Raw genomic sequence first — 83552 nt, 5'->3', positions numbered from 1 at the left:
TCCCGACCGGCGGCGACATGGAAATGGTCATGCAGATGACCAGCACCCACACCGGTCCGTGCAAGACGGCGACCACGACCTAAGTCATACATCTTCGATGAAAAATGATCGGGGCGTCGGTGGAAACCGGCGCCCCTTTCGTATACGCAGCGAAAGAGGGGGTCGTGAACATGCCTGGCTATATCACCATGGGAGCCGATGATCCGGGGCGCCTGAAGGTCGACGCGCCGCTTGCGCCACCGTCCGGCTTCGGCGGCAACTGGCTCTTTCGTATCGGCGCGCCCTGAACTTGAGCAGCTGGCTCGACCGCCGCGCCACTCCGCTGCTGCTCGGCCTTGCCGCCGGGCTGATTGCGGTTGCGGCCGGATGGCTGGCGGGTGGCGACGCGGCCGAACGGGCGGGGCTCGCTGCGCGCTGGACGGCGCGGGCGGGTTTGCCGCTGTTCCTGGTCGCCTTCCTCGCCTCGACGCTGGTGCACCGCTGGCCCTCGCCGATATCGCGTGCGCTCCTCCGCCGGCGACGCCAATGGGGATTGGGCTTCGCGCTCGCGCATACGATCCATCTCGTCGCGCTCGGCATCAATGTGATCGTCTATGCGCCGGGAAGGACGTGGCAGTCGCTGATCGGCGGCGGGCTCGCCTATGTCATCATCTATCTGATGGCGCTGACCTCGACCGACGGGTGGCAGCGGCGGCTCGGCCTGTGGTGGCGACGCCTCCACCTGTTCGGCATCCACTATATCTGGTTCATCTTCACCGCGAGTTACGCCGGGCGCGCCTTTGGCGCCGATCCGGACAAGCGGGCCGTCGGCATATTGTTCGGATCGATCATGGTCGCGGCGCTCGCGCTGCGGCTGTGGCCAGGGCGTCGCGTCGCCGGATGATGGAGGAAGGTCGACTTGCCGGGCGACAGAACAGGTGGGGCTGTCGGGCCGCCCGGCGAAGTCTTGAAATGAAGCCTGAGGGGGATCGAAAGGTGCCAGGGACCAGCTCGCACCATTCGCCTTTTGGCTCCACACCGCGCTATCCGGAGGGACAGCGCGACATGGAAAGAATGCCACAGTTTCGGGCACGCGGCAGTTACAAGGGGTCACATTCGATGATGTTGCCATTTGATAACCAATCCTTAACCGGCTTTCGCCTTTTTCCTTGCGGATTGGCGCGAAGATTTTCTTCTGATATGACCCAAGGTTTCCTTGTTACCGTTACGTCAAAGTAACAATGGGTGGCCGCGCTGGCCGATTGGCGTATCTAGCGCACCGCCCGTCGGGCGCATTTGAGGGTGGCATGGACCAGGCGAAAGCGAACGAGACACAGGATCCCGGCGAGGTCGACCGGATCATCGCGGAGGAACTCGGGAAACTGCTCGATTCCCCGATGTTCACGCGCTCGCCGGTCCTGTCGCGCCTGCTGCAATTCCTTGTCGAACATCGACTTCGTGGCGGGCGCAGTTCGCCGAAGGCCTATGCGATCGCGACCGAGGCGCTCGGCCGAAGCGAGGATTTCGACCCCGCCGTCGACAGCTATCCGCGCGTCATGGTCGGGCGATTGCGGACCCTGCTCGATCGTTATTATGCCGATACGCCGTGGGTCCATCGGTTGCGCGTGCCGCAGGGCAGCTACGAAGTCGTCGTGCAATATCGCTCGGCGCCGCCATCGTCGCGGCCGGCGGACGAACCCGAAGGCGATGGTGACGTCAAGGCATCCGGCCAGCCCGCGGGCGCCGCTCGTCCGCCTGCGGGGGGCGGATTGTCCCCGCGGCGTCGGCAGGGACCGCATTTCGGCCGCTGGGTCGTCGTGCTCGCCCTGCTTGCGCTTGCGCTCTTTACCCTGTGGACGCTTCGGGGGGAGGCGGACCGGCTGTTCGTCGGCGACCCTGCGCCCGTTCCGCTGCTCGAGGTCAGCCCGCCGGCGGCGGGCAATATGCCGCAATCGCGCGCGCTTGCGCGCGCGCTCGACGGAAAGCTGCGCGACGGACTGCGCCGCTTCGATCTGATCGACCTTTTAAGCTCGAAGGCACCCGGCACCAGCACGGCACGCACCGGCGACTACCGGCTCGATACCTCGATCGTCCGGACCGTCGAGGGGGCCGCCGACGTCACGCTCGTGCTCAACCGGGTCGCCGACCAGCGCGCGATCTGGTCGCAGCAACTGCGCCTCACCAGCGACGAGACCCCCGAGTTCACCGCGATCGAGCCGCTGATCGCGCAGCTCGCGGGCGATTATGGCGTGATCGTACGCGATCAGGTCCAGCGCCAGCCCGACAATTTCTCTCCCGGCTATCCATGCCTTGCGCAGTTCAACCGCATGCGTCAGATGCGCAACGCGGCGAGTGCAAGCCAGGTCGGCGCCTGCCTTCGGGCGACGATCAAGGCGAACCCGCGCGACCCCGTCGCGCTCGCCGCGCTGTCGCTCGTGCGCTATGGCGACTGGCAACCGCAGCGCCTGACGGCCGCGGGCCGCGAAGCGCTGACCGAAGCCCGCGCGTTCGCGCAGAGCGCATACGACAACAGTCCGAATTCCTCGGCGGGCCTGTTCGCAATGGCGCGCGCCAATTTCTATGCGGGCAATTGCGCCGGCGGCAGCGCGATGGGCGATGCCGCCCTCGCGCTGAACACCTATGATCCCGATGTGTCCGGTTTCCTCGGTCTGTTCAAGCTGACCTGCGGACAGGGGGCGGAGGGCGAGGCGCTGCTCCGCCGGTCGCTGCAGCTCGATTCGTCCTACCCCGGCGTTCCGGCGGTCACACTGGCCTTCGTCCTGTCGCAGCGCGGCGAGCATGACGAGGCGTGGCGGATCCTCGAACATATGCCGTCGCCCAGCAATATGGAGCCGCAATATATGATGGTGCGCGCGATCGTGCTCGCGCGGCAGGGGCATGTGGCAGAGGCGCGCGCGCAATGGCAGCGGCTGCTCGCCTACACGCGCCAGCCGGCCGGCGCGACGCCCGAACGCGTGCTTGGGCGCTTCATGATCACGCCGGTGGTGATCCAGCGCGCGTCGGATGCGCTGCGCGAATCGGGCGTCGTCGCCGCCGAAGCGACGGCGCGGTAGCCGCGGCTTGACCGCGCGCGGCACGCCGCGCAGGGTGGCGCGATGTTCTCTGCGCTCGCCCTGCTGACCCTCGCCGCATCGCCGCCGCCCGCGGCGGTCGCAGTGCATTTCGATCGCGATGGAAAGGTCGAAACGCGCGTCGCCGCCGGGCTTGCCGATCGCGCGGATGGAAGGGCGATCGGGCCCGACGATCCGGTGCGCATCGCCTCGGTTTCGAAGCTCGTCGTGGCGCTGGGCGTCCTGCGCCTCGTCGAGGCCGGACGCCTCGACCTCGACCGCGATGTGTCGGATTATCTCGGCTGGCGGCTTCGCCATCCGGCTTGGCCCGATCGGCCGATCAGCCTCGCGCAACTGCTCGGCCATCGGTCGGGGCTGAATGACGACACCGATTATGCGCTGCCGCTCGACGCCGATCTCGAAACCGCGCTGCGCAATCCAGCCGCCTGGGACGGGGCACGCGCGCCCGGCGGCGATTTCGCCTATGCCAATTTCAACTATCCTGTGGTCGCGGCCGCGATCGAGGGGGCGACCGGCGAGCGTTTCGACCAGGCGATGGCCCGGCTGGTCTTCCGGCCACTTGGCCTCGACGCCTGTTTCAACTGGCCGACGTGCAGCGACGCTGCGGTGACGCGCGCCGTCGTGCTGTACGGCGCCGACGGTAATGTGGTGCGCGACGATCTGAAGGGCGTGCGCCCGGCCTGCCCCGTCGTTCCGGCGACTGACGGCAGTTGCGATGTCGCCGCGTACCGGCTCGGCCGGCATGGCGCCGGGTTCAGCCCGCAGGGCGGCCTCCGCATCTCTGCCAACGGCCTTGCGCGCATCGGCGTCATGTTGCTGCGTCGGGGCGAAAGCTTTCTCAAGCCCGAAAGCCTTGCGCGGCTTGAAGCGATGGCGCCCGTCCGCCCGACGAGCGGCGAGGGCACCGGCGGCTTTTTCTGCGAATATGGCATAGCTATGCACAGCACGGGTGGGCCGGCGCTCGCGGATCCGGCCTGCCGCGACGACCTGTTCGGCGACGCGCGTCTGCGCCTCGGCCATTCGGGCGATGCCTATGGATTGCGCTCCGGGCTGTGGTTCGACCTTGAAGGCGGCGAGGGCATTGCCTATTTCGTGACCCAGGTGCCGGAGGGGCAGAAAGGGACACGGTCGGCTTATAGCGCTGCGGAGGAAAGGCTGGTCGATGCGGCGCTTCGCCGATCGGCCGATGCCAGCCCTCTTGCCAGCCCCGCCCACGGGCACTAGGGCAATTTTCAACATTCACGACATAGTCAGAAAAAGGAACTGTGCATGAGCGATTCGGCCGAAAAGGTTAAAAAGATCGTTGTCGAACATCTGGGCGTCGAAGCCGACAAGGTCACCGAAGAAGCGAGCTTCATCGACGATCTGGGCGCCGACAGCCTCGATATCGTCGAGCTGGTGATGGCGTTCGAAGAAGAATTCGGCGTCGAAATCCCCGACGATGCGGCGGAAAAGATCGCCACCGTCAAGGACGCGATCGACTATATCGAAGCGAACAAGGGCTGATTTGGCCCGGTCCGGCGCAGCCGGACGCGGCGGCGACGCCGCCCACGCGTTTCCGGCTTCCCGGTTCCGAGCGTTCGCGCGCAGGTGCCGGGAAGCTTTTTTTATGGATATGCGTCTTCTGAAATGACGCGGCGCCCTGCGGGGGCAGGGGCCGATGAAAGGAACGACTATGCGCCGGGTTGTGGTGACGGGTTTGGGTTTGGTGACGCCGCTGGGCGCCGATGTGGAAACCACATGGGCCAATCTGATCGCGGGCAAGTCCGGCGCGGGCACGATCACCCATTTCGATGCGTCGGATCAGAAATGCACGATCGCGTGCGAGGTCAAGGGTCCCGACCATGAATATGGTTTCGACCCGTCGAAGCGCGTCGATCACAAGGTCCAGCGCCAGGTCGACCCTTTCATCATCTTCGGCATCGACGCGGCGGGCCAGGCGCTCGAGGATGCCGGCCTGACCGAGATGACCGAGGAGCAGAAAGTGCGCGCCGGCTGTTCGATCGGTTCGGGCATCGGTGGCCTGCCAGGCATCGAGAGCGAAAGCCTGCTGCTCGCCGAAAAGGGCCCCGGCCGCGTTTCTCCGCACTTCGTCCACGGCCGCCTGATCAACCTGATCTCGGGGCAGGTCAGCATCAAATATGGCCTCAAGGGCCCGAACCACGCTGTCGTCACCGCCTGCTCGACCGGCGCCCATTCGATCGGCGACGCTGCACGGATGATCCGCGACGACGACGCCGACATCATGCTCGCCGGCGGCGCCGAGGCGACGATCTGTCCGATCGGCATCGCCGGCTTCGCGCAGGCGCGCGCGCTCAACATGAGCTACAACGACCGTCCCGAACAGGCGAGCCGCCCCTATGACAAGGACCGCGACGGCTTTGTGATGGGCGAGGGCGCGGGCGTCGTCGTGCTCGAGGAATATGAGCATGCCAAGGCGCGCGGCGCGAAAATCTACGCCGAAGTCGTTGGTTACGGCCTGTCGGGCGATGCGTACCACGTCACCGCGCCCGATCCCGAAATGGACGGCGCGTACCGCTCGATGGCGGCGGCGCTCAAGAAGGCGGGCATGACCCCCGCCGACATCGACTATATCAACGCGCACGGCACGTCGACGATGGCCGACACGATCGAACTCGGCGCGGTGAAGCGCCTGTTCGGCAACGAAATCGCCAATGTCTCGATGAGCTCGACCAAGTCGGCCATCGGCCACCTGCTCGGCGGCGCCGGCGCGGTCGAGACAATCTTCTGTATCCTCGCGATCCGCGACCAGATCGTCCCGCCGACGCTCAACCTCGACAATCCCGACGAAGGCACCGAAGGCGCCGACCTCGTCCCGAAGGTCGCGAAGAAGCGCGAGGTCAAGGCCGCGCTCAACAACAGCTTCGGTTTCGGCGGCACCAACGCCAGCCTGATCGTCAAGGCGGTCGACTGATACGCGCCCCGTCATTGCGGGGAGCGTGGCGTCGAAGCAATCTCCGGCCATCCGGGTGGCGGCAGGATGATGACTGGAAATGGCTTCCCCCTGCGATCGCCGGGGCCGCGCGATGGCGATGTGGAAACCTCTTTCCTACATTGCGCCGCCATGCTCTAGCAGCAGGGGGTTCGGCGAAGCTTCGCCTAAAGCCACAAAGGACACAAAAAGGCGCTGCGCATGCGGGTCTTTTGTGGCTTTAGGCAGAGAATTCGACTGACGGGAGAGATTGGTGCATCCGTTCCGCTGGCTGACGATCGCGATCCTGGCCTTGCTTCTCGCCGGCTGCTCGGGCGGCGCGCCGAAGGATGCCGAGGTTGTGATCCCGCAGGGTGCGAGCATCGCGAAGGCGGGACAGATTCTCGAAGAGGCCGGGCTCGTGTCGGCGTCGAGCTTCCGCAACGAGGCGCGCTTCTTCGGTTCGGACGATCCGATCAAACCCGGCGAATACAGGATCGAAAAGGGGATGGATGCCGGCGACATCCTCACCCTCTTCCAGTCGGGCAAGACGATCCAGCGGATGGTCATGATCCCGGAAGGCATGCCCTCGATCATGGTGTGGGAACGGCTGATGGCCGAAAAGCGGCTGAAGGGCGAGATTCCGGTCCCGGCCGAGGGCAGCATATTGCCCGACAGCTATGCCTTCACGACGGGCGAAAGCCGCGCCGCCGTCGTGAAGCGGATGCAGGCGGCGATGGACAAGGCGTTCGACGAACTGTGGGCAAAGCGCACCCCGCGTACCGCGGTCAGGGACCGCAATCAGGCGATGACGCTGGCGTCGATCGTCGAGAAGGAAACCGGCGTCGCAGACGAGCGCCGCACCGTCGCGGGCGTCTATACCAACCGTCTCGCCGTCGGCATGCGGCTCCAGGCCGACCCGACGATCATCTACCCGATCACCAGGGGCAAGCCGCTCGGTCGGCGCATTCTGCGCTCCGAAATCCAGGCCGTGAACGGCTACAACACCTATGCGATGGCGGGGCTGCCGCAGGGGCCGATCGCGAACCCTGGCAAGGCGTCTATCGCCGCCGTGCTCAATCCCGAAGCGAACGACTATCTCTTCTTCGTCGCCAGGGGCGATGGCGGTCATGTCTTCGCGCGCACCCTCGCCGATCACAACGCCAATGTGCAGAAATGGTACCAGCTTCGGCGCGACCGTGGGGAGATGGAATAACGATCCTCGCCGACCGCCGGAATGACAGAGGGGGCACGAAATGATGACGGCCAAGCTTTTTATCCACGGCGTCCCCGACAGTCCCGCCATCTGGCGTCCGCTGCTGGCCGCACTCGGCCTGGGCGATACGCCGGTTGCGGTCCCGGCACTGCCCGGTTTCACCGGACCGCTCCCCGCCGGCTTCGCCGCGACCAAGGAAGCCTATGCCGACTGGGCGGTGGCCGAGGCCGAGACCTTGTTCGCGGTGCACGGCCCGATCGACATCGTCGGCCACGACTGGGGGGCGCTGATCGCGCAGCGCGTCGCGATGCTGCGCCCCGATCTGATCCGCAGCTGGGCGATCTCGAACGCGGTGATCGAGCCCGAATATCGCGGACACCGGATCGCGCGAATCTGGAACACGCCCTTGCTCGGCGAAATCTTCATGGCGCTGAGCAAGGCCGACAGGCTCGCCGACGGGCTCGCGACGCAGGGCATGCCCGCCGACATCGCTCGCGAAGAGGCCGAACAGTGGCGGAACAAGGACAAGCGCCGCGCGATCCTGACCCTCTATCGCTCCGCCAGGGGTTTGAGCTTCGCGCATGACTGGGCGCGCGACATCGGACGGCTGCCCGCAAACGGGACGCTGATATGGGGCGAAGGCGACCCTTATGTCGAACTGGCGGTCGCGCAGCGTTATGCCGCGAACACGGACACGCCACTGGTGGTGATTGGCGGCGCGGGGCATTGGGCGATCGCCGAGCGGCCCGCCGAGGTGGCGGCGGCGCTCCGCGACTTCTGGAGCCGGTTGTAATTACAGGGTTTTGTGACTGATCGGTCAGACCGATCATTCTGAGCCGATTAATCGATTGGATCGCCCGGCCGATTCCCGGCAAAGAGGGGCTATCGAGAAAGGGTGTCCCGTGGACGACGGCAAACCTCCCCCGAAATTGCCCCGTCCATCCCTTCTCGCATCAGCCGGCCCGGGCTTCCCCCCTCCCTACCGGACCGCTGGCGCCGTGCCCATCATCGTGACCGCGACGATGGGTGCGGCGGACCAGCGCTATTTCGACGCCCTGCGCGCCGCGCATTTCCCGCCCGATCGCAACCATCTGAAAGCGCATATCACGCTGTTCCACCAGCTGCCGCCGTCGTCCCTCGACGAGCTTGAGCGGCTGGTCCGCCGCATCGCCGCCGACACGCCGCCGCCCGCCGCGCATTTGCGCGAGGCCTTTTCGCTGGGGCAGGGGACCGCCTTCCGGGTCGAGAGCGCCGATCTGCTCGCCATCCGCGCCCGCATCGCCGATCATTTCGCGGGCATGCTGAGCGCGCAGGACCGGGGGACGCCGCGGCTGCACATCACCGTCCAGAACAAGGTCGCGCCGCGCGAGGCGAAGGCGTTGCTGGCCGAACTCGCCGCGGACTTTCAGGCACGCGCGTTGAAAATAGACGGGCTGGCGGCGCATCATTATCTCGGCGGGTCGTGGCAGCCCGCTTTCGCACGCAATTTTCGCGGCGTGCGCGCATGATGTTGACCCGGCGCGAAGGCCTGCCTATAGGCGCTGCTCGCCCGACGTGGCGGCCTTTCGGGGCGGAGTAGCTCAGCAGGTTAGAGCAGCGGAATCATAATCCGCGTGTCGGGGGTTCGAGTCCCTCCTCCGCTACCAACCCGGATTGTCCACCAGTGACCCACTGAGGCCACTGGCAGACATTTTTCGAGGAAAATCAAATATTTTTCGCGTCCCGTTGCGTACGCCGGCGTCCCGGTGCGACCGGCTGCGGCCACCCACGGCGATTTGGATTGGGGGTATTTTGGGGGTATTTTTCGGCTGTCCCCAAAACAGGCGATACCCCCAGATGGCTTTGAAAGAACTTGAGGTCAAATACGCCACCAAGCGGCAGCGCCCCTACAAGCTGTCCGATGGAGAAGGCCTGCACCTGCTCGTCCAGCCGAACGGATCGAAGCTCTGGCGCCTGAAATACCGCTTCGACGGCAAGGAAAAACTGCTGAGCTTCGGCAAATATCCGACCGTCACGCTGGCGATCGCCCGCGAGAAGCGGACCGAAGCCAAGCGGCTGCTCGATCAGGGTGAGGACCCCGCCGAGGCCAGGAAGCGGGCGAAGAAGCAGAGGGCCGCGCTCAAGCTGTTCGAAGAGATTGCGCGGGCCTGGCACGCCAATCGTATTGAAGGGCTGGACTCGGCCCATGCCCTGCGCGTCATCAACCGGATGGAGCGCGACGTCTTTCCGGTCATCGGGAAGCGTCCGATCACGGAAATCGACCCGCCCGAGATTCTCGAGATGATCCGCGCGGTCGAAGCGCGCGGCGCCCTCGATATCGCCCGTCGCCTCAAGCAGAACGTCAGCCAGATCTATCGCTTCGCGATCGCGAGCGGCTGGGCGACCATCGATCCGACGCTCGGCCTCAACGATGCGCTCAAGCCCAAGCCGCCCGTCAGGCACATGGCGCGCGTGCCGCTCGCGGAGTTTCCGAAGCTGGTGCGAGCGATCTTCGCCTATGACGGCGAGGACACGCCGCGCCGCCGCGAGATCACCCGTGACGCGCTGCTGTTCACCTTGCTCACATGGGTCCGAACCAGCGAAACCCGCTTCGCGGCCAGGGACGAGTTCGAGGATCTCTATGGACCGAACCCGCTATGGCGTCTGTCGCCGGAGCGCATGAAGATGGAACGTGAGCATCTTGTTCCGCTGTCCCGCCAGGCCGCAATGATCGTTCAGCGCCGCTTGCAGGCGACGAACGATGCGTTCCTCTTTCCCGGAGCCAAGCCTGGAAAGTCTATTTCCGAGAACACCATGATCTATGCCTGTTATCGGATGGGGTATCTCCATCGGCAGACGGTACATGGGTTTAGGGGGCTCGGCTCGACCTGGGCGAACGAAGCCGAACGCTACAAGCCGGATTGGATCGAGATGGCGCTCGCTCACGAGGACGAGGATGAGGTGCGCGGCGCTTACAACAGTGCGCTCTATCTCACACCGCGAAGGCGGATGCTCCAAGACTGGGCCGACGTGATCGACGCGGCAACCGCAGTGTCGAATGTCGAGAAGAATCCTATCGAGTTCTCACAATTCATGCGCTGTTCCGCTCCCATCCAGCACCTGCCACCAAGCGACCAGAGACAGCCGTATTGGCAACGCCCCCTTCGGGCGGCTTCGCGATGAGCCTCAAAAGTCAGAACCGCCGATTTAGAGGCGCGGTTTTCTGCCATAGTTGTTAGAAATATCAGCTACTTAGATGCATCCGCGAATAGTAGAATGAACTCCAAGAAACCGTATCTCACTACATCTCATCATAGCTGATTCCCCTTGCAACTCGACAAGGGAAACCGCCGGGACCGCCAATTACGCCGATACATCGTCTGGAAGGGCTCGATTGGGGCGAGCAGAACGCGCGCATCCGTCCCGATGGACGCGCTCAGCGTGACTAATTCAATGAAATATATGGGGTTATTTGCGTCGCCACGAAGCGTCAGCGGTGCAGGCTCATCAGTCCTTAATCAATGAGTGGGAGGAATAGTTCGCCAACAAATTGAATTGGACGATGAGCCCCAAGGCGCGGCAAATGGCGCCAACTCAAAAAATGCCGTGGGGAGGACAGTCATGGTCACAGCCTTTAGGACAAATTTGCTTTGTGCCACCGCGCTATCGATCGCGTGTGCGCTTGCAGTGCCGGCACATGCCCAGGACGCTGCATCGCAGGGCGAAAAGCCCGAGGCGCAGGAAGGTGGCCTTGAGACAATCGTCGTCACGGCGCAGAAGCGCGAACAGAATTTGCAGGATGTTCCAGCCGCCGTTTCCGCCATAGGCGGCGAGACGCTGCGCACGCGCGGCATCACGGAGACCTCAGACTTGATGGGCGCGATCCCCAGCCTGCAAGTCACCACTCCCTATGGTCGCACCCAACCGAATTTCTCGCTGCGCGGGATTTCAGTGGCGAACGAATTTTCCGCCTCCACTGCGTCGCCGGTTGGCGTCTATGTCGATGAAGTCTATCAGAGCTTCCGGGCGAGCCATGGCCTGCAACTCTATGACATCGACCGGGTCGAGGTACTGCGCGGACCGCAAGGAACACTCTACGGTCGCAACACCACGGGTGGCGCGATCAGCTTCTTCACGCGCAAGCCGGATCTGGGAGAGGCCAATGGCTATCTGACCGCCGGCTATGCCAATTACGACACTTTCACGGTGCAGGGCGCCGCTGAAGCGACGCTGGTTCCCGACATCTTGGGCGTCCGCGTCGCCGGTACTTTTGCAAAAGGGGATGGTTGGCAGCGCAATGTACTGCCTGGGAATGAGCGCGACCTAGGGACCACCGATACGATCGGCGGTCGCATCTCGATCCGCTTCCGGCCCGATCCCGATCTCGACATCAATTTGAAGCTCTATGCCGCGAAGGACGATCCATGGGGCACCGCGCCCTATGCAGGTGGTCAACTCGCGGGCGGGCAGGATGCGCTCGGCTATTCGCGTTACGATCCGCAACCTTTCCTAGGCGGGCGGTTGCTGCGTGACAATGAGGTCGCAGTTGATCGGGTAGGTAAGAACATCAGCAAGTCGAAAGGGATAGCCCTCAACATCAAATGGGATGTCAGCGACCAATTCTCCGTCACCTCGATTACCGGCTACGACACCGGCGACTATATCAACAATCCTGATGATTGCGATGGCGGCCCAGCCGATCTCTGCTCGATCGGCTACACGTCGACGAGCAAGAATTTCAACCAGGACCTGCGTTTCAGCTATTCGAACGACCGCCTCGATATCATTGCCGGCCTTTATTATGGCAGGGACAAGGTCAAGACGGTCAACTACCCGGACTTTTTCGGGGCGCTGAGGCCGCTGCTGCTTGGCGCCGGTCTTCCGGGCAGCTACAATAACGCCGCAATCGGAACGCCCGACGCGATCCGCTATATCCCAGCCTTTGCCGCCAATCCGGCGTTGGGGCCTGGCGATGCCGGATTCTGCGACGCGATCGAGATCAATCCCAACGGCTTCCTTGATGCACGCTCGCTGATTGCACTCCAGACCGACATCGCGATCAATAATACGGGCAATGGCGGCATGGGGGGTAGCTTTTCGGCGGGCTGCGCCGGGGCAGGCGCGCCTCCGTTCACCCCGATCCTCGGCGAACAGCGTTTTGACGTGTCGCGCCCCTCGAAGGCGATCTACGGCGACGTAACCTGGAAAGCGACCGAGCGGCTGACCGTGGCGGTGGGTGCACGCTACACCCAGGATAAGGTCAATTACCTTAACGGCAGCACTTTCCTCTATGCGCTCGACGGTACGACGCCGGTTGTCAACCTGATCCCCTACAGCAATCCATACAACCCCAATCTCGCGCCGCTTGAGCAGCGCGAAAAGGCAAACAGGCTAACCGGCCGTATCAATGTCAGCTATGAGTTCGCCGATGATATCATGGGCTATCTCCAGTACAGTCGCGGTTACCGCAGCGGCAGCTTCAACGGGCTTGCCTATCAGGGCGTCAATCAAGTCTATTATATCCAGCCTGAAAAGGTGAATGCATATGAGGCGGGGCTCAAAACCCGGCTGTTCGATCGCCGCGTCCAACTTAACCTCGCGGGCTTCTACTACGAGTATTCGAATCACCAAGTAACGCAGGTGGTCGGCGCTACAACCTTCACGCGCAGCGCCAATGGTCGCCTGTTCGGTGGCGAGGCCGAACTCGCCTGGCAGGTGGCCGATACGTTGCGTTTCGATGCTTCGCTGGGCTATCTCAACAGCAAGTACAAAGGCAATGTGATCGATCCGGCAAACCCGGCCAGCCCGACATTGAACGTCAACGGCAATCCCTTCCCGAACGCGCCGGAGGTTACGTTCCAGGCCGGATTCGACTGGGATATGATCGATGACGGCACCAACAAGCTGACCTTGCGCGGTGATGCGTCCTACATGGGCAAGTACTATTTTGATCCGTTCAAGAATTATGGGCAGACACCGTGCGATACACCCCCAGCGGGATCGAACATAACGCTCGCGGGTAAGGCGATTACATGCGCAAATCCGGGCTACTGGCTCGCCAATGCGCGATTAACCTATGCGCACGACAATATGTCGGTTAGCTTGTGGGCGAAGAATCTGTTCGACAAATATTACTACACCTACGGCCTCAACCTCAACGTGTTCGGCTACGATTATCTGAACCGCGGCATGCCGCGCACTTATGGCGTCGAAGCGACAGTCAAGTTCTGATCGCTGCTGCGACGGGGGCGGCGGGCATCCTCTCCCGCCCGCTGCCCCCGATTTTTTCGACCTGACTTTCAGACCGAGGAGTATCCATGATGCGTTCCACCGGCAACGGTCCCTCATTCATCGGCACGGCGTACAGAATCGAGCGCGCTGTGATCACTGAGATCGGCGCAGCTGAAAGCACCGCCCAGGCGAGCAGCGCCGAGCGGCCAGCGCGCCTCCGGACGATTTAACGTGGATGCGTCTCGGAACAGAACTGAGCTGGAACGAATTTTCGCGACCCAACGCGAAGGGACGCGTGAGCAGGTTTCGCGCAGCTACGAAGAACGCATGGACCTGCTCGGGCGCCTTGGCCGGATATTTGAGCAGCACAGAGACGAATTGGTCGATGCCGTTGCCGCCGATTTCGGCATTCGATCCCGCTACGAGACTATCCTGCTCGACCTGATGCTTGGCATATCGGAAATTAAATTTGCGCGCCGCAATCTGAAGACGTGGCTGAGGCCGCGGCGGGTGAAGACTGACATCTTCGGCCTTCCCGGTTCATCGCGCCTGGTCCCCCAGCCCCTAGGTGTGGTGGGCGTTCTCGGCACGTGGAACTATCCGCTCGGCACCATATTCGTTGGCGCGGCCGGTGCATTGGCGGCCGGCAACCGCGTGATCGCAAAGCCGAGCGAAGTTTCCGCCAACGCCGCCGAAGCCAGCGAGCGGCTTGTGCGCCGGTATTTCGCCGAAGAGGAATTCGCGATTGTCCAGGGCGGGCCCGACATGGCACAGGCGATGACGGCCCTACCTTTCGACCATATTCTCTTCACCGGTTCACCCGCGGTTGGCCGCAAAGTCTATGAAGCGGCGGCTGCCAACCTTACACCTGTTACTCTGGAACTTGGCGGCAAATGCCCTGCCATCGTGGGCAAGGGTGCATCGCTTGCACAAGTCTGTGAAAGCTTAGTGTTCGGCAAGCTGCTCAACGCCGGCCAGACCTGCATCGCCGCTGACTATGCCTTCGTCCATGTCGATCAGATGGAAAGCTTCGTCGCCGCACTCCGCGCTCAGGTTGCCAAATGCTACCCCAACGCGGCAAGCAACCCCGATTTCACCAGTATCATCAATGACCGACAGTTCGCGCGGCTCCAAGGTTTGCTCGATGATGCCGAAGCCAAGGGCGCGACGGTGCTCAACCTCTCGGACAACGGCGATGGAACGCTTCCTGAACGGCATCGGATCGTGCCGTTGGCGGTTCTCGACGTTACCGATGACATGGCGATGATGCAGGAGGAGATTTTCGGACCGATCCTGCCGATCATGCCATATCGCTCCGAAGACGAGCTCATTCGCTACGTAAACCGGCATGAGCGCCCGCTGGCGCTCTATTATTTTGGCGACGAAAGTGAGGAACGGCGCAAGATCATTTCCGAAACGCACGCTGGCGGCGTGACTCTCAACGGCACGGTCATGCACGTCTTCCAGCGCCGGCTGCCTTTCGGTGGCATCGGACAGAGCGGCATCGGTGCCTATACCGGCGTCGCCAGTTTCGAGCGCTTCACTCATTACAAGCCGGTGTTCTCTCAGCCGAAACTCAGCCTGCTTGGTCAACTTCTGCCACCCTATTCGAGCAAGACCGAAGGACTACTCAACATCTTCGAAAAGATCCTCTGACGTGGCTGCGGCGGTTGATGCTGGCATGTTGCATGACGCCGGGTCGCCAGCATGGGTCGAATGACAAGGGAAGCAAATGGCTGACTATGTAATTATTGGAGGTGGGTCGTCGGGCGGCGTTATCGCCAGCCGGTTGTCCGAGGACCCCGATGTCACCGTTTGCCTGCTCGAGGCAGGCGGCCCAGGCACCTCGCCGCTTGTGTCCACGCCCGGCGCTTTTGCGGCGCTGATCCAAGACTATCGGATCAATACGCTCAACTGGCGGTTCAACACCGACCCTTCAAAGGCGCTCAACGACCGCCGCCTCTACAATCCGCGCGGGAAGATGCTGGGTGGATCGAGCGGTATGAACGGGATGGTCTATATCCGCGGCGACCGGTCGGATTTCGACCACTGGGCCGAACTCGGCAACGACGGCTGGGGTTACAACGATGTCCTGTCCTATTTCCGCAAGGCTGAGAATAATGAGCGCGGTGAGGATGAGTTTCACGGCTCGTCGGGACCGCTTCACGTATCCAACGGCAAGCGCGAATTCGATGTCTATGATGCTTTCATCGAGGCGGCGACTGGACTGGGCCATCAAGCCAATCCGGACTTCAATGGTGCCAGCCAGGAAGGTGTCGGCATCTATCAGTTTACCGTGAAGGACGGGAAGCGCGCCAGCGTGAAGGCGTGTTACCTTGATCCGGTGATGGGCAGGCGCGGCAACCTCCGCGTCGAAGTACATGCCCGCGTCCATCGTATCAGGTTTGAGGGCAACCGCGCGGTGGCAGTCGAGTATTCCCAGGACGGGCAGTTGAAGACGATCCCGTGCGAAAAGGAAGTCATTGTCAGCGGCGGCGCCTATAATTCGCCCCAACTGTTGATGCTTTCCGGTATCGGACCGCGTGATGAGTTGGAGAAGCATGGAATCGAAGTGATTCATGATATTCCCGGTGTCGGCCAGAATCTTCACGACCATCCTGACCTGATGCTGGTCTACCAGTCGAAGAAGCGGCTCGGGATCGCACTCAATGTCGTTGGCGCGCTCAAGACCGTGCGAGACCTATTCCAGTATCTCACGCAAAGGAAAAGCTGGCTGGCATCGCCGCCCACGGCTGCAGGCGGTTTCTTGCGATCCGCGCCGGGGCAGAACCGGGCGGACTGCCAGGTCCATGTCGTGCCGCTCGCCTATCGCGACCATGCGCGCGACTACAAGCTGATGACGAAATGGGGCTATACGATCATTCTCAATATTGGGCGCCCAAAGAGCCGCGGCTGGGTTGCCTTACATGACTCAAACCCCGAATCCGATCCCAAGATGGACCTCAATCTCTTGAGTCATCCCGACGACCTCAAGACGTTGCGCAATGCCTTCCGTGTCGTGCAGGAGATCCTGCATTCGGATCGCATGAAGGCGATGATGAAACGGCCTCTCTATCCTGACCGCTACCTTGAAACTGATGAAGAGATCGACGCCTATATCCGGGCAGAAGCCAATCATGCTTATCATCCGGTGGGAACATGCAAGATGGGCACCGACGAGATGGCGGTGGTCGACAACCGCCTGCGCGTTCACGGCCTCGCAAATATCCGCGTGGCCGATGCCTCGATCATGCCATCAGTCGTCAACGGCAACACCAATGCAACCTGCATCATGATCGGCGAGAAAGCCGCCGACATGATCCGGCACGATAATATGAGCAGCAAGAATAGCATCGCAGAATATTGAATTGGACGATTGGATCAATGCTGCAGACACAGATGCTTACGAAAAGAAGTCCGGAGAGGCCTATCGCATGTCAGTTTATTATGTGTCGACTGCGCCATTGTGGGCGAGCGCCTTAGAGGAGCGCGGCTGATGGACGTCCGTACGCAAATACGTCGCGCCGCACGTTATTTCGCCCAGCAAGAGGCTCTCGTTCACGGCCACAGGCGGTTGACTTTCTCGGAAGCCTGGTTGCGCGGCGTGAAGCTCGCAAATGCTCTTGCGGAGTGCGGCCTTCAACCGGGTGACCGGATTGCTACGCTGGAGAAGAACTCCATCGAGGCCGCCGACATCATACTGGCGGCTGCCATTGGAAACTATACGCGTGTTCCTCTCTATGCGCGCAACCGATGTGAAGCGCACGCCCATATGATCGCGAGTACCGGATCTCGGTTGGCGCTGGTCGATGAGGCATTGGCTTCGGAGTTGGCGGGGCTGGATGCCCAAGCTCCGACGCTTGAGCGGATCATTATCCGCGATCACAACTATGAGAATTGGTTGGCGACAGCCTCGGACCGGGATCCTGATCCCGTCGTCGCGCCGGAGGACTATTGTGTCATCCGCCACACCGGCGGCACGACGGGCAAACCCAAGGGCGTTGCCTATCGGCACCGTTCATGGATGACGATCTCCGCCGCATTTTTCAGCATCGGCCCCCAAGTGGCCCCAGGGGATGCCATTCTGCATGTCGGCCCGTTGTCCCATGCATCGGGCTTCCTGTTCGTGCCGGCCTGGTATTGCGGCGCCCGCAACGTGATGATGGACGGCTTCGATCCAGCGTCCTTTCTTGACACTCTCGAGCAGGAACGGATCAGCCATGCCTTTGTAGCCCCCACCATGCTCAATGCCATAGTGCATCACGACGGGGCATATGGCCGCCACTTTCCGAATTTGAAGTTTCTGCTGAGTGCTTCAGCGCCGATCTCCGAGCCGACGCTTCGCAAGTCGTGCCAGATATTCGGGAATCATGTTCTTCATTCGGGCTATGGACAGACCGAAATCCTGCCCATCGCGTCTATGGGGCCCAACGAGTGGTTCGGCGAATTTGAAGGTTCTGCCCCAATTCGGGCGGTCGGACGTCCCATGAGTGGCGCCGATATCGAAATCCGTAACGAGGACGGAAAGGTGCTGGGACCAAACGAGCCCGGCGAGATCGTCGCACGGTTCGAAAATGGCCAGATGGAGGAATTCTGGAACGATCCGGAGGAAACCGCCCGGCGCATGGAAGATGGCTGGGTCAAAACCGGCGATGTCGGCATGATCGACACAAACGGATTTTTGTATCTGCTCGATCGCAACAACGACATGATCGTGTCAGGCGGCTTCAATATCTATCCCACCGAAATCGAAAACGTAATTGCCGACCATCCCGGTGTACTCGAGGTCGCGGTCTTTGGCGTGCCCCATGAAAAATGGGGTGAAACGCCGCTTGCAATGGTGCGTGTCAAGCCCGGAGCACAAATCACGGAGACCGAGATAATAGATTTGGTGCGCCAGCGTCTGGGCTCCGCAAAAAAGCCAAGCAAGGTCGTTTTTACCGCCGAGCCACTGCCGTTGAGCAATGTCGGAAAGGTGCTTCGTTCAAAGCTTCGAGAGCCCTATTGGGCGGGCCAGGACCGGCGCATTTCGGGGGCATGACCGACGCAGCCATCCTAGCCACATCCTCTATTCCGGTGACCGCCTGCCGGCGCGCGGGAGACTGCAATGGACTATGAATACATCCTGGTTGAGCAACGCGGCCCAGCGCTTTGGGTGACCCTCAACCGGCCGGCAGCGTTGAACAGTCTGTCGTTGGCTTTGGCCGAGGAACTCGCCGCAGCGATCGAGGCAGCGGAAGCAGATGCGACGGTGCGCGCTTGCATTCTTACCGGCGCCGGACGGGCGTTTTGCGCTGGCGCGGATCTGCTCGCAATTGGCGATGGAACAGGCGGACAAACTCTCGCCGAACGCTTAAATCTGTTTCTGCCGCCGCTCGGTCAGGCTTTTAACAGGATCGAGACGTCGCGCCTTCCGATAATTGCGGCGGTCAACGGCCTTACGCTCGCCGGCGGCTTGGAACTGGTGTTGTGCTGTGATCTCGTCATTGCCGCGCACCCGGCCAGATTTGGCGACGCCCATGCAAATTACGGCCTGTTGCCCGGCGGTGGAGGGTCGGTTCGACTCCCTAGGAAGATCGGCGAAGCGCGTGCGAAACATCTGATGATGACCGGCGGGACCATCTCGGCTGCCGAGATGAAGGAAGCCGGACTCGTGACCCAACTGGTTGCTCCCGAGGATCTCATTGCGGCAGCGCAAGCGCTGGTAGAATCTCTTGCAGAAAAGAGCCGGCCAGGGCTCGCCTACATGAAGCAGCTAGTCCGCGCTGCGCAGGATAGCTCGCTCGAAGTCGGGCTGCGTCAGGAACTCGAAACCATGGCTGCTTACGCCTTGTCCAACGACATTGTCGAAGGACTGGCGGCATTCCGGGAGAAGCGGAAGCCCGATTTTTCCGACCGGTGAGACCTGATCGGATGCGGAACACATTGGAAGAATGGATCAACGAATGACCGACATATTCGTCATGGGGGTTGGGATGACCCCGTTCGGAAAACAGTTCGACAAGAGCCTGAAAATGCTCTGCGCCGAAGCTTCGTCGCAGGCCTTTTCCGACGCAGGATGCACCGCCGGCGATGTCGAAGCCATCTTCTTCGGCAATTGCGTCCAGGGGCATATGGAGGGCCAGGACATGATCCGCGGCGAAATCGTGGCGCGAGCGATGGGCATCTCAAGCGTTCCCGTGGTGAATGTCGAAAACGCATGTGCGACGGCTTCCACGGCCTTGCACATGGCCGCCGCCTATGTTCGATCGGGGGCAGCGGATGTCGTACTCGCGCTCGGCGCGGAGAAGATGTACTCGCCCGACAAGGCGCTCATGTTCAGTGCATTCGATGGCGCTTGGGACGTGCATGAAACCGAGTCGGGCCGCGCGCAGCTGCTGGCCATGGGCAATGGCGTCGATGTTCCGGAAGGAACGACATCGAGTCAGCCTTACAGCGTTTTCATGGATGTATACGCCGCGATGGCACGCGCGCACATGAAGACCTACGGCTCGACGCAAGCGCAAATCGCGGCCGTCTCGGCGAAAAATCACATGCATTCGACGCGCAATCTGCTTGCCCAGTATCGCCTCCCATATACCGTCGAAAGTGTACTCGCTGCGCCTCCGATCGTTTACCCGTTCACACTGCCGATGTGCTCCCCGATCAGCGACGGCGCCGCCGCTGCGATCATCTGCAGCGAAGCCGGTCGGCGCAAACTGTCGGCAGCCCCGGACAGGGCGCTAAGAATCCTGGCGTCTGTGCTGCAAACCGGCGCCGCGCGCGATCCCTTTGATTATGACCACCATGTCAGCCGCCTTGCGGCGAACCGGGCCTATGCGATGGCCGGCGTGGGGCCAGAAGATATTGGCGTCGCGGAGGTGCATGACGCCACGGCGGTTGGCGAGATCATTGAAATCGAGGCGCTCGGCCTGACGCCGCCTGGCGAGGGCGGACTCGCGGCAGAGCGCGGTGAGACGGCGCTGGGTGGGCGTATTCCGGTAAACACGTCGGGCGGGCTTGAATGCAAGGGACATCCGATCGGCGCCACCGGGCTCGGCCAAATCTACGAGCTTGCGCTGCAATTGCGCGGCGAGGCGGAAGATCGACAGGTTCCGAATGCCCGGTTCGCGATCGCGCAGAACGGCGGAGGTGTCATCGGGGTGGAAGAGGCGGTGGTCGCCGTCACGATCCTGGGCCGGTAGTTGTCAGAGCGCGCCTAGGGAAACACGGGGTCACGATATGAACTTTGAGCTGTCCGATGAACAACGCATGGCGGTGGAAACCGTCCGCCGCTTTCTCGACAACAAGCTTGAGCCGGAAATCCGCCGGCATGGGGAGCGATTCATCCCCAAACCGCTCATGAAGGAATGGACTCAAGCACTGACCGGCTATGGCCATATTACCGCACCGCATCAGGAGCAATGGGGCGGGCTTGATATGGGATGGCTCACTCATCTGCTCATTTTCGAGGAGATCGCCTATTCCTCGCTCGATGTGGCCATACCCGGCTTCATCAACGCGGTTGGCGCAGAACTCATCCGCCGCTTCGCCCCGGAGACGATCAAGCAACGCTATCTTGCCGACCTCGTCGCGGCCGAGAAGTTCGTTTCGCTCGGCATCTCGGAGCCCGATGTCGGCTCGGACGTCGCCGCCATCAAGACACGCGCCGTACGAGACGGCGATTTCTGGGTCATCAATGGCGAAAAGACCTGGATCACCAACGGAGCCTACTCGGACATCTTCATCTGTACGTGCAAGACTGGCGAAAATGAAGTCACTCACATCCTGGTCGATCGTGACGAGAGTGAGTATGAGGTGCGCGATATCCAGAAGATGGCGCTCAACGGCCAATCGACTGCACAGATATTCCTGTCCGATTGCCGCGTACCGGTGGCAAACACGATCGGCCGGGTCGGCGATGGATTGCGCAATACGTTGCAAGTGTTCGAGATTGCCCGCTGCCATATGGCGATGTGGAGTATCGGCATCGCACGGCGAGCAATGGATGAGGCGATCGCGTACGCTCGCGATCGCGCGCAGCATGGCAAGAAGATCGCCGGCCATCAGCTGATCGCCGACAAGATCGCCATCATGGCGACCAAGATCGACGCAGCCCGTCTGTTGACGCACCGGGCAATATCCCTCGTCCAGGCGGGCACGCGCGCAGAGACGGAATGCTCGATGGCCAAGTGGTACGCCACCGAAATGGCGATCGAAGCGACGCGCGATGCGCTTCAGATCCATGGCGGCAACGGCGTCACCCGCGAATTCATCGTTGAGCGGCTGGTGCGTGAGGCGATCATTTGCCCCATCCCCGATGGCACGACGGAGATTCAAAAGCTTGTTGTTTCGCGCGCCCTGACCGGCATTCAAGCCTTTCGGTAAGGCTCAGACGAAAACGACAGCGTCGACGGAAATGGAGCCGCGTGCCTGACTCGCACAGGATCAAATGCGCAGATGCGTCGCTCAGGTAAAAGAGGCAGACAAGCGATGGACGAAGAGCTTCGTTTCGATGGCAGGGTAGTGGTTGTGACCGGAGCCGGAGGCGGACTTGGGCGCCAGTACGCGCTGATGTTTGGCGGGCGCGGAGCCAAGGTGGTGGTGAATGATCTGGGTGGCGACGAGAAAGGGAGCGGCAGCTGCTCCACAGCCGCTGACAATGTGGTCGACGAAATTCGAGCCACGGGCGGTCAGGCGGTGGCAAATTATGCGTCGGTCGAGGAGGGCGCGCTGATCATCCAAGCCGCGGTTGACAACTTCGGAACCGTTGACGTCGTCATCAACAATGCCGGCATCCTGCGCGATGTGAGCTTCCACAAAATGACCGACGAAGACTGGACACTGCTTCAGCGGGTCCATCTGAATGGGACGCGGGCAGTGACGCAGGCAGCATGGCCGATACTGCGCGACAAGGGCTATGGCCGCATCGTCATGACCACGTCTGCAGCCGCAATCTACGGCAACTTCGGTCAGGCCAACTATGCCGCAGCCAAGCTCGGAATATTGGGGCTTGCGAACGCGCTGGCGGAGGAGGGGCGGTCCAGAAACATCCAGGTTAATACGATCGCCCCAATCGCCGCATCGCGTATGACCGCGACTGCCTTTCCACAAGAGTTTCTCGCCAATCTCAGAGCGGAAGCGATCAGTCCATTGGTCGGTTGGCTTGCGCACGAGAATTGCAGCGAAACCAAAGGGCTTTTTGAAGTTGGAGCCGGCTATATCGCCAAGCTTAGGTGGGAGCGCGCGCTTGGGCACGCCTTCGGAGCGGACAGGGCGTTCACGCTCGATGATGTCGCCCGGCACTGGGGTAGAATTGTCGACTTCACGGATGCCGAGCACCCGCTCGGGCTGAATGACAGCCTTGAGGCGGTAGAACGGGCGCTGAGAGCGTAATCAACCCGATGAATTACCATGATATTTTTGAGCGGCCGTCGGGCTGCCGATGGCGTCGTGCTGCCGCCAGATATCGATGAGCAGCAGGAATAGTTCTGCAGCGAATTGAATTGGACGACGGCCCTCAAATGCCGCCAAACGGCATGAACTACACAATATCTCCTGGGAAGAGAGGATCAGCCATGAGAGGATGTCTATTGGCTTCTGCCGCGTTGTTGTGCTCGGGAACAGCATTTGCCCAGGAAGCAACGCCCCAGGCGAACGACCAAACCGGGAGCGCCACGGAAGCGCTGGCTGAGGACATTGTCGTTACCGCCACCAAAAAGGGCTATGGCGAAAGCGTGCAGAAAGTACCGATGGCGGTCACGGCTTTTGGTGAAGCGCAGCTGGATGCCAAGTTCGTCCAGAATCTTCAAAGTCTGAGCTACGACGTTCCCAACGTCCAGCTCGAGGATGTGGGTACGGCACCGGGCTATGCCAATTTCACTATCCGGGGCCTCGGCATCAACAGCACGATCCCATCGATCGACCCCACCGTAGGCGTTTTCACTGACGGTATTTACCTCGGCATCAACGCTGGTGTCGTGCTGGACAACTTCGACCTTGAGGGGATCGAAGTTCTGCGTGGACCGCAAGGCTTGCTTTTCGGTCGCAACGTTACCGGCGGTGCCGTGGTTGTGCGGACCACGCGGCCCAGCTTCGATTTTGGAGCCAAAGCCAAGCTATCCATTGAAACGGGACTGAAAAAGACCGTAAGCGGCACGGTTACCGGACCTATCGTCGATGACGTTTTGGCTGCCAAATTGGCCGTCTACTACAGCGACGACAATGGCTGGTTTCGCAACCGCTTCGACAATCGCAGCTTCGGTAAATCACATGACCTTATCATTCGCCCGGCACTTTCGCTCAAGGGTGGCGACCGCTTCCGAATGGATCTCCGCTATGAGCATGGCGATGTCGAAAGCGATGGAGCCCCTGTCCAGAGTCACGCGCTGTTTCCCGCGACAGCTTCAGGTTTTCGATCAATTTCCCAGGTTTCTATGATGCCAAATGGGACCAGGCGATCGTGGAAACCAACATCGATGTCGGTCTGGGCGAAGGCGTCTTCACCAACATCGCTGGCTATCGGAAATTCCGATCCTCCGCGGGCGCTGATATCGATGGAACACCACAGTCCTTCTTTCATGCCTTTTTCGAAATCGACCAGGATCAACTCAGCGACGAACTTCGTTATGCCGGAAGGTTCGGTGACGTCGAATTGACAACCGGTCTATACTATTTTTCCCAGGATCTTCGTTACGCCGAGCTGCGGAATCTTTTGGGCGGTGCTCGGATCGTTTCCGGTGGGGGTACGCAAGACCAGACAACATGGGGCATTTTTGCTTCGACCGACTGGCATTTCACCGATACGCTGACCTTGAATCTCGGCGCGCGGTATAGTTGGGAACGCAAAGCCGTTCGGGTCTCGGCCTTACGCGCAAATGGTTGCAATCTAGACACGCTGATCTGTGCAACCAATTTCGCCGACGCGGCAAAATGGCGAGGGTTTACGCCGAAAATCGGCCTTCAGTGGAAGCCGGATGACGACACGCAGATTTATGGCCTTTACACGCGCGGGTTCCGCAGCGGCGGATATAATTTGCGCAACACCGATCCCGCTGTGCCGCCGGGGCCATTCAATCAAGAGACCCAGGACAGTTTCGAACTCGGCGCCAAGAAGCAATTCGGGCGCCACCGGATCAACCTGGCGGCCTTCTACAATCGCATGAAGGACCTGCAGCGCGAGATCAACCTGCCCGGACCGCTTGGCGTCAGCCAGGTCATACGGAACACCGCCGACGCCACAATCAAAGGCGTCGAGGCCGAGGGGCAGTTTTTTCTTTTGTCCAACCTCGTGATTTCGGGTCAGCTCGGCTACGTGAATGGCCAGTATCGCAACGTCCAGTTCGACCTCAGCGGTGATGGCGTCATCAACGATGTGGATCGTGCGCTCAAATTGCCAAGGCTGTCGCCATGGACCTATGGCGTGGGGCTGACTTATGATCAGCAGCTTGGCGAATTGGGGACAGCAACGGCGCGTGTCAGCTTCACGCATCGCGACAAGGCGGCATTCACCGACAACAACGTCGGCTTCCTTCAGGGCGCCGATATGCTCGATGCGAGCCTCACATTGGCGACCGACAACAAGCACTGGCGCTTCTCCATCTATGGCCGAAACCTCCTGAATGAGGTGACGATTGGCGGCGATACACCTTTGCCGGCGGCCTTCGGGGGCACGGGTGCAAGCCTTTCACCGCTAAACAGGGGGCGCGTCATCGGCGGAGAAGTGGCGATTAGCTTCTAGGCCATTTTCGAGGCGAGTGGAATCACCCGCCAACTCGGAAAATGCCCAAGATCAATTTGCTAGAGCATTTCCTGCCGGAAAGCCGGTTCCCACTTCTGCGCGAAATGCTCTAGCTGATCGCGACGGATGCAGCGGATTTCCGATCGCACCCCGCCCCCTTGCCGTTAATCCGATGATGCGGTGCGCCATGCCTGACGAACAAGGCTGACGAGCGCACGGCCAGCCGGTTTTACCTGCCAGCGGCTACGCACAGCATAACAAAGCGTCAATGGATCGAATAAACCGATTCCCTCCAAGGCCACGAAATTGGCGCGAAACCATGAGTTCTCGGTGAACTGTTTTGCAACCATCCCGATAGCATCGGATGTGGCAACGATCCGTCGAACCAATTGAAAATAGTCTGTCATGTGGATCCAGTCAGCGGGACGCTTACCGCTTTTTTCGTACATCTGCTGAATGATCGATGTGTAGGGTTCGGAAGATGAGGGCACTACGAATTCGAACTGGACCAGCGGCTCCTTGCTGGTCGGGTTTATCCCCAGAATGGGATGATTGTTCCGCACAAAAGGCAGTATTTCGATCGAGGCGACCCGCTCGCACTTGAATTCCGGCCAGCGTGCAAAGGCCGCTTCAAGTCCAAAGGCGACATCGATATCGCCGCGCGACAGGAGTCGCACGCCCCTTTCGCTGTTGCCCGAAACGACTTCGACGCGCACTGCCGGATGGCGCCGCAGCAAAGAAACCAGAGGTTGGGTGAGCAACCAGTCGATTGACCCTGGGAACAGTCCGATTCGAAGCGGGCCCGCATAGGCGTCGGCGCGGCGGGCTGTATCTCCGAGTAGTTCAGCTGCGTCGGCAAGCAAGCGCGCTGCGCGATCAATAAATTCGCGTCCCTCCTCTGTCGGCATCGCGCCCCGTGAGGTCCGATGGAAAAGGGAATAGCCAAGATGCCGTTCGAGTTCAGCGACACTCTTGGTCACCGCCGACTGCGTGACACCAACCGCATCCGCTGCCCTGGAGAAGGAACGAAGCTGACCAACCGCGACGGCATGCTTGAGGCGAGAATCGAGCATGGACATGCCCCACAGGAATAATTGCTCCAGAGAATGAATTAGGCGAATCAAGGTCATTTTGCCAATCTTACTTTCGACACTGCCGCCCAGCACGACTGCAACCCGTCTCGAAATCTGGAGCGGCGAAACGGCCTGGATCAAAGCGCCAAGGTCTCAGACGCAGGTATGCCTGAATGACGAAAACTGGTCCGCTTGCAGGCCTCAAAATACTCGAAATTGCGGGCATCGGCCCGGCGCCGTTTTGCGGAATGCTGTTGGCCGACCTTGGCGCCGATGTCGTCGTCATTGAACGCGTAAGCCCTAACTCCGAAAATATCGATCTTGGCAGCGGCGCCATTGTGAACCGCGGGAAACGTGTAATTGCCTTGGATCTGAAGTCCCCCGAAGGCGTCGCGCATGTCCTGGATCTCGTCCAAAGGGGCGATGTACTGATCGAAGGCATGCGGCCTGGGGTGATGGAGAGGCTCGGCCTTGGTCCCGAGGTTTGCCTAGCGCGTAACCCCCGCCTTGTATTCGGTCGCATGACGGGTTGGGGGCAGCAGGGACCTCTCGCCCAAGCGGCCGGCCATGACATCAACTATATCGCGCTGTCAGGAGCCCTTTGGTATGCTGGGCATCCCGGTGAACCGCCAATGGCGCCGCCAAGCCTGGTAGGCGATATTGGGGGTGGAGCGCTCTATTTGGCCATCGGCGTCCTCGCAGCGGCAATGCACGCGCGGGATACCGGGAATGGGCAAGTGGTTGACGCCGCGATCGTCGATGGGAGCGCTCACATGATGAACTTGCTCCTGAGCCTGAAGGCCGCCGGCCAGGTTGCCAGCATACGCGGCTGCAGCATCCTTGACGGCCCTCACTGGTACTCGACCTATCGGTGCGCCGACGGGAATTTCATCTCAGTCGGATCACTCGAGCCCAAGTTCTATGCGCTGCTTTGCAAAAAGCTGGGGTTGGCCGGCGATAGCAGTTTTGACGACGGCTATGATCGTGATGCCTGGCCCGAGCTCAAGCAGCGTTTTAGCGAGATATTCGCCATGCGGACACGGGAAGAATGGCGCACACTGCTGGAAGGCAGCGATGCCTGCTTTGCCCCCGTGCTTGATCCGGACGAAGCGGCGCGCCATCCTCATATGGCAGCGCGAGGCGTCTATCGGGAGATCGACAATATCCTCCAGGCAATGCCGGCGCCACGTTTTTCGGGCTCGTCACTACCGATCCCCGGACCGATCCCGCTGCATCATGAAGATCCGAGTACAATTCGGCGGGGCTGGAGCAAACCGGACCGCTGCGGGATTACCGCCAGAACCGACTGTTGCGAGTAGTCGGTTGGCATGGTGGGCGGCCAGCGGCCCGACACGAACGGTGATTTCATAACTATGAACCAATGCGACGCTCCGCTTCGCTGCGCTGCATTCAAATCAAAGGAGACAACGACACACAGGCACGTCAAACTATCCGATGATTCCTGTACGCCACGCCGGAACGGCGATTGCGGACGTGTCCACGGGACGTTGTTCGCATCGTGATTCGCTCGGCGCTTGAAATCAATGCTCGCCCCGGATGTGACGACGCCGATGGGATTTCCACTGCGGCGTCCACGGCCAATGTCCTGGCGTGAGGGCTTCGGTCATCGACCGATTCGACCGTCCGAATGCGGTCTTTTGGCGCGCCTGAGAATCCGCATCAGAGTTGAGTGCGCGTTGTTCGGGAATCTCATTTAAATATTTGTAAAAACGTAATAATATAGATAATAACTCCAACCTGTATCCAGTGTGGAGTAATGGTCGCAGGGCGTGAACTTACGCCCTTATGGATGCGTCGAAGTCCTTCAGTTTGAATCTCAGGAAATTGCGGCTTGCGATGCGCATCACGCAAGAAGCGCTCGCCCATGATGCGGGCACGAGCAGCTCTTATCTGAGTGCGATCGAAAATGGCCGGTCGAGCCCGACGCTGAAAGCAATGGAGCGGCTCGCGAAGGCACTCGGCGTTAATGCCGTCTATCTCTTGTCCGGCCGGATATCGATCTCGATCGTTTCGGACGACGAACTGGAAATCGGCGCGATACTGGCGCGCCCGGCGGTGACGCTCCGGCGCCATCCGCACAAGCCGACGGGGCGGCCGAGCAAGACCAAGTAAATCATCGGGGGCTGCACGCGCGTGGGCTGGAACCACGCGCCCGATAGACGCGCCCGCAACGCGCGCGTCGAAAGGAGTGCCCCTCGGTGCCGTTTCGCGACCTCGATGCCTATATTAAGCAGGCCAGGCGCGCGAACAGTGATCGCGAGCTGTTCAGTTGCAGCGAGGCCGCCGCACGCCAGCTCGGCCTCCCATGGCTCGCGATCGTCCAGAGCATGGCCTTCTTTCAGCCCGGTGGGCGATATTTCCGCATGGACAATTTCCAGAGCTGGGGCGACGTTTTCGTCGCCGAAGGCTATTACCGCGACGATCCCGCCTTGCTCGCGGCGCGCTCGACAAGCCGGGCGTTCTGCTGGCACGAAATGGAGCGACTGCTGGGCGGCTTCACGCGGCGACAGGCGCGCATCGTGCGCGAAGCCGCGCGTCATGGCCTGCGCAACGGCCTCACCGTTCCGATTGGCGTCGCCGGCGAGCCGCCCGGATGCTGTACGTTCGCAACGCGCGACGGGCAATTGCCGCCATCGCATATCTGCCGGATCGCGACGCTGATGGCGAGCGAGGCGTTTACCGAGGCGCGGCGCTTGCACGGCTTTCCGGCGCGCCCGCTGAAATTACCCCATCTCAGCCCAAAGCGGCTCGAATGCTTTCGCTTGGCGGCGATGGGCAAGAGCGACGTCGAGATCGGGATCATGATGAACATCGCCCCGACGACAGTGCGCACCTACATGCGTGACCTGCGCGAACATTTCGGAATCTATTCCCGCGCGCAGCTCCCGGCGATCGCGCTCGCCTGCGGAATCGTCTGCATCGAGGAGATCGTCCCGCGGTTCTGAGCGGGATCGCCGCATCCTCAATATTGACGACTGTTTGAGCCCTTCATCTCTGCTCCCTTCGCGACTGTTCAATTTGAACGGGAGCTACTGCCATGATCCATATTGTCAAAGGGTGCTCGCTTACCGATGCGCGCGCCGCCTCGATGTTCGAGGACCGCAAGACCCTGTTCGTCGATCTGCTGGGCTGGGATGTTCCGGTCGTCGGCGGCCGCTATGAAATCGACAGCTATGACGGCGACAAGGCGGTCTATCTGATCGCCACCGACGATGGCTGCATTCACCAGGGGTCGATGCGGCTGCTATCGACAGAGGGCGCACATCTTCTCGCCGATCGTTTCGCGTCGCTCTGCGAGTGCGATGCGCCCCGGGGGGAGCAGGTTCGCGAGATTACGCGACTTTGCCTGCCGCAACGATTGGGCGCCCCCGGACGCCTGCGTGTCCGCAACCGGCTCATCTCGGCGATGGTCGATCATGCGCTCGGCAGCGGAATCACCATGCTAACCGGCGTCGTGACCGCTGCTTTTCGCGAGGAGGTTTTGGCGATGGGCTGGCGCGCAGCGCCGCTCGGCCCCGCGCGCCGCATCGATGGCGCGTTCCTTGGAGCGTTCCGCATCGAGATCTGCGCCGGTACGCCTGCGCTGCTGGCGTCGAACGGCATCTATGTACCGGGTGCGATCACTCCCGATGCGGCGGCAAGAGCCGCGTGAAGGGAATGGCGATGCACGACCCCGCCCGCCTCGCCGCGATGCTGCTCGCCGACGGTTATGTCATTGTCGATAACGCCGTGCCGACCGAGCTAATCACCGCGCTCGAAGCCGAACTCGCACCGCGCTTCGTCGCCACGCCCTTTTGCGAAGGCGGATTCTACGGAGCCCGCACCAAGCGCTTTGGCGCGTTGTTGCGGCGTTCACGGCATATCGCCGGCCTTGTGCTGCACCCGATCATCCGCGGTATCGCCGAAACGGTGCTCGGGGAATGGTGCGATCGTATCGTTCTCAACCTCACCCAGGCGATCGAAATCCATCCCGGCGCGCTCGCGCAGGTGCCGCACCGCGACCAGGATCTCTGGGGCGGCGTCAAGACCGGGATGCACTATCAGATCAACGTCATCTGGCCGATCGATCCGTTCACGCTGGAGAGTGGCGCGACGCTGGTCTGGCCGGGCAGCCATCACGATGCGGCATCGCAACCGGGCGATGCACGTCCGGTCGCCGCCGAAATGCCACCCGGCTCCGCGCTGCTGTTCCTCGGATCGATCCTGCATGGTGCCGGCGCTAACCAGTCCGATCATGTGCGCCGCGCGGTCATCACCTCCTATTGCCTCGGATGGCTGCGGACGTTCGAGAATCAGTATCTCGTCTATCCGCCCGCCATCGCTCGAGCGTTCGATCCCGATCTGGCCGCGCTCATCGGCTATGCCCAGCATCGCCCCAATCTCGGCAATGTCGAAGGCCAGTGCCCGTCCGTGCTGCTTCACCGGGACGATATCGACGGCCTCCCTGCGATCGACGCGCTGCTCCCCGGCCAGGCCGACATGCTGGATGCCTATGTCGCCGAACAGGAAGCCGCGCGTGCGGGCCTGATCGGCGGGTAACGCGGGTTCGTCGGACCGGGCGCTGCACTCATGACACACGATCCAAACCCCGAAGCAGGCGGCGGCGCGCGAACACGGATCGAGGCGGATTCATCCGCTGTGGACGGTGGAGCCACGGCGTCGTCGGCCGCGGAGCGCGCTCGGCGGGCACGCGAGCATTGCCCGTTTCTGACAACCAAGCAGGCCGCGTTCCATCTCGGTCTCGCGGGGGACACGCTCAAGAAGATGCGCCGGGAGCGGCGCGGCCCGCCGTGCCGAAAGCATGGCACCGTCTGGCGCTACCATATCGACGATATCGAGGCCTGGTCGCGCGCGAACATGCGGGAGGGAGGCAATGGCTAGGCTGCTACCCTCCCGTCTGCCGGCTAAACCCACCGCGCTGATCGGTCTCGGCGCGGCCGCGCTGGCGACCACGATCGCGCTGCCGCCAACGCCGTGGCTGGTCTGGAACGCATCGGCCAGCGCGCCGATCGGTCTCTATGCCGTCAGCGGACGGCAGGACATCGCATCGGGCGACATGGTGCTGGTCCGGGTGCCCGACCGCTGGCGCCGGCTCGCCGCCGAGCGGCGCTACATTCCGATCAATATCCCGCTGGTCAAGCGCGTCGCGGCCGCGCCCGGCGATCGCGTCTGTGCGCGCGGGCGGGAGATCTATGTCAACGGCCACCCGGTGGCCGAACGCCGCGAAGCCGATGGCCGCGACCGTCCGATGCCGTGGTGGAATGGCTGCGTGATGTTGCGTTCGGGCGCATTGTTCCTGCTGATGGACAGCCCGGATTCGTTCGATGGGCGTTATTTCGGACCGACATCGCGCGGCGACGTCATCGGCGAGGTGCGACTGCTGTGGCTGGGCTGAGGGTCGCCATCACCGCCCTGGCGCTGCTGGCGGCGGCACCGGCTGACGCGCAGTCGGTCGTTCACTGGCGGCCCTATATCGAGGCAGCCTCGGCGCGTTTCGGCGTGCCGGTAGAATGGATCGAGCGCGTCATGCGCGCCGAGAGCGGCGGGCGCACGGTGCTGGACGGGCGCCCGATTACCAGCCACGCCGGCGCGATGGGACTGATGCAGCTCATGCCCGGCACCTGGTCCGAAATGCGCGCGCGGCTCGGGCTCGGACGTGATCCCCATAGCCCGCGCGACAACATATTGGCGGGGACGCTCTATCTTCGTCTGATGTATGACCGCTTCGGTTATCCCGGACTGTTCGCAGCCTATAACGCGGGACCGGCACGCTATGCCGAGCACGTGCGGACCGGCCGCGCGCTGCCCGGTGAGACCCGCGCCTATCTCGCGAGCGTCGCCGGAGTGCCCGTCAATTCCCGGTCGGCTGTCACGGCCGCCAGTGCAACGCCGCGTACCGTCAATGCCATCTTCTTCGCGATCGGCGACCGGCCCCCTGCCGGCCGGAGCGAAGCCGGTGCGGCCACGCTGTTCGTCGCGCTGCGATCGACGTCGCCCGAGAAGAACGCGCCAGACCGCCCATAGTGCGAGCCGATCGGGGCTTCATGCCGAATCGTGTTTCTGCTATGTTCCGAGCCTATGGAGTTGGTCGTGATGTTGCTCGGTCTGATCCTGTCCGCCACCGGCATCGTCCTCTTCGCCTGGGCGATGTTCCGGCTCGCCGTCTTCGCACTCCCGGTCGGGCTCGGTGCGGCCGCATTTCTGTGGGCGGGGGGTGGCGAACTGGGGCCGTTGCTCGGTCTGCTTCTCGGCCTCGTCGTCGGCGTCGCGGTCTTGCTGATCGGACGCATGCTCATCGCGTCGCGGTTGCCCGTTCCGCTTCGCGGAGCGATCGCGCTTCTCTTCGCCGTGCCCGCCGGGATCGCCGGCGGCAGTGTCGTCTCCAGCCTGATGCAGCTCGGCGGTGCGGGGCCGACCGCGACCGGCATCGCCGCGGCGGTCGGCGCGATCATCATCGCCGGTGCCGCCATGATGAGCCTGTTGCCCGCGATGACCGCTTGCACCGGTTCGAACGGATCCCCGCTGCACGGTTGATCTGTTGGGGCCAGTGGGCCGAGTGCTCGCTCCTCGTGTCACCGCGCGCATGGCGACCACGACGAGAGTGCTTCAAGACGGCAGGGTCTGACCTGACGCATCCGGGTTTTCAGGCGCCTCGCGCCTGCGGCGCGACCGCCGCTCTATTCCGCTAGGCTCACATCCGTTCGCCAAGCTCCACCGGGCCACGCTTCGCGCGTCCCGGCCAAAGGTGACGATCGGACTGGCGGGATGCCGGAGCCTTGCTCCGGCCTGTCGTCGCCGCGCCTGACCGGCGCGGCGGCATTTTTCGTTGGGCCTTCCCCTCGTCGCGCGGGTGGGCGGCGCTCCCTTCTGGGCCCGGCCCGGCGTCCCGCAAGCCGGCCTTCGACTGCGCTCGGGTCCGGCTCCTCCATTGCATTTCGGCCCTGCGGGTGCGGACCGCCTCCTGGCCGCGCCCGGCAGGTCGCAATTCGCCGCCCACCCCCGCTCCGGGGGAGGCCCTGGGGTTTTTGGGGCGGCATTGGAGGATAGCCATGCACCAGACCGGCAGCCAACGCGCGCGCGCAGAGGGCAGCAAACGCCAGCCCCCGGCGGAGCGCGCCAATCTTTACGACGAGGTGACGGGCCGCATTGTTTCCGAACTTGAGGCGGGCCGCTTCCCTTGGGTCCAGCCTTGGGGCCGCCCCAATGGTCAAGGCTTCTCCGCCGCCCCCGGCCTCCCGCGCAACGGGCTCACCAGCCGCAATTACAGCGGCGTCAATGTCCTGATCCTGTGGGGAGCAGTGATCGAGAACGGCTATCCGTCGCAATCGTGGCTGACCTTCCGCCAAGCCTTGGAGGCGGGCGGCAATGTCAGGAAAGGCGAGCGCGGGACAAGGGTTGTCTATGCCGACCGCTTCACCCCCGAAGCCGAGAAGGAACGCGCGCGCCAGACCGGCGGCGAAGCCCGCGCGGTGCCGTTCCTCAAACGCTTCACCGTGTTCAACGTCGCACAGTGCGAAGGCTTGCGCCCCGGCCTTGCCACCGACCCCGCACCGCTTCCCGAACGCCAAGTCGTGCCGATCGCCGAAGCGGTCATTGCGGCATCGGGCGTCGATTTCCGCATCGGTGGGGACAAGGCCTACTATGTCCCGAGCGCCGACTATGTGCAGGTGCCCCCGCAACCGGCCTTCCACGAACAGATCAATTTCTACCGGACGGCGCTGCACGAACTCTGTCATGCCAGCGGCCACCCGTCGCGCCTCAATCGCAATCTGCGCAATGCGTTCGGCAGCAAGGACTATGCGCGCGAAGAATTGATCGCCGAGATGGGATCGGCCTTCCTTTGCGCCGCGCTCGGCATCGTGCCGACCGTTCGTCACGCCGATTATCTGGCATCATGGCTCGACGTGCTGCGCGAGGACAATCGCGCGATCTTTCGCGCGGCCAGTCAGGCGAGCAAGGCCGCCGATTGGCTGCTTGCCCGCTACGCCGAGACGCAGGACGAAGGGAGGGAAGCGGCATGATTACGCTCCCCCATGCGATCCTTTCGGCGCTGCGCGCGAATGCGCGCGCCAGCCGCCTCCACGAGCAGCGCGACGAACGGTTCGACCCGTTCCCGGTGGTCAAATTCTTCAATCCGGTCGGCGCGGCGACGTGGATCGCCACCGAGCTTTACGACGATGGAGACACGCTGTTCGGCCTCGCCGACTTGGGGTTCGGATGCCCGGAAATGGGCGTGTTCTCGCTTACCGAGATTGCGGGCGTCCGCTTGCCCTTCGGCCTGTTCATCGAGCGCGACGAGCATTTCGAGCCGCTGGCCCCGCTTTCGCTATGGTCCGATACCGCGCGGCGCATGGGTGCAATCGTTCTGGCCGAAGCCGAACTTCGCCGCATCACCGATAGCCGGAACGGCAACGAGCTTCCGCCGCCTCTTGATGATCGAGGGGCCGGATGACGCGCGGCGCGTTTCGCCGCATTGAGTGCCGGTCCCGCCCATCCAGCAAGACAAACGGGACCGGCGCTCCAGAAGGAGCAGACCAATGAAACTCGACTTTATCGACCATAGCAAGCTGGTTCCGTCCAAGGTGAACATGCGGCACGGACCCAAGCCCCCGGACGTGGGCGACATTCTGCCCTCGATCCGCAAGCGCGGTGTCATCGTGCCGCTGATCGTGCGCCCGCAGGCGGGCAACGATAATGGCGTCCACGAAATCGTCGCCGGGCGGCGGCGCTGGACGGCGAACGCCATCGCGCTTGTCGAGGGCATCGACCACGGCCCGCTTCCCGTCGCCATCCTCGACGCCGGGGACGACGCCGACGCCATCGAGGCATCGCTTCTCGAGAACACCCGGCTCGATCCCGACGAGGTGACGCGATGGGAAACCTTCGCACGGCTGGTCAAGGAGGGCCGCGACATTGCGGATATCTCCGCGACGTTCGGCATTCCCGAGCTTGGCGTGAAGCGTATCCTAGCGCTCGGCAACCTGCTTCCGCGCATCCGCGATCTTTACCGCAAGGAGAAGATCAACGCGGCGACCGTCCGGCATCTGACGCTGGCGAGCAAGCAGCAGCAGAAGGCATGGCTGGCGCTCTACGACGATGACGACGCCTATTGCCCGACCGGCCAGCAATTGAAGGCATGGCTGTTCGGCGGGCAGTCGATCAAGGTCGAACATGCCCTGTTCGACGTCGATGCGAGCGGCCTTGCGATCGTCGCCGATCTGTTCGGCGAAGACCGCTATTTTGCAGATGCCGACGCGTTCTGGACCGCGCAGAACGCCGTAATCGACGCGCGCAAGGAGGACTATCTGGATGCCGGATGGTTCGACGTGGTGATCGTCCCGCCCGGCGAATATTTCTACCGCTATGAGTTCGCCAAGGCACCCAAGCGCAAGGGCGGGCGCGTGTATATAGATGTGCGCGAAAGCGGCGAGGTCGAGGTCCACGAAGGCTATGTGACGAGCAAGGAGGCCAAGCGGCTCGAACGCGGCGAGGCAATCGAAACCGGCCCCAAAGTGCCGCGCCCCGAAGTGACGAGCACGATGCAGACCTATATCAACCTGCACCGTCATGCCGCTGTCCGCGCCTCGCTGACCCGTCATCCCAAGGTCGCGCTGCGCTTGATGGTCGCCCATGTCATCGTCGGGTCGCCACTGTGGACGGTCAAGCCCGAGCCGCAGACCGCGCGCAACGACGATGTGCGCGAAAGCGTCGAAACTTGCCGCGCGGAAACCGACTTCGACGCGAAGCGCCGCGCCGTATTGGACCTTCTCGGCTTCTCGCCCGAGGAACCGACCGTCACAGGCGGCAACGGCGACGACTTCGGACTGGTCGGCGTGTTCCTGCGCTTGCTCGACGTGCCCGACCGCGCCGTAATGGACGTGATCGTCATCGTCATGGGCGAAACGCTCGCCAGCGGCAGCGCCGCCATCGAGGCGGTCGGCGGCGAGATCGGCGTCGATATGGCCCGCTACTGGCAGGCCGACGACGCCTTTTTCGAGTGTGTCCGCGACAAGGAGGTGCTGACCCGCATCGTCGCCGAGGTGGCGGGCGAACCTGTCGCCGCCGCCAATGCGAAGGAACCGGGCAAGGTCTTGAAGCGCATCGTCCGCGACCATCTGGAGGGTGCGAACGGGCGGCCCAAGGTCGAGGGTTGGGTGCCGAAATGGATGGCGTTCCCGCCCGCTACCTATACGGCGCGCGGCGGCGTCGGCACCGTCGCGGCTCATGCCAAGGTGCTCGCGGCGCGCCCCGACCGCGAGCCGGAACCGACCGGCCCCGGCGCGGTGATTGCGCTTCCGGCCCCTGCCAAGGCCGAGCCGCAGGAACAGCCCGAGCGCGAAGCCGCATGAAACTGGACGGGCGGCGGCGCACCCGCCGCCCGTTCCGTCCCCCATAAAATCGCCGCGCCGCTCGGCCGCAAGCGGCCCTCGCGGCGCGGATTTCAGACAGGAGACTTGTCATGGCCGACCGTGTTTCGGCATCCATCACCATCGGCGGGACGCTCCCCGCCAGCCAGCTTCCCGCCTTCGCCGAGGCCATCGCGAACGAAGGGCTGTCCACCGAATGGGACGGCGAACCCTTCGCGCTCGGCGATCTGCCCGAGGGCGAGCCCTTGGCGCTCATGGCGCACGAGGTCGCCTGGGGGCGGTTCGAGGGACTCGAAGCCTTCTGCATCGCGCATGGGCTTTTCTTCGCGCGCTGGTCGGGCGCCTATGCCTGCCAGTGGGGTGCGGAACGCACCGTGTTCACCGGCAGCGGCGAACCGCAAAGCTACGCTGCCGACGAGGACGACTATATCCTCATGGGGCGCTGCACCGCCGAGCGATTGGGCAGCTATGCGGCGATCATCGCGCATTTCGATGCGGCCGACTTCGCGGTGCCCCCGCTTGTCATCACGCCCGAACGGGAGGAGGCGAGCAATGGCTGACATCTGGATTCAGGGCAGCTTCGCCTTTCGCTGCACCGCCGCCGAGTGCGCGCTGATCGAGGAAGTCGCAAACGCTGGCTACGCGCTAGCGAATGACGACGCGCCCGATCCGCCGAGCGCGGCGCTGCTCGCAGCCTTTCCGCCGGACGATGCGAACGCGCGGTGGAGCGGGTTTCGCGAGGCGTTCAACGATCCCGAATTTCCCACCATCGGAGCCGATTTCATCGCTGAAACCTGCCCCGACGATCCATCCGCGCGGATCGTGTGTTTCGCCAGCATGGACGATTTCGATGCCGCTGCCATCGCGGTGGTGATCCAGCGATGTTGCCCCGAAACGCTCGCCAAGGGGCCGATCGGCTTTGAATGGGCCATGACCTGTTCCAAGCCCCGCATCGGGGAGTTCGGTGGCGGCTGGTGCGCGATTTTCGCAGACCGCATCGAGATCGACGCGACCAACGAGGCGCTGTCGCGCGCGCTCGCGGGCGACGGCAACTAGCCCAAATCGCGCCGCACTGCGCGCTCGCGTGCCGAAAACCCCTGCCGCCTGACCTACCGGGCGGTGCGGCGGATCACCGTCCGGGCGCTTCCGCATAACGTGCATTCGTCCTTCTGCCGCTCGAATCCGCGCGTGCCGCCGAGCGCGCAGGTGACGACATTGGCCTGTGCGGTAACCGACAGGTTGAGCCGGTCAGTCACGCAGGCATCGCACACCGCCGCGCCGTCCAGCCGCACGATCAGCCGTTCGATCTGCCCCGCAATCGTCGTTCCTTCGTTCATCGCCGTGAGGCTATAGCCGCGGCCTCGTGGCCGCGAAAGCAATCATGGCTTCCCGGAAAGACGCCGGACTGGGCTTCCTGTCCGCGCGCGCATCTCGTCCTTTCGTGTCTCACCAACCCGTCGCCGGCTCCTTGGGCGCATGACCTGGGACGGCCGCGCGCCTCGCGAAACCATCGCGCGGAACTGATTTCCCCGCGCCGCTTTGGCGGCGCTCCTCGCGGCCGCTTCGCTCCAAATCAGCCCCGCGCTTCCGGTCCTCCGCTTCGCTTCGGCCTGCGGTTCGCAGCGCGCTCAAGGGCCGTCCCTTCGGTCCGCCCATCGCCCGGCATCGGGTCGGGCGAATGTGCAAGGAGACGAGAAATGCCCTCAATCGGTCATGTCCAGCGCCAGAACGACGGTTCGTTCCGGGGCGCCTTGAAGACGCTTTCGGTCAATGCCGAGATCGCCATCATCCCCAACCGCAGTAAGACCGGGGACCAGCCCGACTACCGCGTGCTGTCGAACGGCGTCGAACTGGGCGGCGGCTGGATCCGCACCGGCGAGGTGAGCCAGCGCGAATATGTCCGCCTCGCCATGTCGGCCCCCGAACTTGGCGGCCGCACCCTCTACGCCAATCTCGGCCGCGCCGCCGGGCAGGACGACGACGACGCGTTCGCCGTTATCTGGAACCCCGGCGACTGAGCCGGATCGGCCCCGCGCCGGTCACCCGGCGCGGGGCTTTCCTCATGCCTTGAGGGCTTGGCGTGGGCCTTTTCCTGCACCGGAACGCGCTTGCGGGCCTGCAGAGAGGAAGAAATCCGCTCAGCAAGCACCGAGTATCCGGCGGCGAACGGACCGCCTCAACCATCGACGGTTCCCCCAATTTTCACGCCACCTGCGTTCCGCTTCGCTCCACTCCGGCGACGAGAAAATCGGCTCCCCCGTCGCCCGCTTCGCGGCCGCTGCGCGGTGGTTGACCCCGCCCGCTCCCCGCCGGGCGATGGCTCATCTTTCGCTTGTATCAGGAGGATGAGATGTCGGTTGAACAACAGATCGAGGAGCTTCGCGCGGAGCTTTCATGGTGCGATGACGCGGGAGAACGGCGGCAGATCGAAGCCGAATTAAGGGCCGCTGAGAAGAGGCTGAAGCGGTGCAATCGGGCGCTGCGTCAGGCCGAACAGGCAGGCTGGCAATAAGGCGATGCGCTGTTGAAGGGGCAGGTTCGCGGGAGTGGTGCCGCATGGCGCCGCTCCCCTTTTTTGATCGGGAAGGCGGGAAGGCAAAGCGGGCGTCTGGGGCGGCAGGTGGCAGTCGGGCTCGATGGCAAGATAGAGGCAAAATCTCGCGATTTTGTAAGTGTTTGTCTGCACATCGTTTTTTGAAGGCTTTTGCGAGACTCGCCCTTTGAGTGCGAGACAGGGTTACCAGGAGTGGCGGTTTTCTGGGCTTTTCCGATCCCAATCGCGAGACTCCTTGCGCTCTGGCGAGGACGCGCCATTCTTATCGGCGGGGAGCGTCATTCCGGCATGGAAGGACGCCGCTATGCGCGATGATGAGTTCGAACCGCAGCTGGGCCGGATGCGCGGCCGGGGCAAGGAGCAGCGCTACCTGAGCCGCGTCGTGAAAGCGGCAAAGCGGGCCGGCATGAAAACGGGCAGGCGCGGCCGTTTCGACGGCAGCCGGATCGGGCGCGGCGCGAGTGTTGCGCGGGTGCTCAGATCGCGCGACCGATTGGGCGCGTTCCGGTCGCGCCGCGTGATCGTCAAGATACGGCCTGTCGGCCTTGGCGGGAAAGGCATGGGCGGTGCGAAGGCGCACCTTCGCTATATTCAGCGCGACGGCGTGACCCGTGAGGGCGAGGCTGGTGCGCTCTACTCGCCCGACAGCGACGTCGCCGATGGCAAGGCGTTCCTCGAACGGTGTGACGGCGACCGCCGCCAGTTCCGGTTCATCGTGTCGGCCGAGGACGCCGACCAGTATCCCGACTTGAAGCCGTTCGTGCGCCGGCTGATGACGCAGATGGAGCAGGATCTTGGGACAAAGCTCGATTGGGTGGCGGTCGACCATTTCAATACCGGCCATCCGCACACGCATATCGTGGTGCGCGGCGTAAACGATCGGGGTGAGAATCTGCTGATCGCGCGCGAGTATATCTCGCACGGGAGCCGGCAGCGGGCGATCGAGATCGTCAACCTCGACCTGGGGCCGCGCACCGACCTTGAAATCGAAGAGCGGCTTCGCAGCGATACGGGTGCCGAGCGGCTGACCGCGATCGACAGACGGCTGATCCGCGACATGGATACCGCGCGGCTGGTCAGCGCGAGCGATGGCGATCCCTTCCAGCAATCGCTTCGCGTCGGTCGCCTGCAGAAACTCGGGCGCATGGGACTCGCCTCGCATGTCGGCAACGGCACCTGGCGGCTTGAGCCCGACCTTGCGAACACACTGCGCCAGATCGGCGAGCGCGGCGACATCATCCGCACCATGCAGCGCGAGCTGACCGCGCGGAAGCTCGATCGTGCTGCGGTCGATCGCGTCATCTACGACCCGGTCGCGAAGGAGGCGACGCCGATCATCGGCCGCGTCGTGATGCGCGGGCTCGCCGACGAACATGAAGACCGTCATTATCTGCTGGTCGACGGCATCGACGGGCGCACCCATTATGCCGAGATCGGCAAGGGCGAGCTGGTCGACACGATCCCCGAAAATGCCATCGTCCGGATCGCGCCACGCGAGGGCGGCATTCGCGCCGTCGATCGGACGATCGACGAGATCGCGGCGGCGAACGGCGGGCGCTATTCGATCGACGCCCATCTGAAGCACGATCCGACCGCCAGCGAACGCTTCGCCGAAACGCATGTCCGGCGGCTTGAAGCGATGCGAAAAATCTCGGGCGTCGTCGAGCGCGAGCCCGACGGAAGCTGGATCATCGCGCCGGACCATCTCGCCAGGGTCGAGAGGTTCGAAGCCATGCAGTTCCGCGACCACCCCGTTGCCATTGAAACCCTGTCGGCGATCCCGCTCGACAAATTACCGGGAACCGATGCCGCGACCTGGCTCGATCGCGAGCTGGTCGCCGAAGCGCCGGTGCCAGTGCGCGATGCTGGGTTCGGGCACGAGGTTCGTTCAGCGCAGGCGATGCGACGGCAATGGCTGATCACCGAACAGCTTGCAGACGAACAGGATGGGCAGACGGTCTATCGGCGAGGGATGCTCGCCGCGCTCCAGCGGCGAGAATTGCTGCGTGTCGCCCGCCAGCTCTCCGACAAGTTAGGCGTTCCGTTCGCCGAGGCCAGAGAGGGGGAGGCTGTTCAAGGCAGGCTCGTGCGCGCAGTCGAGATGACGAGTGGTCGCCATGCGCTCATCGAACGGTCGCGCGATTTCACGCTGGTGCCGTGGCGCTCTGTTCTCGATCGCCATGTCGGTAAATCGGTCTCGGGCATCATGCGCGACGGCGGGATCAACTGGACACTCGGGCGGCAGCGCAGCGGGCCGAGCGTCTCCTGATCCGGAGGATTCGGGCTTTCTATTTTCATGAAATTATGTTTTCATGGATTCATGAAAAATATCGCAGCGCAAACCGATGTCGGCGACGAGCATCTTCAGGTGCAGATTCCTGCCGTTACGAAACGCGATCTCGGTCAACGGTCGCTCGATTCCCGCGAGCCGATCCGGATGATCGTACTGCGGGCACTTGAAGCCTATGGCGTGAGCGTCCCCGCAGACGCGATATCGGATCGCCGGAAGGGCAGGCGATGAGCGAGGATTTCGAAGCTCTCACTGTTGCGGATTATGCGAAGCAGGCCGCGCGGACTGATCAACGCAGCGGTGGCCGCGCACTGGGCTTCTCGATGCTTGGCCTTTTCGGCGAAGTCGGCAGCTTGCTCAGTGAGGCCAAGAAAAAGCAGCGCGACGATGCCTCCTACCTGGGTTACGCTCACGCCGTCGCGGAAGAGCTTGGTGACGTCCTTTGGTATCTGGCGGCGATCGCACGGCGCAGCCGCATGGCGCTCAGCGACATCGCTGCCGCCGCGGCGACAAACGGCGGACAATGGCAGACGGGCGGCAACGAAACGCTCAGTTTCCATGCGCTGCAGCCGCAGCACATTCCGCTTGCCAAGGCACCGATGCCGCAGTTCGAGCATAGCCTGCTCGCGCTGGCAGGCGACGTTGGGCTGCTCATCAACGATTTCCAGGCGGGCGGTCTTGCGAAGGACCGCGAAGCACTCGCGGGCCGGCTGGTCGCGGTCATGCGCCGGTTGATCCAGGCGGCAAACGAATCCGGTGTTACCATCGAGGCTGCCGCCGTGAAGAATCTTCACAAGATCTTCGATCGCTGGCCGCGCGAGCGCATCTATCCGGCGCCGACCGATGCGGCGCTCGACCCAGAAGAGCAATTGCCGCGGCGGATGGCGATCGACGTCTATGAACGCACCGTTCGCGGGCAGACATTCGTGTATCAACGCTCAAGCGGTGTGTATGTCGGCGACCGGCTCACCGACAACGCGCTCGAACCCGACGACTATCGTTTCCACGATGTCTTTCACTACGCTTATGTCGCGGTGCTTGGCTGGTCGCCAGTGCTGCGTGCGCTGCTCCGTCTCAAGCGCAAGAGCGATCCGAAACTCGACGACGCCGAAGACGGTGCTCGGGCGATTCTCATCGAAGAGGGCATAACTTCCTGGATTTTCGGACAAGCGCAGCAACTCCGGTACTTTGAAAACGTGAAGCGCGGTGGCCTTCCGCTGGACATGCTGAAGCATGTCCGCCAGTTCGTCGCCGGCTACGAATCAGAACGCTGTCCGCTGTGGCTTTGGGAGGAAGCGATCCTCCAGGGCTATACGGCTTTCCGCTTCCTTCAGGAGCATCGGCGCGGCCGCGTCCTGATCGACTTCGCCAATCGCCGCCTGCGTATCAAGGAATTGCCGTCATGACCCCGAAATCCTTTGTGTCCACCCTGGCGGCGACCGAACTTCCCTCAGTGTTCAATCCCTGGCGCGATCGCTGCACGGTCCATGACCGCAGCGACGCCGCCGCCCGGCGCCGCGACAATCTCGAAATGCTGCTCACCGCGGCGCTTGATCATCGCGTCGAAACGATCTGGATCGCGCGTGATCTCGGCTATCGCGGGGGGCGGCGTACGGGCGTACCGCTGACCGACGAAATTCACCTCGGACATGCCGGCACGCTGATGGGCGGCATCGCATTTGAACGTGCGACGCAGGGACCCGCCGTGGCGGAGCGCACCGCGGCGATCGTCTGGCGTGTGCTAGAGCGGATCGGTCAGCCTGTCATGCTCTGGAACGTTTTCCCGTTCCATCCCCATGAAGCGGATGATCCGATGTCGAACCGATGCCACACGCGAAGCGAGCGCGAGGCGACCTGGCCGATATTGCAAGCCCTCGTGTCAATGATCCGGCCCCGCCAGATCGTCGCGATCGGGCGCGACGCTCACCTGGCGCTGGACGGTCTCGACATTCCGACCACCGCGGTCCGCCATCCGAGCTACGGCGGGCAGCGCGAGTTCATCGAGGGCATGTTCAGCCTGTACGGTGTCGCGGATGACAACGATGAGCCGCTAGAACTGCCGTTGGGCGCGCCTCACGCCGCAGCACGGAGATGTGCGCTCGCCTGATCGCAGCGTTCAAAGAGTTGCTTAAGATCGCCGCGGTTCCAGTTGGCGGTGTCGACCGTGGCGTTGGTCGAGACGATCGTGAGCGGACCCAGCGCGACCCCGCCTTCCTTGGCGATGAATTCGAGCAGACGGCCGAGGCCGATCAGATTGCCGAGCAGTTTTTCGATATAGTAGTGATTGCGGTAGAGCGCGGTCATGCCGAGGCGACGATCGTCGCCCTTGCCGATCAGCTTGAGACTGGCAAAGCTCAGGCACTGACCGCCGTAGGGCGAGTCATTCACGTCGCGGGCGGGGTCGAAGATCAGCAGTTCGAATTTGTTGAGCGCTCGGACGTTCGGGTTGCGCAGGCGCTCGACGATGCCCCAGATTTGATTGATTGGCTGGCCGTCGGCGCGGGGCAATTCCATCATCCGTTCGAAATAATAGCCCGACCAAGCGCCCGACCTCCGGACCTTCGGCAGCACGTTGTCGCGAAACCGGTCGAAGAATTGCGGCGCGCCGTAGCGCCTGTACAGCGCTGCCGGAAAAATCGTGTTGGCGACCGTCTCGATGGGCTTCTTGCCATGGCCCGAAAGGAAGGCATCGACTTCCGCCACGACGGGATCGGCGAGTGTTGCGCGCGCAGTCGGCTCGGCCACGGAGATGACGACATTCTGCGCCTGGTGTCCGGTGGCGAGGTCGACGAGCCGGACCGCCTCGCGCCAGCCAGCAACGCAGTCAGGCTGCGGCGGTATGGGAAGATACATCGACTTCCTCCGTCAAATTTGCCGTGGCGAAAAGGCGCGGCGCTAGAAAGCGCTCAGTAAGCCAGGCGTGGCCTTCCAAGCCCCAACCTGGTCCCCAGCTGTTGCGGATGAGAATGGCCGGGGTGCCGTCCACGGTTCCATGCCCGACCGCGACGACCGCGTGCCGTTGCGCTGGCTCGGGGAGTTCGTCGTTCGCCGGATCGACGACGCCATCACCGCGCGGCTGGAAGAAAGACCGTGACAGCATCGTCAGCATGAGCACCGGCGTGTCACGATCCAGCGCGGCAAGGATGGATGACAGGTCGGTTCCATCCCTCTGTCCGTTGCGGCCATAGAGCGGGCCAACGGTCGCCGGCGGCGTCCACAGTCGATGATCGGCTGGAACCGCTGCCAGATACGGCCAGCCTTTCTCGTCGGGTTGGCCATCGAGCCGTAGCGCGTCCAGCATTGTGGATAGCAGTGCGCCGCTCGTCGGCGGTCTGCCCGCCCGTTTCTGCGCGGCATAAAAGGCGAATTCACACGACAGCGGTGCCCAGCCGTCGCGAAGCCCGGCGTGGGTGTCGCTCGCGGCGAATGCGAGGCATGTCGGCCGCGCGCCTTGATCGCGCGCAGGCCCGAACAGCGGCCGAAGGTCACGGACGATATCGATCATGGGGCGTCAGGCGGCCTCGAGCAGGTGCCGCCGTTCGGCGCGCGACAGGCCCGTCTGTTCCGGGCCGGTGAGGTCGAAATCGAGCGTCAGGCTGGTGAGGGCCGGCGCAGGCTGCCACGGCCGCCGCTCGTCGAGCGACATGCGGCCGCGCCGCGGCGCATCGGGCGCCGCGGTGACACGGCGGACAACGGGACCACCGATGCCATCGCCGTCGATTGCCTCACGCTCGTCTCGAACGACGGCGAAGCCGCTGGCGATCAGTTGGTCGAGATCCCAGAGATACCCACCGCCGCTATGTTCTTCGAGCTGCAGCACGAAAAGATCATTGCGACTGCCATCGATCCGCGAGCCGGCATCGCGCTCGGTCAGCAGCCAGACGTCGCCGCGATAGTTGTCGGGCCGATAGTCCTTGAGGAGATCGACCTTCAGGCTGCGCGGCTGCGTCCGGAGCAGGTCGGTCATCACCGATGGCGAAATCAGATTGTAGCGAACCAGGGTGCGGCACGTCGCCTCATAGCTGGCGCCGATCCGCAGCGAGAGCTGATAGACGACATTGGGGCGCCGGAAATGATCGATCTGCCATCCTTGTCGCGCGCTGTGCGCGAGCACCAGCCATTTCGGCATCATGAAGGCGATCGCAAAGGCGTCGGCTTCGGTTTCCTCGAAGTTGTTTCCCGGTTCGGGCGACATCGGCATCCGGCGCAGGATGCTCTCATCGTCGAGGCTCGGCTCGTGTCGCATCGAAAAATGCCCGAGTTCGTGCGCGGCCGTGAAGCGCTGGATGCTCATCGGTCGTTCCGTCGTGACGAGAACGCCAGGAGCAGGTGCGCTGAGATAGGCGCCGAGCAGGCCTTTCAGAGGACGAAGCAGCAAGGGTAGACCCACGGCATGGATCGCGCCGAAGACATCGACGCTGCCGCCTTGGGTCTCGATCAGTGCGCGCGTATCGAGTTCGCGATGCAGGCGGCCCGCTGCCATCGTACCAGCGCGAACCGCGCTCGCATAATCCGACGCCATCGATCAGCTCCGTTCGCCGCCAGACCGCGAGCGGAGATATTCGGCAAACCGGCTCAGCTCGGCCCGGTCCTCAGTCGACAAGGCCGCAACGCGTCGCGCCAGATGGGCGACATCGGCGGGAAGGCTCGCGGAGGCCTCGTCTTCGCCGGTAAAATAGGCCACCGACTGGCGGTAAAGACGGGCAAGCCGCGTCAGTTCGATCGCTTCAACGCGGCGCTGGCCATTCTCGATATCGGTAAGCGCGGTCCGGGGAATCTTGAGATAGGCAGCAACTTCTTCCTGCTTGAGGCCGAGATATTTCCGTGCTTCGCGCAGACGGTCGCCCAAGCGCCGCCGCTCCTGCTCGTCGCCTTCCTGGCGGAGTGCGAGATTGGTCATGGCTTCGACCCTTTCTTCTTAACCCAGACGCGTTCGATCTTAGGGAGGAGGTCGTCAATCGCCTTCTCGATCGAATTGTAGCCGCCGGTGCGGACGATGCTGTCGCGAAGCTCGATGTCGAGGACCTGCTCCACCGCGCAAAGCGTGTCGACCACGGACAAGGAGTCGAGTGGCACGGGCGCCTGGATGATCTTCGGGTTTTCCGGAGGCAGGGCAATTCCGCGCACCTGTGCCTCAGCCCTGGCCACTTGCAGCAGTTCGTCGACCAACGCCCTAATGGCGTCGGCTTTGGGAAACGCGGTTGCCGCGGGCTGCGGAGGAGCGATTGTCGCCATGCATGCCTCGCACGATTTCACTACATTAAATGCGATATAATGTCTGATAATCCGACACGCAAGCCCGAATTTGCAGCTCGGATTTTTGCAGGGTGTAGCGGGTCATCGGCGGTGCGGTGTGGTGGTCAGTGCCACCTCGAGGGACAACGACAGGGCAGAATCATCAACTCGGGTCATAGCTCGATCAAAAGAACAGAGCTGGAATATTGAGTCAGTCGCCGACGAGTGATCTCCTTCGGTCACCCACCAGCCCCCAGCGGCTCCGTTCATTTCGGGCGGCCCATAGCCGAGTCTTGAAGCCGCGCCCCGACCGCATCCGGCGGTATGGGCGGGAGCTTCAACGTGACCCCGACCAAATTGCTCATCGGCCAGATCCTTGTCGTGTTCGCAATCGTGATCGCGGGCCTCTGGGCGGCGACCCAATGGGCGGCGGCGATGCTCGCCTACCAGCCCGAACTTGGTCCGGCCTGGTTCATGGCTGGAAGCACGCCGGTCTATCGTCCCTGGGCGCTCTTCCCCTGGTGGTATCACTACGATGCCTATGCGCCGCATGTTTTCGACAAGGCCGGCGCGCTCGCCGGCGCGAGCGGTTTCATCGGCTGCGGCGCGGCGATCGCAGGCTCGCTCTGGCGCGCGCGGCAGTCGCGTCACGTCACCACCTATGGTTCGGCGCGCTGGGCCAGGCCGAACGAGATCGAGCGGGCCGGCCTTTACGGTGATGCCGGCGTATTCCTGGGCCGCTCGCGCGGCCGCTATCTCCGGCATGACGGCCCCGAACATATCATGGCGTTCGCGCCAACCCGTTCGGGCAAGGGCGTCGGGCTGGTCATACCGACACTGCTTGGCTGGACCGGCAGCGCCGTGGTTCACGACATCAAGGGCGAGAACTGGCAGCTCACCGCCGGCTGGCGCGCGCGCTTCTCCCACGTCCTGCTGTTCAATCCGACCGATCCCGCTTCCGCCAAATACAACCCGCTGCTGGAGGTCCGGCGCGGCGAGCATGAGGTCCGCGACGTCCAGAACATCGCCGACATCCTGGTCGATCCCGAAGGCGCGCTCGAACGGCGCAACCACTGGGAGAAAACCTCCCATTCGCTCCTGGTCGGCGCGATCCTCCACGTCCTTTATGCGGAGGAAGAAAAGACGCTCGCACGGGTAGCCACATTCCTGTCGGACCCGCAGCGGCCGTTCACCGCCACGCTCCGGCGGATGATGACCACCAATCACCTCGGCACGAAGGATGCGCCGCAGATCCATCCCGTCGTCGCCTCGGCGGCGCGCGAGGTGCTCAACAAGAGCGAGAACGAGCGCAGCGGCGTCCTCTCCACCGCAATGTCGTTTCTCGGGCTCTATCGCGACCCGACCGTCGCCGCGGTGACATCGCGCTGCGACTGGCGGATCGCCGATCTCGTCGAGGCCGGCCATCCGGTCTCGCTCTACCTTGTCATCCCGCCATCGGACATCAGCCGCACCAAGCCGCTGGTGCGGTTGGTGCTCAACCAGATCGGCCGCCGCCTCACCGAAAAGCTCGATGCCGATCCCGCCAGGGCGGGCAAGCACAAGCTCCTGATGATGCTCGACGAGTTCCCGGCATTGGGGCGGCTCGACTTCTTCGAGACCAGTCTTGCCTTTCTCGCGGGCTATGGAGTGCGCGCCTTCCTGATCGCGCAGTCCTTGAACCAGATCGAGAAGGCTTATGGCGAGCACAACTCGATCCTCGACAACTGCCATGTCCGCGTCGCGTTTGCGACCAACGACGAGCGCACGGCGCGGCGGATTTCGGACGCGCTCGGCATCGCCACCGAACAGCGCGCGATGCGCAACTATGCCGGCCACCGGCTCGCGCCCTGGCTGGCGCACGTCATGGTCAGCCGGCAGGAGACCGCCCGGCCACTCCTGACCACCGGCGAGGTGATGCAGCTCCCGCCCAAGGATGAGCTTGTCCTTGTCTCCGGCATGGCCCCGATCCGCGCGAGGAAGCTGCGCTATTACGAGGACCGCAATTTCCGCGAGCGGATCGCACCGCCGCCGCAGCCCGCGCCCGGAGACTATCCCGACCGGCCGCAGGCACGCCCCAACGACTGGAGCGGACTGGTCCGCGCGCCCGATACCCGGCTCGGCAAGCCCGATGACGATGCGAAGGCGGATGAGGACGGCGGCTTGCAACAGCAGCGCCACCCCGGCCTCGGCGAAGAACCCGCCAAAAAACCCGAGCCGCCAAAGCAGCTCGACCTGCTCGGCCTGGACAGCGACGACACCGACACGATCGCCGACAAGCACGCGATGGACCGCGCCGGCGCCACCGGCACGCTGATCCGCGCTCACGCGATCAATCAGGGTCGCAGCGCCGACATGCTGCCGGACTTCTGACAATGGCCGCGATCAAACCCAACCGCGTCCGCTACCAGCTCTTCCTGCCCGAAGATCTGAGCCACCGCTTCGAGGCGCTGGCGAGCCAGCCCGGCGCGTCCAAATCGGCGATCCTCACCGACGCGCTCACCGCCTGGCTCAACCGGCAGGCGGCGAGCGAGCTGGAGAACAAGTTCAGCCAGCGGCTCGATCGCATGTCGCTCGCGCTGGGGCGTGTCGAGCGTGACGGGCATGTGCTGCTCGAGAGCCTGGCGCTGTTCATCCGCTATGAACTGATGGTGCAGGCCCCTTTGGCCGAAGCCGACGAAGCGGCGCGTGCGATCGGCCGAGACCGCTTCGAGGCGTTCATTGCCCGCGTCGGCGAAGCGCTCGCCAGCGGCCAGCGCACGCTTGCTGCCTCCGCGAAAGACAATGGAGGTGGGCGATGAGCGACACGCTTTTCGGCTCCGATAATTCCGCAGGGCGTCGGCGCGCGATGCTGCGCACCGCGATGGGGCCGACCATCGCCGCAGCGCTGGCCGATCCGGTGGTCATCGAGATCATGGTGAACCCGGACGGCGTGTTGCGCCTTGATCGACTCGGCGAAGGCCGGATCGATACCGGCACCAAATATGAGCCCGCGCAGGTCGAGCGGATCATCCGCCTGGTTGCCAGCCACGCACGGACAGAGGTTCATGGCAATGCGCCGATCGTGTCAGCCGAGCTGCCACCGCACGGCGAAGGCGCGGGCGAGCGGTTCGAGGGTATCCTGCCGCCGGTCAGCCTCGCGCCGTGCTTCTCGATCCGCAAGCCCGCGGCGCGCATCTACACTTTGCTCGACTATGTGCGGGACGGCATCATGCCCGCCGACACGGCGCGACTGCTGTCGATGGCCGTGGTCGAGCGCAAGAACATCCTGGTCGCGGGTGGCACCAGTTCGGGCAAGACGACGCTTGCCAACGCGCTGCTCGCCGAGATGGCGCACCTCGACGAACGCGTCATCATCATTGAAGACACGCGTGAGTTGCAATGCGCCGCGCCCGACGTGGTGGGGCTGCGCACGCGTACGATTGGCACTGCCGGAGCCGGCGGCGTCACGATGGCTGATCTTGTCCGCTCGACATTGCGGCTCCGCCCCGATCGCATCGTCGTTGGCGAGGTGCGCGGGCGCGAAGCGCTCGACATGCTCAAAGCCTGGAACACCGGGCATCCGGGCGGCATCGCAACCGTCCACGCCAATTCGGCAGTGTCGGCGCTCTACCGGCTCGAGCAGCTCGTGCAGGAAAGCGTCGTCACCGTTCCGCGCCGGCTGATCGCCGACGCCATCGACATGATCGTGTTCATCGCCGGGCGCGGCCTCGCGCGCCGCGTCGACACGATCGCGCGCGTCGCCGGCCTCGATCCCGACGGCGGCTACGCCGTCCTCGACCTTACTCCCGACCACGCCCTCGAACCCCAAGGAGAATGACCATGCGCTTGTCCCGTATTCCTGCCCGTATTCCCGATCGTCGGAGCATCTTCCTCACCGGCGCCGCCATCGGCCTCGGGCTTGCGCTCGCCGCCACCGCGCAGGCCGCCGGCTCGGGCATGCCGTGGGAGGAACCGCTTCAGCAGGTCCTCGAATCGGTCCAGGGTCCTGTCGCCAAGATCGTCGCGGTGATCATCATCATCGTCACCGGTTTGACGCTCGCGTTCGGCGAGACGGCAGGCGGGTTCCGGCGCCTCATCCAGATCATCTTCGGCCTGTCGATCGCGTTTGCGGCGTCGAGCTTCTTCCTCAGCTTCTTCAGCTTCGGCGGCGGGGCGCTCATCTCGTGAACGCGCCAAATTCCTATGGCGCCAGCCATATCGAGGGGTTCGAGGCGCCGATGCACCGCGCGCTTGCCGAGCCGATCCTGCTTGGCGGGGCGCCGCGAGCGATCGCGATCGTCAATGGTACGATCGCGGCCGCGCTCGGACTCGGTCTCCAGCAGTGGATCGCCGGGCTGGCCATGTGGGCGTTCGGGCACACTCTCGCGGTGTTCGCCGCCAAGCGCGATCCCGACTTCGCCCCGGTCCTTGTCCGCCACCTTCGCCAGAAGGGGCATCTGTCATGCTGAATCTGCGCGAATACCGTCAGAAGGCCGACCGGCTCGCCGATCATCTTCCATGGGCGGCGCTTGTCGCGCCCGGCGTGGTGCTCAACAAGGACGGCAGCTTTTTGCGCGTCCTCAGGTTCCGCGGCCCCGATCTAGAATCCGCCACCGAAGCCGAGCTTGTCGCCGCCTGCGCGCGGGCGAACAATGTCCTGAAGCGCTTCGGCTCGGGCTGGGCACTCCATTTCGAGGCCGAGCGGCGCGAAGCGCTGGGTTATCCCGACAGCAGCTTTCCCGATGCGGCGTCGTGGCTGGTCGATGAGGAACGGCGCGCGGCGTTCGAAAGCGCGGGCGCGCATTTCGAGAGCCGCTATTATCTGACGCTCACCCTCCTGCCTCCGCCCGATCAGGCGGACACGGCGGGCCGAGCGCTGATCGAGCGCAGCGACGACGCGAAGGGCCGCGACTGGCGACAAGCGCTTGCCGGCTTCATCGCCGAGACGGATCGTGCGCTTGACCTGTTCAGAGGCTTCATGCCCGAGGTGCGCGCGCTCGGCGACAGCGAAATGCTGACCTTTCTCCACGGTGCGATCTCCGCGCGCCGCCATGTCGTCGCCGTGCCCGAAACGCCCATCTATCTGGACGGGCTGCTCGCCGACACGCCGCTGACCGGCGGGCTCGAACCGATGCTCGGCGACGAGCATCTGCGGACGCTCACCATCCTCGGATTTCCGAACGCGAGCCGTCCCGGCATCCTCGACGGACTCAACCATGAGGATTTTGGCTATCGCTGGGTGACGCGCTTCATTGCGCTCGACAAGACCGACGCAACCAAAGCGCTCACTCGCCTGCGGCGGCAGTGGTTCAACAAGCGCAAGTCGATCACCGCGCTGCTGCGCGAAGTCATCTACAACCAGCCGGTCCAGCTTCTCGACAGCGATGCCGACAACAAGGTGGTCGATGCCGACCTCGCCTTGCAGGCGCTCGGCGGCGATCATGTCGCGTTCGGCTATCTGACGACGACGATCACCGTTGCCGATATCGACCGCGCCCGCGTCGAGGAAAAGGTCCGCGCGGTCGAGCGCATCGTCAACGGGCTCGGCTTCACCTGCATCCGCGAGGGCATGAATGTGGTCGAGGCGTGGCTGTCGAGCCTGCCGGGCCATGTCTATGCGAACGTCCGGCAACCGATCGTCCACACCCTGAATCTCGCGCATCTCATGCCGCTGTCCTCGGTATGGGCAGGACCGGCGCGTAATCCGCACCTCGACGGTCCGCCGCTGCTTTATGCGGAAACCAGCGGCTCGACGCCGTTCCGTCTCAGCACGCATGTCGGCGACGTCGGTCATATGCTGATCGTCGGACCCACCGGGGCCGGAAAGTCGGTGCTGCTCGCAATGCTCGCGCTTCAGTTCCGGCGATATCCAGACTCCCAGGTCTATGTCTTCGACAAGGGATTTTCGGCGCGCGCGGCCGTGCTGGCGATGGGCGGCGCGCATCACGCGCTCGGGCTTGGCGGTGAGAGCGGTCATGCCGATGACGTGGGCGGGCGAACGATCGCCTTCCAGCCGCTGCGCCACATCGATCGCTCCAACGCACGCGCCTGGGCGACCGAATGGATCGGCGCGCTGCTCGCCCATGAGAAAGTACTGGTCACACCCGAGATCAAGGAGGCCGTCTGGTCGGCGCTCACCAATCTCGCGACCGCCCCGATCGAGGAACGCACGCTCACCGGCCTGTCGCTGCTGCTGCAATCGGCACCGCTGCGATCGGCGCTCGCGCCCTATACGCTCGAAGGATCGTTCGGCCGCCTGCTCGACGCCGCCGAAGACGATCTAGCGATCGCCGACGTGCAGTGCTTCGAGACTGAAGCGCTGATGGGGCAGGCGGGCGTCGTTGCGCCCGTGCTGACCTACCTGTTCCATCGTCTCGAGGAGCGCTTCACCGGGCGGCCGACGCTTCTCGTACTGGATGAAGCCTGGGTGTTCCTCGACCACCCGCTGTTCGCCGCGCGCATCCGTGAGTGGCTGAAGGTGCTGCGCAAGAAGAACGTCAGCGTCGTGTTCGCGACACAGAGCCTAGCCGATATCGCCGACAGCACGATCGCGCCGGCCATCATCGAAAGCTGTCCGCAGCGCATCTTGCTGCCCAATGATCGGGCGATCGAGCCGCAGGGCCAGACGGTCTACGTCCGCTTCGGTCTCAACGCGCGCCAGATCGAACTGGTCAGCCGCGCGACGCCCAAGCGGCAATATTATCTGCAATCAGCGCGCGGCAACCGGCTGTTCGAGCTTGGGCTAGGCCCGATCGCGCTGGCGTTGTGCGGCGCGTCCGATCCCGACAGCCAGAAGCGCATAGACGCGGTGCTGGCCGAAAAGGGCCAGGCCGACTTCGCCGCGACCTTTCTCTCCCAAGCCGGCCTCGATTGGGCGGCCGACCTGCTTGGGCGTCACCCTGCCGCCCGCCCCCCAGAAGACAAGGAGTAATTTCCCGTGCCCCGTATCCCTATCCGCAAATATGCGTGCCTCTCCGCTCTCGCGCTCGGCGCCGTCGGCTCGCTCGGTATCGGCATCGCGTTGACCTCGACGCCCGTCGCGGCCCAGCTCAGTGTGTTCGATCCATCGAACTATTCGCAAAACCTGCTCACCGCCGCGCGCACGCTTGCCCAGATCAACAACCAGATCCAGAGTCTCCAGAACGAAGCGCAGATGCTGATCAACCAGGGCAAGAACCTGTCCCGGATCGATTTCCCGCAACTTCAGGAGCTTCGCCAGCGCCTCCAGCAGATCGACCAGCTCATGGGCCAGGCGCAGGGCGTCGACTTCCGCATCGATCAGCTCGACGAGCGCTTCCGCCAGCTCTACCCGCAGGAGTTCGATCAGGTGTTCCGCCGCGATCAGCGTGTGGCTCGCGCACGCGATCAACTCGATACCGCGATGTCCGCGTTTCGCCAGACGATGGGGGTCCAGAACCGCATCGTCGACAACGTACGGAGCGACACGCAGGCGCTCGCCGACATCGTCGCGCGCAGCCAGGGCGCGGAAGGCTCGCTTCAGGCGCAGCAGGCCACGAACCAGCTTCTCGCGCTCACCGCCAAGCAGCAGCTCCAGCTTCAGCAAATGATGGCGGCGCAGTTCCGGGCGGAATCGGTCGAGCAGGCGCAGCGGGGCCAGATCGCGCGCGAGGCACGCGAGTCGACGCGCCGCTTCCTCGGCGACGGCAAGGCTTACACGCCACGCCAATGAGCTGAGGCAGGCGAGGACCGCGCCCCCAGCTCCCCCCGGGTCCGAACCTGTCTCGTCGCGGGGGCCGTAGGGCTTGCCCCTCTCATGGCCGCCGGTCCCCGCGACACCTTTCAACTTCAAGCAGGAACCCGCCCATATGGATGACCTGAATGTCATCGATCAGTTCATGGAGGCCTTCGCCTCCTACATCGACAGCGGGTTCGGCCTGTTGGGCGGTGACGTCGGTTTCCTGACCACGATCCTGATCGGCATCGACATCACGCTCGCCGGGCTGTTCTGGGCGCTCGGCGGCGAAGACGACGTCATCGCCAAGTTCCTCAAAAAGATCCTCTATGTCGGCGTCTTCGCCCTGATCCTCAACAGCTTCTCGACACTGTCCGATATCATCTTTCGCAGCTTCGCCGGCCTCGGCCTCACCGCAGGGGGCAGCGCGATTACGGCTGACGATTTATTGCGACCCGGCAAGCTGGCCGGGACCGGCTTCGAGGCAGCATGGCCGCTCCTCGAGCAGGCGAAGGAGTTGGTTGGCCCGATCGCCTTCTTCGACAATTTCATCGAGATCGCCGTGCTGGTGATCGCCTGGGTCGTCGTCATCGCCGCCTTTTTCATCCTCGCGATCCAGCTTTTCATCACAATCCTCGAATTCAAGCTTACTTCGCTCGCCGGCTTCGTGCTCGTGCCCTTTGCGCTGTGGAACCGCACGTCGTTCCTCGCCGAACGGGTGCTCGGGAACGTCGTCAGTTCGGGCATCAAGGTCATGGTGCTCGCGGTCATCGTCGGCATCGGCTCTAACTATTTCGCCGACTTCACCAGTGCGATCACCGGCGACGAGGTGTCGATCGAACAGGCCGTGTCGCTGATGCTCGCGAGCCTCGCGATCTTTGGCCTCTCCATCTTCGGCCCGGGAATCGCATCCGGCCTCGTCGCCGGCGCGCCGCAGCTCGGCGCCGGATCGGTGATCGCCACTACCGTGCTTGCCGGCGGAGGTCTTGCGATGGCAGGCGCTGGCGCCGTCGGCGCGGCACGCGGTCTCGCGGGGGCCGGTCTCGGCGCGATCCGCGCCGGTACATCGATGGGGTCTGCCGCATCCACTGCCTACAAGCTCGGGCAGGAAACCTCGGGCTCGACCAGCGTCGGCGCGGGCCTCGGCGGCGTTGCGACCGCCATGCGCGGCGCGGCTGCCAACCGGATGAGCGGCGGTCTCGGCGTTAGCGCTGCCGCCGATCGTGGGCAGCGCGCCGCATGGGAAGCAGGAAGCACCCGTGCCGGCGGCGCCGCCCCCGCAGCCGCGCCGATAGGCGCAGCTGAAGGAACACCCGCCTGGGCGCAGAAGCTTCATGCCAGCCAGAATGCTCGCCACCGCCGCCAGATGGCGATCCACGCAATCCAGGGCGGCGACCGCGGCGGCGCTGGCGCCACTCCAGACATCAAGGAAAGGGACTGAGCGATGAAATTTCGACGCGCATTGCAGCGCTATGGGCGAACGCCCGAACCCGAGACACCCTACCAACGAGCGGGCCAGCTTTGGGATGAGCGTATCGGCTCGGCTCGCGCACAGGCGAAGAACTGGCGGCTGATGGCCTTCGGCGGCCTGTTCCTGACCACTGGTCTGTCGGGCGCGCTGGTCTGGCAATCGATGCAAAGCCGCGTCGTGCCCTATGTGGTCGAGGTCGATGCACTCGGGCAAGCACAGGCCGTCGCGCCTGCCGCCAAGGACTATCGGCCGACCGATCCGCAGATCGCATGGTTCCTCGGCCGGTTCATCACCGGCGTTCGAGCGCGCTCGCTCGATCCGGTATTGATGCGTGAAAACTGGCTATCAGCCTATGATTTCGCGACCGAACGTGCGTCACTGTTCCTCGGCGAATATGCCCGCACCTCCAATCCGTTCGCCGATGTCGGGCGCAAGACGGTTTCGGTGCAGGTGACGAGCGTCGTCCGCGCGTCGGATACGAGCTTCCAGGTCAAATGGACCGAGCAGCAATATGAGCGGGGAAGCCTCGCCAGCACGTCACGCTGGACGGCGATGCTCACGGTGAAGATCAAGCCGCCGCGCTTGGCCGATGTGCTCCGAAAAAACCCGCTCGGTCTCTATGTTGACGCGATCGACTGGAGCCGCGAACTGGAAACGCCTCAGGACCGGCCGCCTTCGCCGCAACCATCGGCCGTGCCCGATCCCGCACAATCACTCCCGGTCGCGCCGCCCACCGACATTCCGCTGGGCTCGCCGCTCGATCCGACCCTTGCTCAACCCGCAGCCGCACCATCCCCCGAAAGGACCGACCAATGATCCGTGCCCTCATCCTGGCGGCGAGCGCGATGGCGCTTGCCATGGGCGTCGCTGCGCAGAGCCGCGAACCCGCGTCACCCACCGCGCGCGTCACTGCCGCCAACCGGGCGGCACTGCGCGAGCCGTCGAGCGCGGGATATATATATGCCGTCCAGGTCTATCCCTGGGCGGAAGGCGTGCTCTACCGGCTCTATGCCGCGCCCGAGCGCATCACCGACATTGCCTTGCAGCCGGGCGAAACGATTGTGTCCGTCGCCGCCGGCGACACCGTGCGCTGGACTGTCGGCGATACCACCAGCGGCATCGGCGAAAGCAAGCGCGTGCACATCCTCGTCAAGCCGTTTTCGGCGGGCCTACGCACAAACCTTGTCATTGCTACCGATCGCCGGACCTACCATCTCCAGCTCGAAAGCACGCCCGCGACCGCGATGGCGGCGATCTCCTGGACCTATCCACATGACGAGCTGATCGCGCTCCGGCGTCAGCGCGATGCAGCCGTGGCGGCGACGCCGATCGCGTCGGGCCTCTCGGTCGAAAGCCTCAACTTCAACTATGCGATCTCGGGCGACAAGCCGGCCTGGCGGCCGCTGCGCGCGTTCGACGATGGGCGGCAGACCTACATCGAGTTCTCGCCTGCGATCGCCGTGGGTGAGGCGCCCCCGCTGTTCGTGATTGGCGAGGATGGCGAGGCCCAGCTCGTCAACTATCGCGTCGCCGGCCGCTATTATGTGGTCGACCGCCTGTTCGGTGTCGCCGAGCTGCGCCTTGGCGGCAAGAAACAGCAGATTGTCCGTATCACCGCCGCCCAGCCGAAGAGCCGGCAGCGCAAGGCCGGGAGGGGCGCGTGACCGATCCAACCGCTTCTTCCGCGCCGATCGCGGCGCCCAAAGCCGACCCCGAAACGCTCGTTCTGCGCGCGGCGCCGGGCCGCGTCACCCGTTTTCGCCGCGGTGCGATCGTCGCCATCGCTGCCGCCGGCTCGACCGCGATCATCGGCGTCGCCTGGCTGGCGCTCAAGCCCGCGACCCTGAGCCTGATCGCACGAAGCGATGAAAAGCTGGTTGGCGCGAAGGCGCCGCCTGATGCGCTCGCGGGCGCGCCGACGAGCTATGGCGACGTGCCGAAGCTCGGGCTACCGCTTCCCGGTGATCTCGGGCGGCCGATCCTCGAGCGCCAGCGGCAGCTTGGCGGGATGGTTCCCCCTGACCCCGCTGCCGATGCGGTGAGCCGGGCCGCGCAGGAAGCCGAAGCCGAGCGCCAGCGCATCGCCGCTGAGCAGAAGGCCGCACGCGAGTCTGGCGTCATGCTGCAATTGGCGGGCGGCGGTCGCGCCGCCGCCCCTGCACCGGTGACTACCGATGCAAGTGTTCCGCCAGCATCGGCCGAGACTGCCAAGCCGCTCCTCGACCCTGACCGAGATCCTAACGCCCAGGGGCGCAAGAACGAATTGGTCGGCCACGCCAATCGCGACGACGACATCAATCCGCACGCGCTGGCGCAGTCCGTATCGCCTTGGACCTTGCAGGCCGGCAGCATCATTGCCGCGAGCCTCATAACCGGGCTCAACTCGGATCTTCCCGGGCTCGTCACCGCGCAGATCACGGAGAACGTCTATGACAGTGTGACCGGGCGCGGTCTGCTCATTCCGCAAGGATCGCGGCTGATCGGCAGCTACGACAGCGTTGTAGCGTTTGGGCAGAGCCGTGCGCTGGTCGTCTGGCAGCGGATTATCCTGCCCGACGGCTCGTCGATTCGTATCGACAATGTGCCGGCGACCGATACGCAGGGCTATGCGGGTCTGTCCGACCGGATCGACCGGCATACTTGGCAACTTCTGAAGGGCGTCGCCCTGTCGACACTGCTGGGCGTCGGCACTGAATTGAGCTTCGGCAGCACCGAAAGCGACCTTGTCCGGGCGATCCGCGAGTCAGCGCAGCAGAGCGGCGCGCGCGCCGGCGATCAGCTCGTCACGCGCAATCTCAATATCCAGCCGACCTTGCGCGTGCGTCCCGGCTGGCCGCTACGGGTGGTCGTGCACAAAGACATCATATTGCCCGGACCCTGGGGAGGCCGTCATGGCTGATTTGAAGCTGCCAAGGCTGCCCGATCGGACGCCGGCTAAGATCACGATCAACGTCATGCCGGATCTCATCGAAGCGCTGAACGACTACGCCGAGGCCTATGAGGCGGCCTACGGCCGACGCGAGTCCGTACCGGACCTCATTCCATTCATGCTTAGCGGCTTCCTGGCGAGCGACCGCTCGTTCAGCCGGGCACGTAAGAAATAGTCCGATGTCGGCCCGGCAGCCTGCAACGAATGGCGACGACGCGCCCCCGATTGGGCCGATAAGCGTTCGCATTCCCGACGCAGTACGGATGACGGGGCTCAGCAAATCCAAGATCTACCAGCTCATCGCTTCCGGCGACATCGAGGCAGCCAAGGTCGGCCGTGCAACCGTGGTGTTTGTCGATAGTCTGCGGTCCTTTCTGCGATCACACTGTAAACAGCCGCGTTCTCGGGCGTAGCAGGGATCGCGCATGTCGGCCTGTCGATATTTCGGCACGGCCTGTCGCGAAGGGGTAAAATTGGGGGTGGATTGAGCGGAATTATCGGCACGACGATCAAGAACGTTGTTATAAATCAGTATCTTATGTTTTTCGTGTGAATCCCTCCTCCGCTACCAAGAAATAATCTCATTTATCAGCGACTTGGATCAGTGTTCTGGCTCGTCAGGTGCCTGCGCGATTCATCGTTCTCCATCGATCTTTTCGTCGATTTTCTCCATGCTGCGGCGCCTCCGCGCAACACGGATGCACCACGTCGTGCACCTTGCGGCGGGGCTTGTGAACAAGTGGGGTAGTCCTGTCGAAGGCGGGCTGATCCATTCGCTATCACGCTGATAACGAATGTTTACGGGCAGGTCGGCGGCGCTGCAGTGCTGGACATTCCTGAACTGACTGCAAGGTTGAAAATGCGCGCCGCTACCGTTCTCCAGAACAGCGAAGACGTTAGCGCTCGCGCACGGCCGTCGTACGAATCTCGTCGATCGGGCTCAGCAGATAGGAGGCGAGCGAACGGCGGCCAGTGCGGATGTCGGCGGTGACCGCCATGCCGGGGGTGAGGGGGATCGTCGCACCGTCGCGTCGGATCGTCGCGCGGTCCAGCGCCACTCGCGCGGTGTAAATGAGGCCGCGCTTCTCGTCCTGCACCGCGTCCGAGCTGATCTGTTCGAGCCTGCCCGGCACGGCGCCATAGCGGGTGAAGGGAAAGGCCTCGATCTTGAGCGCGACCGGCTGGCCGGCGCGGACGAAGCCGACATCCTTGTTGGCGATCGCCACTTCGGCGACCAGCTTCCCGCGCGCGGGCACGATTACCATGATCGGCTTCGCTGCCTCGACCACGCCGCCGACGGTGTGGACGGCAAGCTGTGTGACCGTGCCGTCGACCGGGCTGACGAGGCGCTGGAGACTGCTGCGTTTCGTCGCCTTGGTCAGCTCCTCCTTGCGCAGCCGCGCGTCGCTCTCGGCTCTGGCAAGGTCGGCGAGGATGCGCGCGCGTGCCTCGGCGATGGATTGGCTCGAGTTGCCGCCCGCCACCGCGATCTGCGCCTGTGCCTTGCGGGCGGTGGCGAGCGCGGCGTCGCGGTCGCGCTCGGCGACGAGGCGCTGGCGGCGCATTTCGATCACGCGCAGCTTGGAAACATAGCCTTTCTCGAGCAATTTCTCGTTGGCGGCGATCTGTTCGTCGAGCAGCGGCAGGGTTTCGTTGAGCTTGGCTGCCTGGATTTGCGCTTCGGCCCGGGCCGCACGCGCGGATTCGGTGTCGGCGGCGCGCGTCTGGCCACCCGCCCGTATCTCGGCCAGCTGGGCGCGGGCGAGCGCGAGCTGGGTAGCGGCGACGTCGGCCGTGGTTCCGGCGGGCGGGGTGAAGTGCAGACCCCGTCCGTCGAGCGCGGACAATATGGCGCGCAGCCGCGCGGCGTCGAGCGCGACCGCCTCCAGCGCTTTGCCGGCTTGCGCCGTGTCGGCGTCCGAGACGGTCGGATCGAGTTCGACCAGCGGCTGGCCGGCGCGGACGCGCTGACCGTCGCGGACCAGTATGGCGTGGACGATCCCTGCTGCGCCGGGCTGGATCAGCTTGACGTCGTCGGCGGGGACCAGCTTGCCCGGCGCCGAGGCGACGACGTCGACCCGGCCGAGGACCAGCCAGAGCAGCGCGACTGCGAGCAGGCTGAGCAATAGCCAGGACGTGACCCGCGCGGTTGGCGACACGGGACTCTCGACCACTTCGAGCGCGGCTGGAAGGAAGTCCGTCTCCTCGGTGCGCAGAACTCCCCGCGACTGCGCACGCTCATTGTCGAGCGCATCGCGCACCGCTGTCCAGTGACGGGTGATCGCGTTCATGCCGCAGCCCCCGCCTGAGCACCGATCTGGCGGTGATGGAGCGCGGCATAGCGGCCGCCGAGGCCGAGCAGTTCGTCATGTGTGCCGCTCTCGACGATGCGCCCCTTGTCGAGTGTCAGGATGCGGTCGCACTGGCGGATCGCGGAGAGACGATGCGCGATGATCAGCACGGTGCGGCCGGCGGCGATCGCCTTGAGATTGCGCTGGACGATCTCCTCGCTCTCGGCATCGAGCGCCGACGTCGCCTCGTCGAGGATCAGGATGCGCGGGTTGGTGATCAGCGCGCGGGCGATGGCGAGGCGTTGGCGCTGCCCGCCCGAGAAGTTGACACCGCGCTCCTCGACGATCGTGTCATAGCCCCGGGGCAGCGCGAGGATGAAGTCGTGCGCGCCGGCGAGGCGGGCAGCGGTCATGACCTGCTCGATCGGCGTGACGGGATCGGCGAGCGCGATATTCTCGCGGATCGAGCGGTTGAACAGGATATTCTCCTGCAACACCACGCCGATCTGGCGGCGCAGCCATGCGGGGTCGACCTGCGCGATGTCGACGCCATCGATCAGCACGCGGCCGCTCGCGGGCAGATAGAGGCGCTGGAGCAATTTGGTGAGCGTCGACTTGCCCGAGCCCGAGGCCCCGGCGATCCCGAGCGTGGCGCCGGCGGGCAGGTCGAGGTCGATGTCGTCGAGAGTCCACGGGCCATCTGCCGCATAGCGGAAACGGACGCCTTCGAAGCGGACATGGCCCTGGAGCGCGGGCAAGGCGGTGCGCGATCCGGCGCCGGGCTCGGCGCCGGCGTTGAGGATGTCGCCCATCCGCTGAACCGAGAGGCGGACCTGCTGGAAATCCTGCCAGAGCTGGGCCATGCGGATGACCGGGCCGGAGACGCGCTGGGCGAACATGTTGAACGCGACCAGCCCGCCGATGGTCAGCGCACCGGCGATTACCTGCTGCGCGCCGAAGAACAATATCGCGGCGAGGCTCAGCTTGGAGATGAGCTGGACCGCCTGACTGCCTGAGTTGCCGAGGTTGATCACGCGCTGGTTGGCGGCGCTGTACGCGGCGAGCTGACGTTCCCAGCGGTCCTGCCATTGCGGCTCGACGGCCGCAGCCTTGAGCGTTTGCATGCCCGAGACGCTCTCGACGAGCAGCGCGTTGTTTGCGGCGCCGCGCGCGAACTTCTCGTCGAGCCGGCGGCGCAACGGACCGGTGACGACGAGCGAGACGATCACATAGGCGGGGAGAGTGAGTGCGACGATGACGAAAAGGAGCGGCGAATAGAGCCACATCGCCGCCATGAAGACGATCGTGAACAGCGGGTCGATCAGGACGGTGAGCGACGCATTGGTCATGAATTCGCGCACCGTCTCCAGCTCGCGGACGCGGGTAACGGTGTCGCCGACGCGGCGATTCTCGAAATAGGCGAGCGGCAGGCGGAGCAGGTGGCGGAAGAGGCGGCTGCCCAGTTCGACGTCCAGCTTCTGGCTCGTCTCCGAATAGAGGCGGGTGCGCAGCCAGCCGAACGCGACTTCCCAGAGCGAGACGATCACCAGCCCGATGGCGAGCACTTGGAGGGTGGCAAAGCTGTTGTGCGCGAGCACCTTGTCGACGACATTCTGGAAGAACAGCGGCGCGGCGAGGCCGAGCAGGTTGAGCGCGAGGGTGATCAGCAGCACCTCGCCGATCAGCTTCCGGTATTTGACGATCTGGGGAACGAACCAGGTCATGTCGAAGGCGGGTGCAGCCACCTGCGCGGAATCACGGGTCGCGACGAGGAGCAGATCGCCCGACCACCGGGCCTCCAGCGCGGTGCGGTCCCAGCGTTCGATCGCCGCACCGGGGCGCTGGATGGCCACGGCATCCTCCCCGACGCGGCCGATCACGAACCAGCCGTCGACACCGCCAGCCATCACCGGCATGGGAAGACGCCGCAACCGCTCGAAATCGCCGGTTGTGGCGCGAGCGCGGACGCCATCGATGCGTTTTGCCAGGCGGACCAGATCGGATGCCGCGACGGAGTCGGAATGGCCCAGGCTGTGGCGCAATTCGGCCGGGTCCGCCGCGATACGGTGCATGGCGAGGATCAGGGCGAAGGCGGCGAGCCCGTTATCCACGGGCGGCTCCGGCGTCCCGAGGGACAGGTCCTGCTGCACGGTGGGTCTCCGATCGGATTCTTGAGGCGTTGACAATCTGCGGGGTGCGGCAACCTGAATCGTCCGGCACGAACCTTGGTAGCGGCCAAAGCCCGGAGAGCGAAGGCGCCGTGGCTCCGGTCGTCGGAGCAAAGGGGCAATTCGGCTTTCGCAGGTGCAGCATATGGTTGACCCGGGTGCCATCGCGGGCTGTTTGGTCGCGATTGCGCGGGGGTGACTTTTTGGGCCTATGACGGGAGCCTTGCCATGCCTACGCTGTACATCTCACCGACCGGCAGCGGTTCGGGCGACGGATCGAGCGCCGCGAACGCCGCGATGCTGGAGGATTTGCCACAGTTGATTGCGGCGGCCGGGCCGGGCGGGCAGGTGCTGCTGCTCGCCGACCAGGGGGCCTATACTGCGCCGACCGGAGCGCTGGCGATCGTCGGGGGAGGCACGGCGAGTGCGCCCGTGACGATCCGCGGGGTCGACAGCGCGGGCAACGCGATGGCGGCGACGATCGCCGGGACGCGGCCGGAGTCTTTCGACCCGGCCAATCCCTCGGGAGAGGAAGTCTTTCGGCTGCTGAGTGGTGCCGACAATCTGCGCTTCAGCGATCTGGCCTTCGAAAATGTCGGAACGGCCTTTCGTGTCGGTGCCGATGTGCGCAACCTGACGATCGAGCATGTCGACGCCGCGAACGTCTCGCGTTTCTTCGACAATATGGTGTCGGGGGCCAATGCCAGCGCGACGATCTCCGGGCTGACGATCCGCGACGTCGCGGTGGACGGCTATTCGAAGGGTGCGATCCGCATCCAGTACGACACCAATAACGTGCTGATCGAGAATGTCCGTGGCGACAGCCAGTTCCAGGATGGCGACAATTTTGCGATCGGCATCCATATCACCGGCACCGCGCACGATGTGACGATCGATCGCGTTGCCATGCGCAACACGCTCGATACGGTGAATGATTATCGCAACGGCGACGGTTTTGCGACCGAACGCGGTACCTATGACATCACGCTGCGCAACGTGATCGCCACCGGCAACAGCGATGGCGGGCTCGACCTGAAGAGCGATAACATCGTGGTCGATGGCGCGATCGTCTCGGGCAATGGCCGCAACGTCCGGCTGTGGGGCACGGGCGCGCAGCTCAGCAACATCGTCAGCCTCGATGCCGGGGCGCCGCTGGCGGGCGGCAACCGCGAGCATATCTGGCTGGCCGAAGGCGCGAGCGCGACGATCGACGGGGCGTTCTTCTCCGATCCCGGCTCGCCTACCCTGTTCAACCTCGCCGAGCGGAACGGCCTGCTGACGGTGCGCGATTATGGCCTTGCCACCGGTGCGGGGACGGTGACCTCGAAGAAGGGCACGGGATCGGTGCTGACCCTGGACGGGCAGCGCGTAGTGGTCGCGGCGGGGACGGCGGGCGATGACCTGATCGGCGGCTCGGCGGGCGCTGATGCATTGATCGGCGGCGCGGGCAGTGACATGCTGGTCGGTAATGCTGGAGACGATGTGCTGGCCGGCGGGTCGGGCGCGGACATACTGGTCGGCGGCGCGGGACGTGATCTGCTCAGCTACGCAGGCAGCGGTGCTGCGGTGCAGGTCGACCTGATGCGGCTTTCCGCCAGCGGTGGCGATGCCGCGGGCGATCTGTTCGACGGGTTCGAGGATGTCGAAGGCTCGGCCTTTGCCGACACGCTGGCGGGCGATGCGGGAGCGAACCGGCTCTTCGGCGGGAATGGCGACGACAGGCTTTCGAGCGGCGCGGGGGACGACATGCTCGATGGCGGCGCGGGCGCGGACCTGCTCGATGGCGGGGCCGGGATCGACCGGGTCGATTATGGCAGCAGCGGTGCGGGCGTGGTCGTCGATCTCGCAGATGGCGCGGCGAGCGGCGGCGAAGCGGCAGGTGACCGGCTGATCGGGATCGAGGCGGTGGAGGGCTCGGCCTTTGCTGACACGTTCTCGGGCGCGGAGGGCGCGGACTCGTTCGGCGGCGGCGCGGGCGATGATCGGATCGACGGGCGTGGCGGCAATGATCTGCTTGCCGGCGGCGCGGGTGCCGACACGCTGATCGGCGGCGCCGGGTTCGACAGCGCTGACTATTCAGGCAGCGGTGCGGCGGTCATGGTCGACCTTGTTGCGGGCGCCGGTGCAGGCGGCGATGCCCAGGGCGACCGGCTTCAGGGGATCGAACGGCTGATCGGCTCGCGCTTCGATGACGCACTGACTGGCGACGCGTTCGACAACGTCCTGATCGGCGGCGCGGGCGCAGACCGGCTGACCGGCGGCGCGGGGACCGACACCGCCGATTATGCGGCGAGCGGCGCGGGAGTGACCGCCTTGTTGGGCGGCACCGGCACTGGCGGCGATGCCCAGGGCGATGTGCTGGCTGGGATCGAGAATCTCGTCGGCTCGCGTTTCGGCGATGTGCTGGTCGGCGATGGCGCCGCCAACGCGCTGTCGGGCGGCGCGGGCGACGACCGGCTGGCCGGCAAGGGCGGCGCGGACCGGCTCGACGGCGGTGCCGGCACCGATGCGGCGGACTTTTCGAGCAGTGCGAGCGCGGTGACGGCCGACCTGGTCGCAGGCACGGCCTCGGGCGGGGCCAGCTTGGTCGCGATCGAGGATCTGATCGGCTCGGCATTCGACGATGCGCTGACCGGCGAGGCCGGGAACAACCGGCTGACCGGCGGTGCCGGCGCGGACTTGCTCAATGGGCGCGATGGCTTCGATACCGCCGATTATTCGGGTTCGGCGGCGTCGGTGCAGGTCGATCTTGCCCTGTCGGTGCAGGCCAGCACCGGGGATGCGGCGGGCGACCGGCTGACGAGTATCGAAGCCGTCGCGGGCTCGGCCTTTGCCGACATGCTCGCGGGCACTGCTGCGGCCGAGGCGCTGTATGGCAGCGCGGGCGCCGACCGGCTCGACGGCCGCGGCGGGGATGACCTGCTTCAGGGCGGCGCAGGAGCCGACACGCTGATCGGTGGCGACGGGATCGATACGGTCGATTACGGCGGTAACGCGGTGGCGATCTCGATCAACCTCCAGACCGGTACGAGCAGCGGCGGCGAGGCCGAGGGCGACCGGTTCGATGGCGTCGAGCGCTTCATCGGCACGGGCTTTGCGGACACGCTGATCGGGGATGGCGCCGACCAGCTTCTTGTCGGCGGCGCCAGCGGCGACCGGATCGATGGTGCGGGCGGGTTCGATACCGCGGTCTATTCGGGCAGCGCCGCGGGGGTGAAAATCAACCTCGCCACTGGCGCCGTGTCGGGCGGCGACGCGCAGGGCGACAGTCTTTCCGGTATCGAGGCTGTAGTCGGCAGTGGTTTTACCGATACGCTGACCGGCGATGCCAATGGTAACAGGCTCGAGGGCGGCGATGGCAACGACGCGATCGATGGCGGCGCGGGCTCGGATGTGATGATCGGCGGCGCGGGGGATGACAGCTATGTGGTCGACAATGCAGGCGACCAAGTGACCGAGGCGATCGGCGGCGGGGTCGATATCGTGCGCACCAGCCTGTCGTCGCTGACGCTGGCTGAGGGTGTCGAGGATCTGAGCTATACCGGCAGCGGCAGCTTCGCCGGCAAGGGCAATGCGCTCGACAACAGCCTCTACGGCAAGGCGCTGAATGACGTGCTCTACGGGCTCGACGGTGACGACAAGCTGGTGGGCGGTGCCGGCGCCGACCTCCTCGACGGCGGTGCGGGACGCGATCAGGTCGATTACACCAAGTCGGCCGCGATCATCGTGAACCTCGCGACCAATGTCAATCGCGGCGGCGAGGCCGAAGGCGACCGGCTGATCGGCATCGAGACGGTGATCGGCTCCAACTATGCCGACAGCATCACCGGCACCGACGATCTCCTGGTCGGCGACATGCTCTATGGGCGCGGCGGCGATGACGTGCTGATCGGCGGGGTTGGCGACGACCAGCTCGATGGCGGCAGCGGCAATGACGTGCTGCGCGGCGGCACGGGCAACGACCTCTATGTCGTCTACGAAGCCGGCGATCAGGTAATCGAGGCGGCGGGCGAGGGACGCGACCGCATCCGCACCGCCGCGACCAGCTACACGCTTGGCGCCAATATCGAGGAGCTCGTCTATACCGGAACGATCGGCGCGACGATGACGGGCAATGCGCTCGACAATTTCATCGTCGGCAGCGGCGGCGAGGATCGGCTGGCTGGCGGCGACGGCGCGGATGTGCTGCGCGGCGGGGCGGGCGGCGATATACTCGACGGCGGCGCGGGATCGGACACTGCGGAATATGCTGGTTCGCTCGGCGGTGTGCTGGTCAACCTGCGCGCGCAGACTGCGACTGGCGGCGATGCCATGGGCGACCGGCTGGTGAGTATCGAGAATGCTCAGGGCTCCGCCTTCACCGACGTATTGCTGGGCAGCGCCGGAGCCAATGTGCTGACCGGCGGCGAAGGCGACGATGCGCTCTCGGGCGACGACGGCAACGACACGTTGCGCGGCGGCATCGGCGCCGACCGGCTCGATGGCGGTAAGAACGAGGATGCGCTCTACGGCGATGATTGCGACGACACGCTGTACGGTGGCCAGCAGACCGACCGGCTCTATGGCGGCGCGGGCAACGATCTCCTCGTCGGCGATACCGAATGGATCTCTTCGCTGGCCGCCAGGGACAATCTCGACGGCGGCGATGGCGATGATGTACTGGTCGGCGACGGGATGAGCATGACCGCGAACGGGGTCGGCGGCGCCGATACGCTGACAGGCGGGCTCGGCAACGATGTGCTGTACGGCGATGCGGTCAACATGGCGGCCGGCGCGCGCGGCGGGGCGGACAAGCTGACCGGCGGGGGCGGGAGCGATCGTTTCGTCTTCGCGGCCGGATCGGGCGCCGACGAGATCACCGACTTCGCGCGCGGCGGCGCCGAGGCCGACCGGATCGACCTCAGCGCCTTCGACATCGCCTATGAGGCGCTACGCTTCACCACGAGCAGCGCGGGGGTGACGATCCAGCTGGGTGGCACCGACACGATCTTCGTGCGCGGCGTTACCGCACTCGATCAGGCGGACTTCGTCTTCGGCTGACGCGGGGCTCAGCCGAAGACGAAATCGTCGGGCGAAAACGCCTGCGCGCCGCGGACGAAGATGCTGTCTGCGCCCATGGTGATGCGGACCCCGTCGCTGCTCGTCGTGAAACCGAGCTGCTCGTATGCGATGTCGAAGGCGCTGAGATCGATATGGTCCGTGCCCGGGGCGAAGTCGCTGATCTCGTCGGCACCCGATCCGGGCGCGAAGACGAACCAGTCGGCGCCAGCTCCGCCAGCGAGCAGGTCGTTGCCGCCGCCGCCGATCAGGTGATCGGGGCCGTCGCCGCCATAGAGCTTGTCGGCGCCGCCGGTCACCGTCGCGGCCGCCTCCCGGCCGTCGCCATAGAGCCAGTCATTGCCGTCGCCGCCCTCCAGCGTGTCGGCGCCGCCCCTCGCGCTGTCCCGCATCACGTCGCCGTCGCCGATCAGTATGTCGTTGCCCGCGCCACCGGTCAGCCGGTCGTTGCCTCCCTTGCCGCTGCCATAGACATTGGTCGCATCGCCGATCAGCAGGTCGGCGTCGTCGCCGCCGTCGAGCCGGTCGTTGGCGCCTTGGCTGCTCAGCCATTCCTGGTCGCCGACCAGCCGGTCCGCGCCCATGCCGCCGGTGAGCGTATCCGACTGCCAGCCGCCAATCAGCACGTCGGCACCCGACTGGCCCCGGAGCAGATCCTCGCCATTACCGCCCGCGAGCGTATCATCGCCCGAATTGCCGGCGATGTCGTCATTACCGCCCAGCCCGCCCAGCGTGTCGCTACCCGCGCCGCCGATCATCGCGTTGGCGAGCGCGTTTCCATCGCCCGTGAAATCGGCGGCGCCACGGCGGATCAATGCCTCGACATTCCCGCCGAGGGTATAGCTGTCGAGCGTCGTCTCGATCCGGTCGAACCCGGCGCCGGCGGCTTCGGTGATCCGGTCATCGGTGTCATCGACAAGAAAGATGTCGTCGCCCGCAGTGCCGAGCATCGCATCCGCGGTGGCGGTGGCGGGCAGTGGAAGCAGCGCGATAAAGTCGGTCGCGCCGGGCGAGGCTTCGCCCTGATCGACGGTCAACGTTTCGCGGATCGTCTCGACACCGACCAGACCGGCGAGCGAATCGCGGGTGGCAAGCGTCGCGAGTTCGGACCGGGTGATCTCGACGCCCTCCAGGATGAGCCGCCCCTGCGAGGAGATCACCTTGGTGCGCGATCCGGCATCATCGAAGCGTCCGCCGATCACGGTGACGTTGGCAGCGTCATCGAGCCAGAGCTGGTTCTGTTCGGAGATGCCGCCGCGCAGCACCGGGTTCAGGCCGACCGAATCGATCAGCGTCGCCTCGTCCCACAGCCGGTAGTTGCGACCGTTCTCCTCGCTGAGTGCGCGGATCAACAACGTGCCGCTCGACTTCAGGTCGTAGCCGCCGTCGCTGTTGCCGCGTGCGACCGTGTCGATGAAGCGTACGTCATGGACGCCGCGCTCGCTTGCGAAGCCATCGCCGTTGAAATAGGCACCGGCGGTGCTCTGGATATTCTCCATCACCACCCGGCTCAGTGTAACATTGTGCACGGTGCCGTCGAGATGCACACCTGCGGGCAGGTCGTCGCCCGTTTGCCCGGCCATGTCCGCCCTCACATTGTCGATCACCACATTGCTGGTGTCGTACTGGAGGCGGATCGCCGCTCTCGAAAAGCCCTGCACGTCGACATCGCGGATCGTCAGCCCGCTGATCGTCGCGGTACCCGAGGGCGCGCTGGCATAATCCTCGAAGAAGCGGCGGACATTGTTCGCGTCAACATCCTCGATATGGAGATTGCCGAGATCGGCGGTGACGCGGAAGGCGGTGCCGACATTGTCGATCTGCAAGTCGCGGAACATGAGATTGTCCGCGCCGGTGCCGAGTTTGAACAGCTCGTTGCCCGAAGCATCGCCCGCTTGCCAGTCGGGGGCGCGCGAGCCGGTGAACTGCGCGGCCATGGCCTTGCCGGCGGAATCGATGCCGCGCACCACCACCGGCTGGCCGTCCGCCCCGCCGCGCGTGATACCCAGGATGCCGGTGACGTTATAATCGCCTTTGTCGGCCAGCAGCAGCACCTCTCCCCCCGGTCCCGCCCGTCCGATCATCGTGTTGAGCGAACCGATCGACGCTGCATTGTCGATATCGCGGCCACTTTTGTCCCCGGAACCGGCGGGCGAGATGTACAGGCTTGACATGACGAACGACCCCTTGCTGTTTCAGCGAGGTTAACCTCGATCGGCTCGCCATGCTGCACCGCAATATGGTTAAGGCAGCATTATACAGATCATCGGTGAGGTTATTGCGACAGACCGTCGCCTACTTCCCGTTCGATTGCAGTGAGTTGCTTACAGAAACGCCCCGGGGGCGCAGGCTCGTCCCGGCGGCGACAGTAATCGACGGCTACGCCGGCTGGCGCCAGCGATAGGTGACATTCACGCGTTCGGACAGGATCAGATAGGGCATCCAGATAACGATGCTGATGAACGCCTTTTTGAGATTGCTCTCCAGCAGCGGGGCGATCGCCGCCGCGACCTCTGCGGGCAGGTGCGGCGCGCCGCTGACATATTGGGCGATCAGGATTTGCGAGGCGACGTCGACACCCCAAGCCAGAAGCAGCATGCGTGGGAAAAAGGGCATACGGCGCAGCGCCATGAAGAAGCAGAGTGTGTAGAGAAAATTCATGACGATCAGATCGGTCGCCATCGCGAAATAGATCATCTGGCCCCATATGGGCGCCGACCCCGTCATTGCGGGAACGCCCGCCATGAATTCGGCGGTACGGACCGGGACGTTCAGCAACATGCCGAGCAACAACGACGCCATGATCCCGACGGGACCGAAGGCCGGATGGTCGCGAGCCTCCAGCACGCCCAGCGAGCGCCAGCTTCCAACGCGCGCGAGGCGGATTTCGGGTTGCCCGAAGTCGGTGCCGCGCGGGAACAGCGCATTGGCGGTCCAATAGGCCAAGAAGGGGCTCGCGAGGATCAGCATGTGCGGCACGAACAGCACCAGCAACGACGGCAGACCATGCGCGGGCATGACGGGAAACAGGATGCGGATGAGGCAGATCAGCGCGACCACGACCGTCCAGCCGAGCAGCAGCCCGCGAACCTTGTCCTCCAGCGGCGCAACGAAGCGCACGCTCTGGCGGAACAGCCGCTCCTTCATCGTCCGGATTGCCCGACTGGTCATGTCGCAAACCTTCCCCTGTCCTGTGGAGCTTGTAAAGTCGGCATGGTTAACAAATCGTAGGGGACTTGGTTGCAGTGCGCGAGGAGGTGCGGGGCCGTGGCGGAGCGGCATCGCGTCGAAATGCAGCCCGGTCGCTCCGCAAGGTCAAAAAGTGCGCGGTAACTAATAGTTACGAATCGCCGCCGACTCGCGAGCGACTCACGAGCACCGTTAACCTCAAATCGGCGGTTTTCTGCCAAATGGTTAACAAAAATTAGTTATTAAAGTGCTGGTAATGCAGGTTAATAATTTATTGACCGTAGCGGGCAAAAGCGTTTCAATCATGGGGTTCCTGAGGGGGGGCCGCATTGACAGGTTGAACCGGCGCAAGCCGCAGTTTCAAAACCGGGTCGCGTCGGTTCCTATGCACTCCTTCCCCGGGAATGTCCGACCGCCTCCATGGGGGAGGGCAGGCCGGACATCACCGCCTCTCGGTGGCGGTAAGGAGTCGGACCAATGAAGAATTTTCTGAAGAATTTCGTGCGTGACGAAAGCGGCGCTTCGGCCGCGGAATATGTCCTGATCCTCGCGATCATCGGCACTGGCATCGCCGCCGGTTCGGTCATTCTCGGCGACGCCATCGGCGGCGCGATGGAACGAGCGGCAGGTGAGATCGACAATCTCGAATACACGCCTACCCCCTAAAGCTCTTTATCGACCGGACGCTGAATAGCGTCCGGTCAATATTGTTCAGGTCAGTGGGGGCGGCCTATGTTTTCGGGACGGAACGGCATAGTTGCCGGGGTGGCAGTCGTTTTAGGCTTGTTCGTCGCTTTTTTGGCGAACGCCTATTTCAGCGGGATTGAAAAGCAGGAAAAGCTGCGGACCGAACAGGCGCAGCTTGTGCCGGTGCTGGTGGCGGCGCAGCCGCTGGATTTCGGCACCGAATTGACCGCACAGAATACGAAAATTGTCGGCTGGCCCGCCGCTTCGATGCCTGAAGGGGCGTTGAGGACGGCCATCGGTGTCGTCGGCAATCCGCGCGGTCCGCGCGTGGCGCTGCGCCCGATCGCGGTCGGCGAACCCATTCTTTCATCCAAGATCACCGGAACCGGCGGTCGCGCCGCGGTCTCGGCGCTGCTTCCCGAGGGGATGCGCGCCGTCGCGGTCGGGGTCAACGCGGTGACCGGCGTCGGCGGGCTCGTGACCCCCGGCGATGTCGTCGACGTGCTCGTGACGCGCGAAATGGGCGGCGAGGGTGCCGGCGACAAGGACCGGATGACCGACATTGTGCTGGAAAAGGTGCGCGTCATCGCGGTCGACCAGGTATCCGACGAGGACAAGACCGACCCGAAGGTCGCGAAGACTGCGACGCTGGAGGTCGATGCCTTCGGCGCGCAGAAACTCGCGCTGGCAAGCGAGGTCGGCACCATCTCGCTCGCGCTTCGCAACGTGACGAGCATCGAGGACGGCGCCAACCAGACCGTTACCCAGCAGGATCTGGGCGGCGGCTGGCGCTCGGTGTCACGCCGCGGCCAACCGCAATCCTCGCCCGGCCTAGCCGGCCTGCCGCCCGGTTTCTACAGCGAAACCCCGGTGACGGCGCCGCGCTATGCCGCGCCGCGCGCGCCTGCACCCGCCGTGCCGCCGCGTCCCGCAGGGCCGTCGGTCGAAATCGTCCGCGGCGTTTCCACCACCACCTATGAGGTCAAACGCCATGGCTCGTGACAATCGCCGCCGCGTCATGCGCCGGGTCGCTCTTGCGCTCGCGCTGCCGCTGGCCTTCGCCGCCGTGTCGCCCGTCGCGCACGCGCAGATGAGCGCTGCCGGCGTCCACGCCGGACAGCTCGACGTGCCGCTCAACAAGAGCCAGACGGTGACGCTCGACCGTCCCTTCGGCCGCGCGATGATCGGGTCCGAAGAGATTGCGGACATCATGCCGATTTCCGACCGCTCCATCTATGTGCTCGGCAAGAAGATGGGGACGACCAGCCTGACCGTCTATGACAAGGGCGGGCGCGTCATCACCATCGTCGACGTCGCGGTCGGCCCCGATGTTCTGTCGCTGCGCCGCCAGCTTTCGGAACTGATGCCCGGGGAAAATATCAGCGCCCGCATCGCGAACGACGCGGTCGTGCTGTCGGGCGTCGTCAGCAGCGCTTCGGCGGCGCAGAACGCGGTCCAGATCGCGGGCACCTATGCGGGCGACAAGGTCGTCAACATGATGGGGGTCGGGTCGAGCCAGCAGGTGATGCTGGAGGTTCGTTTTTCGGAAATCAACCGCCAGACTGGCAAGGAAATCGGCGTCAGCGGCTTCCTTCGCAACCGGTCGGGCAGTTTCGACGGCGTGCTGGGCAACGGCGCGCAGCTCATTCCCGACCCGGATACCGGCGAGGGCGTATTGAAGCTTTCGTCGATCACCGAAAGCTTCGGTATTTTCCGCAAGAATTTCACGCTGGGGGGACTCAATATCCTTGGCGTGCTCGACACACTTGAGGACAAGGGGCTGGCGAAGACGCTCGCCGAACCGACGCTCGTCGCGCTCTCGGGCGAAAAGGCGAGCTTCCTCGCCGGCGGCGAATTTCCGATTCCCGTCGTCCAGGGCGGCGGAGGCCTTGGCGGCGATAGCAGTGGCGCGAGCATCACGATCGAGTTCAAGCCCTTCGGCGTCAGCCTGGGCTTCACGCCGACGATCCTCGCCGACGGCGTGATCAACATGATCGTCGAGCCCGAGGTCAGCTCGATCGATCCGAACAATTCGATCGTCCTCAACGACATCACCATCCCGGGACTCCAGACGCGGCGCGCGTCGACCACGCTCGAACTGCGCGATGGCGAATCCTTCGCCATCGCCGGGCTGATCCGTCAGGATTTCGCGACGACGGTGCGCCAGGTGCCGCTGCTCGGCTCGATTCCGATCATCGGATCGCTGTTCCGTTCGTCGGGCTTCAAGCGCGGCGAAACCGAATTGCTGATCGTCGTCACCCCGCGTCTCGTCCAGCCGATCAAATCGAACCAGGTTACCTTGCCAACCGAGCGCGTCGGCGACCCGGCCGAGATCGACCTGTTCCTGTTGGGTCGCACCGACACCGCGGTTCCCGCCGTCCCACCGGTTCAGCAGATGCCGCCGGCAAAGACGGGAACCGCGGAACGTCCCAAGGAAGGAAGCGGCTATGAATATTGATTTCCGTCTTGGCGCAGCGGCCGCCCTGGCGCTGATCGTCGCCGGCTGTACGCCGACCGACGTGACCTTCGGCAATGCCGTGCGACAGACGATGGCGGCGCAGGTCGTCAATCCCGACCCGCAATATGAGGATCCGATCCCCACCACCGAGGGGGCAAAGGCCGCCAAGGCGGTCGATCGCTACCGGACCGACAAGGTGAAACAACCCGATACGATCCGCACGACCGATACGGAAACCGGCGGGCCGAAATAGGACGGGGATGGGGCCGTGGGCAAGAATATCGATATGGAAGCGCCCGCAAACGATGGATTCCTGCGCTTGAACTGCAAGATCAAATTGTTGATATCCGAAGAGGAGTTCGCACGTTCGGCGCTTTCCCGCGATGAATTTTCGAACCTGTCTTTCGAACTGGTGAGCCTCGCTGCCGATGCGCCGGTTCTGCCCGACATGATCGGCGATGCCGAGCTGCTCGTCGTCGAGCTCGGCGCGGGCGATCCGCGGTCGATGCAGCGGCTGACCGCGCTCCGCGCGCGTCATCCCGGCTTGCCGCTGATCGTCGCGATGCGCGACGGCGATCTCGCCACGACGCGCGCGTTGATCCGCCAGGGGGTCGACGACGTCATCGCGCTGCCGATCCAGCGTGCCGAATTCGACGACGCGGTCAATAATCTGCTCGCCGCGACGGCGAAGGAGGCGATCGCCGACGCCGGACTGGCTCCGGTGATTGCGGTTGCGCAAAGCGTTGGCGGGATCGGGGCGACGACCATCGCGACGCACCTCGCCCACTTTCTGGGCGGGACGAGCGAGCGAGGCTGTTGCCTTGTCGATCTCGATCTGCAGTTCGGCAATGCGGCCTCCTATCTTGGCCGCCCTTCCGGGCTTACGATGGACGAATTGCTGGATGCGGGCGCGCGGGTCGATGGCGAGCTGCTGCGCAGCGTTGCGGCCAGCGACGAAGGCGTAGCAGTGATCGCGGCGCCCGAGAAGATCGCGCCGCTCGAAGCCGTCGAGATCGACCAGTTGATGCGGGTACTCGACCTCGCGCGGCGGCAGTATGACCATGTCGTGCTCGACCTGCCCGGCAACTGGGCCAATTGGACGCTGTCGGCGATCGACAAGGCGGACCTGATTCTGCTCGTGGTCGATCTGTCGATCGGCAGCCTGCGCCAGGCGCGCCGGCGGCTCACCCTGTTCGAGGAAACGGGGATCGATCCCTCGCGCATCCGGATCGTCGCCAACCGCGTCGAAAAGCGGATGTTCCGGACGATCGGGGTGCAGGATGCGGCCGACGCGCTCCGCTATCCGATATTCGCGACCGTCCACAGCGACTATGCGGTTGTCCAGTCGGCGCAGGATCAGGGTGTCCTCGTCGGCGCGGTCGCCCGCAAGAACAAGGTCGCAACCGATCTCGCGGCGCTGGCCGGGCAGATCGCCGCGGCGCTGGGCAGGGGCTAGGTCATATGTGGCAGGTCCAGCGGCAAAAGGGTTCAAAGGCGGACGAGGCGGCCGCGCGCGCGCCGGTTATGGCGGCAGCGTCCGGCGACGGCGCTCCCGAGCGCGGTGCGGCGCTTCTGTCGCTGAAAGTGCAGGTTCACCGCGAACTGCTCGACGAAATAAACCTCGCTCAGCTCGACAAGATGTCGCGCGCGCAGATCGAAGCGGAGGCAGGCGACGTGATCGCCGGCATCCTCGGTCGGCACCAGATGGCGCTGACCGCGATCGAGCGCAAAACGCTCGTGAGTAATGTGCTCGATGAACTGCTCGGACTGGGGCCGCTCGAACCGTTGCTCCAGGACGAAACGATCACCGATATTCTGGTCAATGGCCACGACACGGTTTTCGTCGAACGCTTGGGGTTGCTCGAGCATGTGGACACGCGCTTCAAGGATGAGCGACACCTTTTTCGTATCATCCAGAAAATTGCGAGCGGTGTGGGGCGTCGGATCGACGAGTCTTCGCCGTTCGTTGACGCGCGTCTGCCGAACGGGTCGCGCGTCAACGCGATTGTGCCGCCGCTGGCGCTCGATGGCTCGCTGCTCTCGATCCGCAAATTTTCGCACATCCCTATAGATATGGCGAAACTGGTCGAGTTCGGCAGCGTTCCGGCGGCCGTCGCGGAGGTGATGAAGGGAATCGTTGCGGCGCGGCGCAACATCCTGATTTCGGGGGGCACCGGATCGGGCAAGACGACCCTGCTCAATGCGGTGTCGTCCTTCATCGACGAACGCGAGCGCATCGTCACCATCGAAGATTCGGCCGAGCTGCAATTGCAACAATCGCACGTTGCGCGTCTCGAGACGCGTCCCCCCAATATCGAGGGCAGGGGCGAGGTGACGCAGCGCGACCTGGTAAAGAACGCGCTTCGGATGCGCCCGGACCGTATCATCATCGGCGAGGTTCGCGCCGGTGAGGCGTTCGACATGCTGCAGGCGATGAATACCGGTCACGACGGCTCGATGACGACCGTCCACGCCAACACCGCGCGCGACGCGCTGGCTCGCGTCGAACAGATGGTCAGCATGAGCGGTATCGAAATGTCGCCGCGCGCGGCACGGGCGCAGATCGCGTCGGCGATCAATGTCGTGGTGCAGATCGGCCGTCTTTCGGATGGCCGCCGACGGCTGCTCAGCCTGTCGGAGATCACCGGCATGGAAGGCGAGATCGTCACCATGCAGGACATATTCCTGTTCCGCATGACCGGACGCGACACCGACAATCGCGTGCTCGGTCATTTCGAGGCGACGGGCATTCGACCCAAGTTCCTCGAGACCCTGTCAGCGCATGGTATCGAACTGTCGCCGGATCTGTTTCGGCCCGATCGGCCGGTGGCATGATATGAACGAGACGGCTCTTCGTTTTGTGACGATGTTGGCACTTTTCGCGTTCATCGTGCTCGTGGCGCAACTGGCCGGTGGCGCCATCGCGGACCGACGCGCCAAAAGCCGGGCGGTCAATGCGCGCCTGCGTATGATCGAGGCCGGTATCGACCGGGAGACGGTAACCGCGAAACTCCGCAAGGACATGCCGCACGACATACCGGGCGCTCCGCAATGGGTTTCCAACGCAGCGCGTGCCTTTCACCGGACGCTTAACGCCGCAAATATCAAGCGTCCCGCCCGCGAGGTGTTCGGCGCGATGCTGCTCGGCACAGCGGTTGTGAGCGGCCTGATTCTCTCTCTCTCGGCGTGGTCGGGCGTCGCCGTCACCTTTGGCGTGATCCAGTTGGCGGTCGCAATGGGTGCTGTTGTCGGTATATTATTGCCTTGGATGGTGATTGGTCGGCTCGCCGATTCCCGCCGCCGTCGCCTGGAGAGCCAATTTCCGGTCGCGCTCGATGTTTTCGTCCGCGGATTGCGCGCAGGGCATCCGATCCCGGCGGCACTCAACCTGCTGGTCGAGGAAATGGAAGATCCCGTCGGCACCGAATTCGGTATCGTTGCCGACGAGATCGCTTTTGGTTTCGGGTTGCGCGAAGCCCTGTCACGCATGGCTCAGCGCTGGGGCTTGGCCGATATCGACATGTTCGTCGTGTCGGTTTCCGTCCAGATGGAAACCGGAGGGAATCTGGCGGAAATCTTGGAGAATCTGAGCCGGGTCATTCGCGAGCGCGCCAGCATGTTCATGAAGGTTCGCGCGCTCAGTTCGGAGGGCAGAATGACCGCGCTCGTTCTGACCATTCTGCCGATCCTGGCTTTCGCCGTGTTGTTTACGGTCAATCCCGGTTTCTACCTCGATGTTGCGGGAGACCCGATTTTCATCTTCGGTTTCGCCGGGATCTTGCTCCTTTATCTGATCGGCTTTTTCGCCATCCGACGGATGGTGGACCTGAAAGTGTAGCATGGTCGAACAAATCGCCTTGTCTCCCCTCATGCGATGGGCGGTCCTCCTGCTCTTGTTCGCTCTCGTATCCGCGCTTGCCTTTCTGGCGATCAGGACGCTGTTGAGTCGCAAGTTGATTCTGGACCGTCTGGGACAGGAATCGAAGCGCGCCATCCCGGAAAGCGCATCGGCCATGCAGGAAGCCATGGTCGCCAAGACGAGCGCTTGGGCCAAGCTGACCGAAAGGATCGAGCGGGGCGGATTCTCTCTGGGCGACTCCGACCCCAAAGCCCTGCAGGGCAAGATGATTGCAGCGGGTTATCGGTCGCCCCAGGCGCCAAAGATTTTCACGCTCGTTCGTCTGCTGCTGATCATCCTTTTGCCATCGCTGGTCGTCTTGCCGCAGCTGGCTTCGGACAAGCCAGTCTCTTTGCTGAACCTCTATCTTCAGGGAGCCGGTCTGGCGGTGATGGGGCTCATCCTGCCGAACCTCTATCTGACCGCCAGGGCGGATCGCCGCCGTCAGGAAATCGTGAACGGCTTTCCGGATTGCCTGGATCTGATGCTGGTTTGCGTCGAGGCGGGGATGGGGCTTGAAGCCGCGCTCGACCGGGTAGCCCGGGAAATGACCACATCGCACCCGCTCGTCGCGGAAACGCTTTTGCAGACGACCTTGGAACTGCGCGCCGGCGCCAGCCGCGAAGAGGCGTTACGTGCGATGGCGGACCGCACGCGCGTCGACGAAATTCGTGCCTTTTCGACCCTCCTGATCCAGTCCGACAAGCTTGGTTCCAGCATCGCGACGACGCTGCGTATCTATGCTTCGGAGATGCGCGAAAAGCGCAGGATGCGAGCGGAAGAAAAAGCGCACCGCCTGCCGGTCCTCCTGTCGATTCCCCTCGTTGCCTGCATGCTGCCCGTCATGGTCGGCGTGTTGATGCTGCCCGCCGCCGTTCGCGTGATCCGTGAGGTTGCGCCGGCCATGACTGGTAGCGGTTGATCATGCGCTTCCGTCCATTACCTGGCATGATCATCGCGGCATTGGCATTGACCAGTTGCTCCTTTGGTCCGCGCCTGCAGTCGGCGCTGCCCATGGTCAGGGATGTCCCCGTTCTCGCGGGCCTTTCGTCGGCGCAATCTCTCGAACGGGCACGCATTTTTCTTGCTTCCGGGCAGTATGGCTTGGCAATCGAACTGTTCAAGGCGGCGAGCCGCGATCCTTCTCTCGAGGTCGACAGTCTGAACGGCCTGGCTGTCGCATATGATGGTATCGGCCGGCGCGATGTGGCAGAGCGATATTTTCAAAGGGCGCTGGCCTTGCGGACCGATGACCAGCGAACCCGCCGCAATCTCGCGACCTTTTATGCGGCATCGCGGCAATCGGAGAAACGCCGATCACTGCTGGCCGAGGGGGCAGGCGCACCGGCGGGCGAGCCCGCGGAAATGTCCCGCTCGCCTGCAACCGAGCCGGGCTTATCTGCCGAGCCGTCGCCGGCCGAACATGCATTGGCGATCGCAGGTGGCGAATTGCGTAAATCGAGTCCTCTCGGTACGAGTTTTAGCCCTTTGCTGATCGAGGCCCGGCTTTCAGACCGCCCGCTCACGTTGTCTCCTTCCTCGTCTGACGAAATGGCGATAGCCTGCTTGGCGAGCGCCAATCCTGGCGACCGGAGCGATACGGACGGAATGCGGATGCTGCGCATCAGCGTCGGCGAGGTGTTCATCGCGACCCGGGTGGCCGGATCGGTGTGCTCGATCGTTCCGGAAAGTGCGGTCGCCATGCCCCAGCCTGCGGGAATGAGCAACAAGGTCTATCTCGGCCTGGTCGCCGCCTATCTCGATCAGATCAATCGTCTCGGTTATTTCGCGGGCGTCGGCCTGCCGACTGCGCAGGCCGCGATTTGATGTATCGGCTTCTCGATCGGATCACTGCCGTCGGGATGGGACTGGTCCTCTGCGCCGTCTCAACTACCGGCCTGTCGGCATCCGAACCGGCGGCATCGTCGGCAAAGGAAACAGAAACGCCGAGGGGGGCTCTGCTTCGCGCGGTCGACGATGCGCTGACGGGGCAGCGATATGTGGAAGCCGAGGCGCTGTTGGATCGTCTGGCGAAGCCGTCCGGAGACCCTGACGGCGAGGTGGACCTGCTGCGCGCCGAATGGCTCATCGCGGTTGGACAACCTGCCGAGGCGGCCTCACTCCTGACGTCGGTCGACCCCGACGGGCGGTGGAAATGCAGGAAACTGGCTGCTGAAATGATCGCTCTTGTCCGGATATCCCGGCTCGACGGGGCGGACCAACTTGCGACGCGCGCCGAAAAGGCCTGCGGCGAAGATCCGGTGTTCTGGCGCAGCGCCGGCCGGCTGCATCTTGCTCGCGATCGGGCGCCAGCTGCGGTCGCGGCGTTTCGCAAAAGCCTGTCGCTCGACCCCGCGAATGGCGGCGTGCAAAGGGATCTCGGCGTTGCCCTGATCGCCGCCGGCGATGCCTTGGAGGCGGCGAGCATCCTTTCCGCGCTTCTGCTCGTCGATCCGGACCAGACGGAGACACGGATCAATCTGGACTATGCAAACGGGATGCTCGGTCGGCAGCCATTGCGGCGGTCGTCGGACAGCGATTTGGTGTGGAGCCGGCGCCTTCAATACGCCGGCCTCGGTGCGCAACGCGCGAGCCATTCCCATCTTGCGGAGGCGTTGCTGGGTCAAGCGTTGATCGCGCGACCGCGTCATGACGAGCAGCTCTGGCAGCAATATGCCGCGGTAACGGGCCGCAAGGGCGAAGGGACCGCGCATTGATCGCAATCAAGGCCATCTATGTGGCCATTCTTGCACTCGCCGCCTATTCCGACGCGCGACGCTTCACCATCCCCAACCTCTATCCGCTGTTTCTGCTTCTGCTCGGCGGCATCGCGTGGTTCGCCGGCTTTCCTTTCGTCGCGCCGCTATGGTCGCACCTCCTGCATTTCGGGATCGCGTTGGGGATCGGGATGCTTCTGTTTCACTTCGGCTGGTTCGGCGGCGGCGATGTCAAGCTCTATGCTGCGGTGGCTTGGTGGTTCGGACTCTCGAACGGCTGGCTCCTGCTACTTGCCGTGTCGTTGAGCGGGGCGGTGGTGGTTGTGCTGGTGGTTTTCCTGCGGCTGATGTCGACCCTCCTCGATTCAGCCGATCGCACGAAGGGCGGCTTCAGGACGCGCCGGATTGCTTATGGATTGGCGATCGCGACGGGCGGAATCGGCTCGCTGCTCTGGACCTATCCCTGACTGGGAATTCGGATGTCCTTCTGAACGAGCGCGAGGAATCCGCCGTAGGCGATCAAGCCGGTGCCGGGCGACAGGCGCTTGCGCTGATCGTATAATCGAGAGGGATGATCGGTACCATCGCAACAAACGAATAGTCGGCCGTAACTTGCCTGCCGCATGCGGCGACCGTCGCTTCAAAAGCGTCGCCCGTCACCGGAACGCCCATCGCCTTGCTCGCTGCATAGCTTTTCACGTCGACGACCGTCGTGCATTGGGGGCGTTTGAGCGCATAGCAGCGCGCGGCATCCTCGACCGCCGACTGCAGCGAATTGCGCACCCACATCGTCCGGCCGAATTCGATAATTCCGAACGACAGGAGTAATAGCAAGGGAATGACGAGGGCGAACTCGGCGGCGACCGAACCGTGGCGGTCCGAATGCAAGCGCCGCGTCACGAGATGCGGACCTTTGCTTCGGCCGAAAGCGGCACCGGATTCGCCAACCCCGGCCAGCCGAAGATCGGACTATAGTCGGCGCTTGCGCCGACGGTCACATAATCCCCCGGCAGTTCTCCGCTATCGGGACACGCGACGCTGTCATCCTCTACCTCGACAACACCATTGGCGACGTCGGGACAGCCGAAGGTCTGTGTCGGGGTGCCCGCGGTGACCGTCAACCCGGTCGCATTGGTCACCGCGCTGTTGATCCCGGCTTCATCAAAGCCGTTGGTCAACGCGTAGCTCGCGCCCGCGCGCGCGGCTGCGCCGACCTGTATCTTGGCCCACGCCAGTCCGCCGACATCGACCGCGCCGAACAGCAGGATTGCCAATATCGGCAGGACCAAAACGAACTCTGCGGCGCTGGCGCCCGATCGATCGCTCAGAAATCGTTTCATCAACGCCGGTGTTATCATTTGGGGGCGCCTCATACCAGCAACGCAACCTTGCCGTCGCCTACGTCCCGGATCCCCGATCCCGGGCATTCGTCGTTCATATTGGCATTATTGTTGATCGAGACGACAAGTCCGACCAATTGCGTGCATTGCGCAGAGTTGAACACGCTGTTGTTCTTGATCGATAGTTCCTGGTTAGGGAAATAGAGAGCTCCCTGAACATTGAAGGTGGCATTGTTCCACGCGAGAATATTCGTTCCCAGATTACGGCCCATCATCGCAATGCCGGCATAGCTCCCGCTCGTCGGGGCTGTTAAATTGAAAATGAGATTGTTGCCGAGCGACACGGTTGTGCCGGGCCTCAGTAAGAGCGTGACCCCGGTTCCGTTGATCGTGACGCCGTTGTCCAATCGCAGAATGCCGCCAACAACGTAGGTTCCCGAAGCAAGGTTCAGTGTATTGTTGCTGGCGTTGTTCTTGATTTCGATGCCGCCACAGAATTGGCCTGCGGAATAATTGCCGCCGTTCGTGATCTTCGCCGAGTTGGTGCAGGGGCCTGGCGACGGAACGTCGGCATAGGGGTCGGGTATCGGTGTTACGCCGGTGACTTCTTGGCCAATCGAGATCTGGCCCGCATTCTGCTTGTTTATGGAACCCGCGACAAAGGCTGCGCCGTTGATCGTACTGCCGTTCTTCATCGACATATTCGCATTCGAATAGACGGCGCATCCTGGATTGCTGATGCTGTTGTTGTTGTCGATCGAGACGGCTGTGCCGCTCGTGCTGAGGCCGATGATACAGGCGGCTCCGCCCGAGGCGGTTCCGGCCACGGCGCGCGCGCGCGCCGTCGGGGCGCTGCCAAGGAAAAGCGCGGCGAGCCCCATCCTCTGGGGTTTCTCGACGATGACTTCCCAGAATTCGCCTGAATCCCCGTCTAGGTTGCTGAGCTTGTTCGTTGTGACAGTGACATCGTCCTGCCCGTCGACGAA

Annotated in this window: 77 protein-coding genes, 1 tRNA gene and 1 pseudogene; 65 read left to right on the top strand and 14 right to left on the bottom strand. The window is 63.9% G+C overall.

All coding sequences use genetic code 11. The features are described from left to right. Window positions 1-164: 164 nt before the first annotated feature. The 21 genes from JHC57_RS03770 to JHC57_RS03670 all read left to right on the top strand — a co-directional run bounded on the left by JHC57_RS03770 (window position 165) and on the right by JHC57_RS03670 (window position 25148). Window positions 165-287 carry a hypothetical protein gene (locus JHC57_RS03770; protein ID WP_294028708.1) on the top strand — a complete coding sequence of 41 codons (123 nt, stop codon included), beginning with the start codon at window positions 165-167 and terminating at the stop codon, window positions 285-287. Between the two features lie 2 nt (window positions 288-289). Then, complete coding sequence (locus JHC57_RS03765; protein WP_294028707.1) at window positions 290-883, top strand: hypothetical protein; 594 nt, start codon at window positions 290-292, stop codon at window positions 881-883. A 403-nt stretch (window positions 884-1286) separates the two neighbouring features. Then, window positions 1287-3053: a tetratricopeptide repeat protein gene (locus JHC57_RS03760; RefSeq protein WP_294028706.1), complete on the top strand. Its 1767-nt coding sequence runs from the start codon at window positions 1287-1289 to the stop codon at window positions 3051-3053. Window positions 3054-3095: 42 nt separating this feature from the next. Then, entirely contained in the window at window positions 3096-4295 is a 1200-nt protein-coding gene (locus tag JHC57_RS03755) for a serine hydrolase (protein ID WP_294028705.1), read from the top strand. Window positions 4296-4340: 45 nt separating this feature from the next. Continuing rightward, window positions 4341-4577, top strand: a complete 237-nt coding sequence (locus JHC57_RS03750) for an acyl carrier protein (protein ID WP_003039428.1) — start codon at window positions 4341-4343, stop codon at window positions 4575-4577. Window positions 4578-4746: 169 nt separating this feature from the next. Further along, complete coding sequence (gene fabF, locus JHC57_RS03745) at window positions 4747-6006, top strand: beta-ketoacyl-ACP synthase II (protein WP_294028704.1); 1260 nt, start codon at window positions 4747-4749, stop codon at window positions 6004-6006. A gap of 271 nt (window positions 6007-6277) precedes the next feature. Next, on the top strand, window positions 6278-7219 hold the full coding sequence (mltG, locus tag JHC57_RS03740; protein WP_294028703.1) for an endolytic transglycosylase MltG: 942 nt from the start codon (window positions 6278-6280) through the stop codon (window positions 7217-7219). A 40-nt stretch (window positions 7220-7259) separates the two neighbouring features. After that, window positions 7260-8012: an alpha/beta hydrolase gene (locus JHC57_RS03735; protein WP_294028702.1), complete on the top strand. Its 753-nt coding sequence runs from the start codon at window positions 7260-7262 to the stop codon at window positions 8010-8012. A gap of 229 nt (window positions 8013-8241) precedes the next feature. Next, window positions 8242-8727 carry a 2'-5' RNA ligase family protein gene (locus JHC57_RS03730; RefSeq protein ID WP_294028709.1) on the top strand — a complete coding sequence of 162 codons (486 nt, stop codon included), beginning with the start codon at window positions 8242-8244 and terminating at the stop codon, window positions 8725-8727. A gap of 61 nt (window positions 8728-8788) precedes the next feature. Then, window positions 8789-8865 (top strand) — tRNA-Met (locus JHC57_RS03725). Between the two features lie 190 nt (window positions 8866-9055). Beyond that, on the top strand, window positions 9056-10381 hold the full coding sequence (locus JHC57_RS03720; RefSeq protein ID WP_081095415.1) for an integrase arm-type DNA-binding domain-containing protein: 1326 nt from the start codon (window positions 9056-9058) through the stop codon (window positions 10379-10381). Window positions 10382-10819: 438 nt separating this feature from the next. After that, window positions 10820-13429, top strand: coding sequence for a TonB-dependent receptor (locus tag JHC57_RS03715; RefSeq protein ID WP_246552943.1), 2610 nt, complete (start codon window positions 10820-10822; stop codon window positions 13427-13429). Between the two features lie 231 nt (window positions 13430-13660). Then, window positions 13661-15085, top strand: coding sequence for an aldehyde dehydrogenase family protein (locus tag JHC57_RS03710; protein WP_157228455.1), 1425 nt, complete (start codon window positions 13661-13663; stop codon window positions 15083-15085). Between the two features lie 76 nt (window positions 15086-15161). Then, window positions 15162-16796: a GMC family oxidoreductase N-terminal domain-containing protein gene (locus JHC57_RS03705; protein WP_294028701.1), complete on the top strand. Its 1635-nt coding sequence runs from the start codon at window positions 15162-15164 to the stop codon at window positions 16794-16796. 129 nt (window positions 16797-16925) lie between these two features. After that, window positions 16926-18470 (top strand): AMP-binding protein, encoded by a 1545-nt coding sequence (locus tag JHC57_RS03700; protein WP_026108915.1) that lies wholly within the window; start codon window positions 16926-16928, stop codon window positions 18468-18470. A gap of 66 nt (window positions 18471-18536) precedes the next feature. Next, on the top strand, window positions 18537-19331 hold the full coding sequence (locus JHC57_RS03695) for an enoyl-CoA hydratase/isomerase family protein (protein WP_011415062.1): 795 nt from the start codon (window positions 18537-18539) through the stop codon (window positions 19329-19331). 43 nt (window positions 19332-19374) lie between these two features. Next, the gene (locus tag JHC57_RS03690; protein WP_011415063.1) at window positions 19375-20613 is read left to right on the top strand and encodes a thiolase family protein; all 1239 of its coding nucleotides are present in this window, start codon (window positions 19375-19377) and stop codon (window positions 20611-20613) included. 37 nt (window positions 20614-20650) lie between these two features. After that, window positions 20651-21796, top strand: a complete 1146-nt coding sequence (locus JHC57_RS03685; protein ID WP_017499968.1) for an acyl-CoA dehydrogenase family protein — start codon at window positions 20651-20653, stop codon at window positions 21794-21796. Between the two features lie 105 nt (window positions 21797-21901). Then, complete coding sequence (locus JHC57_RS03680) at window positions 21902-22804, top strand: SDR family oxidoreductase (RefSeq protein ID WP_011415065.1); 903 nt, start codon at window positions 21902-21904, stop codon at window positions 22802-22804. Window positions 22805-23001: 197 nt separating this feature from the next. Then, window positions 23002-24066: a TonB-dependent receptor plug domain-containing protein gene (locus tag JHC57_RS03675; RefSeq protein ID WP_231679520.1), complete on the top strand. Its 1065-nt coding sequence runs from the start codon at window positions 23002-23004 to the stop codon at window positions 24064-24066. Then, window positions 23961-25148, top strand: coding sequence for a TonB-dependent receptor (locus JHC57_RS03670; RefSeq protein ID WP_231679523.1), 1188 nt, complete (start codon window positions 23961-23963; stop codon window positions 25146-25148). The genes JHC57_RS03675 and JHC57_RS03670 overlap by 106 nt, the downstream gene beginning before the upstream one ends. Before the next feature lie 164 nt (window positions 25149-25312). Here JHC57_RS03670 and JHC57_RS03665 read toward each other — a convergent pair whose 3' ends face one another. Next, entirely contained in the window at window positions 25313-26314 is a 1002-nt protein-coding gene (locus JHC57_RS03665) for a LysR family transcriptional regulator (protein WP_017499965.1), read from the bottom strand. 80 nt (window positions 26315-26394) lie between these two features. Between JHC57_RS03665 and JHC57_RS03660 the strand changes: the two genes are divergently transcribed. From JHC57_RS03660 to JHC57_RS03595, 14 genes are all read left to right on the top strand, one after another. Continuing rightward, window positions 26395-27540 (top strand): CaiB/BaiF CoA-transferase family protein, encoded by a 1146-nt coding sequence (locus JHC57_RS03660; protein ID WP_026108913.1) that lies wholly within the window; start codon window positions 26395-26397, stop codon window positions 27538-27540. 487 nt (window positions 27541-28027) lie between these two features. Next, window positions 28028-28354: a helix-turn-helix transcriptional regulator gene (locus JHC57_RS03655; protein WP_017499963.1), complete on the top strand. Its 327-nt coding sequence runs from the start codon at window positions 28028-28030 to the stop codon at window positions 28352-28354. A gap of 86 nt (window positions 28355-28440) precedes the next feature. After that, complete coding sequence (locus tag JHC57_RS03650) at window positions 28441-29187, top strand: LuxR family transcriptional regulator (protein ID WP_017499962.1); 747 nt, start codon at window positions 28441-28443, stop codon at window positions 29185-29187. A gap of 92 nt (window positions 29188-29279) precedes the next feature. Further along, the gene (locus tag JHC57_RS03645) at window positions 29280-29894 is read left to right on the top strand and encodes an acyl-homoserine-lactone synthase (RefSeq protein WP_017499961.1); all 615 of its coding nucleotides are present in this window, start codon (window positions 29280-29282) and stop codon (window positions 29892-29894) included. Window positions 29895-29905: 11 nt separating this feature from the next. Further along, complete coding sequence (locus tag JHC57_RS03640; RefSeq protein ID WP_038292484.1) at window positions 29906-30781, top strand: phytanoyl-CoA dioxygenase family protein; 876 nt, start codon at window positions 29906-29908, stop codon at window positions 30779-30781. A gap of 30 nt (window positions 30782-30811) precedes the next feature. Further along, a complete protein-coding gene (locus JHC57_RS03635; RefSeq protein WP_081095412.1) occupies window positions 30812-31123 on the top strand; it encodes a helix-turn-helix domain-containing protein in 312 nt (103 codons plus the stop codon). Continuing rightward, complete coding sequence (locus JHC57_RS03630; RefSeq protein ID WP_017499958.1) at window positions 31116-31637, top strand: S26 family signal peptidase; 522 nt, start codon at window positions 31116-31118, stop codon at window positions 31635-31637. The genes JHC57_RS03635 and JHC57_RS03630 overlap by 8 nt, the downstream gene beginning before the upstream one ends. Next, window positions 31625-32266 (top strand): lytic transglycosylase domain-containing protein, encoded by a 642-nt coding sequence (locus JHC57_RS03625; RefSeq protein ID WP_017499957.1) that lies wholly within the window; start codon window positions 31625-31627, stop codon window positions 32264-32266. The genes JHC57_RS03630 and JHC57_RS03625 overlap by 13 nt, the downstream gene beginning before the upstream one ends. A 66-nt stretch (window positions 32267-32332) precedes the next feature. Continuing rightward, window positions 32333-32776 carry a hypothetical protein gene (locus JHC57_RS03620; RefSeq protein ID WP_136175471.1) on the top strand — a complete coding sequence of 148 codons (444 nt, stop codon included), beginning with the start codon at window positions 32333-32335 and terminating at the stop codon, window positions 32774-32776. Between the two features lie 515 nt (window positions 32777-33291). Next, window positions 33292-34263, top strand: coding sequence for a zincin-like metallopeptidase domain-containing protein (locus tag JHC57_RS03615; protein ID WP_017499955.1), 972 nt, complete (start codon window positions 33292-33294; stop codon window positions 34261-34263). Further along, window positions 34260-34694, top strand: coding sequence for a DUF2958 domain-containing protein (locus JHC57_RS03610; protein WP_017499954.1), 435 nt, complete (start codon window positions 34260-34262; stop codon window positions 34692-34694). Before JHC57_RS03615 ends, JHC57_RS03610 begins: the two co-directional genes overlap by 4 nt. Before the next feature lie 85 nt (window positions 34695-34779). Further along, complete coding sequence (locus tag JHC57_RS03605; protein ID WP_017499953.1) at window positions 34780-36591, top strand: ParB N-terminal domain-containing protein; 1812 nt, start codon at window positions 34780-34782, stop codon at window positions 36589-36591. A 110-nt stretch (window positions 36592-36701) separates the two neighbouring features. Continuing rightward, a complete protein-coding gene (locus JHC57_RS03600; protein WP_017499952.1) occupies window positions 36702-37169 on the top strand; it encodes a hypothetical protein in 468 nt (155 codons plus the stop codon). After that, window positions 37162-37665 carry a hypothetical protein gene (locus tag JHC57_RS03595; RefSeq protein ID WP_017499951.1) on the top strand — a complete coding sequence of 168 codons (504 nt, stop codon included), beginning with the start codon at window positions 37162-37164 and terminating at the stop codon, window positions 37663-37665. Before JHC57_RS03600 ends, JHC57_RS03595 begins: the two co-directional genes overlap by 8 nt. A gap of 53 nt (window positions 37666-37718) precedes the next feature. Here the strand turns inward: JHC57_RS03595 and JHC57_RS03590 are convergent, their stop codons facing one another. Then, window positions 37719-37946, bottom strand: coding sequence for a hypothetical protein (locus tag JHC57_RS03590; RefSeq protein ID WP_017499950.1), 228 nt, complete (start codon window positions 37944-37946; stop codon window positions 37719-37721). Between the two features lie 360 nt (window positions 37947-38306). On the opposite strand from JHC57_RS03590, the gene JHC57_RS03585 reads away from it, so the two are divergent. The 5 genes from JHC57_RS03585 to JHC57_RS03565 all read left to right on the top strand — a co-directional run bounded on the left by JHC57_RS03585 (window position 38307) and on the right by JHC57_RS03565 (window position 43560). Next, window positions 38307-38627 (top strand): DUF736 family protein, encoded by a 321-nt coding sequence (locus JHC57_RS03585; RefSeq protein ID WP_017499949.1) that lies wholly within the window; start codon window positions 38307-38309, stop codon window positions 38625-38627. Window positions 38628-39467: 840 nt separating this feature from the next. Next, window positions 39468-41432, top strand: a complete 1965-nt coding sequence (rlxS, locus tag JHC57_RS03580; RefSeq protein ID WP_017499947.1) for a relaxase/mobilization nuclease RlxS — start codon at window positions 39468-39470, stop codon at window positions 41430-41432. Window positions 41433-41483: 51 nt separating this feature from the next. Beyond that, window positions 41484-41684: a hypothetical protein gene (locus JHC57_RS03575; RefSeq protein ID WP_017499946.1), complete on the top strand. Its 201-nt coding sequence runs from the start codon at window positions 41484-41486 to the stop codon at window positions 41682-41684. Then, window positions 41681-42859, top strand: coding sequence for a nucleoside triphosphate pyrophosphohydrolase family protein (locus JHC57_RS03570; protein ID WP_017499945.1), 1179 nt, complete (start codon window positions 41681-41683; stop codon window positions 42857-42859). The genes JHC57_RS03575 and JHC57_RS03570 overlap by 4 nt, the downstream gene beginning before the upstream one ends. Beyond that, the gene (locus tag JHC57_RS03565) at window positions 42856-43560 is read left to right on the top strand and encodes a uracil-DNA glycosylase (protein WP_017499944.1); all 705 of its coding nucleotides are present in this window, start codon (window positions 42856-42858) and stop codon (window positions 43558-43560) included. The genes JHC57_RS03570 and JHC57_RS03565 overlap by 4 nt, the downstream gene beginning before the upstream one ends. On the opposite strand, the gene JHC57_RS03560 is transcribed toward JHC57_RS03565, so the two are convergent. Genes JHC57_RS03560 through JHC57_RS03540 form a run of 5 tightly spaced genes read right to left on the bottom strand, consistent with a single transcriptional unit; the run spans window position 43527 to window position 46688 of the window. Beyond that, complete coding sequence (locus JHC57_RS03560) at window positions 43527-44306, bottom strand: hypothetical protein (RefSeq protein ID WP_017499943.1); 780 nt, start codon at window positions 44304-44306, stop codon at window positions 43527-43529. The genes JHC57_RS03565 and JHC57_RS03560 overlap by 34 nt on opposite strands. Further along, on the bottom strand, window positions 44278-44958 hold the full coding sequence (locus tag JHC57_RS03555; protein ID WP_017499942.1) for a C1 family peptidase: 681 nt from the start codon (window positions 44956-44958) through the stop codon (window positions 44278-44280). The genes JHC57_RS03560 and JHC57_RS03555 overlap by 29 nt, the downstream gene beginning before the upstream one ends. 6 nt (window positions 44959-44964) lie before the next feature. Further along, complete coding sequence (locus JHC57_RS03550; RefSeq protein WP_017499941.1) at window positions 44965-45975, bottom strand: ImmA/IrrE family metallo-endopeptidase; 1011 nt, start codon at window positions 45973-45975, stop codon at window positions 44965-44967. A 3-nt stretch (window positions 45976-45978) separates the two neighbouring features. Beyond that, window positions 45979-46353 (bottom strand): helix-turn-helix transcriptional regulator, encoded by a 375-nt coding sequence (locus JHC57_RS03545; protein WP_017499940.1) that lies wholly within the window; start codon window positions 46351-46353, stop codon window positions 45979-45981. Beyond that, the gene (locus tag JHC57_RS03540; protein WP_017499939.1) at window positions 46350-46688 is read right to left on the bottom strand and encodes a hypothetical protein; all 339 of its coding nucleotides are present in this window, start codon (window positions 46686-46688) and stop codon (window positions 46350-46352) included. The genes JHC57_RS03545 and JHC57_RS03540 overlap by 4 nt, the downstream gene beginning before the upstream one ends. A gap of 342 nt (window positions 46689-47030) precedes the next feature. Between JHC57_RS03540 and JHC57_RS03535 the strand changes: the two genes are divergently transcribed. The 13 genes from JHC57_RS03535 (at window position 47031) to JHC57_RS03475 (ending at window position 59173) form a co-directional block, all read left to right on the top strand. Next, window positions 47031-49058, top strand: coding sequence for a conjugal transfer protein TraG (locus tag JHC57_RS03535; RefSeq protein ID WP_038292469.1), 2028 nt, complete (start codon window positions 47031-47033; stop codon window positions 49056-49058). 2 nt (window positions 49059-49060) lie between these two features. After that, window positions 49061-49486, top strand: coding sequence for a hypothetical protein (locus JHC57_RS03530; RefSeq protein ID WP_017499937.1), 426 nt, complete (start codon window positions 49061-49063; stop codon window positions 49484-49486). Beyond that, complete coding sequence (trbB, locus tag JHC57_RS03525) at window positions 49483-50505, top strand: P-type conjugative transfer ATPase TrbB (protein WP_017499936.1); 1023 nt, start codon at window positions 49483-49485, stop codon at window positions 50503-50505. Before JHC57_RS03530 ends, trbB begins: the two co-directional genes overlap by 4 nt. Further along, window positions 50502-50855: a TrbC/VirB2 family protein gene (locus JHC57_RS03520; protein ID WP_017499935.1), complete on the top strand. Its 354-nt coding sequence runs from the start codon at window positions 50502-50504 to the stop codon at window positions 50853-50855. The genes trbB and JHC57_RS03520 overlap by 4 nt, the downstream gene beginning before the upstream one ends. 50 nt (window positions 50856-50905) lie before the next feature. Then, window positions 50906-51136, top strand: a complete 231-nt coding sequence (locus tag JHC57_RS03515) for a VirB3 family type IV secretion system protein (protein ID WP_051035683.1) — start codon at window positions 50906-50908, stop codon at window positions 51134-51136. Further along, window positions 51130-53598 carry a conjugal transfer protein TrbE gene (gene trbE, locus JHC57_RS03510; protein ID WP_017499933.1) on the top strand — a complete coding sequence of 823 codons (2469 nt, stop codon included), beginning with the start codon at window positions 51130-51132 and terminating at the stop codon, window positions 53596-53598. Before JHC57_RS03515 ends, trbE begins: the two co-directional genes overlap by 7 nt. A 6-nt stretch (window positions 53599-53604) precedes the next feature. Beyond that, the gene (gene trbJ / locus JHC57_RS03505) at window positions 53605-54357 is read left to right on the top strand and encodes a P-type conjugative transfer protein TrbJ (RefSeq protein WP_017499932.1); all 753 of its coding nucleotides are present in this window, start codon (window positions 53605-53607) and stop codon (window positions 54355-54357) included. Between the two features lie 136 nt (window positions 54358-54493). Then, window positions 54494-55801 (top strand): P-type conjugative transfer protein TrbL, encoded by a 1308-nt coding sequence (gene trbL, locus JHC57_RS03500; protein ID WP_017499931.1) that lies wholly within the window; start codon window positions 54494-54496, stop codon window positions 55799-55801. A gap of 3 nt (window positions 55802-55804) precedes the next feature. Then, window positions 55805-56647 carry a conjugal transfer protein TrbF gene (gene trbF / locus JHC57_RS03495; protein WP_026108910.1) on the top strand — a complete coding sequence of 281 codons (843 nt, stop codon included), beginning with the start codon at window positions 55805-55807 and terminating at the stop codon, window positions 56645-56647. Then, window positions 56644-57495 (top strand): P-type conjugative transfer protein TrbG, encoded by an 852-nt coding sequence (trbG, locus tag JHC57_RS03490; protein WP_006635655.1) that lies wholly within the window; start codon window positions 56644-56646, stop codon window positions 57493-57495. The genes trbF and trbG overlap by 4 nt, the downstream gene beginning before the upstream one ends. Further along, window positions 57492-58730, top strand: coding sequence for a TrbI/VirB10 family protein (locus tag JHC57_RS03485; RefSeq protein WP_017499929.1), 1239 nt, complete (start codon window positions 57492-57494; stop codon window positions 58728-58730). Before trbG ends, JHC57_RS03485 begins: the two co-directional genes overlap by 4 nt. Further along, on the top strand, window positions 58723-58935 hold the full coding sequence (locus tag JHC57_RS03480) for a DUF2274 domain-containing protein (protein WP_017499928.1): 213 nt from the start codon (window positions 58723-58725) through the stop codon (window positions 58933-58935). Before JHC57_RS03485 ends, JHC57_RS03480 begins: the two co-directional genes overlap by 8 nt. A 4-nt stretch (window positions 58936-58939) precedes the next feature. Then, window positions 58940-59173, top strand: a complete 234-nt coding sequence (locus tag JHC57_RS03475) for a helix-turn-helix domain-containing protein (protein WP_051035681.1) — start codon at window positions 58940-58942, stop codon at window positions 59171-59173. A gap of 483 nt (window positions 59174-59656) precedes the next feature. Here JHC57_RS03475 and JHC57_RS03470 read toward each other — a convergent pair whose 3' ends face one another. Together JHC57_RS03470 and JHC57_RS03465 are read right to left on the bottom strand one after the other, a co-directional pair. Then, entirely contained in the window at window positions 59657-61051 is a 1395-nt protein-coding gene (locus tag JHC57_RS03470) for an HlyD family type I secretion periplasmic adaptor subunit (RefSeq protein ID WP_294028700.1), read from the bottom strand. Next, window positions 61048-63162, bottom strand: coding sequence for a type I secretion system permease/ATPase (locus JHC57_RS03465; RefSeq protein WP_294028699.1), 2115 nt, complete (start codon window positions 63160-63162; stop codon window positions 61048-61050). Before JHC57_RS03465 ends, JHC57_RS03470 begins: the two co-directional genes overlap by 4 nt. Window positions 63163-63447: 285 nt before the next feature. Here JHC57_RS03465 and JHC57_RS03460 point away from each other — a divergent pair, with 285 nt between their 5' ends. Further along, a complete protein-coding gene (locus JHC57_RS03460; protein WP_294028698.1) occupies window positions 63448-68259 on the top strand; it encodes a hypothetical protein in 4812 nt (1603 codons plus the stop codon). A gap of 8 nt (window positions 68260-68267) precedes the next feature. On the opposite strand, the gene JHC57_RS03455 is transcribed toward JHC57_RS03460, so the two are convergent. Together JHC57_RS03455 and JHC57_RS03450 are read right to left on the bottom strand one after the other, a co-directional pair. Then, window positions 68268-70451 (bottom strand): calcium-binding protein, encoded by a 2184-nt coding sequence (locus tag JHC57_RS03455; RefSeq protein ID WP_294028696.1) that lies wholly within the window; start codon window positions 70449-70451, stop codon window positions 68268-68270. Between the two features lie 205 nt (window positions 70452-70656). Next, window positions 70657-71448, bottom strand: coding sequence for a DUF2569 family protein (locus tag JHC57_RS03450; protein ID WP_294028694.1), 792 nt, complete (start codon window positions 71446-71448; stop codon window positions 70657-70659). A gap of 495 nt (window positions 71449-71943) precedes the next feature. On the opposite strand from JHC57_RS03450, the gene JHC57_RS03445 reads away from it, so the two are divergent. The 11 genes from JHC57_RS03445 to JHC57_RS03395 all read left to right on the top strand — a co-directional run bounded on the left by JHC57_RS03445 (window position 71944) and on the right by JHC57_RS03395 (window position 81693). Then, window positions 71944-72132 (top strand): Flp family type IVb pilin, encoded by a 189-nt coding sequence (locus JHC57_RS03445; protein WP_294028692.1) that lies wholly within the window; start codon window positions 71944-71946, stop codon window positions 72130-72132. Window positions 72133-72198: 66 nt separating this feature from the next. Continuing rightward, window positions 72199-73155: a Flp pilus assembly protein CpaB gene (gene cpaB, locus JHC57_RS03440; RefSeq protein WP_294028690.1), complete on the top strand. Its 957-nt coding sequence runs from the start codon at window positions 72199-72201 to the stop codon at window positions 73153-73155. Then, window positions 73145-74611 carry a type II and III secretion system protein family protein gene (locus JHC57_RS03435; protein WP_294028689.1) on the top strand — a complete coding sequence of 489 codons (1467 nt, stop codon included), beginning with the start codon at window positions 73145-73147 and terminating at the stop codon, window positions 74609-74611. The genes cpaB and JHC57_RS03435 overlap by 11 nt, the downstream gene beginning before the upstream one ends. Continuing rightward, window positions 74601-74864: a hypothetical protein gene (locus tag JHC57_RS03430; protein ID WP_294028687.1), complete on the top strand. Its 264-nt coding sequence runs from the start codon at window positions 74601-74603 to the stop codon at window positions 74862-74864. The genes JHC57_RS03435 and JHC57_RS03430 overlap by 11 nt, the downstream gene beginning before the upstream one ends. A 66-nt stretch (window positions 74865-74930) precedes the next feature. After that, window positions 74931-76067, top strand: coding sequence for an AAA family ATPase (locus JHC57_RS03425; protein WP_294028685.1), 1137 nt, complete (start codon window positions 74931-74933; stop codon window positions 76065-76067). 68 nt (window positions 76068-76135) lie between these two features. Continuing rightward, the gene (locus JHC57_RS03420) at window positions 76136-77446 is read left to right on the top strand and encodes a CpaF family protein (protein ID WP_366928525.1); all 1311 of its coding nucleotides are present in this window, start codon (window positions 76136-76138) and stop codon (window positions 77444-77446) included. Window position 77447: 1 nt separating this feature from the next. After that, the gene (locus tag JHC57_RS03415; RefSeq protein ID WP_294028682.1) at window positions 77448-78449 is read left to right on the top strand and encodes a type II secretion system F family protein; all 1002 of its coding nucleotides are present in this window, start codon (window positions 77448-77450) and stop codon (window positions 78447-78449) included. Between the two features lies 1 nt (window position 78450). Beyond that, a complete protein-coding gene (locus JHC57_RS03410; protein ID WP_294028680.1) occupies window positions 78451-79431 on the top strand; it encodes a type II secretion system F family protein in 981 nt (326 codons plus the stop codon). Window positions 79432-79457: 26 nt separating this feature from the next. After that, complete coding sequence (locus JHC57_RS03405; RefSeq protein WP_294028678.1) at window positions 79458-80336, top strand: hypothetical protein; 879 nt, start codon at window positions 79458-79460, stop codon at window positions 80334-80336. 173 nt (window positions 80337-80509) lie between these two features. Then, window positions 80510-81226 carry a tetratricopeptide repeat protein gene (locus JHC57_RS03400; protein ID WP_294028676.1) on the top strand — a complete coding sequence of 239 codons (717 nt, stop codon included), beginning with the start codon at window positions 80510-80512 and terminating at the stop codon, window positions 81224-81226. Then, window positions 81223-81693, top strand: a complete 471-nt coding sequence (locus tag JHC57_RS03395) for a prepilin peptidase (protein WP_294028674.1) — start codon at window positions 81223-81225, stop codon at window positions 81691-81693. Before JHC57_RS03400 ends, JHC57_RS03395 begins: the two co-directional genes overlap by 4 nt. Window positions 81694-81745: 52 nt before the next feature. On the opposite strand, the gene JHC57_RS03390 is transcribed toward JHC57_RS03395, so the two are convergent. From JHC57_RS03390 to JHC57_RS03380, 3 genes and pseudogenes are all read right to left on the bottom strand, one after another. Then, window positions 81746-82126 carry a TadE family protein gene (locus tag JHC57_RS03390; RefSeq protein WP_294028672.1) on the bottom strand — a complete coding sequence of 127 codons (381 nt, stop codon included), beginning with the start codon at window positions 82124-82126 and terminating at the stop codon, window positions 81746-81748. Next, window positions 82123-82566, bottom strand: coding sequence for a TadE/TadG family type IV pilus assembly protein (locus tag JHC57_RS03385; RefSeq protein WP_294028670.1), 444 nt, complete (start codon window positions 82564-82566; stop codon window positions 82123-82125). Before JHC57_RS03385 ends, JHC57_RS03390 begins: the two co-directional genes overlap by 4 nt. Before the next feature lie 29 nt (window positions 82567-82595). Beyond that, a pseudogene (locus JHC57_RS03380) lies at window positions 82596-83552 on the bottom strand (hypothetical protein); the annotation flags it as partial.

It is taken from the genome of Sphingopyxis sp. (assembly GCF_016463645.1).
Lineage (GTDB): Bacteria > Pseudomonadota > Alphaproteobacteria > Sphingomonadales > Sphingomonadaceae > Sphingopyxis.
This window is presented reverse-complemented; position numbering and strand designations above follow the sequence as displayed.

What these genes read in the sequence shown, in the direction of transcription:
- JHC57_RS03405 (WP_294028678.1), top strand. Translation starts at nt 79,458, where the DNA reads ATGATCATCGCGGCATTGGCATTGACCAGTTGCTCCTTTGGTCCGCGC.
- JHC57_RS03570 (WP_017499945.1), top strand. Translation starts at nt 41,681, where the DNA reads ATGAGCGAGGATTTCGAAGCTCTCACTGTTGCGGATTATGCGAAGCAG.
- JHC57_RS03715 (WP_246552943.1), top strand. Translation starts at nt 10,820, where the DNA reads ATGGTCACAGCCTTTAGGACAAATTTGCTTTGTGCCACCGCGCTATCG.
- JHC57_RS03720 (WP_081095415.1), top strand. Translation starts at nt 9,056, where the DNA reads ATGGCTTTGAAAGAACTTGAGGTCAAATACGCCACCAAGCGGCAGCGC.
- JHC57_RS03735 (WP_294028702.1), top strand. Translation starts at nt 7,260, where the DNA reads ATGATGACGGCCAAGCTTTTTATCCACGGCGTCCCCGACAGTCCCGCC.
- trbF (WP_026108910.1), top strand. Translation starts at nt 55,805, where the DNA reads ATGAAATTTCGACGCGCATTGCAGCGCTATGGGCGAACGCCCGAACCC.
- JHC57_RS03615 (WP_017499955.1), top strand. Translation starts at nt 33,292, where the DNA reads ATGCACCAGACCGGCAGCCAACGCGCGCGCGCAGAGGGCAGCAAACGC.
- JHC57_RS03415 (WP_294028682.1), top strand. Translation starts at nt 77,448, where the DNA reads ATGAACGAGACGGCTCTTCGTTTTGTGACGATGTTGGCACTTTTCGCG.
- trbB (WP_017499936.1), top strand. Translation starts at nt 49,483, where the DNA reads ATGAGCGACACGCTTTTCGGCTCCGATAATTCCGCAGGGCGTCGGCGC.
- JHC57_RS03445 (WP_294028692.1), top strand. Translation starts at nt 71,944, where the DNA reads ATGAAGAATTTTCTGAAGAATTTCGTGCGTGACGAAAGCGGCGCTTCG.
- JHC57_RS03520 (WP_017499935.1), top strand. Translation starts at nt 50,502, where the DNA reads ATGACCATGCGCTTGTCCCGTATTCCTGCCCGTATTCCCGATCGTCGG.
- JHC57_RS03540 (WP_017499939.1), bottom strand. Translation starts at nt 46,688, where the DNA reads ATGGCGACAATCGCTCCTCCGCAGCCCGCGGCAACCGCGTTTCCCAAA.
- JHC57_RS03705 (WP_294028701.1), top strand. Translation starts at nt 15,162, where the DNA reads ATGGCTGACTATGTAATTATTGGAGGTGGGTCGTCGGGCGGCGTTATC.
- JHC57_RS03560 (WP_017499943.1), bottom strand. Translation starts at nt 44,306, where the DNA reads ATGTATCTTCCCATACCGCCGCAGCCTGACTGCGTTGCTGGCTGGCGC.
- JHC57_RS03700 (WP_026108915.1), top strand. Translation starts at nt 16,926, where the DNA reads ATGGACGTCCGTACGCAAATACGTCGCGCCGCACGTTATTTCGCCCAG.
- fabF (WP_294028704.1), top strand. Translation starts at nt 4,747, where the DNA reads ATGCGCCGGGTTGTGGTGACGGGTTTGGGTTTGGTGACGCCGCTGGGC.
- trbG (WP_006635655.1), top strand. Translation starts at nt 56,644, where the DNA reads ATGATCCGTGCCCTCATCCTGGCGGCGAGCGCGATGGCGCTTGCCATG.
- rlxS (WP_017499947.1), top strand. Translation starts at nt 39,468, where the DNA reads ATGCGCGATGATGAGTTCGAACCGCAGCTGGGCCGGATGCGCGGCCGG.
- JHC57_RS03585 (WP_017499949.1), top strand. Translation starts at nt 38,307, where the DNA reads ATGCCCTCAATCGGTCATGTCCAGCGCCAGAACGACGGTTCGTTCCGG.
- trbE (WP_017499933.1), top strand. Translation starts at nt 51,130, where the DNA reads ATGCTGAATCTGCGCGAATACCGTCAGAAGGCCGACCGGCTCGCCGAT.
- JHC57_RS03550 (WP_017499941.1), bottom strand. Translation starts at nt 45,975, where the DNA reads ATGGCGTCGGATTATGCGAGCGCGGTTCGCGCTGGTACGATGGCAGCG.
- JHC57_RS03420 (WP_366928525.1), top strand. Translation starts at nt 76,136, where the DNA reads ATGGCGGCAGCGTCCGGCGACGGCGCTCCCGAGCGCGGTGCGGCGCTT.
- JHC57_RS03605 (WP_017499953.1), top strand. Translation starts at nt 34,780, where the DNA reads ATGAAACTCGACTTTATCGACCATAGCAAGCTGGTTCCGTCCAAGGTG.
- JHC57_RS03655 (WP_017499963.1), top strand. Translation starts at nt 28,028, where the DNA reads ATGGATGCGTCGAAGTCCTTCAGTTTGAATCTCAGGAAATTGCGGCTT.
- JHC57_RS03635 (WP_081095412.1), top strand. Translation starts at nt 30,812, where the DNA reads ATGACACACGATCCAAACCCCGAAGCAGGCGGCGGCGCGCGAACACGG.
- JHC57_RS03455 (WP_294028696.1), bottom strand. Translation starts at nt 70,451, where the DNA reads ATGTCAAGCCTGTACATCTCGCCCGCCGGTTCCGGGGACAAAAGTGGC.
- JHC57_RS03645 (WP_017499961.1), top strand. Translation starts at nt 29,280, where the DNA reads ATGATCCATATTGTCAAAGGGTGCTCGCTTACCGATGCGCGCGCCGCC.
- JHC57_RS03480 (WP_017499928.1), top strand. Translation starts at nt 58,723, where the DNA reads ATGGCTGATTTGAAGCTGCCAAGGCTGCCCGATCGGACGCCGGCTAAG.
- JHC57_RS03680 (WP_011415065.1), top strand. Translation starts at nt 21,902, where the DNA reads ATGGACGAAGAGCTTCGTTTCGATGGCAGGGTAGTGGTTGTGACCGGA.
- JHC57_RS03430 (WP_294028687.1), top strand. Translation starts at nt 74,601, where the DNA reads ATGAATATTGATTTCCGTCTTGGCGCAGCGGCCGCCCTGGCGCTGATC.
- cpaB (WP_294028690.1), top strand. Translation starts at nt 72,199, where the DNA reads ATGTTTTCGGGACGGAACGGCATAGTTGCCGGGGTGGCAGTCGTTTTA.
- JHC57_RS03410 (WP_294028680.1), top strand. Translation starts at nt 78,451, where the DNA reads ATGGTCGAACAAATCGCCTTGTCTCCCCTCATGCGATGGGCGGTCCTC.
- JHC57_RS03385 (WP_294028670.1), bottom strand. Translation starts at nt 82,566, where the DNA reads ATGAAACGATTTCTGAGCGATCGATCGGGCGCCAGCGCCGCAGAGTTC.
- JHC57_RS03610 (WP_017499954.1), top strand. Translation starts at nt 34,260, where the DNA reads ATGATTACGCTCCCCCATGCGATCCTTTCGGCGCTGCGCGCGAATGCG.
- JHC57_RS03545 (WP_017499940.1), bottom strand. Translation starts at nt 46,353, where the DNA reads ATGACCAATCTCGCACTCCGCCAGGAAGGCGACGAGCAGGAGCGGCGG.
- JHC57_RS03695 (WP_011415062.1), top strand. Translation starts at nt 18,537, where the DNA reads ATGGACTATGAATACATCCTGGTTGAGCAACGCGGCCCAGCGCTTTGG.
- JHC57_RS03690 (WP_011415063.1), top strand. Translation starts at nt 19,375, where the DNA reads ATGACCGACATATTCGTCATGGGGGTTGGGATGACCCCGTTCGGAAAA.
- JHC57_RS03755 (WP_294028705.1), top strand. Translation starts at nt 3,096, where the DNA reads ATGTTCTCTGCGCTCGCCCTGCTGACCCTCGCCGCATCGCCGCCGCCC.
- JHC57_RS03460 (WP_294028698.1), top strand. Translation starts at nt 63,448, where the DNA reads ATGCCTACGCTGTACATCTCACCGACCGGCAGCGGTTCGGGCGACGGA.
- trbL (WP_017499931.1), top strand. Translation starts at nt 54,494, where the DNA reads ATGGATGACCTGAATGTCATCGATCAGTTCATGGAGGCCTTCGCCTCC.
- JHC57_RS03730 (WP_294028709.1), top strand. Translation starts at nt 8,242, where the DNA reads ATGGGTGCGGCGGACCAGCGCTATTTCGACGCCCTGCGCGCCGCGCAT.
- JHC57_RS03515 (WP_051035683.1), top strand. Translation starts at nt 50,906, where the DNA reads ATGCACCGCGCGCTTGCCGAGCCGATCCTGCTTGGCGGGGCGCCGCGA.
- JHC57_RS03470 (WP_294028700.1), bottom strand. Translation starts at nt 61,051, where the DNA reads ATGAACGCGATCACCCGTCACTGGACAGCGGTGCGCGATGCGCTCGAC.
- JHC57_RS03760 (WP_294028706.1), top strand. Translation starts at nt 1,287, where the DNA reads ATGGACCAGGCGAAAGCGAACGAGACACAGGATCCCGGCGAGGTCGAC.
- JHC57_RS03600 (WP_017499952.1), top strand. Translation starts at nt 36,702, where the DNA reads ATGGCCGACCGTGTTTCGGCATCCATCACCATCGGCGGGACGCTCCCC.
- JHC57_RS03595 (WP_017499951.1), top strand. Translation starts at nt 37,162, where the DNA reads ATGGCTGACATCTGGATTCAGGGCAGCTTCGCCTTTCGCTGCACCGCC.
- JHC57_RS03435 (WP_294028689.1), top strand. Translation starts at nt 73,145, where the DNA reads ATGGCTCGTGACAATCGCCGCCGCGTCATGCGCCGGGTCGCTCTTGCG.
- JHC57_RS03640 (WP_038292484.1), top strand. Translation starts at nt 29,906, where the DNA reads ATGCACGACCCCGCCCGCCTCGCCGCGATGCTGCTCGCCGACGGTTAT.
- JHC57_RS03530 (WP_017499937.1), top strand. Translation starts at nt 49,061, where the DNA reads ATGGCCGCGATCAAACCCAACCGCGTCCGCTACCAGCTCTTCCTGCCC.
- JHC57_RS03555 (WP_017499942.1), bottom strand. Translation starts at nt 44,958, where the DNA reads ATGATCGATATCGTCCGTGACCTTCGGCCGCTGTTCGGGCCTGCGCGC.
- JHC57_RS03660 (WP_026108913.1), top strand. Translation starts at nt 26,395, where the DNA reads ATGACGAAAACTGGTCCGCTTGCAGGCCTCAAAATACTCGAAATTGCG.
- JHC57_RS03575 (WP_017499946.1), top strand. Translation starts at nt 41,484, where the DNA reads ATGAAAAATATCGCAGCGCAAACCGATGTCGGCGACGAGCATCTTCAG.
- JHC57_RS03685 (WP_017499968.1), top strand. Translation starts at nt 20,651, where the DNA reads ATGAACTTTGAGCTGTCCGATGAACAACGCATGGCGGTGGAAACCGTC.
- JHC57_RS03475 (WP_051035681.1), top strand. Translation starts at nt 58,940, where the DNA reads ATGTCGGCCCGGCAGCCTGCAACGAATGGCGACGACGCGCCCCCGATT.
- JHC57_RS03565 (WP_017499944.1), top strand. Translation starts at nt 42,856, where the DNA reads ATGACCCCGAAATCCTTTGTGTCCACCCTGGCGGCGACCGAACTTCCC.
- JHC57_RS03590 (WP_017499950.1), bottom strand. Translation starts at nt 37,946, where the DNA reads ATGAACGAAGGAACGACGATTGCGGGGCAGATCGAACGGCTGATCGTG.
- JHC57_RS03450 (WP_294028694.1), bottom strand. Translation starts at nt 71,448, where the DNA reads ATGACCAGTCGGGCAATCCGGACGATGAAGGAGCGGCTGTTCCGCCAG.
- JHC57_RS03750 (WP_003039428.1), top strand. Translation starts at nt 4,341, where the DNA reads ATGAGCGATTCGGCCGAAAAGGTTAAAAAGATCGTTGTCGAACATCTG.
- JHC57_RS03630 (WP_017499958.1), top strand. Translation starts at nt 31,116, where the DNA reads ATGGCTAGGCTGCTACCCTCCCGTCTGCCGGCTAAACCCACCGCGCTG.